Source organism: Aeromonas sobria (assembly GCF_006243315.1).
Classification (GTDB): Bacteria; Pseudomonadota; Gammaproteobacteria; order Enterobacterales; family Aeromonadaceae; genus Aeromonas; species Aeromonas sobria_A.
The window spans coordinates 1-102,500 of sequence record NZ_NKWE01000020.1; the positions used below are offsets into that span (position 1 = coordinate 1).

Consider the following 102,500-nt stretch of genomic DNA (forward strand, 5'->3'; position numbering starts at 1 on the left):
CATAATTGGGACAGAGCCTTTCTTTACCTGTGAGTGACTGCCAACACTTGCTAGAGGGTCGGCATAAACCAGACCCGTCCTGCCGCTTCGATGCGGTCTGTGCGGATCTGGAACACCTGCTCCAGCAGCGCCTCATCCACCAGCTCGACGCCCCCTTCGCGCACCACAGCGCCCTGTTGCAGGCAAAGAATGCGGTCGGCCCAGTCGATGGCCAGATTGATATCGTGGATGGCGAGCACCACCAGCAATCCCTGCCCGGCTAGGGTTTTCAGCAAGCGCAGCAGCGCCAGCTGATGATGCAGGTCGAGCCCCGCCAGCGGCTCGTCCAGCAGCAGCACCTTGCCGCTCGGATTGAGGCTCGGCCACACCTGCAACAGGGTGCGGGCAATCAGTACTCGCTGCTGCTCGCCCCCCGACAACCGGCTGAAGTCTCGGGCCAGCAAAGCCTCCAGCTCCAGCGCCTCGCACAGCGCCTTGATCGCTTCGTTCTGTTTGGCAGGCGCAACCCCTTGATCAAGACCCAGGCTCAGCACCTGAAACACCGGAATATGAAACAGCTGGGGCTGGCGCTGGGGCAACATGGCGCGCCGTTTGGCAAGCTCAGGCCAACTCAGGTCAGTGAGCACTTCCCCCCCCAGCAGCACTGTGCCCTCGGTGGGCAAGATCCCCGCCAACGCGCCGAGCAGAGTCGATTTGCCGCTGCCATTGGGGCCGAGCAGTGCCACCAGCTGGCCACCCTGCCAGCGGATATCGAGGGGGGAGAGCCGTCCGGCAATGGCGAGCGCACGCGCCTCCAGCAACGGGGCCGCAGCACGAGCAACAGGCATGGGATCAGCGGGCGACATCGGCATCTTGCCTCAATAGCAGATAGATAAAGAGCGGAGCACCCACTGAGGCGGTAATCACCCCGATGGGCAGCTCGCCAGCACTGATCGCCGAGCGGGCAACCAGATCGGCCGCCAGCAGCAGGGCCCCGCCCCCCAGCGCCGAAGCGGGCAGCAAGAAGCGCTGATCGCTGCCACCACACAGCCGCAACAGATGGGGCACCACCAGCCCGACAAAACCGATCACGCCGCACAGGGACACAGCCACACCGGTAAGCAGGCAGACCGCCAGCACCAGTCGCACCCGCATCTTGTCGACATCCATCCCCATCAGGCGGGCCTGGGTCTCCCCCAACAACAACTGTTGCAGCGCCTTGCCCTGCCAGCAGAGCCAGCCCAGGGTGAGCGGCAGCACCAGCCACCACCAGCCGAACTGCTGACTGCCATAAGAGAGGCTGCCCATCATCCAGAACATGAATTCACGCAGGGAGCCGTCGTCAGCAAAGTACATCAGCCAGGTCATGGCGGCATTGGTGAGAATGCCGATGGCCACGCCAAACAGCAGTAAGCGGGCATGGCCGAGACGCGCCCGGCGAGCCAGCCGAATGAGCAACATGGTCACCAGCAGCGCGCCGCCAAAGGCCGCCAGCGACAGCCCCCAGCCGGGCAGATAGAGACCGAGGGATTTGGCCACCGTCATCGCCACCATGGCGGCCAGTCCTGCTCCGCTTGAGACGCCAAGCAGCCCGGGCTCCGCCACCGGATTGTGCAGCATCACTTGCAGCACGGCGCCGCCACAGGCCAGCGCAGCTCCGGCCAGCAAGGCCAACAGGGCGCGCGGCAGCCGCAGCTCCAGCAGGATGCGCTGTTCGAGATCGCCAAGGGGCTGCCAGGGCAGCAGCACAAACTCGCCCCAGACGAGGGAGAAGAGAAACAGCAGCAGGGTCAACAGCGTCAGGCCACAGAGCCAGCGCCGCTGCCAGCGCTGCTGACGGGCGATAAGGGAGAGGTACAAGGATGATCCCCGACAATAACTAGGCTCCATCCCCAACCCGATCGCGGGGCAAAGAGGGGGAAGCAGGAAAAGGGCATGATAACAGTGGCTTGCCACCCGAGGTCAAGGCTGGTAACGCTTGGCCATCACGCTTATCTCACCGCTGGCCACCAGATTTTGCAGCGCCACCAGCAAGGGCTGGCGCAGCGACTGGTGAGGTGAGTGCTTGCTCATCCCCAGATAGAGGGTCACCGGCGTGGCGGGGCGGTAGTCTGCCTTGCCTATCCGTCTGGCATTTCCCTGACTCAGGGCATAGTCCACCTGACAGTCGGTGCCGATCATCAGCGGCAGGTGACCGCGCTGCACCATGCGCAGCAGCTGATCTTCGGTGGGTACCCCGTGCTTGTCGAGACGACTGTCACTGTTGAAGGGCTCAAAGTAGGCGGAGTTGAGCACATAGCCCACCTTCACCCCCTGCAGATCGCGGTATTGGTGGATCCGGGCCACATTGACCGGCTGACCATAAAACGCGGGCCAGCACTGGTAGTAGGCAGGTTGCAGATAGTCGATGAACTGCGCCCGCTCGGCGGTATAAGCCAGCCCAATCATCAAATCGACCTGACCGGTCCGCATCTGCTTGAGCGCCCTGCCCCACGGCATCCGCCGCACCTGCAACTCAATGCCGCTCGCCTGTTGCAACCGGCGCAAGATATCCATATCGAGCCCCTGCAACTGGCCATCCGGCTGCAAGATGCGAAATGGCGGCCAGAGATCGGTGGTCACCGTCAGCGTCGGGTTCGCACGCACCGGCATGGCAAATAACAGTAACAACACTATCCCGCTTAACTTGCCCATCCCGTCGCATACCTCGCACGGCCTGATCCTGTTGGTTAAAAATACCCTCCCGCACCACGTATGAAAACCCGTGGTTCAGGGATAAAATGCGCCGGATTTTCAAGGAGAACCCTATGAACCCGATTTTCGCCAGTATCGGTCTGCTGCTCTGCAGCAACGTCTTTATGACGTTCGCCTGGTACGCTCACCTCAAGAGCATGAACCACAAACCCTGGATCATTGCCGCCCTGGTGAGCTGGGGTATCGCCCTGTTCGAATATCTGTTACAAGTGCCCGCTAACCGCATCGGCCACACCGTGCTGAGTGTAGGCCAGCTGAAAATCCTGCAAGAGGTGATCACCCTCACCGTATTCGTTCCCTTCTCTATCTTCTATCTCAAAGAAGATCTGAAATGGGATTACCTCTGGGCAGGGCTCTGCATTCTCGGTGCGGTCTTTTTTGTCTTTCGCGAGAAACTGACCGGCGCCTGAGGCTGTACACTCAATATCATCCCGCTTATGGCATCTCCTTGATCGACGAGGCAAAACAATGGAATTGCGAGACATGCTACAGATCCTGGCCCAGCAAGATGGCTCGGACCTTTATCTCTCAACCGGAGCCCCTCCCTGCGCCAAATTCCACGGCGGTATGCGGCCTCTGAACGACACGCCACTGGCGCCAGGCGACGTAGCCAGGATCGCCGCCGAAATCATGGATGGCGAGCAGAAACAGCAGTTCGAGAAGGAGCTGGAGATGAACCTTGCTATCTCCCTGCCCCAGATCGGCCGTTTCCGGATCAACATCTTCAAGCAGCGTAACGAAGTCTCCCTGGTGGCCCGTAATATCAAGACCGAGATCCCCCGCTTTGAAGACCTCAAACTTCCGCCAGTGCTGCTCGATACCATCATGGAGAAGCGCGGCCTGGTACTGTTTGTTGGCGGCACCGGCTCGGGCAAATCCACCTCGCTGGCCGCGCTGATCGACCACCGCAACCGCAACAGCGGCGGCCACATCATCACCATCGAAGATCCGGTGGAGTTCGTCCATCGCCATCGCAAGAGCATCATCAATCAGCGGGAAGTTGGCGTGGATACCCGCAGCTTCCACGCCGCCCTGAAAAACACCCTGCGTCAGGCACCGGATGTGATCCTTATCGGCGAGATCCGCGATCGCGAGACCATGGAACATGCACTGGCTTTCTCCGAAACCGGTCACCTTGCCATCTCCACCCTGCACGCCAACAACGCCAACCAGGCGCTGGATCGCATCATCAACTTCTTCCCCGAGGAGCGCCGCCCGCAGCTGCTCAACGATCTGGGCAACAACCTCAAGGCCTTTGTCTCCCAGCGGCTGGTGAAAACCACCGATGGCGGCCGCCGGGCGGCGGTGGAGATCATGCTCGGCACCCACACCATCCGCGACATGATCAAGCGCGGTGAATTTGGCAGCCTAAAAGAGGTGATGGAAAAATCCAAAGCCCTCGGCATGGTTACCTTTGACAGCGCCCTGTTCGATCTGGTGGTGGAAGGGGTGATTGAGGAGGAAGAAGCAGTGAAAAACGCCGACTCGGCCAACAACCTGCGCCTCAAGATCAAGCTGTGGAAAGAGAAGGGGCAGATTGCCAGCAGCAGCGATGCCACCGGCTGGAGCCTGGAACCCACCAAGGACGAGAAAAACGATCACTTCTAGTGCTCACCTGCCCCCCGGGCCTTAATCGGCTCGGGGGGCTACCACTTTTCTCGAGACACACTCCTACTGCTCAACGCCCTATCAACTACAGCTCAATTACCAACCAACTACCGATCAACTCCCCCTCAACACCAGCGGCGAACGCGCAGGCAGTAGCGAGCATACTCGTCGCCAAAGCGGGCGCGCAGCAACCGCTCCTCCGGCATGATCTGAAAACGGGTCAGCCAGGCCACCAGCATGATAGGCCCAAGCCAAACCCAGATGCCTCCCAGATAACAACCCCAGGCCAGCAACCAGCAGAGCAGCCCCAGATACATGGGATTACGGCTGAGACGATAGACGCCACAGGTCACCAGACGACTGGTGTGCTGAGGTTTGGTGGGGCTGACCGTGGTCTGGTGGTGGCGAAACCGTTGCAGGGCACCAAAGCCCATGATGGCTCCTGCCACAAAAAGCACGGCTATCAGTGTCATGACCCATACTCCGGGTTGCCCCTCTACCCTCAGCCACCACATGGTTCCTGCACAGAGCAGGAAGATCAGTGGTGGTGGCAAACGTAACTCAAGATTGGCCATTTTCTTCCCCTGACGAGTGTCGGCTGATGCCTTGTTGCGGTAGACTCGCAATCGGGCAGCGCCTGTTTAAAGTGACAAAGATCATAATAATAACAACAGGTTGTCGTGAAACCACAGCCAATATTGACACTCTCATCCACACTATCCAACGCGAACAACAAAAAGGAATCACCATGCATAAGAAAACGCTATTGGCTACCCTGATCTTCGGCCTGCTCGCGGGCCAAGCCGTTGCGGCGCCCTACCTGCCCCTTGCGACGGATCATCGCAACGGTCAGGAGCAAACCGCCAGCAACGCCTGGTTGGAAGTGGATCTGGGCGCCTTTGAACACAATATCCAGACCCTCAAGGATCGCCTCGGTGACAAGGGCCCGCAGATCTGCGCCATCATGAAGGCCGACGCCTATGGTCATGGCATCGACCTGCTGGTCCCCTCCGTGGTCAAGGCCAATATCCCCTGCATCGGCATCGCCAGCAACGAAGAGGCGCGCGTCGCCCGCGAGAAGGGCTTTACCGGCCGTCTGATGCGGGTGCGTGCCGCCACCCCGGCCGAAGTGGAGCAGGCCCTGCCCTACAAAATGGAAGAGTTGATCGGCAGTCTGGTGAGTGCCCAGGGCATTGCCGACATCGCCCAGCGCCACCACACTACCATTCCGGTGCATGTCGCCCTCAACTCTGCTGGCATGAGCCGTAACGGCATCGACCTGCGTCTGGCCGACTCCAAGCAGGATGCGCTGGCCATGCTCAAGCTCAAGGGGATCACCCCGGTCGGCATCATGACCCACTTCCCGGTAGAGGAGAAAGAGGACGTCAAGATGGGGCTGGCCCAGTTCAAACTGGACTCCCAGTGGTTGCTGGAAGCGGGCAAGCTGGATCGCAGCAAGATCACCATCCACGCCGCCAACTCCTTCGCCACCCTGGCTGTGCCGGACGCCTACTTCGACATGGTGCGCCCCGGCGGCCTGCTCTACGGCGACTCCATCCCCTCCTACACCGAGTACAAGCGGGTGATGGCGTTCAAGACCCAGGTCGCCTCGGTCAACCACTATGCGGCGGGCAATACCGTCGGTTATGACCGCACCTTTACCCTTAAGCGTGACTCCTGGCTGGCCAACCTGCCGCTGGGTTACTCCGATGGCTATCGCCGGGCGCTGAGCAACAAGGCCTATGTGCTGATCCAGGGTCAGAAGGTGCCGGTGGTCGGCAAGACCTCCATGAACACCATCATGGTGGATGTGACCGATCTCAAAGGGGTGAAACCCGGCGACGAGGTGGTGCTGTTTGGCCGTCAGGGTGAGGCCGAAGTGAAACAGGCTGATCTGGAGGAGTACAACGGTGCACTGTTGGCGGATATGTACACCATCTGGGGCTACACCAACCCCAAGAAGATCAAACGCTGATAACGCGACATGAACAAGGGCTCCCGCGGGCCTGTCTCTCTATACAAAAATCCCCAAGCATCGCTTGGGGATTTTTTTGAACTGTGTTCCCCTGCCGTGATCTGAACCTGTCAGCGCCCCATCAAGGCTCTAACATGCCCCTCCACCCAACCTGCACAATGGGCTCAGGCCCAGTTTGGCCACGCCAACCTCAACAACCCCGGACGCACCAGAAGGCTAGTCGCGCTCGCTACCGCCCTTGCTCACCAACCAGAGCCGCTGTTGCATCCTGCTAGCGCAATCTCTTGGGCATCCAGAGATGTGATCACGTGACAGCCGACGGGCCCCTTTGTTGATCCTGCCCCCTCACGCCGGCACATCCCCGGTTGTGACTTTCCGCACACTTTCCGCACACTTTGGCTCGTCTTTCAGATTGATAAATCAATTATCTTGTTTTGATTCAAAAGGTTAAAAAAATCCTCCCCAATACTTCAAATGATTACCCCTAAATCCGATCATGATCACATTTATCCCGGTCACTAAGGGGTAGCTTGGTGTTACAGGCACAGACAAGCGTAACCAAGGAGGTTCCATTACATGTTCCCGGAGTACAGAGATCTCATCTCTAAACTGAAGAGCAGTGATGTCCATTTCCAGAAAAAGTTTGACTTGCATAACGACCTGGATGAGGAGATTAAGAAACTGGAAAAGCACCACGCCAGCGACTTTAGCTCTGAGGTGAAGGATCTGAAAAAACAGAAACTTAAACTGAAAGATGAGATATACGACATCCTCAAACAACATCCACACTAGATGCCTCGACGATTACCCGGATAAGCAATTTATCCCCCAGCCCGGCTCAAGAGCCGGGCTTTTTGTTATTCCTGTCAATTAGTTGACCCGCAGCGCTATCGATAGCATCCGTTGTTTGTTACATTTTGGCCTTGGGATGCAATCAATAAGGGCGATGATAATATGCGTAAAAAACGGCCATTTTATCATCTGTTGCTGCTTTGCCTGCTCTCTTGCAGCCCCCCTCTGCGAGCTCAGGAGCTGGAGTTATGGCATTCCCAGCAGGCCGGTTATGTCATTGATCAGGTGATAGCCCGCTTCAATCAGGAGAGCGGCCACCGGGTCCGGGCACTCCAGTTCGAGCCCGACAAGATCAAGGCAGATATTCTGCTGGCGGCCCAGGCCAAAGGGTTACCCGATCTGATGCTGGTCCCTTCCGATTTTATCGGCCTCTATCAGCAGATGCGGCTATCGCCCATCCCTGATGAGTGGTTCTCATCCGAACTGATGAACAATGCTCTGCACTATGTCACTCTCGATGCCCGGCGCTGGGGCATGCCCATGATGCAGGGCAACCATCTGATGCTGTTTTACAACAAGGCGCTGGTATCGGCTCCAGTGACCCGGTGGCAGCAACTGGCCGCCATCACACCGGCCCTCAAGGCAAAGGGGGTCTACCCCGTCAGTTGGCCATATAACGACATGTACTATTTCGCCGCATTTTTGCACACCTTTGGTGGTACACCGGTCAGCAAGGGGCACATCACCCTCGATACCCCGGCCATGGTGCAAGCGCTGGAGGCCTACCGCACCGTTGCCAGCGAGCAATGGATCGACCCCGACTGCGACTATGACACCGCCCTCACCCGCTTTAATGAAGGTAAGAGCGCCTACCTCATCAACGGGGACTGGGCCTTCAATGATCTGGTGAAAAACATGGGGGATCAGCTGGGAGTGGCCCTGCTGCCAAGCTGGCAAACACTCCCCATGTACTCCATGAGTGGTGCTTATGTGATAACGGCCTCCCGCAGCGCGATGGAGGAGAAGGAGCGACGGGATGCCATCCAGGCACTGCTGGCCTTTATCCAACGCCAGGATATCCAGCAGTTCATCTATCAACAGGGGGCACTGCTGCCGGTCAATCAGCAGGCCTTTACCACCATTAGCCGCCACCCTACCCCGCTGACAAAAGTGCTGCTGGAACAGTTCACTGCCACCATTCCCATGCCCTCTGACAGTGCCATGTCTATTGCCTGGCAGGCGATGGAGAAGGGATTCGAGCGCTTCAAGGAGGGGCTCGGCGCCCCCGAAACGGCCCGCTATATGCAACAACTGGCAGATCAACAATACCGGCAGGTCACGTCACCATGAATCGCCGCACCTTTCGTCTGGGCCCAGCCCTCATCATCATCCTGTTTACCGTTGCGTTGCTACCCGCCCTGCTGGCCAGCACGGTACTGCTGATCCGCCAGCACCAGATCATTGCCCAGAGCGAACAGTCACAACTGGAGCGGGCCCTCACCAGCATGACCCGCGAGGCACGCTTTCGCAGCGAGCTGACCGGCACCCAGATCAACCAGCTCAGCCAGGATCGGGTGCTCCATCAGGCCCTCGACAACTTCCTCTTCTCCAGCCATGCCCGGCTGGCTTTGGCCACCTTCATCAAGTCCAACAGCCTGCTGACCTCGGCCTATCTGATCAATGACCAGGGACAGGTGGTGGAGTACGTCCATGGTCAGGCATCGCACCTCGAAGCGAGCAACCTGATGCCGCAGCTGATGGCCTGGAGCAAGACCCGTGAGGCCAAACAGGGCAAGCATCTGCTGCTGCCCGTCGATGATCCCGTGCTGGTCGGCAACATGGAGCAGGACCACAGCGGTGCTCTGGCGCTGGTGGCCCCCATCTATCGCAACCACCAGCGCGCGGGCGTGATGCAGACCCCCTCTGGTTTCGTGATGGCGATCCTCCCCTGGCGACAGATGGCCTACCTGCTGGAGCCCTATCTCAAGGGGAGCGAGTATCTGGTGATTTCGCAGGGAGCGTCTCGTCTCTACCAAGGCATCCACCATGGTGACAAAGGGGTGAATGACGGGGTTCCGAGCCAGATGGCGCAGCCCTTGGTCATCAGCTGGCCCCAGTTGGAGAAGGATCTCAGCCCCACCATCACCCTTTACAGCTATAACGCCGACAGGGTCAGCGAACTCAACAAATCCCAGCAACTGCTGACCGGCAGCATCGCCGTCATGTTGTTACTGGTGGTCATCAGCTGTGTCTGGCTCACTCGCTGGTTGACCCGACCACTGCGCTCGCTGGCGGCGCTGGTACGCAGTTATGGCCAGGGCAACTATCAGCAACGGCAAGCACCGCTGCGCTTTGTCGAGTATGACGAGGTGCGCCAACTGCTACAGGAGATGGCCTACACCATCTCCGCTCAAGTGCGAGCCCTCTATCAGCAGAACCAGCAGCTGCAGCTCGCCAATAGCGAGAAGGAGACCTTCAACCAGCGGCTAGTCGGATTCAACGACGAGCTGGAGCAAGAGGTCGCCGCACAGACCACAGCGCTGCGCTTGGCCCTGAGCCGGGAAGCGCGCAGCCGCCATATCCTGCAATCCTGGCTGCAATTTGGCCTGCATCAGCAGCTGGATTTGGATATCGCCGAGCTGGCCAGCTCAGCCCTGCTGCAGATCTCCGAGCTCTATCCCGGACACAGCTGGGGACTGGTGATCCGCCAGGACGGGCAAGAGAATTACTCCCTGACCCAGGGGGTTGATATCGCCATGCGCGGAATTTTTCAGGAAAAACTGGCCCAGCTGATGGATGAGGATGCCAAACATTCCGAATGTTTGTGGCAGCAGGAGCGTTGGAAGATCATGACCCTGCCAGGCAGTCAGAGCGGTGTCAGATTTGGCTATCTGATGGTCAGTGCACAGGGACTTGAAACCGAAGACAGAGCTATCCTGCGGCTCTTTGTCAAACAGCTGGCGGTGGGCATCGAGGGACGCCTGTTCACCGATGAGCTGGCGCGGGTCGCCCGCACCGACAACCTCACCGGTCTGCCCAACCGGCAAGCATTCGAAGAGACATTTCAGCACTATCAGGCGGTGCTGGCACGCCATCCCGAGCGCCATCTCGCCCTCTTTATGCTCGATCTCAACGGCCTCAAGCGTACCAATGATCAATATGGTCACGCAGCCGGCGATGCCCTGTTGAATCATATGGCTCAACAGCTGCGTACCCTCTGCCGTCAGGATGAGCAGATCTTCCGCATCGGCGGCGATGAGTTCGTGCTGCTGGCGGAGGCGGATCATCTCGCCTGTCAGCAGTTGGCTGCCAGACTGGAGGCGAGCCAGCAGAGCACCACTGTGCAGCATGGGGAGCACAGCTTTCCGCTACGCTTTGCCATCGGCTGGAGCAGCTGCGACCAGACCCCGTTGAGCGAACTCAGCAGGGTGGCAGACGAAGCCATGTATGCCGATAAAGCACGCTTCTACCACGGCCAACCGTGACGTGTACGGCCACTGTGGTTGGCGAGCCTTTCGCCAACCCCCTGATTACCTCGCAAAAATGGCGTGCAACGCTAGACGTGGCGCGGGCCATGGCTAAGATAGGGGCTCTTGAAATCGCGATGTGATAGGGAGTAGGAAATGGAGTTAGTACTTGGCCCGCTGGAGGCCCGTGTCATCGGCTGCCTGATTGAAAAAGAGATCTGCACCCCGGATCAATATCCCCTCTCCCTCAATGCGCTGGTGAACGCCTGCAACCAGAAGAGCAACCGCGAGCCGGTGCTGGAGCTCTCCGAACTCGATATCCGCGCCGTCATAGACGAGCTGATCCGCAAGCGGCTGGTGGTCAACACCGCCGGTTTCAACGCCCGGGTGCCCCGCTACCAGCACAGATTCTGCAACACCGAATTTGGCGAGCTCAAATTCAGCGCCCGGGAGCTCGGCATCGTCTGTGAACTGCTGCTGCGCGGCCCGCAAACCCCGGGTGAACTGCGCTCGCGCACCAATCGCCTCTGCAGCTTCGATGATGTCACCGAGGTGGATGCCACACTTGCCCAGCTCATCGAACAGGGCCCCTTCGTGGTCAAGCTACCGCGCGAGCCGGGCAAGCGGGAATCCCGCTACGCCCACCTGTTTAGCGGCGACGTGGATATTCAGGCGATGATGGATGCCGCCCCCGCGGCGGCCTATGCCTCCCCTGCCGCCGACCGCCTGAGCGAGCTGGAGCAGGAGGTGAGCGAGCTCAAGAGCCGCCTCGCCGCCATGGAAGCGCGGCTGGCTGCGCTGGATGGCCAGGGCTGATACCACTTTTATTCGTTGCTAAAGAGCAGGGAGCCGGGGCTGATGTCCCCGGCTCCCTGGGTTTTTTCATCATGAGGAAATACCCGTGATCACCCTGATTAAAGAGTCTGACCACCAGAAGATGCCCTGGAAAAACCAGCAAGGGTCCAGCAGCCAGATCCTCATCTCCCCCAAGGGGAGCAGCCTTGCCAAACTCGACTTTGACTACCGGCTGAGCTCGGCCCCCATCAAGAGCGCGGGTCCCTTCTCCCCTTTTCCCGGTTATCAGCGCATTTTGCTGCCGGTGAGCGGCGCAGGCTTCGTGCTTAACGGCCACCCTTACGCCACCTTCGAGGCGGCGCACTTTAGCGGCGATGAAGAGACCTACTGCGAGTTGCTGAAAAAAGAAGTAACCGATCTCGGCCTTATCTACCACCCGGATCGCATCAGCGCCAACGTACGGGTATTGAATCTTCCCTTCCCGCTGACCCTCACGCTGGAGACGGACAAAACCTATCTCTGCCACCTGCTGAGCGGCCAGCTGACCGTGCAGGGCAAAGAGGTGGCCATCAACGAGACGCTGGTGGTGACCGGGGAAGAGAGCATTCACTTCGAATGCCAGAAGAAGACCGCCATCGCCTTCTTTACCCTTCAAGCCAAATAGCGCTGGCGTCGGCTCGCAGCCATGCCACCCCACGCCAAACGCCAGCAACAGAGATGAAAAAGCCGGGCAATCCCGGCTTTTGCTATTGAGGCAACCGGCTCGATGCCGGTAACCGCCTTAGTTGACCTTGAAGGAGCCCTTCATCATGGCGAAGTGGCCGGGGAAGGAGCAGAAGAAGGTGAGATCCTTGCCCGCCAGACCGTCGGTCTTGAAGGTGACGCTGCTGCTCTCGCCGCCGCCGATCAGCTTGGTATGGGCCAGTACACGGGGATCATCCTTGGGCAGATAGCCATTTTCGGCCCCCGCACTCATCCCCGCAGTCGCTACTGTCTGATAGTCGGCAGTGCTGGCCAGCACCCAGTTGTGGCCCATGGCGGCAGCAGGCAGCTTGCCGGTGTGATTCAGGGTGACGGTCACCTCTTTACAGGTAGCAGGAACGCTCATCTCTTTGAGGTTGTACTGCATGGCATCATTGCCTTCGATGACCAGTGCACACTCATCCGCCAGCACGGGGGCAGCCAGGGTACTCAGAAACAGCAGGGTAATCGCCTTTTTCATCATCTTCTCCTTTGATTGGCAATGGATGGCAACGACTTGGCGGATGCGGTTCGCACGTCGCAAAGATGCCGTCTAAATCGACCTTCATTTTACTCAATTGTCTTCAATCGGCTATGGCTTTTGACCAAAGCTGCGGGCCATGTCACCAGACTGTGCCGTACTCTTCGATCAGCATCCTCTGGATGGACGATACGATCCACTGCTGCCACAGGTTCAAAACTGTTTAATTTTTTCTGCCCTTTTCCCTCCGATTGTCCCCATCAGGGCTCGCCCGACGGGCGCCCCTTGGCTAAGCTAGCGCCCCGATATGAACCTTCTCCAGATGAGAGCGCCGGATGATTGCGATGACCCCCGTGGCGGCCCTGCGCGGCCTGCTGCTGACCCTGCTGCTGGCGCTGGCCGGCTGCCAGCCCACCCCGCCTGCCCAGACCCGTATTCAGGGCAAGACCATGGGCACCTACTATGTGGTGACCTTAAGCGATAGCTACCCCGGTGGGGAGCCCTCCCTCAAGCACGACGTAGAGAGCCTGCTGGCCCGGATGAACCAGGAGATCTCCACCTACGATCCGGGCTCGCTCATCTCCCGTTTCAATCAGGGGCCCGCCAACACCCCGTTTGCCATCCCGCCCGCCATGGCCATCATAGTCCAGCAGGGCATTGATGCCGGTAAGCTGACCAATGGCAAGCTGGATGTGACCGTGGGGCCTCTGGTCAATCTGTGGGGCTTTGGCCCGGACAAACGCCCGGTCAAGCGGCCCGATGAGGCAGCCATCGCCGCCGCCCGCCACAAGGTGGGCATCGACAAGCTGACCCTGACCCCGCAGGGGGATCACTTCCTGCTCGAAAAAACGATCCCGGATCTCTATCTCGACCTCTCCACCCTCGGCGAAGGGGCCGCCTCCGACGAGATTGCCGCCCAGCTCGAGCACAAGGGAGTGCACAACTACCTGATCGAAGTGGCCGGTGCGGTGCGCAGCAAGGGCAACAACAGCAAGGGCTCGCCATGGAGAGTGGCCATCGTCGAGCCGTCCGATCAGCCGGGGGCGTTTTCCGATATCGTCATCCCCAACGGCATGGCGCTCAGCACCGCGGGCAGCTATCGCAACTACTACGAGATGGATGGCCAGCGCTACTCCCATATCATCGACCCCGCCACTGGCCAGCCGGTCACCCACAAGCTGGTCTCGGCGAGCGTGATCACCCCGACCGCGCTGGAGGCCGACGCCCTCGATACCGCCCTGATGGTGATGGGGCCTGAAGCCGGGATGGCATTTGCCAAGCAGCACCAGCTGGCGGTCTATCTCATCATCAAGACAGAACAGGGATTCAAGGCCGAGTACACCCCGCAATTTGCCCCCTATTTGGCGAAAAACTGACAGAGAAGCGGGCAGAAAAACGCCAGTGAACAGAGGGCCCCGTCAGCGGGGCCTTCTCTTTGGATGCGTCGGAACATGAGGTCGTACGCAATCGACAACTTGGCCAATTGCCTCTTCGGGCGCTTTGGTGGCACACTTTCTCCCATCAGCCCGCAGCGCCTCGACCCAGACAGATGCAGACACCTGAACAAGAGCCAGAAAAAAAGAGCCCAGCCAAACCCCAACGCATTCTGATGGTCAATGAGCAGCGCTCGTTTCAGGTGATGATGAAGGCGATGCTGATCAATCTGGGTATCAGCAACATCACCTACTCCAATACTGCCGAGGACGCGCGACGCCGCTGCCAGAAGGGCAGTTTCGACATCTATCTCATCGATTACGATCTGGGGATCGGCGAAAATGGCCGCCAACTGCTGGAAAGTCTGCGCGACAAGAGCCTGATCCCGCCCCAGAGCGTGGTGATCATGGTGAGCGGCGACAGCTCTCGCGCCATGGTGCTGAGCGCGCTGGAGGCTGAACCCGACGAATACCTGATGAAGCCCTTCTCCCAGGAGCAGTTCTCGTTTCGCCTCAAACGTGCCCTCGCCCGGCACAACGCCTTGGCCACGGTTTTTACTGCACTGGCCGAGAACAACCTGCCTGCCCTGATCACCGCCTGCGCCGAGCGGGCCGATGCGGTGCCCCGCTTTGCCAACTACTGCCGCTGCCTGCAGGCCGATACCCACCTCAAGCTGGATCAGGCGCAGGAGGCCCGCTCCCTGATGCGCCAGCTGCTGGCCGGACAAGAAAATAGCTGGGCACGGTTAACCCTTGGCAAGGCGTGCAACACCCTTGGGCTCCATGAAGAGGCAGTCAGCCACCTGCAGGCGACCATCAAAAATACCCCGCTGATGGTGGAAGCTCATCGCTGGTTGGCGGAATCCCTGCTGGCCCTTGGCAATGGCGATCTGGCCCAGCAAGAACTCAGACGGGCGGTGGATATCTCCCCCCAGTCGGTACAGCTCTCCCGCCGTCTGGCAGAGGTCTGCCTGCAGCGCCACGACTACGCCCAGGCTAAAGATGTACTGCTTTCGCTCATCGACTTGTCGCGCAACTCCATCCACCGCACCCCCCACTATCTGGGGGCCTATATCCAGACATTGACCCTCTACGCCCTCAATAGCAACGACAGCTACCACATCGCCAACCTGCAAAAACAGGTCAACTCGGCCCTGTCGCGGATCCGCGATTCGCTGATGATGTCGGAGTTCAACTACCCGGTGTTCGAGCAGATCTGTCAGGCGCGGGTACAGATTGCACTGGGAGAGCTGCTCAAAGGCAAGAAGATGCTCTATCGCGCCAACCAGAACTGGCTTGATGAGCCGGCCACCATGCCCCCCGCCCTGCTCGGCGAAACCATCCTCGCCCTCTACCAGCTCGGCGAGTTCGAATATGCCGAGAGCCTGCAGAGCCTGCTGGCGGAGGATGAAGATCGGCTGCTCACCACCTGCATTCAGGCCACCCGGGATGACAAGACGGTGCTGGAGCGGCGCCAGCGCTATCAGCAGCTCAACGAGCTGGGGATCAAAGCCTATCAGGCCGGTGAGCTGGAACAGGCCCTCGGCCATTTCCGCGAGGCCCTGCGCCGCGCACCCGCCAATACCGGCGCGGCCCTCAACAAGATCCAGGTGTTGCTGCAACTGATGCAGAAAAACCGCAAGAGCCCGGAGTTTGGCGCCGAGTGCAAAGACACCCTGGACGTACTCGACGGCATCCCCCTCAACCCGGCCCAGCAGGAGCGTTTTCGCAAGCTGCGTCAGGAGTTTACCCAGCTCAGCTAAGTCGCCACCACGCCCCCTTTTCCCCGCCTATGCTGAAACCAGTTCGGCAATACGAGGGAAACGAAGATGGCGATGTGTCGTTATCTGGTGGCCGATGGCCGCCATTGCAGTGAAGAAGCCGGTGAGCACGATCTCTGCCACTGGCATGATCCCCATGCCAACCATCAGGAGGCTCACACCGCACAGGCGCTCGAACAGTATGTCCGCAGCGGCGGTCTCTGCCATGGCCTGCAACTGGCCAAGGCCAACTTGACCGGCCTAAATCTGGTGAGCAAGGATACCGATCAGGGCTTCCTGCTAGAGCAGTGCAACCTCTATCGCGCCAACCTGCGCGGTGGCCACCTCTACGGCCTGCGTATGAAAGGGGGCAGCATGATGAAGGCCGATCTGAGCGATGCCAACCTGCAGTGTGCCATCCTCGACGATGTCAACCTGCTCGGCATCCGCTGGCACAACACCCGACTCGACAACATGCAAACCGGCAAACGGGTGATGCAGGATCGCAAGGGGCGACGTGAGCGAGACCCCAAACAGGCGCGTGTCTGGTTCAAGGAGGCAGAAGAGACCTATCGGGATCTGCGCAAAGCCTCCGAGGCACAGGGCATCTTCACCATGTCCGGCAACTATATCCAGCAGGAGCTCACCATGCGCCGGCTGCAACTGCCGTTCTGGTCGGCCCAGCGCTTCACCTCCTGGATCGTTGATCTGTTCTGCGGCTATGGCGAGGCCCCGATGCGGGTGGTGCTGTTCTCCCTGCTGCTTATCTTTATCTGCAGCATTTTTTACTTCTTCTTTGGCCTGAACTTTCAGGGCGAGTACCTCATCTATCAACCCAATGCGCCCTTCGAGCAAAATGCCATTTTCCTGCTCGAATGCCTCTACTACAGCGTGGTGACCTTCACCACTCTGGGCTATGGCGACTTCACTCCGGTCGGCCTCTCAAGGATTTTCGCCGCCTTCGAGGCCTTTACCGGCAGCTTTACACTGGCACTGTTTGTGGTGGTGTTTGTCAAGAAGATGACCCGCTAAGTCAGGGGGAGCATTTTCGGTACACATGCCGGCTGGGTTGGCGCTATTTCAGCGCTGGCCCTTGTGCCCCGGAACTTGCATCCACCGCAGATTCCGAGTCCAATAGCGGCTTATAAAAATGACATGAGCATCCCGAACATGAAAATCATCTCTTTCAATATCAACGGCCTGCGCGCACGCCTTCATCAATTGCAAGCCATCATCGACAAGCACCAGCCCGATGTGATCGGCCTGCAAGAGATAAAAGTACACGATGAAGCCTTCCCGCTAGCCGACGTAGAAGCCATGGGCTATCACGTTGAGTTTCACGGCCAGAAGGCCCACTACGGGGTGGCAATCATGAGTAAAAAGAAGCCGGTCAAGGTGGAAAAGGGCTTTCCCACCGATGACGACGATGCCCAGCGCCGGATGATCATTGCCACTTTCGAACGCGAAGATGGCTCCCTCATCAAGGTGATGAATGGCTACTTCCCGCAGGGTGAAAGCCAGGATCACGAGACCAAGTTCCCGGCCAAGCAGAAATTCTATGAGGATTTGCAGCGCTATCTGGAGACCAACCACACCCCGGATGACCCGCTGGTGTTGATCGGAGATGTGAATATCTCCCCCACCGATCTCGACATCGGCATCGGCGAGGCAAATCGCAAGCGCTGGCTGCGGGATGGCAAGTGCTCTTTCCTGCCCATTGAGCGCGAATGGATGGAGCGGTTGAAAGGGTTTGGCCTCACCGATACCTTCCGCGCCGCCAACCCCACCGAGTGCGAACGCTTCTCCTGGTTTGACTACCGCTCCAAGGGTTTTGACGAGAACCGCGGCCTGCGCATCGACCTCATCATGGCCTCCGACGCCCTCAAAGACACGGTCACCGAGACCGGTATCGACTACGAGCTGCGCGGCATCGAGAAACCCTCCGACCACGCCCCCATCTGGGCCTGCTTTGCCTGATGCGGCGCAAGGTTAACCCGAGATCCACCGTTCGGTGCATCGCTGCGGTTAACAACGCTAAAACAACCTGAACCCCATGAAAAGGTGCCTAACGGCACCTTTTTATGCAAACAAGTATGCATGATGTGGCGATCTCAGCCAACACCAGCAGAACGGTTCCCCGTCACTGGCGGCTCTCAGCCAGGCAGTGTCATGCACTCTAAAATCGGAAAAAGACATGAGTTGCTCGCAAACCGTCAACCCAAATTGCCATACCGAGCAGCTTGGGTTCAGGTTACCCCCCTATGATCCTTGATTCCCCTCATAAATAAGTTGTTTTTTTTATCATGAAGTTAATGATGTGTATGGAACAACGCGCTGAACGCAGCCACCGGGATAGATCCAACAGGAGTTTGATGATGCAAGTGCCTAATACAGGACGAAATAATTACCAACGCAGCTTGCTGACCCTGGCGCTGATTGGCGGCCTCACCGCCTGCGGCGGCGAGACGACCCAGACGGCCCAGACCATGCCTGCCGTCCCTGTGGTGGTCGCCGAAGCCACCCTGACCGATGTGCCACTGACCACCGAGATGGTGGGCGAGACCGCCGGTTTTCGCGAGATTGATGTGCGCTCCCGGGTCAGTGGCATCCTGCTTAAGCGCACCTATGTGGAAGGTCAGCCGGTCACCGCTGGTCAGGAGCTATTTGTGATCGACCCCGAGCCCTACAAGGTAGCGCTGGAGCAGGCCAAGGGTTCTCTGGCACAGGAGCAGGCCCGTCTCAACAAGGCCCGCGCCGATCGGGATCGCATCATTCCGTTGTTCAAACGTCAGGTGGTGAGCCGCAAAGATTATGATGACACCATCGCCAATTACGAAGGTGCTATCGCCAGCCTGCAAGCGGTTCAGGCCAAGGTGAAAGAGGCAGAGCTCAACCTCAGCTACACCCAGGTGACCGCCCCCATCAACGGTATGGCGAGCAAGAGTTCCCAGTCCGAGGGGAGCCTCATCTCCACCAGCGGCGACAACGGCCTGCTCACTACCATCACCCAGTTTGATCCGCTCTACGTCAACTTCTCCTACTCGGAGCAGGATCGCCTCAAGTTCGAGAACTCGGTGAAGAAAGGGGTGATTGAGGCGATGGATGCCACCACCTGGCGCACCCATATTCGTCTGGCCGATGGCTCCCTCTACCCGGAGGCGGGCAAGCTCAACTTCTCCGACAATCGGGTCGATCCCCAGACCGGCACCATCCGTGCCAGAGCCATCTTTGACAATAAAGAAGGGGCGCTGCTGCCCGGCCAGTTTGTTCGTATGACCATTGATCTCGGTTTGCGCAAAAATGCCATCGTGGTCCCCCAACGTGCCATCGTTCAGTCTCAGGCAGATCGCATGATGATGGTGCTGGATGCCGACAACAAAGTGATCCCCCGACCAGTCAAGCTGGGTCAGGTGGTCAGCGAGGGCGTACTGATCGACAGCGGCCTCAATGCCGGTGACCGCTATATCGTCGAAGGCTTGATGAAGGCACGACCCGGTGCCGTGGTCAAACCTGTCTCTGCCGACGAAATGAAGGCCATCACCACCAAGGTGATCAGCCAGTCTGCGGCCAAATAAGGAGCGCGTATGTTTTCCAAGTTCTTCATTGATCGCCCCATCTTCGCCAGCGTGATTTCGATCATTATCGTGCTGGGCGGGTTGGCGGCGATGCGCGCGCTCCCCATCGAGCAATATCCCCAGATCACCCCGCCGGTGGTCTCGGTCACAGCGTTTTATCCCGGCGCAACCCCCGAGGTGATCTCCCAGACAGTGGCGGCGCCGCTGGAGCAGCAGATCAACGGTGTGGAGCGGATGATCTATATGCAGTCCGGTTCAGCCTCCAATGGCCAGATGAACCTCAACGTCTACTTCGAGATCGGCACCGATCCGGATCAGGCCACCATCAACGTCAACAACCGGGTCTCGGCCGCCATGGCCCAATTGCCGGAAGAGGTGAAGAAGCAGGGGGTGACGGTAAAGAAGAAATCGACCTCCATCCTGCAGGTGGTGACGCTGCAATCCCCAGACGGGGCATTTGATACCACCTATCTGTCAAACTACGCCCTACTCAACATCATCGACGAGCTCAAGCGGATTCCCGGCATCGGTGATACCACCCTGTTTGGCGGTACCGACTATGCGATGCGGATCTGGCTGCGGCCGGATCGACTGGCCCAGCTCGAGCTCACCCCGAGCGATGTGATCGGCGCCATCCGTGAGCAGAACACCCAGTTCGCGGCAGGCAAGATCGGTGCTCAACCCACCACTGCCCCCATCGACTTCACCTACACGGTGCAGACCAAAGGGCGCCTTGAGGATGTCACCGAGTTCCAGAACATCATCGTCCGCTCCATGCCCGATGGTTCCAAGATCCGGGTTCGCGATGTCGCTCGGGTCGAACTGGGTGGCAAGGATTATGATCTGGTGGCCCGCGCCAATGGCAAACCGGCCATCGGTATTGCTACCTATCTGCAACCGGGCGCCAACGCCGTTGCCGTTGCCGATGCGGTGCATGCCACCATGGAGCGACTCAAGGAGCGCTTCCCGCAGGATATCGAGTACCAGATCCCCTACGACACCACCGAGTTCGTGAAGATCTCCATCGAAGAGGTAGTCCACACCCTGTTCGAGGCGATCGTGCTGGTGTTTGTGGTGGTCTACCTGTTCCTGCAGAACTTCCGCGCCACCCTGATCCCCTGTATCGCGGTGCCGGTGTCGCTGATCGGGACCTTCGCCGGCATGCTGGTGCTCGGTTTCTCCATCAACCTGCTGACCCTGTTCGGCATGGTGCTCGCCATCGGTATCGTGGTGGATGACGCCATCGTGGTGCTCGAAAACGTCGAGCGGATCATGAGCGAGAAGAAGTGCTCGCCCAAAGAGGCCGCCATCCTCGCCATGCAGGAGGTCTCCGGCCCGGTAGTCGCCATCGTGCTGGTGCTCTGTGCCGTGTTCTTGCCGGTCGCCTTTATGGGTGGTATGACGGGGGTGATGTACAAGCAGTTCGCCATCACAGTCGCGGTCTCGGTCGCTATTTCCGGTCTGGTGGCACTGACCCTCTCCCCAGCCCTGTGTGCCGTACTGCTCAAAGAGGGGCACCACAAACCGGCCCGCTTCTTCGTCTGGTTCAACAACAGTTTTGACAAGCTGACCAACCGCTACGTACGCGGGGTAGCGTTCCTCAACCGCCGGGTGGGCGTAGCATTCAGCATCATTGCCGTACTGCTGATCTCCATCTACGCGCTCTTCCTCAAAGTACCGGGCGAGCTGGTACCGAACGAAGATCAGGGCTATCTCATCTCCGCCGTTATGCTGCCGGATGCCGCCTCCATGAGTCGTACCCAGGCAGTGGCTGAAAAATTCGACCAGATTGCCATGGCCAACCCGAATGTGAAGGATGTGATCACCTTCTCGGGCTTTGACATTCTCTCCAACGCCATCATCAGCAACAGTGGTATGACCTTCATTACCCTGAAGGACTGGAGCGAGCGTCAGGGTGCCGGGCAGGACTCCTTCTCGCTGGCCAAGACCTTCCAGGGCATGAGCCTGATGGGGCTGGCTGATGGCTTTGTCGCCTCATTCAACCCGCCACCCATTCAGGGAATGTCCACCACCGGTGGCCTCGAAGCCTATCTGCAAAACCGTGGCACCGGCAACGCCCAGGCCTTCTCCGGCGAAGTGGAGCGCTTCCTGGAGGCAGCCAAACAACGACCGGAGTTTGCCAGCGTCACCACCACCTACCGCGCCAACGTGCCGCAGGTCTATCTGGACCTGGATCGCGAAAAGGCCAAGGCATTGGGGCTGCCGATCAACGCGGTGTTTGACACCATGCAGGCCACCTTCGGTCAGGTCTATGTCAACGACTTCAACCAGTTCGGCCGCACCTACCGGGTGCAGTTGCAGTCCGAGGCAGACTACCGCGCCAAGAAGAGCGACATCCGCAACGTCTATGTCCGCTCAGACAAGGGTGAGATGATCCCGCTCAGCAGTCTGGTCACGGTGCGTGATGCCACCGGCCCCGAACTGGTGGAGCGCTTCAACATCTTCCAGGCCGCCAAGATCATGGCCCAGCCCGCCCCCGGCTACAGCTCGGGTCAAGCCATCGCAGCGCTGGAAGAGGTCGCCAATGAAGCTCTTGGCAACGATGCCAAGCTGGAGTGGACCGGTGCCGCCTATCAGGAGAAAGCGGCCGCAGGCAGCGCCGGCACCGCATTCGGCTTTGGTATCGTGATGATCTTCCTCATCCTGGCTGCCCAGTACGAACGCTGGAGCCTGCCGTTTGCGGTGATCACCGCCGTGCCGTTCGCCCTGTTCGGCGCCCTGCTCGCCACCTGGGCAGTGGGTCTGACCAACAACGTCTACTTCCAGATCGGGTTGGTAACCCTGGTGGGCCTTGCCGCCAAGAACGCCATCCTGATCGTGGAGTTTGCGGTGATGAAGCACGAAGAGGGGATGAGCCTCATCGAGTCGGCACTGGAGGCGGCGCGCCTGCGTTTCCGCCCCATCGTGATGACCTCGCTCGCCTTCATCCTCGGCTGTGTGCCGCTGGTCACCTCCAGCGGGGCCGGTGCGGCAAGCCGTCACGCCCTCGGCTGGCCGGTCATCGGCGGCATGCTGGCGGCCACCTTTATCGCCATCTTCTTTATTCCGCTGTTCTTCCGGCTCATCATGGGCCGCTCGGAAAAACAGTCCTGACCTGCCCGTTTACCCTGACTTGGCCCCTCCTTCACGGAGGGGCTTTTTTTTGCAAATCACATGGCAAACAGATAGGCCTTCATCGCCTTGAGCCGCACGGTCGCCCCGCCGATGATGTCAATAAAGCCGAGCAATGGATGCGGCTTGTGTGCCGAGATCCAGGCCGAACCCGTGGCCCCGATGGGCAGCACCACACCATCTGGCTCCAGCATATCGAGGATCACGGTGCGACCATGGCTGGACATGTTGTTGCCCACATGCTGGCGCACATGCTGATCCCCTTGCATCGCCGTCAGCTGGGCTTCACCGGTACCGGTACGCACTGAATGCACTCGCGCCCGGAAGATCCGCCCCGGATAGGCATCCACATAGAACTCGGCAAACTGGCCCGGCTCAATGGCACGGTAGCTCTGATCCGGTATCCGGAACTCGAGGAACTTGCGCGAGGTGTCGTAGAGGTGCATGTTGCCGGTGCGCGAACCGTTGGCCAGATTGACCACCGACACCTGACCGTCGAACGGCGCGCGGATCACCTTCTCTTCGTTGCGACGCTCCTGCAAAGCCAGCTCGGTTTCCAGGTTCAACACCTGGGAGCCGATGATTTTCAGCTTGGCCTCACTGGCACTCAACTGCGCCACATCACCATCGATCTGGGCCTGCAGCTGGTCACGACTCTGGATGCTGGAGTAGTTACCCAGCTGGGTCAGCCGCGCCAACTCCTTGCGATTGAGGGTCAGCCGCGACTGGATCGCCTGTTGCTGACTGAGCTCGGCAACGCTCTGGGCCTGCTGGGCGGTAATCTGGTGGCTCAGGGCTTGCGCCTTGCCGTCACTCTCCCAGTTGGCGAGGGTATAGATGGGCTGTCCCCGCTTCACCTGCTGGTTATGAACAACGTGGATTTGATCTATCTGATGAAACTGATTGGTACCCAACAAAGGACCCAGTACGGCATGGGGTGCCTTGACCGTCGCCGAATCGGTAAAATCTACCGGCGCCAAATGGCGGGAGGTCGTCAGCAAGCCAAGCGCCAACAAGGCACCAATGGCGGTGCTCCAGAAGCCGGTCTTGAGGTTCCAGGGCAACACATTCAACTTCACCAGCAGCCAGACAATCAGGATATAGGGCAGCAGTATCTCTTTCATGATGTCTCCCCCTGCTGACGACCACGACGAATGCCATGACCAATGATCTGGCTCACCCGCTCGCCCAGCACATCCCAGCGGGCAAAGGCGATGATGATGGCCAGTACCCACCAGGTCTTGTCAATAAACAGGCCGCACAGCGACAAGGCAAACACCAGAGTGATATGCACCGACTCGGACAATTTGGCACGATGTACCGCAATTTCATGCAGTTGCCACAACAGATGGACCAGATAGAGCACCACGTAAAGGGTAATGACGGTGATCACCCCCATAAACAGCTCGGAATCAAGTAACACCATGATGGCTGGCACGCCGTGATTAAACTGAGCCGCATCCACCGGATAGATCTGAGCCCCTTTTGAGAAGAACAGCACCAGTGCAACCGTGATCAGGATGAACGCCAGGCGCCAGAGCCAGCGAACGAACAGGGATGAGTGAGGGGATGACATTATCTGTTGCTCCTCGTAAACAGGGTATCCAACAAGCACGTCTTGATGACGGCAGATTTAAATCGGCAGATAGCCGCTAACAAGCGGGTCAGCAATCGGCACAGTGCGAATGCTCACACGTTGCAGGCTGACACCTGAGTATCATGCGCAAGCCCCCAACCAGTGGGGGCTTGCTTAACGAGCGATTTAGAACTGGTGTTGCACACCGATATTGAAGAAATTGAGGTAACTGTTGTTGTAGGTGCCGGAAATTTCCGGGCGAATAGGCCCGCCATCGTGATGAACCGCCATATCCCCCAGCCAGGCCAGGGTATAGCTGGCTTCCAGCTTGGTGGCCGGGCTCAGCTGATAGCTGGCACCCAGCCCCCAGCGCCAACCTTCTCCCATCGGCAGGTTGACGGTACGGTGAGCATCGTCCACGGCGCTGCTGTCATAGGCAATACCGCTGCTCAGACGCAGGGCCGGGCTCACATCGAACTGGGTACCCAGGCTGAGATGCCAGGTATCCTTGTAGTGCATATCGATGGTCTGGTTACCAACAACAGATGCAACATCGATATCACCAAAACGGGACCACTGCTGCCAGTTGGCGCTGGCCAGCAGGGCCCACTGGTCATTAAGCTGATGATAACCACTCAGGGTCACCGTCTGCGGGATCATCATATCCACACCCAAACCACCGAGACGACTCAGGGGGGCATTAGAGAACAGCTGATCTTCCAGCTCCCACTTCAGTTCGGAGAAGTAGCTCAGGCCAATGCGAGAGTGCTGATCCAGCTCGTAAAGCACCCCGAAGGAGGCGCCATAAGCCCAGTCGCTATCGGAAAACTCGCGCCCCTGCAGAGGATTGCTACCAATCGCTGCAACCTCCAGTGAGGACTCCAGCGCCCCATGCATAGCGATCAGGCTGGCACCCACCGACCAGTTGGAGTCGATGCGATACGCCAGGCTCGGGGCAAAGGCGATACCGGTCAGCTTGGCGGACTGGACGTAGCTATGACCATCCCAACCATCACCATAATCGATACCCAGACCATGGCTGCCAAACATACCGAAACCGGCCACCCACTGATCATTAATGGCATGGGTCAGATAAAAGCTGCCCAGCGGCGCTGTCTGCAGCGCATTGCCGCCGTTGTTGCCACCCTTGTCCAGATCCAGTTCAAGGTCGCCGTATACCACACCGCCATTGACTTGCAGTTGGGTGCCTTCGAGCCTGGTCATACCGGCCGGGTTGCTTGCGATGGTCTCTGCTCCCTGAGCACGGGCAGCAGCCCCTGCGTTAGCCAGTGCACTGTTGGCGGTGCTGGTTTCGTAGAGGGCAAGGCCGCCAGCCATTGCTGATGGACTCAGCAAGGCAGCAAGCATCAGCGACAGCAGTCGTTGCTGCATTTCGATACTCCTGAATAAATGAACAAAAGGGGCACCCGACAGGGAGTGCATATCAACAATCACATCTAGCGTATTTGGCTATCAGCCTCTGGCAACCTGACGGCGTGATGCTCGCTCGTTGCTGGCTCCCCGCCATTGCAAAGCTTGGCAAGCATGTGGTGTGACCCGTCCTGCGGCGATAAACGCCAGCAACGAGATGACGGGACATCACTCAATAGCGGAAACTGACAGGGGCGCATCCTAAAGGCAGGATGCAGTAACGTCATTAGAGTTGGGGATACGCCATGATTAAGCATTACTTAATGATAAGGCCGTAATAACCCGCTCTTCTTGTACGTTTTATGCCATTGACCTTCACCTCGTAGTAAGGTTTACAGTCCTGCTATCTGATCCCGAAGGATATCCGGATTGTCACTCACCCAGCTCGCTGCAAGATTGCCCTCAGTTGCGTTGGCCCGGCTATTGCTGGCGCTGCTGCTTATCTGCAATCTGACCCTCTGCATCAGCTGGCATGGGGCGCAACAAGCGCTCGACGCCTCATCCCGGCAAACGGCCTCCCTCTCCCATAACATGGCGATGAGCAGCGGCGAGATGGCCGCACCAATGGCCATGATGGATCACCAAAACAGCAGCGCCACCCTCTCCTGCCATCAGGGGATGGGAGATGAGGCCGCCATGGGCGGTGAGTGCCAGATGCAGACTGGCATCTCGGCAGCTACCAGCGTCCTGCCACTATTTGGCATGCTGATTTCTCTTTTTATCTTGCCGCTGTTGCTGCTGCCCTCTCTGGGGGCGACCAGCCATCGGCTCGATCTCTGGCTGCGGGATCCCTTCCTGCGCAGCCGTGGTTCTCACCCTCCCTCTTGGCCGCGCCGACATCTGATGCTGTCGGTGCTGCGCCACTAGAACGATCTTCTGCCGTGCATGGGGCAAGGCTCACCTTGCCCCTATCTGCACACCTTTATCGCTTGACCCTGTGACCACTGGCCCCGCCAGCAACAGGGAGCCGTGCGTCTGCTGACTCGTTAGCAACGCCCCGTTTGCCGCCAGCCCCTTTGGTGATGCCTTGCACCTCACCCGCCCGGCGGCCTGCACAAGAGAAGACGTATCATGTCACCAGCCAGCTTTTCACCCACCAAGGTTGCGGCCTTCGCGGGGGCATTACCCTCCTGCACTTTCTGCATGCAGATCCGCGCCGGAGGCCTGTTATGAACAAGACAGTCCTGATGTCAGCCCTGCTGCTCGCCCTCGGCGCCGGTGGCGGCTACTGGGCCGCCAAACAGAGCACCGATGGCACCAGCGCCAAAGAGAAAGCGCCCCTTTACTGGGTCAACCCCATGGATCCCCGCGACAAGCGCGATGCCCCTGCCAAAGACAACATGGGGATGGACTTTATCCCCGTCTATCAGGAGCAGAAAAACGGCTCACCGGGCACCGTCACCATCAGCCCCGAGATCCAGCAGAACCTGGGGGTGCGGCTGGCCAAGGTGGAGAAGCTGCCTATCCACCAGCAGATTGAGACCGTGGGTTACGTCGGCTATGACGAAGATCGGCTGGAGGCCATCAACGCCCGCATGGCGGGCTGGATCCGCACCCTCGCTATCAAGAGCGAAGGACAGAGGGTCACCAAGGGGAGCCTCATCTATGAGCTCTACGCACCGGATCTGGTCAACGCCCAACACGAATACCTGCTGGCGCTCAACACGGCCAACCCTTTGCTACTGCGCGCCGCCGAGGGCAAGCTTAAATCCCTGCAGGTGCCGGCGGATCAAATTGCCACCCTCAAGCGCAGCCGTCAGGTGCGCGAAACCATCAGCATCTACGCCCCCAGCAGCGGTTATGTCTCTGAGCTCAAGGTGCGCGAGGGGCAGTATGTGGAGCCCGCCGCCGCCCTGTTCAACATCAGCACCCTCAAGCAGGTGTGGGTCAGCGCCGAGGTGTTCGAACGCCAGGCCGCCCAGCTGAAAGTGGGGGATCCGGTCACCATGACCCTCGACTACGCCCCGAGCCGCAGTTGGCAAGGTAAGGTGGATTACCTCTACCCAACCCTGGATGCCGCTACTCGCACCCTCAAGGTGCGGCTGCGCTTTGACAATCCGGATGAGTTTTTGAAACCCAATATGTTCGCCAAGGTGGCCATTCGCACTGGCAAAGGAGAACCGCAGCTGGTGGTGCCGAGCGAAGCGGTGATCCGCACCGGCAGTCAGGATCGGCTGGTGCTGGCGCTGGGGGATGGCAACTTCAAGTCGGTGGCCGTCACCCTCGGCCCCCAGTTTGGCGACAAGGTGGCCATCAAGGCGGGGGTAGAGGCGGGTGACAGCATAGTCAGTTCGGCCCAGTTCCTGCTCGATTCCGAATCGGCCATCGATTCGGACTTCCAGCGTATGACGGCGCTGCGCCCGGCGCAGGTGTGGACCCAAGGGACTGTACAGAGCATCGATCTGGCCAGCCGCACCCTGATGGTGGCCCACCAACCGATCCCCGAGTGGCAGTGGCCCGCCATGGAGATGGAATTTACCGTGGCGGATGACGTGGACATTTCCCTGCTCGCCGCAGGACAAACCCTCCATCTGCAGGTGATACAGGAGGGGGATGAGTACCGCATCACCACCATTCATCAGGAGCAGGCGCCGGCAAGCGGCGATGCCACCAAACCTGCGGCAGATGAGATGGAAAAGATGGAAGGCATGGACCATAGCCAGCATCAGATGGCGATGCCCAAGATGGAGAAGAAGTCATGATCCCTTCCATCATTCGCTGGTCCGTGGGCAACCGCTTTCTGGTGCTGCTGTTGACCGTCATGCTCACCGCCTGGGGACTCTGGTCGGTCAAGCAGACTCCGGTGGATGCCCTGCCGGATCTCTCCGACGTGCAGGTGATCATCAAGACCTCCTACCCGGGGCAGGCGCCCCAGGTGGTGGAGGATCAGGTGACCTACCCGCTCACCACCGCCATGCTGGCGGTGCCGGGAGCGACCACGGTGCGCGGCTACTCCTTCTTCGGTGACTCCTTCGTCTATGTGCTGTTTGACGACAACACCGACCTCTACTGGGCCCGCGCCCGGGTGCTGGAGTATTTGAGTCAGGTGGCCCCCAATCTGCCCGCCTCTGCCCGCCCCCAGCTCGGCCCGGATGCCACCGGGGTGGGCTGGGTCTACCAGTACGCGCTGGTGGACAGAACCGGTAAGCATGACTTGAGCGAGCTCACCTCGCTGCAGAACTGGTTCCTCAAGTACGAGCTGCAAACCGTCAATGGCGTCTCCGAAGTGGCCACCGTCGGCGGCATGGTGCGCCAGTATCAGGTACGGGTCGATCCGGACAAGCTGCGCGCCTACGGCATCCCGATCTCTCTTATCGAGACCGCCATCAAGCAGGGCAATCAGGAGACCGGCGCCTCCGTCATCGAGATGGCGGAAGCGGAGTACATGGTGCGATCCAATGGCTATCTGAATAGCGTCGAAGACCTCAAGCGGATCCCTCTTGGTACCAATGTGCGCGGCGCCCCGCTGCTGCTGGGGGATGTGGCGGATGTGGTCACCGGCCCCCAGATGCGGCGCGGCATTGCCGAGCTCAACGGCGAAGGGGAAGTGGTGGGCGGCATCATTGTGATGCGCTACGGCGAGAATGCCCAGCACACCATCGACGGGGTCAAGGCGCGGCTGGCGGAGCTGAAAAGCAGCCTGCCGGAAGGGGTGGAGATCGTCACAGTGTACGATCGATCCGACCTGATCCAGCGCGCCATCGACAACCTCTCCGGCAAGCTGCTGGAGGAGTTCGCGGTGGTGGTACTGGTCTGCCTCGCCTTCCTGTTCCACCTGCGCTCGTCGCTGGTGGTGGTCATCACCCTGCCCATCGCCATTCTGGTGGCCTTTATCGTGATGCACCTGCAGGGGATCAACGCCAACATCATGTCGCTGGGGGGCATTGCCATCGCCATCGGCGCCATGGTGGATGGCGCCATTGTGATGATCGAGAACGTCCACAAGCATATGGAGCGGGAGGCGCTCACCGACAAGAACCGCTGGCGCATCATCACCGAGGCGAGCATCGAGGTGGGACCCGCCATCTTCTTCTCCCTGCTGATCATCACCATGAGTTTTTTGCCGGTGTTTGCACTGGAGGCGCAGGAGGGGCGGATGTTCCATCCGCTCGCCTACACCAAAACCTACGCCATGGCAGCCGCCGCCGCGCTCGCCATCACGCTGGTGCCGGTGATCATGGGCTACTTTATCCGCGGCAAGGTGCTGGCTGAGCAGGCCAACCCTCTCAACCGTGGCTTGAGCCAGGCTTATATCCCGCTGCTCAAGGCTGTACTGGCACGCCCGAAAACCACCCTGATGCTGGCGGCGGTGGTGACGGTAGTGGGCTTCTGGCCGCTCAAGTATCTGGGCTCCGAGTTTATTCCGCCGCTCGATGAGGGGGACATCATGTATATGCCCACCACCGCGGCCAATATTTCGGTGGGCAAGGCGCGGGAGATCCTGCAGCAGACCGACAAGCTGATTCGCACCGTGCCCGAGGTGCAGAACGTGTTCGGCAAGGCGGGGCGCGCCGAATCGGCCACTGACCCCGCCGATCTGGTGATGATGGAGACCAGCATCCAGCTTAAACCGCGCGACCAGTGGCGCCCCGGCATGACCCCGGAGAAGCTGAAAGAGGAGCTCGACGCTCTCATTCGCTTCCCCGGCCTCACCAACGCCTGGGTGCCCCCCATCAAGACCCGCATCGACATGCTGGCGACCGGTATCAAGACCCCGGTCGGCATCAAGATTGCGGGGCCAGACCTAAAGGTCATTCAAGGGCTCGGCCAGCAGCTTGAGCAGATCGTCGGCAAGGTGGAGGGGGCAGCCTCCGTCTACGCCGAGCGGGTGGCCGGTGGCCGCTACGTGAAGGTGGATATCGACCGGCTGAAAGCGGCTCGCTACGGCCTCAACATCGCCGATGTGCAGGCGGTGCTTGCCACCGCAGTGGGCGGCATGGAGGTAGGCCAGACCATCGAGGGGCGCGAGCGCTACCCCATCAACCTGCGCTACCCCCAGAGCTATCGCGACTCGGTGGCGAGCCTGGAGCTGCTGCCGGTAGTCACTCCAAGCGGTGCGCGCATCGCCCTGGCGGACGTAGCGCGGGTCTACATCAGCGACGAAGCCCCCATGCTGCGCAGCGAGAACGCGCGGCTCAACGGCTGGGTCTACGTCGATATTCGCGACCGCGACATCGGCTCTTTTGTCGCGCAGGCCAAGGCCGAGGTAGGCAAGCAGCTGATCCTGCCAGCAGGCTACGCCCTCACCTGGTCCGGCCAATACGAGTACATGGAGCGGGCCAAGGCGCGCCTCGCCTACGTGGTGCCATTAACCGTCGCCATTATCGTACTGCTGCTCTATCTGGCGTTTCGCCGTGTTCAGGAGGTGCTGCTCATTCTCACCACCTTGCCGCTGGCGGTGGTGGGCGGGATCTGGACCCTCTGGCTGCTCGATTTCAACCTCTCGGTGGCGGTCGGGGTGGGCTTTATCGCTCTGGCGGGGGTGGCGGTGGAGACCGGCGTCTTGATGCTGGTCTACCTCAACCACGCCTGGGACGATCTCGTTGCCAGCGGCAAGACGGACAAGGCGGGCCTGCATCGGGCGGTGATCCACGGCGCCGCCCTGCGCCTGCGCCCCAAGATGATGACGGTGGTGACCATCATCGCCGGCCTGTTGCCCATCATGTGGAGCCACGGTACCGGCTCCGAGGTGATGCAGCGCATCGCCGCGCCCATGATCGGCGGCATGGTGAGCGCGCTGGTGCTGACCCTGCTGGTGCTGCCTGCCGCCTACTACCTGTGGCGCAGCCAAAGCCTTGGCAAGCATGCCGACTAAACAACACATTTGAATCAATCACGAGGAACAACCATGAACTACAAGACAGTTGCCATCACATTGCTGTTCGGCTTTGCCACCCACACCGGCCTGCAAGCCGAAGAGATGATGCACCATCAAGGGCACGATATGAGTCAGATGGGTGAGATGAGCGAACAGGCCGAAATGGTGATGACCAAGGGAGTCATTACCCGCCTCGATGAGGGGAGCGGCAAGGTCGGCATCAAGCACGAGGCGATCGAGAATCTCAAGATGCCCGCCATGACCATGGTCTTTCGAGTGGCAGACCCGGCCCAGCTCAAAGGGCTTAAGGTGGGGGATGCCATCCACTTCCACGCAGAAAGCCTGAGCGGCAAGCTCACCGTGACCGCCATCAAGCCGCAATAAACGGCTCTGACTTGCCGAAGAAGTCGCGGCAGATAGTGACAACGCAAGAGGGAGGCATCAGCCTCCCTCTTCTTTTGGTCAATCTTTTCGTGTGGTCAACCTCAAGTGCGCAATGGCGCTCAGCTGCGGGTTGTCAGCAACTGCTCCACATCCTCAATCACCTTGAGGGCCGCCTGCGGGCCGCCGCTGGAGGTCCAGAGCGACCCATCGACCGCGTTAAAGCGCTTGGCCTTGATCACCGGCAGTTGCTGGAACGCCGGGGTCTGCTCTGCCTGACCCATGGCATCGACCGCATCACCGGTGGCGCTCAGGGTGCCGATCACCAGCCAGTCGGCATCCAGCAGGTTGAGGGACTCCAGACTGAGCGCTGGTGAGTGGGGGGCACCCGTGCCCTGCTGCTTGCCCGGACGCACCAGCCCCATCGACTCCACTACGCTGCTGGCAAAGGTTCCCTGATACATAAAGCTCGGCCCCTTGGGGTTCCAGCGCACTATGCTGATGCTCTCCCCTTGGTGCTTGGCCAGCTTGCTGCGAGCATGGGCCAACCGCTCGGCATACTGCAGCAAGAAGGCATCAGCTTGCTGGTCGCGGTTAAGGGTGTGGGCGGTGCGGCGGAAACTATCTTGCCACGACTCCCCCCACTTGCTGGTGACCACAGTCGGCGCGATCTCGCCCAGCAAGGTCAGCAACTCGGGACGGGTCTGGCCGGTCAGGATAAGGTCAGGCTCCAGCGCAATCAGCGACTCCAGATTGGGGCTGTCGAGATCACCGATCACCTGGATCCCCATGCCCGCCTTGTCCAGCAAATAGCGGGGCAAGCTGGGTTGACCACGGCCATTGACGGCGCCGATGGGGGTCAGCCCCAGGGTCAGGGTGCTGTCGAGTTCGAGCTCGCTCAACACCACCACCCGCTGCGGCTTGACCGGCACCTGCACTTTTTGGCCAAACGCATCGGTCACTTCACGCATCTCCTGCGCCTGAACCAGCGGGGCGGCCAGCATCAGGATGGCTGCTGCCAGGGAGGCAAAACGCTTCATCATCTCACTCCTTCTCGTTGCGCGGCCCGGATAATCGGCCGCGTGGACACACTCTTCGAGCCTACCGATGCAGGCCCATATGACTCAGCTCACCGAACGCAGGGCACGGCCATGCTCATGACGACGGGGCACGATAATGGGCGCCCCGTCACCGGGGGCATGCAGAATGTCGACACTGGTCTGGTAGAGCTGGTCGATCAGGGATTTGGTCACTACCTCCCGAGCCGGGCCCATGGCGGCAATGGTGCCCTCGCCGATGGCGATCAGCTCGTCGCAGTAACGAGCCGCCATCGCCAGATCGTGGATCACCAGCAACACGGTTTTGCCCTCGGCGGTGATGCGGTGGATTGCCTCCATCACCTCGGTCTGGTGACCGATATCGAGGGCACTGGTGGGCTCGTCAAGCAGCACCATGTCGCTGTCCTGCGCCAGGATCATCGCCAGCCAAGCCCGCTGCGCCTGCCCGCCGGAGAGCGACGCAGCGCTCTGCTGCCAGATGCTTTCAAGCTGCATCCGCTCGCAGGCGCTACGCACCATGCGGGCATCCTCCTCGCCCCACTGATTGAACCAGCCCTGATGGGGATGGCGGCCATACTGCACCAGCTGCTCCACCAGAATGCCGGCAGGCAGGGTCGGCCGCTGGGGCAGATAGGCGAGCTCCCGCGCCAGCCCCTTCATGGGGTAGCTGGCGAGCGGCTTGCCTTTGAGCAGGATCTCGCCGCTTTGGGCTCTCATCTGGCCGGATAGCAGCTTGAGCAGGGTCGATTTGCCGCAGCCGTTGGGGCCGACGATCCCCACCAGCTTGCCCCTCGGCACGCTGAAGGAGATATCCCGCAGGATGGGGGTCTGCTGATAGGCGAAGTGGAGGCGATTTACGGTGAGCGTCATCAGTCAGCCCTCTGGCGATCGTTAACAAGAAGAAACAGCAGCAACAGGCCGCCGAGAATGCGGGTCATGATGCCGGTCGCCACCTCGTGGGGGCTGGCCAGCACCCGAACCAGGGTATCGCTGGCAAGCAGCAGCAGGGCGCCGCTGAGTGCCGCCAGCCAGAGCGGCACCACCCGGTCTTTCACCAGCCAGGAGGCAAGAATGGGGGCCGCCATGGCGATAAAGACCACGGGGCCGCCGATGGCAGTGCCGAGCGCAGCCACCAGAATGGCCTGCGCCAGAATGCCCAGTTGCACCCGATCGCCGTTGACGCCAAGCCCTCTGGCCATCTCGGGGCCAAAGCGCAGCACCGCCAGCGAGCGGGAGAGATAGACAATCCAGGGGCAGAGCAGCAGCAACAGGATGGCGATGGGGGTAATGGTGCTGTAACCCACGGCGATAAAGCTGCCCATGTTCCACAGATAGAGGGAGCTCAGGTGCAGCAAAGCCTGAGTGGACATCACGAACTGGCCGAGCGCCTCGAACAGCTCGGAAAGACCGATGCCGATCACCACGAACAGATAGCCCTGCTCACCCGGTTTGCGGCAGAGGGCATAGAGCACCAGCGCCGCGAAGATGGCACCGATGGGGGCCGCCCACCAGGGCCAGCTGCCCACGGTCAGATAGAGGGAGAAGATGATGATGGCAAGAGAGGCGCCGTTGTTGACCCCCACCATGTCGGGAGTAGCCAGCCGGTTGCGCACCAGGGTCTGCACCAGACAGCCGGAGAGCCCCATGGCGGCACCAGCGACCACGACCCCAAAGATGCGCGGCAGCCGGATCTTGAACAGGGTGAGCTGCTCAAGCCGTGACCCCTCCCCCAGCAGGGTGTTGACCACGCCCGCAAAGCCGAGCTTGCCGCTGCCAACGCTCAGGGCCAGCAGACCCAGCGCCAACAGCGCCACGGCCAGCAGCGCCAGCCAGCGCCAGCTCGGCAGATGGAGCAACAAAGAGCGGTTGCCTGCCCGCAGGCAGAGCATATCGGTAGATGTACGCATCAGCCCCTCACTTGACGGTCAGCAGGGTACGAAAGCCCCCGCGATGAACGATGGCGATCAGCACAGGCGCGCCGATCAGGGCCAGAATGACCCCGTTGGGCAGCTCGAACGGCTGGATCAGCCAGCGCGCCAGAATGTCCGCCAACAGCAGAAACAGCATGCCGAACAGGGCGGAGAAACAGACCTGCACCGACAGTTTCACTGGCTCCACCAATCGGCCACAGTAGGCGGCCAGAAAACCGACAAAGCCGATGGGACCGGCGATGGCGATGGCACTGGCGGTAAACAGGGTGGCGGCCAACAGCACGCCAATTCGCACCCGGTTGGGGCGGATCCCCAGCGCCTGGGCCTGACTGTCCCCCATCTGCATCAGGGTCAGCTGGCGACAGAGCAGCAAAGTGATGACAAACGCCGCCAACACGAAGGGCAGCACGGCGACGATGGCGTCGAGATTAGCCGCCGACAGGGAGCCGAGGTTCCAGAAGCGGTACTGCTCCAGCACCATCTTGTTGGAGAGCAGCAGAAAGCTGGAGAGACCGCCGAAGGTGGCGGAGAGTGCCACCCCGACCAGAATGAGCTTGAGCGGGTTGGAGCGGCCAATCATCATGCCGAGCCCCAACACAATCACGTTGCCGAGCAGCGCACCGAGTCCAGCCCAGAGCAGATAACCGTAGGCGGACTCAACACCAAACCAGGTGAGCCCCACCACCAGCGCAAAGACGGCCCCGGCGTTGACGCCGAGCAGGCCGGGCTCCGCCAGCGGGTTACGGGTCGCGCTCTGCAACAAAGACGCAGCCAGAGATAAAGAGGCACCGACCACTATGGCACAGAGGGTGCGCGGCAGTCGCAAGGTATTGAGCACCATGGCGAGCTTCTCGTCGTCAGCCCAGCGGGCATCCCCCATCAGGTAGCCGAGCACCTCGCGGGCACCATAGACGCCGGCACCGGTGGCGAGCGAAAGAGAAAGCAGTATGAACAGGAGGAACAATCCCAGCCAGAACAGCGAGGTCTGGTCTCTAAGCACCCTTTAACTCCTTATGGTGGCAATGCCATGTTGTTGAAATAAAAGCCGTCACCCGAGGTGATGCCGTGGCAACCACGGAAGCCCGCCTGCGCGGGCCTCCGCTCAGCCATCAATAACAAAAACGCCGTGCCGACTGACATCGGGACGGCGCAATACTAAATGCAAATCATTTTTATTTGCAAGAATAAAGCGGGTATTCTTTCGTATCCGCTCAATTATCCATCACATCGTGGCGAGTCTGGTGATAGGCCTCTTCACTCTTGCCCCGGCGCCAGTAAGGCACGGCGTAGAGCGACTGACGATCCACCTCGAGCACGGAACGAAAATGGCGGCGCAGCGGCAGCACCAGCGCCTCTTCCCCACCCAGCCAGAAGAAGCCGCCATCGCGCACCAGCGGCAGAGCAATCACATGCTCCAGCAAGCCGCTGGACTCGGGCTCGCCGACAAACCAGTGACAACGCATGCCAACCGGCAGTGTCAACGGCTGAGCATCGGCCTGATCCGGCACCAGTATGGCGATCTCCCCTCTGGCATCGGCAGGCATCACCTCGCACATCGCCATGATGGCGGGCAAGGCGGTGAGATCCCCCACCAAACAGTAGTGATAAGCCGGTTGCAGCATGGGGTTGGGGCCACCCGGCCCGGAGAGGATCACTTTGTCCCCCGGTTTTGCCTCGCAGGCAAAGGCGCTGGCTGGCCCGCTGTCACCGTGCAGCACAAAGTCGATGTCAATTTCCTGCTCGTCGCGGCGAAACGCGCGGATGGTGTAGGTGCGGATCACCGGCTTGTCTGCAGGATTGCTCCAGCGCGGGCCACTCGGGGTCATGGTGGGCAACACTGGCTCCACCTGATGGGGCTGGGCCAGCATCACCTTGATATGGGCCCCGCCGCAGGTAAAGGGATAGTCAGCCAACTCGCTGCCACCAAAGGTGATGCGGCGCAAATGGGGGGTGATCTGGGCAACGGCTTTGACGGTCAGCAGACGGGGACGATTGGGAGGCAGAGATGGGGACACGATGAGGCTCCTCGTTGAGTGTATCGCCCATGCTACACGCAAATAGGAATCACTATCAAATAAGATTATTTCTCGTCTAATAGGAACAGGTAGGATTCAAAAATCACCAACCACTACCGCCAATACCCGAACACAGAAATGGGCTTTATGCACGCTAGCCCCATGATTGGGCAAAGAAAGCGGCCGGACAACGCCACGGTCACAAAGGGTTCCATTTGCTTATTTCGACCATAGATTTTCGAGATCAAATATAATTTCTCAATAAGTTTCCTATCCTTAGTTAAGCAGTTAATGTAAGCACAGGATGCCAAACAGGATTGTATGATGGATGACCAAATCCTGATTATTGATGATGATGATCTCGCGCTTCCAAGCACGCAGCAAGCAGGCTGGAAGGTGATGATTGTTGACGATGAGCCCGAAGTGCATCGCATCACCAAAATCACCTTGAACAAATTCGAGTTTGACAATCGTCCCATCGATTTTCTGCATGCTTATTCTGCGGCCCAGGCCAAAGAGTTACTTGCCGTGACACCGGACGTGGCATTGCTGCTGTTGGATGTAGTGATGGAAGTTGACCACGCAGGTCTCGATGTCGTGAAGTATGTCCGTGAAGAGCTGCAAAACAAGATGGTACGCATCGTGTTGCGTACTGGCCAGCCAGGCCAGGCGCCGGAAGATGATGTGGTCACCAACTACGACATCAACGATTACAAGGATAAAACCGAGCTAACTTCCCAGAAGCTGCGCACTCTGCTGCGGGCCAGCCTGCGCTCCTATCGTGATATCCGCACCCTGGAGAGCAACCGTCAGGGGCTGGAAAAAGTCATCGAAGCCTCCAAGGGGATATTTGAGAAACGGGCGCTACGCCAGTTTGTCGAGGGGGCACAAGAACAGCTTAGCGCCCTGCTTCATCTTGGCGAGACCCAGATATACGACGTCAAACAGTACGCCTATGAGGTCAGGGATCAACTGCTGGAGCCACTGCTGCCGGGCCATTCAGCCATGCTGCTGACGGAAGCGCCCGAGATCCTCCGTCAAGCCATGCACATGCAATGCAATATCTATGGCATCAACCAGATGGTGCTCTATTGCCAGAACCCACGCCACCATCTGCTGTTCCATATCGAGACCACTCGGCAACTCAGCCAGATGGATACCGGGCTGCTGACCCTGTTTACCGAAAACATCATAGTGGCGCTTGAGAACATCCGCCTTAACGAGGTGATCGCCGATAACCAGCGGGAAATTATCTACCGCATCGGTGAGTTGGTTGAAACCCGATCCAAGGAGTCGGGCCTGCACGTCAAACGTGTGGCGCTCTATACCGAGCTCTTTTGTCAGCTGCTTGGCATGAGCGAAGAACAAAGCGAATTGATTAAACGGGCATCCCCTTTGCACGATATTGGCAAAGTTGGCATTCCTGATGCCATCTTGCACAAGCCGGGTAAATTAACGCCTGAAGAGTGGGAGGTAATGAAAACTCATGCCCAGCTCGGGCAGGATATGCTCTCCGGCAGTGATCTGGCGCTGTTCCAAATTGGCGCCACCATCGCAGGCAACCACCATGAAAAGTGGAATGGTGGCGGCTACCCTCGTGGTCTGAAAGGGGATGATATACCGCTGGAGGGAAGGGTTGTGGCCTTGGCAGATGTGTTCGATGCCTTGGGCTCGGATCGCTGCTACAAAAAAGCCTGGCCGCTGGACAAGGTGCTGGCCCTGATAGAAGAAGAGAAAGGGCAACACTTCGATCCCCAGCTGGTCGAGCTGATGATGAACAATCTGGACAAGTTTTTAGAGATCCGTGAACAGCACAAAGACGTCTATATTGGCGAACACTAGGTCCGGATCGTTGCCAACGATAGCTCAATAAAAAAACCGAAACCCATTGATGGGTTTCGGTTTTTTTTATCTCACAAAGATCAGCTAATAATGCATCTGCCCATAGCTAACATATTGAGCCCTGCCTCGTTCTGGAGCCAAGGCTGCTAATTAGACACCCGCCTTGGCCAGCGCGGCAGAGACGATCTGCTGGGCTTCTTGCTGGATCAGATCAAGGTGTGCTTCACCCTTGAAGCTCTCCATGTAGATCTTGTAGATGGACTCGGTGCCGGAGGGGCGCGCCGCGAACCAGCCGTTCTCGGTCACCACCTTGAGGCCGCCGATGGCAGCATCGTTACCCGGTGCTTTGGTCAGCTTGGCGATGATGGGCTCACCGGCCAGGGTAGAGGCTTCCACCAACGCAGGATCCAGCTTGGAGAGTACCGCTTTCTGGGCGCTGTTGGCTGGCGCGTCGATACGGCGGTAGCTGGAGCGGCCAAATTTGGCTTCCAGCGCGTCATAGTGAGCCTGTGGATCCTTGCCGGTCACCGCCAGAATTTCGGCTGCCAGCAGCGCCAGAATGAAGCCATCCTTGTCGGTGGTCCAGACGGTGCCGTCTTTACGCAGGAAGGAGGCGCCAGCGCTTTCCTCGCCACCAAAGCCGAACTCGCCGCTGTAGAGACCATCCACGAACCACTTGAAGCCGACCGGCACCTCTTTCAGGGTACGGCCAATCTCGCCAGCCACTCGATCGATCATCGAAGAAGAGACCAGCGTCTTGCCGACCGCAGACTCCTTCGACCAGCCGGTGCGATGGGTGAACAGATACTGGATCGCCACCGCCAGATAGTGGTTCGGGTTCATCAGGCCGGACTTGGTGACGATGCCGTGACGGTCGTAGTCAGGGTCGTTGCCAAGAGCGATGTCGAACTTGTCTTTCAGGGCAATCAAGCTCGCCATGGCGAACGGGCTGGAGCAGTCCATCCGGATCTTGCCGTCTTTATCCAGGGTCATGAAGGAGAAGGTCGGGTCGACCTTGTAGTTCACCACCTCGATGTTCAGACCATAGGTCTTGGCGATGACGTCCCAGTAGGCGACGCCGGAGCCACCCAGCGGATCGACACCGATCTTGATGCCCGCGTTCTTGATGGCCTCCATATCCAGCACGTTCTTCAGATCATCCACATAGGGGGTGACATAGTCGTGCTCCACCACGAACGGGCTCTTGAGGGCTTCGGCGAACGGCATCCGTTTCACGCCGGCCAGACCCGCTTCCAGAATGGCGTTGGCACGGTCTTCCACCCACTTGGTGATCTCCCCTTCCGCGGGGCCACCGTGGGGCGGGTTGTACTTGAAGCCACCATCTTCCGGCGGATTATGGGACGGGGTGATCACCACACCGTCAGCGCGGGCAGCAGGCTTGCTGGCCCCTTCTTTGCCAGAGTTGTAGCGCAAAATGGCGTGGGAGATGACCGGAGTCGGGGTAAAACCGAGGCCAGCTTGAATGCGAGTTTCAACGCCGTTGGCCGCCAGCACTTCGACAGCGCTGGCAAAGGCGGATTCGGACAGGGCGTGGGTATCCATGCCGACAAACAGCGGGCCAGTGATACCGGCCTGCTGGCGATACTCCACCAGCGCCTGGGTCACCGCCAGAATGTGGGATTCGGTAAAGGCGTTGTGCAAGGCACTGCCACGGTGGCCGGAGGTACCAAAGGCAACCCGCTGTTCGGGGCGGCTCATGTCCGGCTTGTTGAGGTAGTAGGCGCTAACCAGACGGGGGATATTGGTCAGGTCGCTTAAACGGGCCGGTTGACCGGCGTGGGAATGCTGAGCCATAGCGTGTTCCTTGCGTAATGGCGGCCTTGGCGGGCAAGGCCTGAGTCTTGAGAAGTCGTTAAATAGCGCCACACACCTGCGCGATCACCTCTTCGCCATAGCTCATGCTGACCATCATCTGAGCCACCATGTTTTGCTTGCGACGAGTGTTGGTATTGGTGATCACCCAGAATGGGGTTTCCGGTACCGGCTTGGGCTTGGTGGTACTGCCACTGGCGCGCAGAGCCTCAGGATCCCGCGAGAAATAGACCCGAGTACGGCCCTTGATTTCGGTCGCCTGGGTAAACCCGGCGGGGTCATCCCCATAGAGGGTGCTGAGCACCCGCATAAAGCGGTTGATAGACTTCTCTTCTTTTTGCAGCTCACCAGAATCGAGCAGGAGTTGCAGCCCCTGCTGCGCGGTTACCACCTTGGGCTGTACGACAGCCACTGGCTCGGCAGCGGGCACACGTGCGTGAACAGGCTGTTCCAGCAGGCGACGCAGGATATCGGAGGCACTCTCACCAATGTGCCGGGTCTGGCTGGCGATATAGAAGTAGAGATCGTCATCAAGCTCGATGGTTTTCATAGGGATGCGCTGGACTCGTCGAAATTCGGATGCGGCGATTATACATAGGCAAACCCGACAGCCCAAGCAAGGGGCTGGCAGATGTACATGAATCTCATCGAGAATACGGCATAATAGCGGGCCAAGTGTGTGATCAGCCGCACTGATAGCCGATCTGGACGGGATTTTTTAGAAAAAAAACCACATAAATTTCCCATCCTTTGGACGAAATCCTTTTCTTTCCAGTGCGTTAAATAAAACCGCGATACGCACCCACGACCGACAAGGTGTCATTTTGCAACAAAACAGCATATTGAACTTCAAGGAGCAGGGTCAGGGCCCGGCAGTTATTCTGATCCATGGCCTGTTTGGCAGCCTCGACAATCTGGGTCTGCTGGCCCGCCCCCTCTGCGAGCAGTACCGGGTCATCAGCATCGATCTGCGCAACCACGGCGCCTCCTTTCATAGCGGCGAGATGAGCTATCCGGCGCAAGCTGCCGATATCCTGACCCTGATGGATCAGCTGGAGATTGCCGACGCCACCCTGATTGGCCACTCGATGGGGGGCAAAGTCGCGATGCAGGTCGCCAAGCTGGCGCCTGCACGTGTGACCAAGCTGGTGGTGGCCGACATGGCACCGGTCGCCTATCCCCACTCCCGCCACCAGAATGTCTTTGCCGGGCTGAATGCCACCCTGAACACGCCGCCGCAAAGCCGCAGTGAGGCAGAAGCCATGCTGGCGCAGCACATCGAAATCCCTGGGGTGCGCCAGTTCCTGCTCAAATCCTTTGCCAAAGGCGAGCATGGCTGGGGCTGGCGCTTCAACGTACCCGCCCTTGAGCAAAACTACGCCAACATCATGGGGTGGCCAGCGGATGAACACCGCTTCGAGGGCCCGGTGCTCTTTATCAAAGGGGGGGATTCTGACTATATGCAGCCGCAATACAGCGAGGCGGCGCTGGCTCAATTCCCGGCGGCAAAGGTGCGAATCATCGCGGGTGCGGGTCACTGGCTACATGCGGAAAAACCGGCCTTGTTCAACAAATTGGTTGTGGATTTCCTGTCGATAGGCGGTTAACAGTTTCAAATCCTTTGTGATATAGTGCGCCGGTCATAAGGAGTGTGCGCAATCCATGCTAAGTGAACATATCGACCTGATCGAAAGTGTGGGCCTGAAATTATTTTTTCTGGCCATCTTCATCTTGATTGGTCTTGCCATTCATGACGTACTCAAGCGCGGCAATGTGCCCCGTTTTGGCCGTTTTGTCGTCTGGTTGGTACTGTTTCTGGGTTGTGCGGGTTTTGTCGCCAAGGGGCTGATCGAACTGGGCTGGGAAGGCTCAGGACTCGGCTAACTTATTTTCATCTGTGATGTATGGCCAAACAGCAAACTGATCGAACAACACTGGATCTGTTCGCAACTGAGAAGCGCCCCGGCAGGCCAAAAACCAATCCACTCCCCCGCGAGACCCAGCTCAAGATCAACAAGCGCAATCAGCTTAAGCGCGATCGAGACAATGGGCTCAAAAGGGTAGAGTTAAAGGTGGAGGCCGAGTTGCTGGAGCGCCTGAACCAACTTGCGTTACAACAGAACATCAGCCGAGCCGAGCTGATCCAATCTATTCTGAAACAACAGACTGAATCCGCCTTTGCGGTGGAGACATCAGTCTGAGCGTTAAGCATTAACACCAAATACGGGTAACTAAACACTATGGCAAGTGTAGGTCTGTTTTTTGGCAGCGATACCGGTAATACCGAAGCTGTCGCCAAGATGATCCAGAAAGAGCTGGGCAAGCAACTGATTGAAGTCCGAGATATTGCCAAGAGTAGCAAGGCCGATATCGAGAGCTTTGACCTGCTGATGTTCGGTATCCCGACATGGTACTACGGTGAAGCTCAGGCCGACTGGGACGACTTCTTCCCTGATATGGGTGAAATCGACTTCACCAACAAGCTGGTTGCCATCTTTGGTTGCGGTGATCAGGAAGATTACTCCGAGTATTTCCTCGACGCGATGGGCACTCTGCGTGACATCGTCGAAGCCAAAGGCGCCATCATCATCGGTCACTGGCCTACTGCCGGTTACGAGTTTGAAGCCTCCAAAGCGCTGGTCGATGACAAGCACTTTGTCGGTCTGGGTATTGATGAAGATCGTCAACCCGAGCTGACCGCCGAACGCGTCAAAGGCTGGTGCAAGCTGTTACACGAAGAGATGTGCCTGGGAGAGCTGGAGTAATCCGTTCACCCTTACCTCTCTTAAGGGCCCCGATGGGGCCCTTGTTGTATCTGTGATGTGGCGGCTTATCCACCCCTGTGCTCAGGTTTGGATCTGACATACAGCGTCCGCTTCACCTGCGCTACCAGCTCACCCCCCTTGTCCTGCACCGTCACCTCGAACTCGGGGAAGTGCTTGTTGCCCCCCTCGGTCGCCGCCACTATCTCGGCCAGCTTCCCCTCGGTCAGGTTGAACTCGGCCACCAGCTTGCCCTTGCCCGGTTTGATGTAGTTGATGCTGCCCGCCTTGTCCCAAACGTAATAGCGATTCTTGAAGTAGCCCATCAGCATCAGCGGATAGATGGGGTCCGTCATGGCAAACATGCTGCCGCCAAACTGGGTGCGGTTGGCATTCTTGTTCCACCAGCGGGATTTCAGGGTCACCCGGCAGTAGCGAAAGTCATCGCTCAGGGTCTCTATCTTGATACCGGCACCCCAGAAGGGGGGCCAGGCATTGAGTGCGCGGCGCACCCAGGCCGCATTGCCAAAAAGCCAATCCATGGTTCTCATCCGACCAGATGTGTGAAAGTTACATACTATCAACATCTCCAATACCAGCAAGTCGGATCACACGATAGATTATTTCAATCCATCCCCCCATTCATGGCTAAAGCCTTTGAATTACTGGGTTTATTTTTAGGGATGGTGCGACCTATAATGACAAGCCAAGCGAGTTCAAGGTTGCCATTCCAGTGGCAGTCCATCAGAATAACCTCACCTTCGAGAATGCGAATAAGTAGAATATGGCAGACAACAACCAAGCGTTAAAAAAGGCCGGGCTCAAGATCACCTTGCCCCGGGTCAAAATCCTGGAAATCCTGCAACAGCCGGACTGCCAGCACACCAGCGCCGAAGATCTCTATAAACGACTGATCGACCTGGGTGAAGAGATTGGTCTCGCCACCGTCTATCGCGTTCTGAACCAGTTTGATGATGCCGGTATCGTGACCCGTCACCACTTCGAAGGTGGCAAGTCGGTATTCGAACTGGCGACTCAGGAGCACCACGACCATCTGGTTTGCCTCGACTGTGGCAAGGTGATCGAGTTTTCCGACGAGGTGATCGAGCAGCGTCAGCGTGAAATCGCCAAGAGATTCAATATCCGTCTCACCAACCACAGCCTCTACCTCTACGGTCATTGCGCGGCAGGTGATTGCAAGCACGACCATTAAATCGGGCTATCACACTCGATAACGGACAATAGACGGAAATAAAAAAGCCAGCATCAGCTGGCTTTTTTATTTCCGATTGGCAGCAGAGAAGAGCAGGGTCTCCCCTGCCCTTGTGGCCACTTAGCCTTCGGCCTTACCCCAAACATCGCGCAGGGCAACGGTGCGGTTAAACACCAGATGCTGCGGGCTGGAGAGCTTGTTGTCAGCGCAGAAGTAGCCTTCACGCTCGAACTGATAGGCAAACTCCGGCTTGGCACTGTGCAAGGAGGCCTCGACACGGGCACCCTCGATGATCACCAGCGAATCCGGGTTCAGAGCGGCTTCGAAGTCATCCTCGGCACCCGGGTTCGGCACCTTGAACAAGCGGTCATAGAGACGCACTTCGGCTGGCAGGGAGTGAGTGGCGCTGACCCAGTGGATCACCCCTTTCACCTTGCGGCCATCCGCCGGATCCTTGCCCAGGGTCTCGGGATCGTAGGAGCAGTAGATGCAGGTGACCTTGCCATCGGCATCTTTCTCGATGCGCTCGGCTTTGATCACATAGGCATTGCGCAGACGCACTTCCTTACCCAGCACCAGACGCTTGAACTGCTTGTTGGCTTCTTCTTTGAAGTCCGCTTCGTCGATGAAGATTTCGCGGGTAAAGTTCAGCTCGCGGGTCCCCATCTCGGCATTGCTCGGGTGGGCCGAGGCAGTCAGCACTTCGTCGGTAGCCAGATTCTCGATGACTACTTTCACCGGATGCAGCACGGCCATGGCGCGCGGAGCATGCTCGTTGAGATCTTCGCGAATGCAGGCTTCCAGCATGCTCATCTCGACGATGTTGTCCTGCTTGGTCACACCGATGCGCTTGCAGAACTCGCGGATGGAGGCCGGGGTGTAGCCACGGCGGCGCAGACCGGAGACGGTCAGCATGCGCGGGTCATCCCAACCATTAACGTGCTGCTCGGTCACCAGCAGGTTCAGCTTGCGCTTGGACATGACGGTGTATTCGAGGTTCAGACGAGAGAACTCGTACTGACGGGGGTGGCAGTCGATGGTGATGTTGTCCAGCACCCAGTCGTACAAACGGCGGTTGTCCTGGAACTCCAGGGTACAGATGGAGTGGGTGATCCCTTCCAGCGCGTCCGAAATGCAGTGGGTGAAGTCATACATCGGGTAGATGCACCACTTGTCACCGGTCTGGTGGTGGTGAGCAAACTTGATACGGTAGATAACCGGATCACGCATCACCATGAAAGGGGACGCCATGTCGATCTTGGCACGCAGGCAAGCGGTGCCTTCGGCACACTCACCGTTCTTCATCTTGGCAAACAGCGCCAGGTTCTCGGCCACGCTGCGATCGCGGAACGGGCTATTTTTGCCCGGCGCAGTCAGGGTGCCGCGATACTCGCGCATCTGCTCGGCGGTCAGCTCATCCACATAGGCCAGACCTTTTTCGATCAGCTCGATGGCATAACCGTGCAGCTTGTCGAAATAGTCGGAGGAGTAGCAGATCTCGCCGCTCCACTCGAAGCCAAGCCACTGCACGTCCTGTTTGATGGACTCAACGTATTCGATATCTTCTTTCACCGGATTGGTGTCATCGAAACGCAGGTTGCATTGGCCCTGATAGTCACGGGCGATGCCGAAGTTCAGGCAGATGGACTTGGCATGGCCGATATGGAGATAACCGTTCGGCTCGGGCGGGAAACGGGTATGCACGCTGCTGTGCTTACCACTGGCCAGATCTTCATCAATGATCTGACGAATAAAGTTCGTTGGGCTGTTCGCCTGAGTCATGGCTCACCTCAAAAATGCGTCACTGGCGGAAGTCGTGCCGGTTGGCACCCTCATACCCCCGCCGTCAAGCCGGGTATGATCCCTCATTACGCGCCCTGCCTCAACCTGAATTTGGCCGTTCCCAGCCATTGAACCGCTAAAAAAACCGCGGTTTGCCCAATTTTAAGCAGGCATCATAAAAAAGCCCCGCACAAGGCGGGGCAGAAAGTGATGAAAAACAAACAGACAATACACACACACAACAAAGGCTCACACGCACAGTCAACCTTTCCCAAACCCGATACGTCATCCATCGCCCTTGGGAAAGGCGGGTCTTGCGACCCACCTCATGTTAACGGTTGACGGCTATCAGTTCAGTTCGGTGACGCGGCTGGTGCGCTTGCCATCGAAGCTGGTGGTACGTAGCCAGACCTTGCCATTTACGCTCGGCTTGGCCGCAGCATCGTAGGCAGTCCAGGTGGAGCCATCCATGCTGTACTGGATAGGCAGACCCGGCAGATCCACGTTCGCTTCCAGCACACCGTTCACCACTTTGGCACCCGGTACGGAGAGGCGGTATTCAACACCGCTTTGATCCAGCTTCGGCAGCACGCGCTGACCCAGCAGGTTGGCAAACTGGTTCCACTCTTTGTTGAGGGTAGCCTTGTTGACATGCTTGGTCTCGCCAGAGAACTCGCGACCCTTCACATAGTTCAGCTCGAAGCCACCTTTGTGCCAGGCACGCTCGGCCACGGAGAAGATACGCGGGTAGACCATGTACTCATACTGAGCATCGGTACGCACGGTTTCACTCCACTGCTGACCGGAGATCCCCTTGAACTTGACCGGATCCTGGTCACCCTTGGCCACGAAGGCGTTGCCGTCGCGGTCAACCGAGGTCTCGGCGTTCTGCGGCAGGTTTTCCGGGGCGAAGGCGAACACCTTGCGAGTGTCGTTAAAACGGGTTGCCCAGTAGTAACCACGCTCAGCCGGGTGCACTTCGTTCGGGAAGTCGAAGTAGAGGTAATCCGGGTTGGACAGCACCACTTCGTAACCCTTGTGCGCCCACTTCATCGCTTCGTTGAAGCCACCCCAATAGAGGGTTTCCCAGAAGTTGACACGGGTATTTTCAGTCGCAAAATCTTTGGAATTGGCCGCGTACTTCAGACCATCTTCCCACGCCTGCAGGGTTGACAGGCCGCGGTCTTTGACCATCTGGCTCACTTCTTTGGCAAAGAAGACCGGCAGTTCGCCCACTTCCTTGATCTTGCCATCGTCGATCATCTTCTGGCACATCGGGGACTTGCCAAACGGCTTGTCCTGCTTGCTGGAGTCGATATTGCCCTTCCAGCCGACCAGCTCCTCTTTCTTGGTGACGGCCGGGTCCTGATAACCACCGCCCTGCATGATGTTCTTCGCCTCGTCACCACCGTAATGCCATGCGGTCAACGGCTGACCGGCGGCCTGGTGCATCTGGGCCACTTCATCCATCACCTTGGCCACGAAGGTCGCAGCACCCGGCTGGCAAGGGTTGATGAAGGACATCTTGTCGTAGAACTGCACCGAGGTAACGTTGGAGGTGTCAGCAGGGTCAGTCAGACGGAACTGGTTGGCTTCGGCTTCTTTGCCTTCCGCCATCAGACGCTTGTAGCGCGCTTCCATGGAGACCACGGCAGCACGAGCATGGGCCGGCATGTTGATCTCGGGCACCACGGTCACACCGCGCGCCTTGGCATAACGAACCAGATCCACGTAGTCAGACTTGCTGTAGAAACCGGAACCCTGGTTGTCGCTGGTCGGGCCGGAACCCAGCTGCGGCATCAGGCACTTGGTTTCGGACTCGTCGTGGCAACGCTGGCTACCGACTTGAGTCAGCTCCGGCAGACCCGGGATCTCCAGACGCCAGCCTTCATCGTTGGTCAACCCCAGGTGCAGCACGTTGAGCTTGGTGGCAGACATCTGATCAACCAGCTTCTTCATGGTCTCCAGGCTGCGGAAGTGACGGGCCACATCGGTCTGCATGCCACGGTATTCAAAGCGCGGCGCATCCTCGACGGTCATCTGGCTCACCAGCTTGTCATCGACACCCAGCAGGGAGATCAGGGATTGTGCGCCCCAATAAGCCCCTTCGATATCATGACCCTGGATCACAGTGCCTTTTTTGCCGATGGTCATGTCATACCCTTCGGCCTGCTTGAGCTTGCTACCAAGTTTGATGGTGACTGGATAGCCGGTGTCGGAGAGGGTAACACCCAGCTTGGTCAGTTCAGCCTTCAGAACCTCGGCGCGATCGCTTGGCAAGTCCAGGGCATTGAGTTTGATGGTAGAGAAGTCAACCTGCGGACCAGCCTTGACCACTTGCTTGAGCGGGGTCGGCAGGATCTGGTTGTCAATCTTGCCAGCGGGCAGCAGCGCGCTGGTCTGGTTGGCGGCGAAACGGGTTTCGCTGTTCATCAGGATGTTCTTGTCATCCTTGGTGCGCTTCCAGCCATCGGCCGGCATCGGCTTCTGGTAGGTGCTGGCATCATTGATATTGCTCATGCTGGCCAATACTTTCGGCTCGGCACCTTCGCTGGCGACATACCAGTTCGGCATGATGTCAGATTCGAACAATACCCAGTACTCCACCACCAGCGGCACTTCGACCGTGGCATCCTTGGCAAAACCCTGGAACTTATCGGTTGGCGTCAAACGATATAGGTCGCCAGTCATGGGGGTAATGGTGAACTGGTCATTATCCACCCGCTGGATACGACGGATGGAGGAGATGTAGATGCTCCAGTCTTTGGAATCCACATCGGCACCGGTGTTGGTCAGATGCAGCTTGGCAACGCCACAGCTTGCCCACTCGGAACCGAGCGCTTGGCAATCGAGGCCGGCACCGGCACCGTCGTTGGTGACCACTTCATACTTGACCACCAGGTTGCTGGCGAGGGAGTCAACCACGGCTTGCTTGGCGGCATCAGCTGCCAGTGCGGGGCCTGCAAAAACGGTAGACATGGCAATGGCTAACAGAGAATGTTTCAAGTTCATAACTGCTGCTCTCGTTTGAAGTAAAGGTTGGATTTTCTTGGCTTTTTTATATTGGGCCCCTGAGCGGGGCCCTTAATTATGTCAACAATGGACTTAGACTTGAGGTGAGCGAGTCGCTCGATTAACGCAGGGCTTTCATCTCACCGGCGATGATTTCGGCCAATGGGCCCAGAATCACCTGCAGGTTCTGCTCACCGAGTTTGACCACACCGGCCGCGCCCAGAGCTTTCAGCTTGCGCTCATCGACGATGCTGCGATCTTTCAGAGTCAGACGCAGACGGGTGATGCAGGCATCGATGGAGACCAGGTTCTCTTGACCACCCAGCACGTCCAGGTATTGCTTGGCCAGCTCGGTACGGTTGGTAGATTGAGCCACTGCCGGAGCTGTGTCTTCGTCATCTTCACGACCCGGGGTTTTCAGGTTCAGCTTGGCAATCACTACACGGAACACTGAGTAGTAGAGGCCGAAGAACACCAGACCCTGAGCAATCAGCATGTACCAGTTGGTCGCCAGCGGGTTACGGCTGGAGAGCACCATATCCACCAAGCCGGCACTGAAGCCGAAACCTGCCATCCAGTGCATGGAGGAAGCGATGAACACAGAGATACCGGTCAGCACAGCGTGGATGACATACAGTACCGGTGCCACGAACATGAAGGAGAATTCAAGCGGCTCGGTTACCCCGGTGAAGAAGGAGGCAAAGGCAGCTGCGATCATGATGGAAGCAACTTTCTCTTTGTTTTCTTTCTTGGCGGAGTGGTAGATGGCCAGCGCTGCACCTGGCAGACCGAACATCATGATGGGGAAGAAGCCAGCCTGGTACATACCGACCACGCCTTTCACCTGATCCAGGCTCTTGCCAGCAGCCAGTGCGGCATCGATGGTAGCCTGACCACCCAGGAAGTTCGGGATGTCGTTGATACCGGCCACGTTGAACCAGAACACGGAGTTCAGGGCGTGGTGCAGACCAATCGGGATCAGCAGACGGTTGAAGAAGGCGTAGATACCGGCGCCAGTGGAGCCCAGGCTCACGATGGATTCACCGAAGGAGACCAGACCACCGTAAATGACCGGCCATACTGCCATCAGGATGAAGGAGACGACGATCATCACGACGGAGGTTACGATCGGTACCAGACGGCGACCGGAGAAGAAGGAGAGTGCCTTGTGCAGCTCTACGCTGCTGAAGCGGTTGTACAGCTCAGCGGCGATAACACCACACAGGATACCCACGAACTGGTTGTTAATTTTGCCGAAAGCAGCTGGCACCTGATCAAGTGGTATCCCTTTGATCATAGAGACAGTCGCCGGGCTCAGCAGGGTGGTAACGACCAGGAAGCCGACCAGACCTGCCAGCGCAGCAGAACCGTCTTTATCCTTGGACATACCGTAAGCAACACCCACCGCAAACAAGGTGGACATGTTATCAATCAGTGACGAACCCGCTTTAATCAGGAAGGCAGCCAGCGCGCTGTCACCACCCCAACCATTCGGGTCAATCCAGTAGCCAACCCCCATCAGGATCGCTGCGGCAGGCAATACCGCTACCGGCACCATCAGGGCACGGCCGATCTTTTGCAAATAACCGAGAATGTTCACGGTTCCTCTCCTTAGTTAATGTTTTTCTAGAAATTAAGTGCTTATCACGTTTGACGCATAAGCCATCAAGGCTTGATTGGCAGTCTAGGGCTTTTATTTCGCTGCGCAAATTAATAAACCGATAATCGTGATCGTTATCACCCAAACGAGATAAAGGCAGTGGATAGATGTGGCTTAGTTCGCAATCTTTATTTACGCTATAAAACAACTTGAATCCGTCTTAGCCCATTGCCGCCGTCAAACCGGTCGCAACCCGAAACAGAGGTATCCTTCATGCGCTTGATCCCGTTGAAATCTGCCAGCCAAGTAGGCCTGTGGTCTGCCCGTTACATCGTTGACCGCATCAACGCGTTCAAGCCGACTAGCGATCGCCCTTTCGTGCTGGGCCTGCCAACCGGTGGCACCCCGCTCAATACCTACAAGCGCCTGATCGAGTTGCACAAAGCCGGTGAAGTGAGCTTCCAGAACGTGGTTACCTTCAACATGGACGAGTACGTCGGCCTGCCGGAAGCCCACCCGGAGAGCTACCACAGCTTCATGCACAACAACTTCTTCTGTCACATCGACATTCGCCCGGAAAATATCAATATCCTCAACGGCAACGCCGAGGATCTGCTGGCCGAATGCAAGCGTTACGAAGACAAAATCAAGTCCTATGGCAAGATCCAGCTGTTCATGGGCGGCGTGGGCAATGATGGCCACATCGCGTTCAACGAACCGGCCTCTTCCCTTGCTTCCCGCACCCGGATCAAGACCCTGACCGAAGATACCCGCATCGCCAACTCCCGCTTCTTTGGCGGCGACATGGAGCAGGTGCCCAAGCTGGCACTGACCGTGGGTGTCGGTACCCTGATGGATGCCGAAGAGATCATGATCCTGGTGACCGGCCACGGCAAGGCCCAGGCCCTGCAAGCCGCCGTGGAAGGCAGCGTCAACCACATGTGGACCATCTCCACCCTGCAACTGCATCCGAAAGGAATGATGGTGTGCGACGAGCCCTCCACCATGGAGCTCAAGGTCAAGACCGTTCGCTACTTCCAGCAGCTGGAAGCCGCCAACATCGGCCGTCTGTAAGGAGTCGCCATGTACGCATTGACCAATTGCACCCTCTACACCGGCAGCTGTGTGCTGACCGGCTACGGGGTGCTTATCGAGGGCGACCAGATTGCCGCCATCTCTCATCTGGCCGAGCTGCCAGCAGGCATCGAACAGATTGACCTCAAGGGTGCCAACCTGACCGCCGGTTTTATCGACGTGCAGCTCAACGGCTGTGGCGGGGTGATGTTCAACACCGACATTACGAGCGAGACCCTGGCCACCATGCAGGCGGCCAACCTCAAATCCGGCACCACCAGCTTCCTGCCGACCCTGATCACCAGCCCGGATGCCGACATGAAGCAGGCGGTCGCGGTGACGCGCGATTATATGGCGGCCAATCCCAATGAGGTGCTGGGCGTCCATCTGGAAGGGCCTTACACCAACCTCAAGCGCAAAGGGATCCACCCTGCTGCGCAAATTCGCCAGCCAGCGGACGAGATGATCGACTTCTTCTGCGCCAACGCGGATGCCATCACCAAGATCACCCTGGCACCGGAGCGCAACGACCCGGCCCATGTGCGTCGTTTAGTGGAAGCGGGCATTCTGGTCTCGGCCGGGCACACCGCCGCCAGTTACGATCAGGCGATGACGGGCTTTGACAATGGCATGCGCTTTGCCACCCACCTCTACAACGCCATGACCCCGACCCTCAACGGTCGCGAGCCGGGCGTAGTGGGCGCCATCTATGACCGCAAGGATGTCTATGCCGGCATCATCGTCGATGGCCACCATGTGCACTGGGCCAATGTGCGGCTGGCTCACAAGATGCTGGGGGAACGACTGGTGCTGGTCACCGACGCCACCGCAGCGGCCGGTGCGCCGGAAGGCTTTGAGAAATTTGATTTTTGTGGCACCACCGTGTTTTTACGTGATGGTCAGTGTATCGACGAGAATGGTACACTCGGCGGCTCTTCCCTCACCATGATTGAGGGGGTAGAGAATCTGGTCAAGCAGGTCGGATTACCGCTCGATGAAGCACTGAGAATGGCCAGCCTCTACCCTGCCCGCGCCATTGGATGGGACTCATGTCTCGGTAGTATCCAGGTCGGTAAAATAGCCAACCTCACTGTCTTCGATCAGGACTTCACGGTCCGTGGGACCGTGGTTAACGGACACTACACACAACAGTGACATCATGACTGGCGGACAAATAGCAAACGTAGATCTTATCAAGCAGGTCAATTGTGCAGCCGTATATCGGCTCATCGACCTGCAAGGCCCCATCTCTCGGGTCAAAATTGCCGAGTTGAGTCAGCTGGCCCCGGCCAGCGTGACCAAAATAACCCGGCAACTGATCGAGCATGGCCTGATCAAGGAGACCTCTCCGCAAGCCTCCACCGGCGGGCGGCGCGCCATCTCATTGACCACCATCAAACAACGCTTTCAGTTTGTCTCCGCCAAGCTGGGCCGCGGCTACCTGCAACTGAGTCTTTATGATCTCGATGGCAAGGAGCTCGACCAGCACGTCATTCAGGTGAGTGAAATCGACCAGCAACCTGTGGTCGACATGCTGCTGCGGGAGATTGGCGCGTTTATCGATGCCAACCGTGAACGTAGCCGCAACCTGATCAGCATCGCACTGACCATGCCGGGTCTGGTCAACCCGGAATCCGGCATGGTTATCTACACCCCCAAATACCAGATCCGCAATCTGGGGTTGGCGAAGCTGTTGGAAAATCACTTCAACCTCCCCTGCTACGTGGGCAACGACATCCGTTCGCTAGCGCTGGCAGAACACTTCTTCGGCGAATCCCGCGACTGTATGGACTCCATTCTGGTCAGCGTCCATCAGGGCACGGGCTCTGGGATCATCACCAAGGGGCAAGTGTTCCTCGGTCAGAACCGCAACGTCGGCGAGATCGGTCACATTCAGGTCGAACCGCTCGGCAAACGCTGCCACTGCGGCAACTTCGGCTGCCTCGAGACCATCGCCTCCAACGAAGCCATCGTTGACAAGGTGAAGGAGCTCATCAGCCGCGGCCACCAGAGCGCGTTGCAGGAGAAGCACATCACCATTCAGGAGGTGTGCAAGGCCGCCATGGCTGGGGACGAACTGGCTCGCAGCGTGATTGAAAACGTGGGCGAGCACCTCGGGCGAGCGGTGGCCATCACGGTCAACCTGTTCAACCCCCAGAAGGTGCTGATCGCTGGCGAAATCACCGCCGCCGAAGAGATCCTGTTCCCGGCGATCCGCCGCTGCGTCGAGCATCAATCCCTGCCGAGCTTCCACCGTGGCCTGCCCATCGTGAAGGCCCGCTTCCAGAACCAGCCGACCTATGGCGGTTTTGCGCTGGTCAAACGCGCGCTGCTGGAAGGGGATCTGCTGCAGATCATCATGGAACAGCGCTAAAGCGCCCCCTTGCGAGATAACAAAACGGCAGCCAATGGCTGCCGTTTTCTATTGTGTATTCGCTGGAGGGTTAGTCTGCATGGTGCGTGGCCTGCCCATTCACCCCGCCCGACACGGCTTGAACAGATCCAGCGCGCCGTCGTAGACGCGGGTCTGCACGTCCATGATCCCTAACATGGAGTGGAACAAATTGTCGTGGGAGAAACGCTTGCTGCCCGCCTCCGCTGCCAGACAGCCCATATCCAGCTGGCGATCGGCTTGCAACTGGGGCGAGAACCAGGTCAGCAGCGGCACCCGGGTTTGATCATCCGGCGCAAACTTGTAGGGGGTGCCGTGCAGATAGAGCCCCATGGCACCGAGGGATTCGCCGTGATCGGAGAGATAGACCAGCCCCACATCGTACTGGCTCTCCAGCGACTTGAGCTTGTCGATCAGCTGCGCCACCACCTTGTCGGTGTAACGGATGGTGTTGTCATAGGTGTTGACCAGCTCTTCGTTGCTGCAGTTTTCGATGTCACTGCGCGGGCAATCCGGCTGGAAGGTGCGCTCGCTGGCAGGATAACGACGAAAATAGGTCGGGCCATGGCTGCCCATCAGGTGAAAGGCCACCAGCTTGTTACCCTTCATGCCGGCAATCTGCTGATCCAGCCCCTCCAGCAACACCTCGTCGTAGCAGGACTCTCCCTGGCAGAGCGCCGGGTAGGATTTGGGGAGGATCTCGATGGTCGGCACATTGCGGCACACCCCTTTGCAGCCGCCATCGTTCTCTTTCCACAACACCGACACTCCGGCATGTTGCAGCACATCGAGCAGGCCATCACGGGAGCTGGCGAGCTGATCATCGTAGCCGCGGCGGGTGAGGTTGGAGAACATGCAGGGCACCGAGACGGCCGTTGCCGTGCCGCAGGAGCGCACATCCTTGAACGACACCACCCCCTGCTCTTTCGCTGTGAAGCTGTTGGTTGCCTTGCCATACCCGTTAAGGGAGTAGTTCTGGCTGCGCGCGGTCTCCCCTACCACCAAAAACATCAGGGTCGGCTTGCCACCCCGGGCCACCACCTTGGCATCGGTCCCCAGATGCTGATAGGGGATCGGGGTGGCAAACAGCACATCCCGCCCATATTTGTAGAGGCCGTGCACATAGTTGGCGGGCACAATCTCTTTCGCCAGCGACTTGTTGTTGCGCCCGACCGAGGCGTAATCCTGATAGTAAAGTGCCGCCATGCCCCCGATAAACAGCAGGGAGATGGCCAGCGCACCGACCCGCAACGCCAGCCCCTGATACCAGCGAGCTGGATAACGGATCTTGATCGACCAAAGCACCAGGGTGGGCAGCAGCCCGGTCAGCAGAAACCAGAACGCAACCGAGCCATTCAAATAGGCCCCCGCCTCGCCGCTGTTGGTCTCCACTATGTTCTGCATCATGTCAGCATCGAAGATGACGCCGTACTTGAGCATGGCGTAGCTGACGATGGAGCCGCTCAGGATCAGCACGGAGAAAAATGGCTTGAGCAAAAAACGGAACGTAAAAGGGATAAACACGGCATTAAGTGCCGCGATCAGTACCAACGGGATCGAGATGGCAAACCCGACTTTGACATGGGACAAGCCACTGAGCACTGTGTAGAAATGTAAAAATATCGGCCAGTTCAGCACCAGTGCAAAAAAGAGCACCAGCAGAAAATTGGTCTTTAGCACACCGAGTGTCACTCGCATAAACAACTCCTACATACCGGCCTGCAGAGAGAGGGCGCGGTCAAGCCAACAGAAACGACGGGACCAGCGTAGGAAGTCAAACTTAAGAGCGAATTAAGAAGGGAAGCACGGTGCTAGTGCGCGCCATCACAGCGTGGGGTAATCACTTCACTCACAATGGATTTTTAGTTGTCTATCCCTTGGATTTTGCTAGCTTGTTGAGTAGGCATTCACGAAATGCAGGTTCACTGATGGCACTGATCCAAGCCTCGATAGAGCAGTTGAGAGTAGGCCACTTTATCCACCTTCCGACCGGCTGGACCAACCATCCGTTCATGTTCAATACGTTCAAAATCAAGGATCAGCAGCAACTCGACATTATCCGTCATCTTGATCTCACCCTGTTAATGGTTGACCCCGACAAGAGCGATCTGCCCATCGAGCCGCTGCTGCGCGGTGATGCCCCTGATGCCGGTCTCGATCTGGACGATCTTGAAGAGCTGATTGCCTCGGGCCCCCCACCCTTTGACGAGAAAGCCTTTCGCCGATCCATGCGCGCTGCCGACAAGGCCTTTGGCCAGTCCATGAGCGAGCTGCGCGATGCGCTTGGGGCGCTGAACCTCAAACCGGATGAGGGGCTGGCCAATACGGCGCAGATTGTCCGAAACGCCGCGGCCACTATCAGTCAACACGAAGGCCCTCTCGGGCTGCACCTTATTCGCAGCCCTCACACCGATATCCTGCTGCAGCACAGCCTCAACGTCGCCTTTATCTCTATGTTGATGGGCCGCGAACTGGGCATGAACCCCATCGAACTGGAAGAGACCGGGCTTGCCGGGCTTATCCACGACATCGGCGAGCTGAAAATCCCGAGCCAGATCACCCAAAAGCGCGGGGATCTCAGCAAGGCAGAGCAGAACTTCCTCAACATGCATCCCCAGTACGGGCTGGAGATGCTGACCCATCTCAACGCCTTTGAATCGAAAATCCGTCAGGTCGCCCATCAGCACCACGAGCGGCTCGATGGCAGCGGTTTTCCACTGGGGATCAAGGGGGGAGAGATCCCGCCGCTGGCACGGATCATCGGACTGGTGGATTACTACGATGAGCTACTGCACCCCCGCAGCAGCGGCAACCCGGCAGCACCGAGCCAGGCTATCAGCCAGCTCTACAAACTATCCCAGAAAAAATTCGACCAGAATCTGGTCAAATTGCTGATCAAGGTGCTGGGGGTCTATCCGCCGGGATCGCTGGTGAAACTCTCCGATGAGAGCATAGCGCTGGTGCTCTCGACAGAGCCCACCATGCCCCTCAAGCCAAAGATCCTGCCCTATATCAAGGCCCAGCGCCCGGAAGCGGTACAGATGATCGACCTGCGGGAAGACGAGCGCACCATCACCGCCTTTATCAAACAGGAAGAGCTGGATGAGGGACAACGGCAGTTCTTCAATCTGACCCGTCGCTTCTGCTACTACTTTGCATTCTGAGTTATCCCCAGAAGCTGGGGATAACTCATTGGACAAACCGGAATAATTACTCGAACCCCCGCCGAAAGGTTGCCATCTGACCATGTATAAAAAACGCCCAGCCATGGGGCCGGGCGGAGCATGCCACCTCCGTGTGGCGTATCCAGCGGATACTTCCATGCTCTACCCATCAATATCAACCCGCAGCCGCTTACACAAATATCAATTTAACATGCTGATTTAATATGGTTTTATCTACCTGTTCTGGCAAACTGACGGCCCGTTGCAGCCCTGTTGGCCAACAGAACAAGATCTTGATCACACTTATTCACGGCCTGGTTGTTTTTTCACCCGACTTATGAGGAACGTTTTTTATGCAGTTGGTCCTCTCCTTGCTGCAACAGATGAGCGTCAGTCTGGTGATCGCCTATCTCTTCTCCAAAAGTCCGCTGCTGCGCCCGCTCGCCAACTACTCCGTGAGGCTTCCTCACAAGATACTGATATACATCATTTTTTCAAGTTTTTGCATCCTTGGCACCTATGTGGGCCTCGATATCGACGATGCCATCGCCAACACTCGGGCGGTCGGCGCCGTGCTGGGGGGTCTGTTGGGGGGCCCACTGGTGGGATTTCTGGTGGGATTGACCGGTGGCATGCACCGCTACACGTTGGGGGGATTTACCGATCTCGCCTGCGCCATCTCCACCACCTGCGAGGGCTTGCTCGGGGGAGTGGTGCACTGGCGGCTGATGCGCGCGGGGCGAACGGATGCCCTGTTTCAGCCCCGCATCGCCTTCTTTACCACCCTCTATGCCGAGATCATGCAGATGCTGATCATCCTGCTGGTGGCCACCCCGTTCGATAAATCCCTGCTGCTGGTGCGCACCATCGCCACCCCGATGATTTTGGCCAACTCCTGTGGCGCGGCGCTCTTTATCAGCATGATCCGCGACCAGCAGCAGATGTATGAGAAGTTCTCCCGGGTCTTCTCCGCCAAGGCGCTCAACATTGCCAACCGCACCGTGGGGATCATGAGTCAGGGCTTTACCCCGGAGGCGAGCAACAAGATTGCCCGCATCATTCAGGAGGAGACCGGCGTGGGGGCAGTTGCCATCACGGACACCGAGAAGCTCCTCGCCTTTATCGGCACCGGGGAAGATCACCATCTGCCGGGCACCCCCATTGCGTCGGCCATCACCATGAAGGCCATCGCCCGCAACAAGGTGCTGTTTGCCGATGGCAACAGCCAGCCCTATCGCTGCAGCCTCTCCCCCGCTTGCCAGCTCGGCTCGGTGCTGGTGATCCCGCTGCAGGGTGACAAGGGGGTGATCGGCACCATCAAGCTCTACGAGCCGAAGAAGCGGCTGTTTCTCAAGATCAACCACACCCTGGGGGAAGGGATTGCCAACCTGCTGTCACAGCAGTTGCTGGCCGGTCGGCTGGAGCAGCATCAGCGGCTACTGGTGCAATCCGAGCTCAAGCTGATCCAGGCGCAGATCAACCCCCACTTTCTGTTCAACACCCTCAATACCATCAGTGCCATCACCCGCCGCGATCCGGACAAGGCGCGAGATCTGCTGCTGCACCTGTCGCTGTTCTTTCGCAAGAACCTCAAGCGCCAGAGCGGCCTTGCCACCCTGCAGGAGGAGCAGGAGCACTGCCAATCCTATCTGGAGATCGAGCTGGCCCGTTTTGGCGACCGATTGACGGTGATCAACGAGATCCCGCCCCATCTGGCCAGTTTGCGGCTGCCGAGCTTCACCCTGCAGCCGCTGATCGAGAATGCCATCAAGCACGGCATCTCGACGCTGCTGGAGCAGGGGCGTATTCGCCTTTATACCGAGGAGCATCCCGCCAGCGTCACCATCCATGTGGAAGATAATGCCGGCACCTGGCAAGCGCGCCCGGCCGGTGACGGTCTTGGCATGACCATCGTCGACCGGCGACTCAAGAGCGCCTTTGGCGAACGCTACGGCGTGACCATTGCGTGCGAACCGGAACTGTGGACCCGGGTGTCGTTCACCATCCCCAAGGAGCAACCATGATCCGCACCCTGATCGTCGATGACGAACACTACGCCCGCGAAGAGCTGAAGCTGCACCTGGCCTGCGATCCCGCCATCGAGATCGTGGGGGAAGCGGCCAACGCCATCGAGGCGCTGCCGCTTATTCAGCGGCTCAAGCCCGACGTGGTATTCCTCGATATCCAGATGCCCAAGCTGAGCGGCATGGAACTGGTGGCCATGCTCGATCCCCTGCCCCGCATCGTGTTTGTCACCGCCTTTGACGAGTACGCTATTCAGGCCTTCGAGGAGAACGCCTTCGACTACCTGCTCAAACCGGTGGAACCTGCCCGGCTGGCCAAGACGCTGGCTCGCCTCAAGCAGGATATCTCCCCGCAGCCAATCGAGCGGCTGGCCCCCGCCATCGAGCATATTCCAGGCTATCTGCACAACCGGGTGCGGCTGCTGCCCATCGCACAGGTGGAGTATGCCTTCTCCGATCTTGGCGGCGTCCATGTGGCCAGTCAGGGCGAGCTGTTCCACACCCAGCTCACCCTCAAATCCCTGGAGGAGAAGAGCCCGCTGCTGCGCTGTCATCGCCAGTATCTGGTCTCCCCCAACGCCATCTTCGAGATCCGGCTGCTGGATAACCAGCTGGCGGAGATTGTCACCCCGAGCGGTGCCCGGGTGCCGGTCAGCCGTCGTTATCTCAAGGAGCTTAAAGATCAACTGGGGCTGGACTGAGCTCAGGAGTGTGCGCCTGATCACAACCGCCGACCGCTCGGCGCGCCATGCCGCCGCTCGGGCCGTTTAACCTGCCAGAGCAGAGCAATCGTTTTAGACTCACTGCGCAAATCAAAAAATAACAATGCAGGAGCGTAGCAATGATCTGGTTCTTCCTCTGTGTCGGCTTACTTGTCGCCGGCTATTTCATCTATGGCAAGTTCATCGAACGGATATTTGGCCCGCAACCCGAGCTGAAAACCCCCGCCATCACCATGGCTGACGGGGTGGACTATGTCCCCATGTCGGACAAAAAAGTCTATCTGGTACAACTGCTCAACATCGCTGGCGTCGGCCCCATCTTCGGCCCGATCCTCGGTGCCCTGTACGGCCCGGTCGCCATGCTGTGGATCGTCTTCGGTTGCATCTTCGCCGGTGCGGTACACGACTACTTCTCCGGCATGCTGTCGGTACGCGCCAATGGTGCCTCGGTACCGACCGTGGTCGGTGAGCATCTTGGCAAGGTCGCCAAGCACTTTATGAACCTGTTCGCCGTGGTGCTGCTGATGCTGGTGGGCGTGGTGTTCGTACTGAGCCCGGCAGGCCTCCTGGCCAACCTCACCTCCACCGATCTGGTCTACTGGATTGTGGCGATTTTTGCCTACTACATCCTCGCGACCATAGTCCCCATCGACAAGATCATCGGCCGCTTCTACCCCATCTTCGGCGCCCTGCTGGTGTTCATGTCGGTTGGCCTCATCATTGGCCTGATCGTCTCCGGTAAAGGCTTCTACAACACCGGGATGGATTTCTCCAACCTGCACCCGACCGAGCTGCCCCTGTGGCCACTGCTGTTCATTACCATCGCCTGTGGCGCGGTCTCGGGCTTCCACGCCACCCAGTCACCGCTGATGGCGCGCTGCATGCAGAACGAGAAATCCGGCCGTTTCATCTTCTACGGCGCAATGATCGGTGAAGGCATCATCGCCCTGATCTGGTGCACCCTGGGTCTCTCCTTCTACGACAGCACCGAAGCGCTCAACGCCACCATGGCCAACGGCGGCCCGGCAGCCGTAGTACACGAAGTATCCACCAGCCTGCTCGGTACCGTGGGCGGCATTCTGGCCATCCTCGGTGTGGTGATCCTGCCCATCACCTCTGGTGACACCGCGTTTCGCAGTGCCCGCCTGATCGTGGCGGACTTCCTGAAGGTGACCCAGAAGCCTCTGATGAAGCGTCTGCTGATCGCCATCCCCATGTTTATTCTTGGTTTCATCATCTCCAAGGCCGAGTTCGGGGTGATCTGGCGCTACTTCGGCTGGGCCAACCAGACCACCGCCGTCATCATGCTGTGGGCCGCCGCCGCCTTCCTCATCAAAGAGGGCAAGCTGCACTGGGTCTGCACCATCCCCGCCATGTTCATGACCGCCGTGGTATTCACCTATCTGGCCAACGCCCCCATCGGGTTCGGGCTGGAGATGGGGATCTCCACCATCATAGGTCTGACTGCAACAGCGGCCATTACCGTGGCCTTCCTGGTGAAATTCCGCCAACCGCTGGTTAGCAGAACCAGTGAAGGGTGACATTGCTTGTAAAAACGAAATAAAAAGGCGCCATAAGGCGCCTTTTCTTTAATAATAAAATCATAAACAAAACAACCATTTGCTCCCTTCAGCCCCGATACAGCCAAAAGCCTTAAGATTTGGTGCGAATTAACGATAAACATGTGATTATTAGTCACTTTAGACCTTGCGAATACCCATGAACAAGCTGCGCGTCAAGCCAGTGGAGGTTATATATGGCCCTTGAATATTTTGCTCTTGGCCTGCTCGTCTTTGTCGGGCTGGTCATTTTTTATGGGGTTATCGTGATCCACGATATTCCGTACGAGATTGCCAAACATCGCGACCATCCTCATCAGGATGCCATTCACGTCGCCGGTTGGGTCAGCCTGTTTACCCTGCATGTGCTGTGGCCATTCCTCTGGATCTGGGCCACCCTCTACCGTCCCGATCGTGGCTGGGGCTTTAGCCAGCGGCTGCAAAAAGATGAAGAGGATTTGGCAGCCCTCAAGCAAGAACTGGCCGATTTGAAGAGCCGTATCAACACTATCGAACAGAGTGAGCAACAGGGGTAAACCATGGACCTGCTATTGATCCTGACCTATACGGCACTGTGCGTAGCCGTATTTAAAATCTTCCGTATCCCGCTCAACAAGTGGACAGTGCCGACCGCAGCACTGGGTGGCGTCATCCTCATCGGCACCCTGATCATGCTGATGAACTACAACCACCCCTACTCCGAGATGGCGCGTAACTACTACATTTCCACTCCCATAGTGCCGCTGGTCAAGGGCCGGGTTACCGAAGTGCCGGTGCAGCCCAACCAGCCGGTGAAAAAAGGGGATGTGCTGTTTCGTATCGATGATGAACCGTTCCGCCTGAAAGCAGACAGCCTCACCGCTCGGGTCGAGTCAAACCGCGAACACCTCAAATCGATCGAGGCGAGACTGCGCGCCGCCAAGCTGGATCGGGATCGCGCCAGAGAACTGATGCAGCGCGGTGTCGGCAAACAGCGTGATCTGGATGTGAGCCAGGCCAACGTGGACGATATCGTGGCGCAGATTGACCAGCAGAAAGCCAACCTGAGCGATCTGCAATCCCAACTGCAAGAAGCCAAATATCAGCAGGCCCAAACCGTGGTTTATGCCCCGACAGATGGTCATGTGGTGCAGCTGGCCCTGCGTCCGGGCATGATTGCGACCCCGTTCATGTTCCGTCCGGTGATGACCTTTATTCACAAGGATGACACCGCTTATGTTGGCTGGTTCTGGCAGAACAGCATGCAGCGCCTCGCGGTTGGTGATGAAGCCGAAGTGGTGATCGACGGTGTGCCCGGCAAGATCTTCAAAGGAACCGTGACCTCGGTGATCCCGGCCATTGCCGCGGGTAACGTGCAAGCCAACGTCGGTCTGCTGGATCAAACCACTGCCGTTCGTCCTGGCCGTCTGCCGGTGCTGATCTCCATCACCGACCCCGAGTGGGCCAAGTATCAGGTGATTGCCGGTGCCAGTGGCCAGGCCGCCATCTATACCGAACATTTCCATCACGTATCCATCATGCGCAAGATCCTGCTGCGCATGGCAAGCTGGATGAACTACATCTTCCCGTTCCATTAATCAGCACCATCCCTCCCAGCGGGCCGGCATCATGCCGGCCCGCTGTTTTTGTGGCAGCAAGATCCCTATAATGGCGCCATCCTGCGCCGCACCATGCCCAAACGCCACGTCCTCATGTTCGTTCTCAGACCCTATCAAACCGACGCCGTCAACGCCGTGATCAGCCACTTTCGCCAGCACCCGGACCCTGCCGTGGTAGTGCTGCCCACCGGTGCAGGCAAGAGTCTGGTGATCGCCGAACTGGCCCGTAAGGCCCGTGGCCGCGTGCTGGTGCTGGCCCACGTCAAAGAGCTGGTGGAGCAAAACCACGGCAAATATGAGGCGTGGGGGCTCAAGGCCGACATCTTCGCCGCCGGGCTGGATCGCAAGGAGGCGAGCGCCCAGGTGGTGTTCGGCTCGGTGCAGTCGGTCGCCCGCAATCTGGCCGCCTTCGACGGCGCCTTCTCGCTGCTGATCATCGATGAGTGCCATCGGGTCTCGCTCGATGACGACAGCCAGTACCATCAGGTGTTAGACCATCTCAAGGCCACCAATCCGGCCCTCAAGATCCTCGGCCTCACCGCCACCCCCTATCGGCTCGGGCTGGGCTGGATCTACCGGCGCCACTACCACGGCATGGTCAAAAGCCACGGCGAGCGGCTGTTTGGCGACTGCGTATTCGAGCTGCCCCTGCGTTTCATGGTCAAAAACGGCTACCTGACACCGCCGCGCATGGTGGACGCCCCCATCGTCCACTACGACTTCAGCAAGCTGGTGGCGCGGGCTAACGGCCTGTTTAGCGAGGCGGATCTCAATGGCGAGCTCAAGCGCCAGCAGCGGGTCACCCCCCATATCCTCAGCCAAGTGCTGGAGTATGCTGCCGACCGGCAGGGGGTGATGATCTTCGCCGCCACCGTCGAGCACGCCCGGGAAATTCAGGGGCTGCTGCAAGCCCAATCCCAAAGTGCGGCCCTTATCACCGGCGAAACGCCAGGGCCGGAGCGCGATGCCCTTATCAGCGCCTTCAAGGCGCGAGAGATCAAGTTTCTGGTCAACGTGGCGGTGCTCACCACCGGTTTTGATGCCCCCCATGTCGATCTTATCGTGATGCTGCGCCCCACCGAGTCGGTGTCGCTCTATCAGCAAATAGTCGGTCGGGGTCTGCGCCTCTCGCCGGGCAAGGAGGATTGTCTGGTGCTCGACTATGCGGGCAACAACTTCAACCTGTTTGCCCCCGAGGTGGGGGAACCCCGCCCCCACGCGGGCACCGAGCCGGTGCAGGTGCCCTGCCCCGCCTGCGGTTTTGCCAACACCTTCTGGGGCAAGACCGACGAAGATGGCAAGGTGATCGAGCACTACGGCCGCCGCTGTCAGGGGCTGTTTGAAGATGACGAGGGCAACCGCGAGGAGTGTGACTACCGCTTTCGCGCCAAGATCTGCCCCAGCTGCGGCGCAGAGAACGACATCGCCGCCCGCCGCTGCCAGAGCTGCGATCAACTGTTGGTGGATCCCGATGACAAACTCAAAGAGGCGCTCAATCTCAAAGATTGCATGGTGATCCGCTGCGCAGGGCTAACCCTCACCGCAGGACGCGGCAAACAGGGGGAGCGGCTGGAGGTGACCTACCACGATGAGGATGGGCTGACCCTCAGCGAATACTTCGGTTTTCACTCCCCGGGCGCACAACGCTTGTTTCAACAACGCTTTGTGCGTCATCATTGGCCCGCCCCGGGGCTGGAGCCCGAATTCACCACCCTGGCGAGCGTGCTGGCCGCGCAAAGCCAGTTCCGTCATCCGGATTTTGTCATCGCCCGCAAATCGGGTCGCTTCTGGCAGATAAAAGAGAAGATTTTTGATTATGACGGCCGCTATCGCACCGCCAACTCGATGGCGTGATGGCGTGATGGCGACCGGCATAACAGAATGGATTGCTTTACGACCGTCGATGCTCCATCGACAGGTGAAACAAGGTTGATTTATCAGGACTGGCACCACTGCCAGACCCCTTCGTCACGTTAGAGGATGTTATGCAGCGGCTGTTGATTGGTTTTTGTGCTCTCTTTTCTCTGGCGGCTCAGGCCGCCCCGCTGACCCCCCCTCAGGGTGGCCAGTACGCCATCATAGTGCAGGGCAATAACGGCGTTGAGTTCGCCCGCCATGCCGATCAGATGATCGCCCCCGCCTCCACCATGAAGGTGCTCACCGCACTGGCAGCCCGCCTTGAGCTGGGTGCCGACTTCCGCTTCGCCACCGATATTCAGGCCCAGCCTGGCGCCAAACAGGGTGACACCATCAACGGCGATATCTGGATCAACTTCGTCGGCGACCCCACCCTCTCCCGAATGGACCTGCTGGCGCTGTTCAAGCAGCTTGGCGTCACCAGCATCAAGGGCAATGTCTACGTCAACACCGGCGCCTACAACGGCTACGAGCGCGGCAACGGCTGGTCGTGGGGGGATCAGACCCTCTGCTTCGCCGCCCCGGTCTCGTCGGTGATCATCGACAAAAACTGCGCCTACGGCACTGTCACCGCCACCCAGATTGGCAAACCGGCCACCGGCAATGTCGCCACTGGCGTGGCCATCGGCATCGGCGCCGACAATGTGGAAGTGATGAGCTACGGCGACATGGCGCGCCAGTTCTGTGCGCTGGAAGTGGACATGGCCAAGGGCAACTTCTACGAGCTCAAGGGCTGCATCACCCCCAACAAAGAGCCACAGGGGCTGCGTTTTGCCATCCACGACGTGGAAGCCTGGGGCTGGGACAACATCCGCTGGGCGATGAACCGGGCGGGGATCAAGCATGATGGCCTGCTGCGGGTCACCCACAAGGCACCGATTGGTGCCGAGACCTTGGGCACCCACTACTCGGTCTCCCTGCCGGTGATGCTGGCCAAGATGCTGAAGAAATCGGACAACCTCTACGCCGATACCTTCCTCAAAACCGTGGGTCGTCACTACTACAACAAGCCGGGCAGCTATCGCAGCGGCACCATGGCGGTGCGCGCCATCCTGACCAAGAACGGTATCGATCTGGGCAACGCCACCCTGGCCGACGGCTCCGGCCTCTCTGCTCACAACCTCATCAGTGCCCGTCAGATGCTGTCGGTGCTGAACTTCATCCAGAAAAACGACGCCGAGCTGGGCCTGATCAAGCTGCTGCCGAGCTCCCAGGTGGATGGCACCCTGGCGTGGCGCCGCAGCGTCACCGCCCCGATGATGAAGAACAAGGTCCACGCCAAGACCGGCACCATCACCGGCACCTCCAATCTGGCCGGCTTTATCGATACCGCGGGCGGCCAGCGCAAGGCGTTCGTGATGTTCCAGCGCGGCCTGTCACAAGACCCCGCCACCCATGAGCGCTACCGTGCCAGCAAGGCGCCGTGGCCTTGGACCGTCTTCGAGAAAGGGGTGCTGGAGGGCATCTATCAGCAGCAACCGATCCAGATTGCCGAGCCGCAGTGATGCCGCAATAGGCCCACTCGGATCAGGGTATCGATAATTTCGGCTTCAAGTCGCCACGAGGCAGGGCTATGCTGTTGCCTGCCTCATATCAACGGCCATACACAAACGGCTTAAAGAACGGAGAATAAATATGTTTGCAGTGATTTTTGGTCGCCCGGGTTGCCCCTACTGTGTCCGTGCCGTACAGGTCGCCGAGCAATTGACCGAGCAGCGCGATGACTTCAAATTCCGCTACGTGGATATCCATGCCGAAGGGATCACCAAAGAAGATCTGGCCAAGAGCGCCGGCAAGCCGGTCAATACCGTACCGCAGATCTTCCTGGACGAGCAGCACATCGGTGGCTGCACCGATTTCGAAGCCTACGCCAAAGCGAATCTGGGTCTCTACCAGTAATCCTTGCGGGTCATCCCGAGCTGGCCGCTGCTGCCAGTTGCGTATAAAAAAATCCGGCGCCTGATGGCGCCGGATTTTTTATGGGTGACACTCGCACATCATCCCGATCAGGGGGTCACAGACTGGGCGGCAAAGCGCGCAATGATGGGGTTGTGATCCGAACTGTCGGTGGCCGGTGAGCTCACCTCGACCAAGTCCAGATTGCGGTAGTAGAGGTGATCGAGCGGGCGACCGAAGGCAGTGCGGCGCAGATCTGGCACCGGCAGTGCCTCCTGCAGGCCCAGCTCGTCCACCAGCTTGTTCAGCCAGAACTGGCGCTTGTCGCTCCAGGTATTGAAATCACCGGCCAGAATAACCGGCCCCTGATGACGGCGCACCAAGGCAGTCAAATCATTGAGCTGCTCGCGGAAGGTGGCCATCCCCAGTTCGAAGTTGACCGCATGGAGGTTGATCACCAGCACGCCGTCAGGGTCGCCCTGCAGCGGATAGAGGCTCACCAGCCCGGATTTGGGGATGCGCAGCAAGGGCTCGGGGGAGCGCACGCCACAGACGAACGCCTGCGGGGTCTTGGCCACCGTCATCACCCCGAACGACACGCCGCCCTGGGTGAAGGCTTGCAACTGCTGCCACTGGAAATCACCGGCCCGCAACCAGTCGAGCATCTCGGGACGGGTGGCCGACTCTTGCAGCAGCACCAGATCCTGCCCCTTGGCGTAACTGTCCATCCCTTCACGCCAGTTCTTGCGCTGGCCCTTGTAGAGATTCCACACCGTCACCCCGAACTCCCGGGGCAGCGCCGTGGTCGCCAACGCCACCAACGGCGGACGCTGGCAGTCGAGTCCCGGCACAATCCCTTGAGCAGTGACCAGATGATTCTGATCCGGCACCTCAAAACAGCCTACCAACCCCAGGGTCAGCAGGGAGGTGCCAAGAATGCGATAACTATTTTTCATTGGCTAACAACCGCCCGCCTTTGCTTTTTGTTGCGACCATCACAAACGTCATCCGCGCCGACTACGCTGATAGTCCCTGTTCCACCCAACCAGAAGGAACCTGGCAATGGCGAGAGAACTTCGGTATTGCGTGACGTTTTATGATCAACAAGGAAATTGTCATCAAGTGGAGCTTGCCACCGTCTATCAGATAAGACGGGACTCTCAATGCGATCTCTGCCTGTTTGACACCCTGCAATACGTGGGGTCGGAAGAGATACTGGAACGCATGATACGGCAAAAAACCGGGCTTGAGCAGGAAATATCCATCATCAATGCCCGGCTGATTTGATCAGACGCTGACCGGAACCGGGCGGGATTTGCCGCAGTCGTCGATGGCGACATAGGTAAAGACCCCCTCGGTCACGCAGTAACGCTGGGCATCGTTTTCCCGCAGTACCGGCTTGACCCACACCTCCAGCTTCAGCTTCATGGAGCTGCGGCCAATCTTGATGCAGCGGCCGTAGCAGCAGACCACATCGCCCACCTTGACCGGACTGTGAAAGGTCATGCCTTCGACGGATACGGTACAAATACGTCCTTTTGCCAGCTCCTTGGCCATAATGCCCCCACCTATATCCATCTGGGACATGATCCAGCCACCAAAGATGTCGCCATTGGGGTTGGTATCGGCTGGCATTGCCAGGGTTCTCAGCAACAACTCCCCATCGGGGTGACGTTTTGTATCTACCATCATTACCGCCTCTCTCTCATGGATGGCGGCATGATAGGGGGCGATCACCCCCTTGGCAAACCTCAATTGCCCGAGGCGGCGAGCTCGGCAAACCAGTGGGCCGGATCGGGCCAGCGATAGTTGAATCCCATCTGCTGGCAAATCAGCTGACCGTCGATGGGCTGAAATTCACCGGCAGGCTCGATAAAGACCGGCACTGGCAGCCCCTGCTGGCGCGCAGCAAAGGGGTAGAACTGCTCGCGGCGCGGGTGCACAGGCGCGCTCAGGTTGAAGACATCCCCATTCTTGCCCCGCTCCAGCAGCAACATACAAGCCGCCACCACATCGTCCAGATGGACCAGATTGACCGACTGGGCGCCGCCATCCAGGGTCTTGCCAGCAAGGAAACGGCCGGGATGGCGATCCGGGCCATAAAGACCGGAGGGGCGCACTATCATCACCGCCTCGAAACCGGCCGCCAGCACCGCCTGCTCCGCCGCCAGCATCCGCTCGCCACGGGCATGGCGGGGTTGGGGTTCTTCCCCCTCCTGCTGCCCCGCCCCCCACACCGAGGTGGCGCTGACAAACAGCACTCGCCGGGTGCCGCTCGCTTTGGCAAGCTGGCAGGCCTTTGCCACCGCCTGCGGGTAGTCATCGGTCTTGCTGGGCGGCACGCAGATCACCAGACTCTCGCAGGGGATGGGCCACTGTTCTTTTTGATCAGCGACGGGCATCTCGGCAGATATCGTCAGCGGATGGGCATCGATCCCCTCCCCCTGCAAACGAGCCGCCTTCTCGGCGCTGCTGACCGTCACCGCCACCGGCTTGCCTGCCGCCAGCAGGGCCCGCGCCAGCGGTAGCCCGAGCCACCCCGCCCCCAGAATGCCGATCGTCCCGGCGATATGTTGCTCTGTCATCGTCCCTTCTCCTGCTTGACGCTATTTGCCCCGCAGCTTACCTGCCTTGGAGGGAAAAGGAAGCCTTACTCGGGGAGTGTCAGACTACAAACTGAGTGCTGTACTGGCCCAGCAAACTATTCCCCCAACTATCCAGACCAGTAGCATCAATACAAAGTGAGATTGAAATATATGAAAATTTCAATTTAATTGTGAACTGAGAGCATGTAGCCAAGGATAAGAACATCTATTAAAATAATTTAATACTCAATCATCATTAGTTAACAGCGAGGCACTATTTATATGTGAATTTAATTTGGCCGAGCAAATCTTTCCATGCAAATACAAATTAAGTTGATTGCCATTTCAAAGTTCTGTCGTTGATCTTGCATGCCATAAGCCCACTTAAGACCATGGAAAAAATTATTTCGAAAACGCAATATAATTATTAAGCAAACAGCCAAATTATCAGTTGTATCTTGATTTACACCTAACATTACATTTTTAACCAACTCAGGAATATCACCTTTCCTTAAATTAAGTGCCTCAAACCTATGATTGGTGCTGCCATTAGTAACATACCTATCCTTAAAATAGTTCAAATGCTCTACCCAAAAACGTTCTTCTAGCAACCCACAGTCAAACCACTCTTTTGATTTCTCTTTTATTTTACTAGCAGAAGCATGTGTATCTAATACTTGAGCTTCAAAAAGTGTCCACAATAAAGCGAAATCACGACTAACACTTAATTCTTCAATAGTTAATATTTTAAATCCAGGGGCAAACCTTTCCAAAACATCCAATTTTCACACCTCTTTATATGGAGGCCACATCCAAGGAAAATGGCACTCCATCACCAAACATCAATATACAAAGGGGACGTTCATATTATTTTAAAAAATCATTAATAGTCCTCATTAGGTATCATCCACTCATCTTCCGGTTCATGACCTGAACTTATTGCATTTTTTAAAAACGAGGTTGTCGAGTCAATAGCTGCATTTATTGCGGCGATTTCTGTCGATGCACTAGTTCTTGATGGATAATATGGCGCGGCCTGACTTGGGGTATGAACATTGTGGCTTACAGTAAAGTGAAACTCATCTGACAACACATCACTCTTCCATACTTTGATCCCAATCCTTGGAGAAAAATAAGAGTGCCCGATATCAAGATATAAATTAACCTCCCTAACTAAAACATAAAACTCCGATACTTCGCTATGTGAACCCAGATGTTTTATCAAACTATCAACAGACATTTACCACCCCGACTAATAAATATTTACTTTCACCAAAATCTTAAACTTTACTGATTGCATATAATATGCGCTTATACAATGCCAGCTTTTGACATCAATATCAATTAGTTGTTCGTCCTAATAGCTTCTGTGGAATTAAACACAATACTCTCGACATTTTCTGATAAAAAGCGGGCCATTGGCCCGCTTGGTTACATTTCACTCACCCCATCCTCACACCGGCGGATTGAAATGGCTGACCTCGCGGGTGGCCATCTCCTCGTAGGTGGCCCACTGCTGCCACGCCACTTGTTGCGCCACCGGCATCAGCCGCTCGGCCTCCTGTGGATGGCTTTGGGCCAGCACCCGATAACGGGTCTCCTCTTGGCGGTATGTAGCGAGCGGAATGGAGGGACGCAGGCTATCGAGGCTAAAGGGGTCTACCCCACACGGCGCAACAGCGGGTTATGGCTCATAGAAACCGGAGCGTGACTCCAGCAACATCTTCTCCAGCTGGCCACTGGCCTTCAATTTGGCGAGCCCCCGGTTGAAGGTCTGGATCAGCTCGTCAGCATTGGCGCGCTTGCGACTGATCAGCAGGTGACCTTCGACTTTCATCACAGGTTTTGAATGGGTTGTGAACAGATCGACCGTGCTGGCCGGGTAGAACTTGCGCAGGGAGTAGTAGCCGACATCGATGTTCTCCAGCGTCAGGTCGGCGCGACCGGAGAGCAGCAGATCGAAGCTCTGGCGCAGCCGGGTGACAAACTGCACCTGCAGTGGCACCTGCTCGATGGCGGCAAAAAAATCGGCATCGTAGGTATAGCCACTGACCGCCGCCAACCTGCGCTCTGCCAGATCCGGATAACCGCGCCACTCAAGGGGGGCTGACTTGAGATAGAACCAGACATAGGTCTCGCTCAGGATGGGATCGCTGTAGAGGTGGCTTTTGCGCCGCTCGCTTGACTCATACCAGTGGACAGTGCCATCCACCACCCCCTCTTCCGACAAACGAAAGGCCCGCTTCCAGGGCAGAAACTGGAACTTGACGCTCACCCCTTCACTCTTGAATGCCTCGCTCACCACATGGGGGATAAGTCCCTGATATTTCAACTTCTCGGAGCAGTAGGGTGGATACTCCCCGGTGGTCAGGGTCAGCTCCTGCGCCCAAATACCGTGGCAGCACAGCCACCCCGCCAGCAACCAGATCGCTCTCATCCCCATCCCCTCTTGCGCCGTTTTTCCAACTATAGACTGCCGCAGTGAAAGGATTGCCGGATTGAGGTGGAACCGTTATGTTGCCCTCCTCCCGAGCGAAAACAGCGACTTAAGAAGGACTCAGACATGCCAACACTCGACAGCATTCATCTCTACCCCATCAAATCAACGGCAGGCATGCCACTGAGACGCGCCCTGGTGACCGAAGAGGGGCTGGCAGGAGATCGCCGCTATATGGTGGTCAAACCGGACGGCACCTTTATCACCGCACGCACCCATCCCCAGTTGCAACAGGTCGTCGCCACCCCCATCGAAGGCGGCTTGCAACTGCGCTACCCGGGCTTTGAACCGCTTACCTTGCAAGAGGCTGACTTCAGCCACGCCCCGCAGGCCACCGGGGTCTGGAGCGACCGCTTCACCGCCCTGCATACCAACCCAAAAGCCGATGGATGGTTGAGCCGGGTGGCAGGAGAAACAGTGCAGCTGCTGTGGCTGGGTGAAACCTCTGACCGTTTTCGCGAAAAGACCGGCACCCGGGTCAGCTTTGCCGATGGTTATCCGCTGCTGCTGATCAGCCAAGCCTCCCTTGAGGATCTCAATCTGCGCTCCGATGCCCTGCACCAGATGAGCCAGTTCCGTACCAATCTGGTGGCAAGCGGCACCCGGCCGTTCGAGGAGGACAGCTGGGTGCGCATTCGCATCGGTGAGGTGGAATTTCAGGTAGTCAAGCCCTGCAGCCGCTGCATCATGACCACGGTGGAAGCAGGCACCGATCGCTTCAATGCCCTGAAAGAGCCGCTGGCCACCCTCACCCGCTACCGCCGTGGCGAGGATGGCGAGGTCTACTTCGGCCAGAATCTGGTGGCGCTGAATGAAGGGTGGATCGAAGAGGGCAGTGAGATCGAGGTGCTGGAGCGCACCCGTCCGGTGGTCTATCCCAACGCCGCCCCGAAAAAGCGGGAGCTGGTCTGCGTGGCCCGCGAACCGCTGGCGCGAGATCTCGAAACCTTCTGGTTCGAGGCGGCCGATGGCGAGCCCCTGCCCGACTACCTGCCGGGCCAGCATCTGCCCATCAGCCTCGATATCAAAAACGAGCGCATTCAACGGCGCTATACCCTGAGCTCCACGCCACAGAGGCCGGAGCGTTACAGCATCAGCGTCAAGAAGGTGGGGGGTGGCCGCATCTCCCACTGGCTGCACCAGCAGCTGCAGGTGGGCGACCGGCTGCTGGCCGCCACTCCTGCTGGCGAGTTTCACTTGGGCAGCGAGCGCAATCTGCTATTGCTCTCGGCAGGCTCCGGCGTCACCCCCATGCTGGCGATTGCCCGTACTCTGGCGCTACGCGGGGAGCTGGAAGATGTTCACTTTATGCACCTATGCCGCAGCGAAGCGGACATTCCCGCCGCCAGTGAACTGCACGCCATGGCGCAACAGGGCATGACGCTCACCCTGATCCTGAGCCAGCCAGATAGCCACTGGCAGGGGCTGCAAGGGCGACTCAATGATGAGCATCTGCGACGGGTCAAAGGGTTGGCCGGGAGAGAGGTCTTTATCTGCGGCCCCCACGGCTTTATGGCCGATGCCGCCGCCAGAATCACGGCCCTCGGCGTACCGGCCGCACGGATCAGACAGGAAAGCTTTGGCGGTGCCATCCTCTCGGTGGCCCGCCCCCATCAGGCGGTGCAACTCAAGATCGGGGAGCAGGCCTTCACCGGTAACAATCAGGGCACAGTGCTGGATCAGGCCAACAAGCAGGGCGTGGAATTGCCCTGGAGCTGCCGTGCAGGGATCTGCGGCAGTTGCAAACAGACGCTGGTCTCGGGCGAGGTGGATCACCCGGATGCCCCTGCCATCACCGCTGCCGAGCGGGCTGAAGGCAAGATCCTCACCTGCTGCGCCGTGCCGTTGACCGATCTGGAGATCTTATGATCTGGTGATCGGGCCGCGTTAACTCAGATGACCGGGGAATTGACCCCGGTCATCTTTTTGTCACCTTGTTTGATTCCAGCCCTCCCTTTCGTCCTCCCCCACCCGCAAGAGCACATTTCCTTCCTATACTCTCAGGGCAAAAAGCCTTGCCAGACACTGACTTAGCAATACCCCAAACGACACTCATCCATAGGGAAAGGACGCCCACACCATGGAACAGAACAAGCCCGCTTTTCAGCTCAACCTGCTGCTATCCGTCATCACCCTGATCCTGCTGTCACTGGTGTTTTTCGCCTACAGCTGGGCGGGAAAACAGCTGGAAGAGAGCTATCGGCAACAATATGTCTCCTACCTGCTGGCCGATGAGCTGCGCCAATCCTCCGATGATCTGACCCGACTCGGGCGCACCTACGTCATCACCAAGGATCCCGCCTACGAGCAGCAGTACATGCGGATCCTGGCCATTCGCAACGGGGAGCAAGCCAGACCTGATGGCTACCACCGTATCTATTGGGACTTCGTCGCCGCCAACGGCCAGAACCCGCGTTCCGATAGCAATGTTCGCCGTGGCCTCATCGATCTGATGAAGGATGCCGGTTTTACCGACGGGGAGCTCGCCAAGCTCAACGAGGCCAAGAACAACTCGGATGCGCTGGTCAACACCGAGGTCGCGGCCTTCAAACTGGTGCAGCAGACCGATGGTGACCCGGTCGCCAACCAGCAACAAGCCATCGCCATGATGCATGACAAGGCCTATCACCAGAATAAGGGGCGCATCATGTCCCCCATCGATGACTTCTACATGATGATGGAGGCCCGCAATCAGGAGGCGGTCGAGAACGCCATGAGCAATACCGACATGTTGCGCTATCTCTTTATCGCTCTCGGCCTGGTGTTGATGTTTTTCCTCTGGCGTACCTATCGCTCCCTGCTCGATCTGGTGGGCACCTCAGTCGAACAGCTCAAAACCGATCTCCATCTGCTCGCCATTGGGGACTTCTCGCTACCCATCAAGGTGCCACAAGGCTCGAAAGAGAGTCTGATCGGCCTGCTCGGCGGCATGCAGAGCACCCTCAAGGGGATCATCGCCAAGGTATCTCACTCCACCGAAGAGCTGTCGAATTCTGCCGACAGCATCGCCCAGATCGCCGAACAGACCGCACTGTTCGCCACTTCCCAGCAAAGCAGCACCCAGACCATGGCCGCCGCCATCGAGGAGCTGGTAGTGAGCATCAGCCACCTCTCCGACAACGCGACCCATGCTGACGAGCTGAGCAAGGTCTCTGCCAATACCCTGGAGGAGGGGTCCGGGGTTATCAAGGAGACCCTGGACAGCATCGAGAATATCTCGACCACGGTGGGCGAAGCAGCCGGCACCATCTCCGAGCTCAACGGTCATACCCAGCAGATTTCGGAGATCATCGGGGTGATCCGCAGTATCGCCGATCAGACCAACCTGCTGGCCCTCAACGCCGCCATCGAGGCGGCGCGGGCTGGGGAGCAAGGTCGTGGCTTTGCGGTGGTCGCCGACGAGGTGCGCAATCTGGCCAGCCGATCTGCCGCCTCCACCCAGCAGATCACCGGGATGATCAGCAAGATCCAGAGCGGGGCCGATGCCTCCATCCGCAGCATGGAAACCACAGTCAACAACGTCTCCCGCGGGGTCAGTCTGGCCAACCAGACCGGTGAGGCGATTTCAAGCATCCGCAGTCACGCCTCCAACCTGACCGGCCTGATGGGGGAGATCAGCCACACCCTGCGCGAACAATCTACCGCCGCCAACGAAGTGGTCTCCACCGTCGGCAACATCACCTCCCTCTCCGAGCAGTCGGGGGATGCCGCCCGTCATGTGTCGCAAGAGGCGGCCAAGCTCAAGCAGCTGTCACGGGTGCTGCGCCAGGAGATGGGGCACTTCAAGCTTTAAAAAACGCGACAAAGCAAAACGGCTGCCCCAAGGCAGCCGTTTTTTTATTCGGGGTTATCCCCTGCAATCCATATCCAGCATCAATCAACCACGCAGGGCGGCGATGCGCTGCTCAATGGGCGGGTGACTCATGAACAGCTCGCTCATGGAGCGCTTGCCGTTGATGCCAAAGGCCATCATGGAGCCTTCCAGCTGCGGTTCTGCACCGCGGGAGAGGCGCTCAAGGGCGGCAATCATCTTGTCGCGACCCGCCAGCTTGGCGGCACCGGCATCGGCGCGGAACTCGCGCTGACGGCTGAACCACATGACGATCATGGAGGCCAGTACGCCAAACAGCATCTCCAGCACGAACACTGTGATCATGTAGGCAAAGCCGCCGCTGCTGCTACTCTCTTCACTATTGTTGGAGCTGAAGAAGTTGCTGATCACCCCAGCCACGATGCGAGCGAAGAACATCACGAAGGTGTTCACCACCCCTTGCACCAGGGTCAGGGTCACCATGTCACCGTTGGCTACGTGGCTCACTTCGTGGGCCAGCACAGCTTCCGCTTCGTCACGGCTCATGCTGTAGAGCAGGCCGGAGGAGACCGCCACCAGCGAATCATCGCGGCGGGCACCGGTAGCAAAAGCATTCATCTCGGGAGAGTCGTAGATCCCCACTTCCGGCATCTTGATACCCGCTTCGCGGGCCTGACGGGCCACAGTGCTCACCAGCCAGTGCTCGGTCTCGTTACGGGGTTGCTCGATGACCTGGACACCGTAGCTGCGCTTGGCCATCCACTTGGACATCAACAAGGAGATAAAGGAACCCCCAAAACCGAACACGGCACAAAACATCAACAGGCCGGTAATGCTGGACTTGTTGATACCCAGAACCGAGAACAGGATATTGAGTACCACCCCCAGCACCAGCATGACGGCCAGGTTGGTCACCAGGAATAGCATAATTCGCTTCATATAGACTCCTTGTGAAAAATAGGACATGACAGCCGGTCACCCACCTGATCATGTTAATGGTGGCCATTCTAGATGGATTCGATGAATGTTCGCTGAATGTGCCGTTAAAGTAGCGGAGATATATCGATACGCCCCTGCAAATTGGCCTCAAGCGGATTGTTTATAAACGGAATTTCCCCCAGAAAGGGGGCAGGCAGCAAGCTTCTGAGGGTGTCCAGATTTTCCTGATAATGGCTCATGGAACCATGGAGCCGATTAATTACCCAGCCCGCCACCGGCAGTTGATCATTACGAATGGCGGCAAAGGTGAGCAACGCATGGTTGAGGCAACCCAGCTTGGCCCCCACCACCATGATAACCGCCATGTTTTCCTGTTTTACCCAGTCCGACAGCAGATGCTTGCGATCGAGCGGCAGATACCAGCCCCCCGCCCCTTCCACCACCGTCAATTCGGCCCCCGCCTGCTCAATCTTGCGCAACCCCTCGCTCAAGCCCTGCATGGTGATGGGCTGGCGCGCCTCGCTGGCGGCGATGTGGGGGGCAATCGGCGGCTCGTAGGCGAAGGGATTGACCATCTCATAGGGCAGTTGCAGGCTCGCCGCCTCTTGCAGCAACACCGCATCGAGATTGCGCAGCCCGTCCGGGGTGCGGGCACATCCCGCAGAAACCGGCTTGTAACCAGCACAGTTGATCCCCTGTGCGCTGAATTCTCGCAGCAGGGTGCGCGCCACCAGCGTCTTGCCCACATCGGTATCGGTGCCAGTGATAAAGAATGATTTCATACGGTTCTCTCCTTGGCAGGGCGCCGTTGACTGCCCTGCAGATATTGCCATTCCCGACGGTCAGCAAGGCTTGCTGAGCTGGCCAAGACACACCCGATAACTCGCCAGCAACTGACCATCAGGCTGGCGAAACGCCTCATAGGCCTGCGCCAGTTGCTGCAATCTGGCGCGACCGCTCAGACCAGCCGGGGCGGCATTTCGCTGATTGTCATTGATCTGATTGGCCCCGATCCCCTTGAGATCGCGCAACAGCTGCGGCAATGCCTGATAGGCGAGATCCCAGCTGATACAACGCAGCTCGGGAGCAGATACCCCGGCGGCGGCCAGCGCCTGCACCAATTGTGGCAGGCTGAGGAAGCGATTGACATGGGCGCGACCATCAAGCTGCTGCCAGGCGGCTCGCAACTGCCACAGCGACTCATCGAGCAGGGTCGAGAAAAAGATCTGGCCGCCCGGTTTGACCACCCGCAACAGCTCGCCGAAGGCGTGGGCCGGACGCTCACACCACTGCAGCGCCAGACTGGAAAAGACCCAGTCGAACGAGTCATTCGCAAAGGGCAGCTGCTCCGCATCGCCGCAGAGCAGGCGGGCACCACTGCCGCGCAAGGCGGCTTGCGCCAGCATGCCGGGGGCGAGATCCAGCCCCACCAGCTGGTGACAGCGGTTCGCCAGCTGAGGCAAGAAAAAACCGGTGCCGCAACCCAGATCCAGCCCGTTTACCGTCAGATCAGTGCCAACCGGCTTGCTCGGCATCAGTTCCAGCAGCGCCTGCCCCACCTCCTGCTGAAAGCGGGCATGGGCATCGTAATGGCGAGCGGCGGCGCCGAAGCGGCGGGCAAGCTGCGCCTTGTCCACCGACTGGAAGCGCTCATCCATGATGAGTTCCCTCCAAACTGGCGCTACCCGAACAGGGGCCGAGGGCATCGAGCAGGCGATCCACATCCTGTTCGCGGTGGGCCGCACTCAAGGTAATGCGCAGCCTCGCCGTACCGACCGGCACAGTGGGCGGGCGAATGGCGCTCACCCAGACACCGCATTCGCGCAGCCGTTCGGCCAGTTGCAGGGCAGCACTGCTCTCCCCCACCAGCAGCGGCTGGATCGGGGTATCGCTCGTCCCCAGCAGCCAACCCTGCGCCTTTGCCCCTTGTCGGAAGCGGGCGATCAGCTGACCAAGATGGGCGCGGGACTCATCGGCGGCGCGCACCAGTTCGATACTCTTGCTGACGGCGCAAGCCTGCGCGGCGGGCATATGGGTGCTGTAGACATAGTGGCGAGCGAAGTTGACCAGATAATCCACCAGCTCGCGACTGCCGCCGACAAAGGCACCGGCCACCCCGAGCGCCTTGCCAAAGGTGCCCATCTGGATGTGCACGCTGGCCGGTTCCACCCCTTGCGCCGCCAGGGTGCCGCGCCCCTCGGGCCCCAGCACGCCAAGGCCGTGGGCATCGTCGATCATCAGCCAGTTGTTGCTTTGGGCGGCGAGTGTTGCAAGTTCAGCCCAGGGGGCCTGATCCCCGTCCATGCTGAACACCCCTTCCGAGACGATCAAGCCACGATTTGGTTCAAGTTGACGCGCGAGCGCCGCCATATCGTTATGGCCAAAGCGCTTCATCTTGCAGGGCAGCTGGCTGCCCATCTCCTGCAGGGAGGCGTGGTTGAGTTTGTCCTGCCACAGCAGATGCTCCTTACCGAGCAGGGCTTTGAGCACCGCCTGATTGGCAGAAAAACCGCAGTTAAACAGCAGCACCGCCTCCACCCCGAGCCACTCGGCCAGCGTCTCTTCCAACTGCTGGTGAGCGCGGCTGTAACCGGTGACCAGCGGCGAGGCACCGGAGCCCGTGCCATAGCGGTCAATCCCCGCTTTGAAGGCGGCCTTGATGGCGGGATGATCCGCCAGCCCCAGATAGTCGTTGGCGGAAAAATTGAGGTAGTCGCGCCCGGCGACCTGCAACCGTCCTGCCACGCTACCTTGAGTGGCCGTGCGGCGACGCAGCAAATCGGCCTGCTCGCGCCCGGCCAGCGCCGCGCCCAATGCAAAGGGGCCCGTTACTGCAGGGCCAGTCATGACCGCGCGGCCTCTGTGCGAGGGGGGGTGCGAGGGCGAGTGGCGTCATAAAACATCTCAGCAGGTTCGTTCTGGCGGCTCACCTCGGCCAGCAGATCTTCTTCTTGTACCTGATCCGGCTTCTGGGCCCGCTGGGCCGGGCGAATGCCGAGCCGCTTGAACAGCTGCATATCGCTGTTCTCGTCCGGATTGGGGGTAGTCAGCAGCTTGCAGCCGTAGAAGATGGAGTTGGCCCCCGCCATAAAGCACATCGCCTGCATCTGCTCGTTCATCTTCTCCCGCCCGGCGGAGAGGCGCACATGGGAGGCAGGCATCATGATCCGCGCCACAGCAATGGTGCGGATAAATTCGAACGGATCGAGGTTCTCTTCGTTCTCCAGCGGCGTCCCTTTCACCTTGACCAGCATGTTGATGGGCACGCTTTCGGGGTGACGGGGCAGATTGGCCAGCGCCATCAACAGGCCTGCCCGATCCTTGGCCTGTTCGCCCATGCCGACGATGCCGCCGGAGCAGACCTTCATACCCGCGCCACGCACATGCTCCAGAGTATCGAGCCGGTCCTGATAGGTGCGGGTGGAGATGATCTCGCCGTAGAACTCCGGCGAGGTATCGAGGTTGTGGTTGTAGTAATCGAGCCCCGCAGCGCCAAGACGGGCAGCCTGATCGGCGGTGAGCATGCCCAAGGTCATGCAGGTCTCCATCCCCAGCCCGCGCACCTCCTCAATCATCCGGATGACGTAGGGCATGTCTTTTTCTTTGGGGTTGCGCCAGGCCGCCCCCATGCAGAAACGGGACGAGCCATTGGCCTTGGCCTCGCGGGCCCGCTCCAGCACCTTCTCTACCTCCATCAGCCGCTCGGTCTCGAGTCCGGTGTGGTAGCGAGCACTCTGGGGGCAATATTTGCAATCTTCCGGGCAGGCGCCGGTCTTGATGGAGAGCAATGTGCTCACCTGCACCTCGTTCGGGTCGAAATGAGCGCGGTGGACGGTCTGGGCCGCAAACAGCAGATCGTTGAACGGCAGAGCAAACAGGGCCTGAACCTCGGCGAGAGTCCAGTCATGACGAAGGGCGTGACCGCCCATGGTGAGAGCATTCATACATGGCTTCCGGTTGTTATTAGTGGGATCCTGCGCCCGCATCCCGCGATGGGCGGCCACAGAACCCGCCGCCGGGCCCGCGCGCTCAGGGTGATGCGCCGCGCCAAGTGGCTGAAATTGTTGGCTAGTGTAGAGAGCACGCGTAGACTGTCAACACCGACCAGATCAAATCAATTGACAACAGAACAACAAATGACCAATCAAGAATTCGACCTGCACCACATCTGGCACCCCTATACCTCCCTCACTCACCCCCTGCCCTGCTATGAAGTGGCCAGCGCCAAAGGGGTGACCATCACCCTCAGCGATGGCCGTGAACTGATAGATGGCATGAGCTCCTGGTGGGCTTGCGTGCACGGCTATCAGGTGCCGGAACTGGACGCCGCTGCCACCGCCCAGCTCGGCAAAATGTCTCATGTGATGTTTGGCGGCCTGACCCACGCTCCGGCGGTCGAGCTGTGCCGCAAACTGGTGGAGATCACCCCGGCCGGTCTGGATCGGGTGTTTCTGGCCGATTCCGGCTCAGTGGCAGTGGAAGTGGCGCTCAAGATGGCCCAGCAGTACTGGCACAGCAAGGGCACCCCAAAAGCCAAATTCGTCACCCTGCGCGGTGGCTATCACGGCGACACCTTCGGCGCCATGAGCGTCTGTGACCCCGATGGCGGCATGCATGAGCTCTACAAGGGATTCCTGCCAGAGCACCATTTTGTCGAAGCCCCCAGCTGCCGCTTCCACGCCCAGTGGGACGAGCAGAGCGTGGTGGAGCTGGCAACACTGGTGGCCGATCATCACCAAGAGATTGCCGCCCTCATCCTCGAACCCATAGTGCAGGGGGCGGGCGGCATGCGCTTCTATCACCCCCGTTACCTGCAGTGGGTACGCGCCCTGTGCGATGAATTCGGGGTATTGCTGATTGCCGATGAGATTGCCACCGGCTTTGGCCGCACCGGCCAGCTGTTTGCCTGTGACTGGGCCGGGATCAGCCCCGACATCATGTGTCTGGGCAAAGCGCTCACCGGCGGCTATCTCACTCTCTCGGCAACCCTGACCACCGAGCATGTTGCCCGTACCATCTGTGACGGCAAGGCGGGGGTCTTTATGCACGGCCCCACCTTTATGGGCAACCCGCTCGCCTGCGCGGTGGCCAACGCCTCCATCGATCTGCTGCTGGCCTCACCGTGGCAAGAGCGGGTGCGCGCCATCGAGCATCAACTGCGTACCGAGCTGGTGGAACTGACCCTCAACCCGGCAGTGGCCGACGTGCGGGTGCTCGGCGCCATCGGGGTGGTGGAGATGAAGGAGCAGGTGGATGTGGCGCGTATCCAGCGCAAATTTGTCGAGTTGGGGGCCTGGATCCGCCCGTTTGGCAAGTTGATCTACCTGATGCCCCCCTTCGTCATCACCCCCGAAGCGCTGCGGGTATTGACTGGCGCCATCAGTCAGGCCATCGCCGAGGGCGAGTTTTAAGGCAAGCGGCGGGCGGCCATCTCGGGCCGCCCGTTTGACGATACGCATTTGATATATAAAGAGGGCAAGTTTATCTACTTCACTGCGGTTTCACTTGCCGTAATGTGAGCAAAACACCAGACCTGAGGTGCCAAGAGGGGTAAACTGCTGCGGTTTTACCATCAAGAAAGACTGCTCATGCGCCTCTCCATTGCTGCCAAAATCAACTTTTTCCTGCTCTTCATCTTCTCCATGGTACTGGTCTTCTCCGCAGCCTATCAGGCGGTGCGCGAGCGCGATCTTATCCTGACCCTCATGAAGGAGCAGAGTCGCGAGCAGACCGATGCCTATTTCGATGGCCTCAACATGCTGATGCTGACCGGCAAGATGGAAGCCCGAGATACCCTGCGAGCCAAGTTTCTCGACCACGCCCATGTGGAAGATGCCCGCATCGTGCGCGGTGATGCGGTCAACAAGCAGTACGGACCAGCACGGGCAACCGAACAGGCCAAGGATGAATATGATCGACTGGCGTTAGCGGGAACAGGCAGTATGGCGGTGGTGTATGACGATATGCATAGCCGACTGGTAGTGACCCGACCGCTGCTGGCCAAAAAAGATCTTCGTGGCACCGACTGCACCAGCTGCCATCTGGTACCGGAAGACACAGTGCTGGGTGCGGTGCGCTTTGACTACTCCCTCGATTCGCTGTTTACCCGGGTTGAGCAGAACATCCTCACCTCGGCACTCATTCTCACCGCCATCTTCGGGCTGGGACTGCTGCTGACCCTGTGGGTCATCCGCACCTGGATAGTTCGCCCGCTCAATCACCTGACCCGCTCCATCGAGGAGGCCACCGATCTGCACGACTTTGACCACCGGCTGGAAGGAGATGACGACGATGAGATAGGGCGGGTGGCCCTCGCCTACAACCAGATGCTCGACAGCGTGGCACGTCAGCTGGGCAAGCCCCCACGGACTGCTGACAAGCACCCAAAAGAGCCTCTGAGTAAGTAATCGATCAGGGGACGTAGTAAAAAAGCAGGCTGGCAATCAGGATCAGCAACAGGATGGCCAGATTGACATGCATCGAATCCTCTTTGCGCCGGCTGCGTTGCCGCTCCAGCAGTAACACCGTCAGCGTCAGCCCGCAGCTCCCCCAAAGCCAATAGAGTAACCAGGGGGTCAACGCAGGATCCCAATAATCGCGTACCGCGATCCCGCCATAGACCAGAAAACCGTAAGCAATTTCGGGACGGGCATAGTGGTAAAGGGAGAGCAGCACGATAAAGCCGCCCCAGCAGAGCACCACCAGCCACTGCAATGCCTTCGTCAGCCAATCAGGTCCATGCCGCCTATCTTTCACACACTGCTCCTTTGCCATGACACCCGGGTTGCGCCAACCATGCGGAAAACCCCACCAGAGTCCGACATTTTTGCTTGTTTATCAAACCCGCGCGGGTAAGATTGACGGCTTAGTCTGCCATGATGGGCCAATGATTGCCCGGCCAGACCCCTAATGTTGCAAATAGCGCTGCAAGAACAAGCTGGAGACAATATTTCGATGACGCACGCATCCGTAGTAGATGTGCTGACCGGTAAATATGCGGTTGGCACCACCCAAACAGTAAAAGGGTGGATCCGGACTCGCCGTGATTCCAAGGCGGGGATCTCATTTTTGGCCGTATCCGATGGCTCCTGTTTCCATCCAGTACAAGCCGTTGTTCCCAATACCCTGGCCAATTACGAGAATGAAGTGCTGCGTCTGACCACTGCCTGCTCCGTGGAAGTGACTGGCGTGGTTGCCGCCTCTCAAGGCAGCGGCCAGGCTTTCGAGCTGCAAGCCACCGATATCAAAGTGGTAGGCTGGGTTGAAGATCCGGACACCTACCCGATGGCTGCCAAGCGTCACAGCATCGAGTACCTGCGTGAACAGGCTCACCTGCGCCCGCGCACCAACATCGTTGGCGCCGTGACCCGGGTACGCAACTGCCTGGCCCAAGCCATCCACCGCTTCTTCCATGAAGAGGGCTATCTGTGGATTGCGGCCCCGCTCATCACCGCCTCTGACACCGAAGGTGCTGGCGAGATGTTCCGCGTCTCCACCCTGGACATGGAAAACCTGCCGCGCACCGACGCTGGCAAGGTCGATTACGACAAGGACTTCTTCGGCAAGGAGACCTTCCTGACCGTATCTGGCCAGCTCAACGTCGAAACCTATGCCTGCGCCCTCTCCAAGGTCTATACCTTCGGGCCCACCTTCCGCGCCGAAAATTCCAACACCAGCCGCCACCTGGCCGAGTTCTGGATGGTTGAGCCGGAAATTGCCTTCGCCAACCTGGACGACAACGCCGCCCTGGCCGAAGCCATGCTCAAATACGTCTTCAACGCCGTACTGGCAGAGCGCCGCGACGATCTGGAGTTTTTTGCCCAGCACGTCGACAAGGATGCCATCGGCCGTCTGGAGCGTTTCGTCTCCTCCGACTTCGCCCAGATCGACTACACCGATGCCATCGAAGTACTGAAGAACTGTGGCAAGAAGTTCGAGTTCCCGGTCTCCTGGGGCATCGATCTCTCCTCCGAGCACGAGCGCTATCTGGCCGAAGAGCACTTCAAGTCTCCGGTGGTAGTGAAGAACTACCCGAAAGATATCAAGGCCTTCTACATGCGCCTCAACGACGACGGCAAGACCGTTGCCGCCATGGACGTATTGGCACCGGGGATCGGCGAGATCATCGGTGGTGCCCAGCGTGAGGAGCGCCTTGAGGTGCTGGATGCCCGCATGGCCGAGATGGGCCTGAACAAGGAAGATTACTGGTGGTACCGCGACCTGCGTCGCTTCGGCACCGTACCCCACGCCGGTTTCGGTCTGGGCTTCGAGCGTCTGGTGGTCTATGTGACCGGCATGGGCAACGTCCGCGACGTGATCCCGTTCCCGCGCACGCCGCGTACCGCCGAGTTCTGATCTGCGGCATCTTGCCACTGCATCATCAAAGCCGACCTTGGGGTCGGCTTTTTTATTGTCACCGTTATGGGTGATACTCAGTATCAATCGGCACAAGGAACTGGTCGCCTATGGGATATCGCCTGCTTTTGTCACTGTTACTGCTCTGGCTGCCCTCAGCCCTGTGGGCCCAGCCCGTTCGCCTGACCACTCTGGAGTGGCCCCCCTTCACCAGCCAGAGCCTGCCCGATGGCGGCATTACCGGCCATATCGTCAAGCGCGCCTTTGCCGAAGCGGGACTGGAGGTGGAGTTCGACTTCTACCCCTGGCAGCGAGCGGTGCGACTGGCCGCCGATCCGGCCCAGCCCTACAGCGGCTATTTTCCCGAGTACCTCTCAGACACCCTGCCCACCCTGTGGCGCAGCTCCCCCAGCGTGGGGGACAGCGTATTGGGGATGGTGCAGCGAGCAGGCCCTCCCATTCCATGGCAACGGCTTACTGATCTCGCCCCCTACCGGATCGGCGTGGTAGAGGGGTACGTCAACACCCGGGAGTTTGATGCCCTGATGAGCAGCAAACGCCTCAACACCTTCGCCGTCGATGGGGATCTGCTCAACTTGCGCAAATTGCAGCGCGACCGGCTCGATCTGGCGGTCATCGACCGGGATGTTTTCTACTGGCTGATCCATCACGACCGCAAGCTACAAACGGCCGGATTGCAGTTTCACCCGAAGATCCTTGAGCACAAGAGCCTGCACATCATGTTTCGCCCCGACCAACAGGCGCTGCAGCAACGGCTGGCGCAGGCCATTGCCCGGCTCGATATTGCCAAGCTGAGCGAGGATTATCAGCGCCGCTATCTGCAGCCAGCGGTCGCGGCCCCGTGAGCCGACCCAGCGAAGTCCCCGTTTGCCGGTAAAGATGACCTGAACACCGACTTTTTGACCCTCTTCTGCCGCTATTACGCCCTTTTTCTGCCCCTTCCCTGCCACCTTGTTCCCCCTCCCTGCCGCCACCGTGACAACCTGAAGGCTTGGCTCCGTGTGATACCACCTGACCATTGAACTGATTTTTTTGTTAACAAGAGGTTTTTAAGTGGTTTAATCAAAAATTCATCGAGTTATTGAAGTAACTCAATTTTTTCAATTATGTAGGGGAGCAGAATAGCAACTAACCCTTTTGGGCTAAATAAAACAGACAATGACAATTAATGGTTCAGGCTACCCGCGGCAATATGGGTTGAATCACACGAGGTAATGGAATGATCTTGATGGAATTTTTGGTGGTACTCGGCTGCTTGCTGCTGGGTACCCGCTTTGGGGGCATGGGACTCGGTCTCATCAGTGGTATCGGTCTCTTCCTGCTGACCTTCGTCTTCGGTCTGGTGCCGGGCGAACCGCCAGTGCAGGTGATGCTGACCATTCTGGCGGTGATCGGCTGTGCCGCCACCCTGCAGACTGCCGGTGGCCTCAACCTGATGATGCAAGTGGCCGAGCGCCTGCTGCGCCGTCACCCGCAATACATCACCATTCTGGCCCCGCTGACGACCTGGACCCTCACCTTCCTGTGCGGTACCGGCCACGTGGTCTACACCATGTTCCCCATCATCGCTGACATCGCGCTGCAGAAGAACATCCGTCCCGAGCGTCCGATGGCCGTGGCATCCGTTGCCTCCCAAATGGCAATCTGCGCCTCCCCGGTCTCCGTTGCCGTGGTCTCCATGGTCTCCATTCTGGCGGCCGGTCACGGTATCGGTCAGGCGTACGGCCTGCTCGACATCCTGATGATCGCCATCCCCTCCTCCCTGACCGGTGTGGTCATGGCGGCCCTGTGGAGCCTGCGTCGCGGCAAGGATCTGGATCAGGACGAAGAGTTCCAGGCCAAGATCAAAGACCCGGAGCAGCGCACCTTCATCTATGGCGGTGGTGAAACCCTGCTCAACACCAAGTTCCCGAAAGAGGCCTACTGGTCTACCTGGATCTTCTTCGCCGCCATCGCTGCCGTGGTATTGCTCGGTGCCAACGAAGGTCTGCGTCCGGTGTTCACCATCAAGGACAAGACTGGCCCGCTCTCCATGAACCTGGTGATCCAGATGATGATGCTGATCGCCGGTGCCATCATCCTGATGCGCTGCAAGGTCAAGCCGGGTGAGATCTCCAACGGCCCCGTGTTCAAGGCCGGTATGGTCGCCATCTTCTCCGTGTTCGGGGTTGCATGGATGAGTGAGACCTTCTTCCAGGCTCACATGCCGCTGCTCAAAGAGACCCTGGCTCACGTGGTACAGGCCCAGCCATGGACCTACGCCCTGGTGCTGTTCCTGATCTCCAAGCTGGTGAACAGCCAGGCCGCCGCCCTGACCGCCATCGCCCCCATGGGTCTGGCACTGGGCGTGGAGCCGAAACTGCTGATCGCCTTCCTGCCAGCGAGCTACGGCTACTTCGTGCTGCCGACCTACCCGAGCGATCTGGCCTGTATCGGTTTCGACCGCTCCGGCACCACCCGCATCGGCAAGTTCATCATCAACCACAGCTTCATTATTCCGGGGCTGATCGGGGTGAGCAGCTCGTGCGCCCTGGGTTATCTATTGACCACCATTTTGCTGTAATCGCAGCGGCGTTTATCGCGCTCTTGCCAGACAGGCCCCCGCACCGGGGGCCTGCTCTTTTCCCCCCCGCTCTGTTCCCCAACAATTTCCCCGCTACTATTTCCAGCCGCCATTTCCAGACACTATGCCTTTACCTGCGCCCCCGCAGCTAGGTAGCATGAGCCCCCTCGTTCACCACCGGAGTCTCATCCATGTCTCGCGTCATCCTGCTCTGGAGCGGTGGCAAAGATGCCATGCTGGCCCTCAGTCATGCCCGCCAAGCGGGCCATCAGGTGGTGGCACTGGCCACCTTTGCCCCGCCAGAGCCCCGATTTCTGGCTCACCCATTGCCGCTGGTGCGCCGTCAGGCGGCAGCCCTCGGGCTGCCCCATCTGCTGGTCACCATAGAAGCGCCGTTCGAGCAGAGCTATGAGACGGCGCTGAGCCGCTTACAGCAGGAGTGGACCCTCGACGGGGTAGTGACCGGCGATATCGACAGCGTGGGGGGCGCACCAAACTGGATCCGCGAACGCTGCCAGCCGCTGGGTCTCACCGTCCACACCCCGCTCTGGCAGCAATCTCGTCAAGTCTTGCTGGCGGATATGCTGGCGCGCGGCATCGTCGCCCACCTCTCCTGCGTCGATACCCGGGTGCTGGCCCCCGAGTGGACTGGGCGCACCCTCGATGCCGCCAGCCTCTGCGAGCTGCAGCAACTGGCCGAGCGCGAGGGCTTCGATGCCTGCGGCGAGCAGGGGGAGTACCACACCATGGTGACTGACGGCCCGGGCTTTGCCGCCCCGCTGCGCCTCGATGGCTGGCAGGTGGCGCGGCAAGATCATCTGGCCTATCTGGCCAAGCCGCAGGGGTAACGGCGCCAAACCATCTGGCCAGCTCTCTCAGCGCGTGCGAAAAATCGAGATAAAAAAACGGGAGGCAACAGCCTCCCGTTTGGGTTTGAGCGGACCAATTTTAAACGAGCCAATAGCGGCCCGAACAAGGGATAAACCGGCTTATTTCGCCAGCTTGCCCAGTACCCGCTGCAACAAACGAATGCGCGGCTCTATGCTGTCGAGCAGCAGGAATTCCGCCTCCGAGTGGAAGCCGCCGCCCATAGGGCCAAAACCATCGAGCGACGGCACGCCAGCGGCGGCAGTGAAGTTGGCATCCGAGCCGCCACCGGCCTCCAGCCAGTTGAAGGTGATCCCCTCCTCTGCCGCAGCGGCGTCTACCAGCGCCATCAGCGCTTCGGTATCGCCACTCGGGCGCATTGCCGGCTTGAAGGTCTGGCGATCCACCTCGACCCGACAGCCCACCAGGAAGGGGTTGTTGGCCATAAAGGTGAGCCGATCCTGTACTGCGCGGGCCTCTTCGTTGCTCCAGAAACGCAAATCGACGATCGCCTCGGCAAAGTCCGGCACCACGTTAACACCGGTGCCGCCCTGCACCACCCCCACGTTCATGGTGGTGCCCGTGGTCATATTGACCTGCTCGTTGATGGCCAGCACCCAGTGCGCCAGCTCTGTGATGGCGGAGACCCCTTCGGTGAGGGCCGAACCAGCATGGGACGCCTTGCCGTGGAAGGTGATGCGGTACTTGGCATTGCCCTTGCGGGCGCTTATAAGATCCCCGTTGGGGCGCGCCGCTTCGGCCACCAGCACGCAGCCACTCTGCTTGGCTCGCTCGACCAGCCAATCCTTCGACCAGGGGGAACCTACCTCCTCATCGCAGTTGTAGCAGACCAGCACCTTGAGCTTGGCCAGCTGCGCCGGGTCCATCTCTTTCAGGGCATACCAGATAGAGAGCAGGCCGCTCTTCATGTCCGACACGCCGGGGCCAAAGGCTTGATTGCCTTCGATTTTCAGCGGGCGCTTGGCCGCCGTCCCCTCGGGAAAGACGGTATCCATGTGGCCGCACAGCATCACGTCGTAGTGATCGGCCCCCGGCGCATTGGTGATCTCGAGGCAGGGGCCGCACTCAGGAGCGAACTGATGGCGGGTCACCTGCCAGCCGATGGCCTCATATTTCTCGGTCATGATGTCGGCAACTTTCGCCACCCCAGCCGGGGTGCGGGTGCCGCAATCGAGGTTGATGAGCGGGGCCAGATCGGCAAGATAGCTATCGAGGGAAAACGGGCTCTTTACAACTGTCATTATCTTCTCCATGCAACAATCAGCGTTGATGGCCGATCGTCTATTGCAACAATGCGACACAGTGAGAAAAAGGCGGGCAACCATGCCACCCGCCCGACCGGTAAATTCCAAACACCACTACATGAACAGCAGATAGTTAAGCGTCAACGCCGTCACCAGCGCCCCCGCCATCGGCACGCTGGTGCGCTTGACCACGGTAAAGGGCGACACCTTGGCAATCCCCGCACAGGCGATCAGCACAGCCGCGATGGGGGAGATGGTGCGACCAATACTGGAGGCCAATTGCATCGGCAGCAGCATGGTCACCGCTGGCACGCCAAACTTGGCCGCCACCGCTGGCGCCAGGGTCGAGAAGCTGAGGAACGCCGCGTTGCCGGAGCCCATGATGACCGCCGCCACCATGATCAGCGCCACCATCACTAGCGTCATCAGGCCGCTGCCGATCCCGGCATTACTGGCAGAGTGCAGCAGGGTATCGATGGCACCGATGGCCTTGAGGGATTCGGCAAACAGCTCGGCACAGACGATCAGCGCCACTACCGGGCCAAACACCTTGCCCATGCCATCGAGGAAGCTCGACAACCCGGCCATGGCGGTGCGCAGCGAGCGGCTACGCAGCAGCTCGCACAGCATGCCGATAAAGACCGACAGCAGCATGGCCACTTCAACGCTCATCTTGATGTCGCTCACCAACAGCTTGGAGAACGTCATCATCAGCACAAAGGGGATGATCGGCAGCAGGCCGTACCAGGCCGGCGCCTGCAGAGCATCAGTACCCTGCTCGTCCAGTTCGGCGTGCTCGCCACGATGCAGGGCCGGATCCCAGCCATCCTTGCGATCGCAGTGACGCTGCCAGAAGAAGTGCAACACCATGGTCACCAGCAGCATGGGGGCCACCAGCCAGATCTGGTAATCGACGAAGTAGCTGGTCGGATCCATGCCGGATTGACCGGCGGAGAAGATGGCGTTGGTCTGGGTCGGGCCAATTTCAAACGCCTGGGAGGTGGCGATGACGCCACAGGCGGAGGCCGGGCTGATGCCAAGGTTGCGCATCACCGGGTACATGGTGACCATCAACAGCAGGCCGAGGCCGGTGGCGGAGGTGACGAACAGGGAGACAAATACCGCCACCAGATAGCAGATGGAGAGCATCAGGTAGCTGGACTGGATGCCTGCCACCGGCTTGACCGCCACTCGCACCAGCGCCTGGGAGGCACCGATATGGGACATGTAGGTGGCAAAGCCTGCCACCGCCATGATGGTGAGGCCCAGCCCCGCCGCGCGGTAGGAGAAGATCTCCTTGAACACCTCAAACAGGTCGAACAGGGCGAAGCCGGTGCTCTTGTCAGCAGGAAGAATGGGGTGCAGCCCCAGCCAGTAGGCCACCGCAAAAATGGCCATGCCCGCCAGCGCCAGCACCGCCTGCGGGTTGTAATCCTTGATAATGCCGTAGACCACGGCGACCAGAACGAGCAAGACGAATAAAAGTTCCAATATTCACTCCTGATAAATTTATCGAAGAGCGGAATCTAGTGTTCTGACCAGAGATTGCCTTTGATCCCTATCAATAAAGGTGCCTTCACTGGGTACCATCAGCATAATATGTCGGTGATGTAACAAAATTTCGTTGTTTAAACTGCCGGAAAACCTTTATCAACCGCTATCCGGGGATTGTGTGACACGACTCCCCTCTTTTTTGCGTTGGATCAACATATGACAACGCCGAAGTGGCGAAGATGCGCTTCGACATTCAGCGACCATTTCGCGCCGGAGAGAGTTATGACAAACCAAGCCACCGCAGGTGTCTCGACCTGCGACTACAAGCTGTGGGACATCCTCGTCGAGTCTGCAAAGGAACGCACTACCATTCGTTACTCCAAACTGGCCAAGCTGGCCGGGCTGGAGCAGTGCCAGGATGAACTGCGCACCCTGCTGCAACGCATCCGCATGTACTGCACTGAAAACAACCTGCCGATCCTCTCCACCATAGTGGTGGATGACGTGGGCAAATATACTGGCCTCTCTTCCAGCCTGCCTGATGCACCCTGGGAACGAGCCCGGGTCTTTGACCATGAGTGGAGCACCCTGCACTGATTGAAGTGCTAGAAGATGCCGACCAAAACGCGCCCGCTGGCGCGTTTTGGCTATCTGGCGTTTGCCCCTTCTCTTTTTCTCTCGCAATAACCGCTGTTCTCCCGCAATAGCCGCGCCCATCGAGCATACCCACAGCAATGCTCCTGACCTTGACCACGAAAACGCCGTTCAGGTGCGACCTGTCGCAGTAAAACCCGCCAGCCTGACCATCAGCGTTGCCATGAGATCGCCACAATGCCAAAATCAGGCCCTTGCACTGTTTTGATTCGGATTTTCGGGACGCGGCCCAAGGCTGCGCCCACAAGAGAAGGACTCCCCATGGCCACCACCCTCTATGGCATCAAGAACTGCGACACCATCAAGAAAGCCCGCAAGTGGCTGGATGAGGCCGGTATCGACTACCGCTTTCACGACCACCGCGCCGACGGCCTGAACCCGGACGATCTGGACAGCTGGCTGGCACAACTCGGCTGGGAAGCCCTGCTCAACAGCCGCGGCACCACCTTCCGCGCCCTGCCGGATGAGGCCAAACAGGGGCTCGACACCACCAAAGCGCGCGCCCTGCTGCTGGAGCATCCGGCCATGATCAAGCGCCCGCTGCTGGACCGTGACGGCGAACTGACCCTGGGTTTCAAGGCCGATCACTACCAATCCCTCTTCTCTCGTTAAATTTTTCTGTTAAGGACAACTGATGTCGGATGTCATCGCACTGGCCAAGGATTTGATCTGCCGCCCCTCTGTTACCCCGCTGGATGAAGGGTGTCAGACCCTGATGGCGGAGCGCCTCGCCAAGCTCGGGTTCGTTATCGAGCCCATGGTGTTTGAGGACACCACCAACCTCTGGGCCCGCCGTGGCAGCGAGGGGCCGTTGTTCTGCTTCGCCGGTCACACCGACGTGGTGCCCGCCGGGCCGCTGGACAAATGGCACACCCCGCCGTTCGAGCCGACCATCAAGGATGGCATGCTCTACGGCCGTGGCGCTGCCGACATGAAAGGCTCGCTGGCCGCCATGGTGGTGGCCGTCGAGCGCTTCGTGGCCGAGCATCCGGATCACACCGGGTCCATCGCCTTTCTCATCACCTCCGATGAAGAGGGGCCCTTTATCAATGGCACCACTCGGGTGATCGACACCCTGGAGGCCCGTAACGAGAAGATCCGCTGGTGTATCGTCGGCGAGCCCTCCTCCACCGCCGAAGTCGGGGATGTGGTGAAAAACGGCCGACGCGGCTCCATCACCGGCGATCTGCTGGTGCGTGGGGTACAGGGCCACGTGGCTTACCCCCATCTGGCGGACAACCCCATCCACAAGGCGGCGCCGGCCTTGGCGGAACTCGCCGCCACCGTCTGGGATCAGGGCAACGCCTACTTCCCTCCCACCAGTTTCCAGATAGCCAATATTCAGGCCGGAACCGGCGCCTCCAACGTCATCCCCGGCGAATTGCAGGTGCAGTTCAACTTCCGTTTCAGCACAGAGCTCACCGAACTCGACATCCGCGAGCGGGTCGAGGCGCTGCTGACCCGTCACGGTCTGGACTTTGAACTGAAGTGGGCCCTCTCAGGCCAGCCCTTCCTGACCGACACCGGCGCACTGCTCGATGCAGCCGTGGCGGCCATCGAGGCGGTGAACGGTCAGCGACCGGCCCTGCTTACCACTGGCGGCACCTCCGACGGGCGCTTTATCGCCCCCACCGGCGCCGAGGTGATTGAGCTTGGCCCCGTCAACGCCACCATTCACAAGGTGAACGAGTGCGTCAAGGCGGACGATCTGGATCTGCTGGCGGATATGTACCAAGGGGTGCTCGAGAGATTGCTGGCATGACGCAGGAACAACTGATGGGGCTTGATGAGAGCCACCTTATTGTGGTGGGGCGCGGCCCCCATCGTCTGACCGCCGCCACCGCGGCGGCCTTCAACGACATGCAGGTGGCGGCCGCCTATGAGGGGTTCAACCTGCAGGCGGCCTCCAGCTGGCGCAGCTTCGAGCGCCAGCTCGCCATCTGGAATGGCAAGTGGCGCGGCGACCGGCCGCTGCTCGATGCCAACAGCCAGCCCATCGACGCCCTGCAGCTGAGCGAGGTGGAGCGGCTGCATGCCATCCTGCGCTGGAGCGCCCTGCCGGGTACCAGTCGCCACCACTGGGGTACCGATCTCGACATCTATGACCCCGACTGTCTGCCTGCCGACACCAAGCTGGCACTGGAGCCGTGGGAGTATGAAGAGGGGGGCTGGTTTGCCGACTTGAGCGAGTGGCTCAGCGATCACATGAGCGACTTTGGCTTTTTCCTCCCTTATGCCAAACCGATCGGGGCACAGAGCGGGGTCGCCTACGAACCCTGGCATATCAGCTTCTCGCTGGAGTCCGATGAGCTGCAGCTTGATCCTGCTGCGCTGGCGCTTTGTCTGCAACAGGCGGATATTGAAGGCAAGTCGACCATTCTGGCCAACCTGGATGACATTTTGACCCGTTATGTCACCACCTGTCCTGACGAAAGGAAAATCCCATGAATCTCTGGCTGTGGATAGGGTTGCCGCTGCTCTTTCTGCTCGGGCTGTTTCTCAATGCCATCAAGGACATGAAGCGGCTGGAAAAACAGTTGCCCAAGTACAAGGATAAAATCCGCGAAGTGAAGGATGACGAGGACGACTACTGACCCTGCATCACCGGATCCCGTATCACCCCGAGGGGGAGCGCTGGCGCTCCCCTGACCTTTTTCAGTGCCACCCCACTAGTACCCCATCAACGCGCATCTGCATCCCCTGAGATCGACGCTCCTTTGACTCCTTTTCATTCCGCTCATTGCAGTCAGAATATGGCGCGTCCATGAGGGGAAAAAATGTAAAAAAATGCAAATTGATGCACAAATAAGCCACACGATAGTGCCTAACTGCATATAATGCGCCTACTTTGCACATTACCAGGAAGGAGTTCGCCCTTGGATGCCGCTACCATCAACAGTTTCTTTTTTGTCGCCGCACTGCTAGTGGGTGCCAGCGTCCTGTTGAGCGCCCTCTCTTCCCGCCTCGGTATTCCCATTCTGGTTATCTTCCTCGCTGTCGGCATGCTGGCCGGTGAGGATGGCCCCGGTGGCATCCACTTCGCGGACTACTCCATCGCCTATCTGGTGGGCAACCTGGCGCTCGCCATCATTCTGCTCGACGGCGGCATGCGCACCCGGGTCTCCTCGTTTCGGGTGGCGCTCTGGCCTGCGCTATCGCTGGCCACGGTCGGGGTAGCGATCACCACCGGCCTGACGGGTCTGGCCGCCGCCTGGCTGTTTGATCTCAACCTGATGCAGGGGATGCTGATCGGCGCCATCGTCGGCTCCACCGATGCGGCGGCGGTCTTCTCTCTGCTCGGCGGGCGCAGCCTGAACGAACGGGTGAGCGCCACCCTGGAGATAGAGTCCGGTAGCAACGATCCCATGGCGGTGTTTCTCACCGTAACCCTGATCGAAGTGCTGGCGACCGCCCAGCAGGGGCTGGATGGTGGCTACCTGTTACTGCAACTGTTACAGCAGTTTGGCATGGGGGCCGGGATTGGTCTGGCCGGTGGCTGGCTGTTGTGGCGACTGATCAACACCGCCAAGCTGGCTGCCGGTCTCTATCCCTTGCTCACCGTCAGCGGTGGCCTGCTGATCTTCGCCCTCACCACGGCGGTGGGGGGCAGCGGTATTCTCGCCATCTACCTCACCGGTCTGCTGCTCGGCAACCTCTCCCTGCGCAGCCGCAGCACCACCTTGTCGGTGCTCGATGGTCTGACCTGGCTCAGCCAGATCGGCATGTTTCTGGTGCTGGGGCTGCTGGCCACCCCGAGTAACCTGCTGCCCATCGCGCTGCCCGCGCTGGCGCTGGCGATGTGGATGATCCTGATTGCCCGCCCCATCTCGGTGTGGGTCGGCCTGTTGCCATTCAAGAACTTTGCCCCCCGTGAGCGCTGGTTTATCTCCTGGGTCGGCTTGCGCGGCGCGGTGCCCATCATTCTGGCGGTGTTCCCGATGATGGCGGGGCTGCCCAACGCCCAGCTCTACTTCAACGTCGCCTTCTTCGTGGTGCTGGTTTCGCTGATTTTGCAAGGGAGCTCGCTGCCGCTGGCATCTAAGCTGGCGCGGGTTGAGGTACCGGCACCGCCCTCGCCCATCAACCGCTCCGGGCTCGAGATCGATCTCGACAGTCAGTGGGAGACCTTCGTCTACCAGCTGGGAGCCGATAAGTGGTGCATCGGCTCGCCACTGCGAGATCTGCAGATGCCTACCGGCACCCGGATCTGCGCCCTGTTTCGTGGCCGCGAGCTGCTTCACCCCTCGGGCAGTACCTGCCTGCAGGCCGATGACATCCTCTGCGTGATTGGCCACGAGCGCGATCTCTCCGCCCTCGGCCAGCTGTTCAGTCAGGCGCCGGAGCAGGATCTCGGCCCCCGCTTCTTCGGTGACTTCCTGCTGGAAGCGGCGGCGCGGCTGGAGGATCTCGCCCCCCTCTACGGGTTGGATGTGAGCGAGGTGGCGGATCAGACACTGGCCGATTTTATTGCCAGCCAGTTGGGCGATAATCTGGTGGTCGGTGACAACATCGAATGGCAGGGCCTGATCTGGACCGTGGCCGAAATGGACGAGAGCGTACCGGGCAAGATCGGGGTGCGCTTTCAGGAAGAGGACCCGGTCTGACCGACCATCCCGTATCAAGTCCCCAGCAAGAAGGGAGAAGAGTTATGCCATATCAAAGTTTGCTGTCCGGTTCCCTGCCCCCCGCTGCCAATCTGGGGGTCATTGAAGGCTTTTTTGGCAAGGGATGGAGCTGGCAGGCCCGCACCCGCTACGCCCAGTGGCTGCCGCGCCACGGTTACGGCTTCTATATCTACGCCCCGAAAGAGGATGGCTATCTGCGCAAGCACTGGGCCCTCCCCTGGCCCGAGCAGCAGCTGGCGGATCTCGCCGAGCTGGCGCGCCAGTGCCGCGCCAACGGGCTCGCCTTCGGGGTGGGCTTAAGCCCCATGTGGGCCCATCACGACTACGAGCGCAAGCGCCCGGCACTGCTTGAGAAGGTGCGTCTTATCGATGAGGTGCTGCAGCCCGATATTCTGGCGGTACTGTTTGACGATATGAAGGGGGATACCCCGGATCTGGCCCGTCACCAGCTCACCATCGCCCACGACATCGCGGCCCACAGCAAGGCAACTCGCCTCATCTTCTGCCCCAGCTACTACTCGACCGATCCGGTGCTGGAGAAGGTGTTTGGCGCCATGCCCCCCCGCTATCTGGAAGAGCTTGGCGAGCAGCTCGACCGCCGCTTCGAGATCTTCTGGACCGGCCCCAAGGTCTGCTCCAGCGAGTATCCGGCCAGCCACCTCAAGCAGGTGACCGAACTGCTCGGCCGCAAGCCCTTCCTGTGGGACAACTACCCGGTCAACGATGGCAGCAAGGCGAGCAGCTACCTCCATCTGCGCGCCTTCGAGAACCGCCCCGCCGAGCTGGCGGAGCTGGTCTCTGGCCACGCAGTCAACCCGATGAAGCAGGCGGCGCTCTCCGCTTTGCCACTCGCCACCCTGCCGATGAGCTACCGGCTCGGCAAGCAGTATGACCCCGACAAGGCACTGCACGCTGCCCTCAACGCCACCTGCGGCCCGCAGATCTCGGCAATGATCGAGGCCGACCTGCCGCTGTTTCAGGATCTGGGACTGGCGCAGCTCACCCCCGAGCAGATTGTCGCCCTCAAGGCGCGCTATCTACCGTTTCGGGATCAAGCCTGCGTCGACGAAATCGTGCGCTGGCTGGATGGGGAGTATGTATTCGACCCCGACTGCCTGACCGACTGAACATCGCGACAATCACCGCGAGCCATCTGCAACAGTGCCACCCGAAGGTGGCACTGTTGTTTTATCTGGCCATCTGTTTGATCTGGCCATTGCCTCGCAAGCCGTCTCGCTTACCCCAGCGCCAACCAGACTCCCACTCCCAGCATCAGGGTACCGGCGATGCGGTTCATCAGGGTGACGTTGCCGCTCTTGGCGAGGAAGTGGCGCAAGGTGCGGCCACCGCTGGCGTAAAGCAGCAGGCAGGAGAACTCGATGACCAAAATCAGCGCCACCAGCGCGGTGATCTGCGGCGCCATCGGCATGTCGGCAGAGATAAAGGGGGGCAGCAAGGAGATCATGAAGGCCCACCCCTTGGGGTTGGCGATGGCAGTAACAAAGCCCTGCACCGCCAGCCCCATGGGGCTGGTCTGCTGACCGGCCGAGAGATCCGCCGGAATGGCCATCTTCCCTTTGGCCTGCCACATCTGGATGCCGAGCCACACCAGATAGGCCCCCCCCACATATTTGAAGGCGGCGAAGATCCCCGGATAGTTGAGCATGATCGCCGCGACCCCGATCACCGACAGCACCGAGACCAGCCCGACCCCGATCAGCTCCCCCCACATCATATGCAGGGTACGGCGCACGCCGAGACTCATCCCCAGGGTCATCGACAGGGTCATACACATGCCGGGGGTCACCGAGACAAAGAAAAAGGTCGGAATAAACAGAGCCAGAATGGCCGGATCGATCCAGCTGGACACAACACACCTCCATGGGACGAGAGCGGGGAATAACGAAAACGGGACAGGAACACATCAATCTGGCCAGTTGTACCACGTACTGACCGGATAAGGCGATCAATCATGCCTAAACGGCTCTTCTCGCACAAGGAAAAACCTTTTCCTCTACATATTTCAGCAATAAAAACTGGTGACCATGCCAGCCGAGCTGGTGCCAGTCCCAGGTTTGGTTGTGTGGTGCACGGTTGGCAAGCAAGTCCAGCGTCAGAGCGGTCTGGCCACGGTCGTTATCCCCACCAGGTCATTGTGATAGAAAACAAGCTGCCATCCCTGCGCTTCCGGGCTCACATCGACCATCAGCAGATCCCCCGCACCGCGCAAAATAACAGGGCAGAAAATGCCGTTCTAATTGCAGGGACAAAGGCTTTGTCTCTGTTTTAAACGCCATTTTTTGGCCAATGGCTCCATAGGGGGCTGGGCTGCTCCACCAAATATCGGTATGGTAGAGGCACGTTACTCCCCCTCACGTGAGCACACCATGAGCCTGAGATTCAAGAAACCCGCCTTTATCGCTTTGGGGCTCATCGCCCTCGTTTCCGCCACCTGGCTCGACTTCTACCTGCCGGAGCACACCATCGCCACCATCACCGGGGTCGAGGTAAAACGAACCGACAAGGATGGCCCCATCAGCCAGAAGAACCCGGCTGACGGCCCGACCACCGATGTTTACTACATCTATACCGAGCGCCCCGGCGAAAAGATCCGGGTGTTCCGCAATGAAGATACCGAGTGGGGCTGGCCGCCTTACTTCAAGTTCAATGCCGCCGATGTGCAGGCCAAAGCCAAGTCGATGGAGTTCGAGAAGCGTCTGGCCATCATCACCTCCTACGGCTGGCGCGTGAACATGTTCTCCCTGTTCCCCAACGTCACCAAGATCGAGAGCACCGAGCCCGATGCCTCCACCTGGAGCTTCTTCCGCTGGTTCTGGTTCGGCCTCTGGGCACTGGTGATGGGCAAAGCGGCCATTGCGACCTGGCGCTACTTCGATCGTCTTGAGGACGAGATATGAGTGAGCCGAGCAAGACCCGCACCAGTTTCTACCGGCGGCTCTACGTGGCCTGGTTGATCAGCCAGGGCACGGATACGGTGCCCGCCATCATGGAGGCGACCGGCATGCCGCGCCGCACTGCGCAAGATACCCTGAGCGCGCTGGCCGAACTCGATATCAGCTGCGCCTTCGAGCAGACCGAGGGGGCTCGCCACCTGCAGGGGCACTACCACATCAGCGACTGGGGCCCCATCAACCCGGCATGGATCAAGGCCCAGCTGCCTCTTATCAAAGAGACGCTGAGCTATCCCTGATCCGGGCACGCTCTGCAATAACACTCTGCACTAAATAAAAATAGAGGGGCCAGCCGACAAGGCTGGCCCCTCTATTTTCAGGCTGCGTGGATGACTGGGTAATAAGGTGATTGGCGGCCCTACTCGGGCATGGCCGAATCCTGCAGCTCCTCGTCAGACTCCCCTTTGGTGCAATCAATGATAGAGCGCTTGGGGTTGTTGGGGTCGCGCAGCAGTAGGGGCGCCAAGCCTTCGTCATGCTTCTGCTCATCGCTAAACTCGCTGCCGTAGGCGTTGTGGGTCAACCGGCGGGCATTGGCGATGGGGGTATCGACAAACAGGGCGTGCACCTCGAAGCTTGCGGCCGGCACGATAAAGCCGACCACCGGCAGGCCATGCAGCTCCTCGTGCACCTTGTACCAGGCAAAGCCATCGCTCACCTTGTAGGGGGTGTAGTTGGCCAGCTGTAGATTGGCGGCCCTGCCCGTCTCATCCACATAGAGATCGCTAAACTCGCAGGTCGCCAGCCCCTGCCACATCCGCTCGAAGGGCGTCGCACAGCCTGTCAGTTGCAACCCGGCCAGCAGCATCAAGCCTCTCTTCCACATTCCCCGCCCCTTCTTGAAAAAATGAACCGGCGCTCAGTCAAACGCCCGCAGTCGCGTCACCAGCAGATCGATAAAGCCCGGACGATCCAGCCCCAGCAGCACCAACGCATTGGCTGGCTTGCCGGTCAGACCGTAACGATCCACCACCGTCATGCCGGTAGTATGCGTGCCTGCGGTCTCGATATCGACCCGACACTCCACACCGTGAAACAGCTCGGGGGCCAGTAACCAGGCTATGGTACAGGGATCGTGCAGCGGCGCCCCGGTAAATCCCCACTTGGGGTCCCGGTGGTAGATCATGAAAAAGTCGAGCAGACCCGCCACGCACTGGGCCACCGGATTGCTGATGGCGCGCACCCGCTCGATATCTTCGTCCATCACCTGCGCCTCATGGGTCACATCGAGGCCACACATGGTGATGGGAATACCCGACTTGAACACCATATCGGCTGCTTGTGGATCGACATAAATATTGAATTCTGCCGCCGGGGTCCAGTTGCCCGCCCCTGCGGCGCCCCCCATCAATACGATGCGGGCAATCTTGGGTGTGAGCTCGGGGTGGGCCGCCAGCAGCAGGGCGATATTGGTGAGCGGGCCAGTCGGCACCAGAGTCACCGGTTCCGGGCTCTCGCGCAGGCACTTGGCCATCAATTCGAGTCCTGTCATGGCCTGCGGCGCAAAGGCGGGATCCGGCAGTGTGGGGCCATCGAGACCCGATTCGCCATGGACGTTGTCGGCGATAATCAGCTCGCGGGCCAGCGGTTTCGGTGCCCCCGCCGCCACCGGAATATCGTCCCGCCCCAGCAGGGTGAGGATGCGCAGGGCATTGTTGAGGGTCTTGTCCGGCGTCTGGTTGCCCGCGCTGGTGGTAACCGCCAGCACCTTAAGTTCAGGGCTGGCCAGCGCCAGAATAAGGGCAATGGCGTCGTCGTGGCCGGGATCACAATCGAGAATAACGGGCAGTGCCATGGAAAGAGTCCTTACAACATAACAGGGAGCCATACCTTAACAAGCAAGCTTCGGATGAACTCGGGAAGGGGTCACAAAACGGGGCCTTGTTGGTGACCCAGGCGGTTTGCACGGCACGCCGCATCGCTCAAAGCGGCTCATTATCAAGAGGTTGCATGGCGCATCCCGTTCCTTTCCCGAGGCAGCGCACCGCCGATTCGCCCGGCCGCGCCGGTTCGGGTATGATCGCCCCCCGTTTCCAGCCCGTGCGCCCTATGTCCGTTATCGTCGACACCTTTATCGCCCCGCCCTGCAGTGCCGCCATCGAGATCCTGTTTGAGGATGAGCACTTGCTGCTCATCAACAAGCCAAGCGGCCTGCTGAGCCTCTCGGGCAAGAATCCGCAGAACCTCGACTCGGTTCATTATCGACTGGTGCAGGATTACCCCGGCTGCACCCTGGTGCATCGCCTCGATTTTGGTACCTCAGGCATCATGGTGGTGGCCAAAAACAGGGCCATCAATGCCCTGATCTGCCAGCAGTTCAGCCAGCGGGCGGTGAGCAAGGCCTACAGCGCCCTGCTCTGCGGCCATCTCGCTGACGATGAGGGGGTGATCGATGCAGCCATTGCCAAGGATCCGGCGATTTTCCCGCTGATGAAGATCTGCGCCGCCAGCGGCAAACCCGCCCGCTCCCGCTATCGGGTGATTGAGCGGCTGGCGCAGCCGATGCAGGGTCAGGCTGTGCCACTGACCCGGGTAAGGCTGGTACCGGAGACCGGCCGCACCCATCAGCTGCGGATCCACTGCCAGCAGCTGGGCCACCCCATCCTCGGCTGTGATCTCTATGGCGGCCTGCTGCCACCCGGCTGCGAACAGGCACCGCGGCTGATGCTGCATGCCAGCGAGCTGGATTTTACTCATCCGGTGAGCGGCGAGCCGATGGCGGTCAGATGTGCCAGCCCCTTCTAGGGGCTGTCGTCTTGA

At 59.1% G+C, this 102,500-nt stretch carries 94 protein-coding genes and 1 pseudogene; 57 read left to right on the plus strand and 38 right to left on the minus strand.

All coding sequences use genetic code 11. The annotated features are described in order from the left end of the window. Window positions 1–50: 50 nt before the first annotated feature. The 3 genes from CF137_RS05575 to CF137_RS05585 all read right to left on the minus strand — a co-directional run bounded on the left by CF137_RS05575 (window position 51) and on the right by CF137_RS05585 (window position 2,673). Window positions 51–845: an ATP-binding cassette domain-containing protein gene (locus CF137_RS05575; RefSeq protein ID WP_162515867.1), complete on the minus strand. Its 795-nt coding sequence runs from the start codon at window positions 843–845 to the stop codon at window positions 51–53. After that, window positions 832–1,839: a vitamin B12 ABC transporter permease BtuC gene (gene btuC / locus CF137_RS05580; RefSeq protein WP_139718312.1), complete on the minus strand. Its 1,008-nt coding sequence runs from the start codon at window positions 1,837–1,839 to the stop codon at window positions 832–834. The genes CF137_RS05575 and btuC overlap by 14 nt, the downstream gene beginning before the upstream one ends. 102 nt (window positions 1,840–1,941) lie before the next feature. Continuing rightward, entirely contained in the window at window positions 1,942–2,673 is a 732-nt protein-coding gene (locus CF137_RS05585) for a substrate-binding periplasmic protein (protein ID WP_139718313.1), read from the minus strand. A 113-nt stretch (window positions 2,674–2,786) separates the two neighbouring features. Between CF137_RS05585 and CF137_RS05590 the strand changes: the two genes are divergently transcribed. Next, entirely contained in the window at window positions 2,787–3,143 is a 357-nt protein-coding gene (locus CF137_RS05590) for a DMT family protein (protein ID WP_033137992.1), read from the plus strand. A gap of 58 nt (window positions 3,144–3,201) precedes the next feature. Further along, window positions 3,202–4,341, plus strand: coding sequence for a type IVa pilus ATPase TapW (gene tapW, locus CF137_RS05595; protein WP_042018838.1), 1,140 nt, complete (start codon window positions 3,202–3,204; stop codon window positions 4,339–4,341). Window positions 4,342–4,466: 125 nt separating this feature from the next. Here tapW and CF137_RS05600 read toward each other — a convergent pair whose 3' ends face one another. Next, window positions 4,467–4,916, minus strand: a complete 450-nt coding sequence (locus tag CF137_RS05600) for a methyltransferase family protein (RefSeq protein WP_139718314.1) — start codon at window positions 4,914–4,916, stop codon at window positions 4,467–4,469. 173 nt (window positions 4,917–5,089) lie between these two features. On the opposite strand from CF137_RS05600, the gene alr reads away from it, so the two are divergent. From alr to CF137_RS05635, 7 genes are all read left to right on the plus strand, one after another. Beyond that, a complete protein-coding gene (gene alr / locus CF137_RS05605; RefSeq protein WP_139718315.1) occupies window positions 5,090–6,316 on the plus strand; it encodes an alanine racemase in 1,227 nt (408 codons plus the stop codon). 120 nt (window positions 6,317–6,436) lie between these two features. Next, window positions 6,437–6,628: a transposase DNA-binding-containing protein gene (locus CF137_RS22385; protein WP_275066012.1), complete on the plus strand. Its 192-nt coding sequence runs from the start codon at window positions 6,437–6,439 to the stop codon at window positions 6,626–6,628. A 264-nt stretch (window positions 6,629–6,892) separates the two neighbouring features. Further along, the gene (locus CF137_RS05615; RefSeq protein ID WP_139718316.1) at window positions 6,893–7,108 is read left to right on the plus strand and encodes a YdcH family protein; all 216 of its coding nucleotides are present in this window, start codon (window positions 6,893–6,895) and stop codon (window positions 7,106–7,108) included. 162 nt (window positions 7,109–7,270) lie between these two features. Continuing rightward, window positions 7,271–8,458 carry a sugar ABC transporter substrate-binding protein gene (locus CF137_RS05620; RefSeq protein ID WP_139718317.1) on the plus strand — a complete coding sequence of 396 codons (1,188 nt, stop codon included), beginning with the start codon at window positions 7,271–7,273 and terminating at the stop codon, window positions 8,456–8,458. Continuing rightward, entirely contained in the window at window positions 8,455–10,593 is a 2,139-nt protein-coding gene (locus tag CF137_RS05625) for a sensor domain-containing diguanylate cyclase (protein ID WP_139718318.1), read from the plus strand. Before CF137_RS05620 ends, CF137_RS05625 begins: the two co-directional genes overlap by 4 nt. A gap of 138 nt (window positions 10,594–10,731) precedes the next feature. Then, window positions 10,732–11,391 (plus strand): YceH family protein, encoded by a 660-nt coding sequence (locus CF137_RS05630; RefSeq protein WP_101325201.1) that lies wholly within the window; start codon window positions 10,732–10,734, stop codon window positions 11,389–11,391. 85 nt (window positions 11,392–11,476) lie between these two features. Then, entirely contained in the window at window positions 11,477–12,034 is a 558-nt protein-coding gene (locus CF137_RS05635; RefSeq protein ID WP_139718319.1) for a HutD family protein, read from the plus strand. Between the two features lie 117 nt (window positions 12,035–12,151). Here the strand turns inward: CF137_RS05635 and azu are convergent, their stop codons facing one another. After that, complete coding sequence (gene azu / locus CF137_RS05640; protein ID WP_042018827.1) at window positions 12,152–12,592, minus strand: azurin; 441 nt, start codon at window positions 12,590–12,592, stop codon at window positions 12,152–12,154. A 335-nt stretch (window positions 12,593–12,927) separates the two neighbouring features. Between azu and CF137_RS05645 the strand changes: the two genes are divergently transcribed. The 6 genes from CF137_RS05645 to CF137_RS05670 all read left to right on the plus strand — a co-directional run bounded on the left by CF137_RS05645 (window position 12,928) and on the right by CF137_RS05670 (window position 22,474). Further along, complete coding sequence (locus CF137_RS05645; RefSeq protein WP_139718320.1) at window positions 12,928–13,968, plus strand: FAD:protein FMN transferase; 1,041 nt, start codon at window positions 12,928–12,930, stop codon at window positions 13,966–13,968. 173 nt (window positions 13,969–14,141) lie between these two features. After that, complete coding sequence (locus CF137_RS05650; RefSeq protein WP_139718321.1) at window positions 14,142–15,788, plus strand: tetratricopeptide repeat-containing response regulator; 1,647 nt, start codon at window positions 14,142–14,144, stop codon at window positions 15,786–15,788. 66 nt (window positions 15,789–15,854) lie between these two features. Beyond that, window positions 15,855–16,817, plus strand: coding sequence for an ion channel (locus CF137_RS05655; RefSeq protein ID WP_139718322.1), 963 nt, complete (start codon window positions 15,855–15,857; stop codon window positions 16,815–16,817). Window positions 16,818–16,955: 138 nt separating this feature from the next. Then, a complete protein-coding gene (xthA, locus tag CF137_RS05660) occupies window positions 16,956–17,762 on the plus strand; it encodes an exodeoxyribonuclease III (protein WP_101324159.1) in 807 nt (268 codons plus the stop codon). Window positions 17,763–18,160: 398 nt separating this feature from the next. Then, window positions 18,161–19,360, plus strand: coding sequence for an efflux RND transporter periplasmic adaptor subunit (locus CF137_RS05665; protein ID WP_139718368.1), 1,200 nt, complete (start codon window positions 18,161–18,163; stop codon window positions 19,358–19,360). Window positions 19,361–19,369: 9 nt separating this feature from the next. Further along, the gene (locus CF137_RS05670; protein WP_139718323.1) at window positions 19,370–22,474 is read left to right on the plus strand and encodes an efflux RND transporter permease subunit; all 3,105 of its coding nucleotides are present in this window, start codon (window positions 19,370–19,372) and stop codon (window positions 22,472–22,474) included. Between the two features lie 56 nt (window positions 22,475–22,530). On the opposite strand, the gene CF137_RS05675 is transcribed toward CF137_RS05670, so the two are convergent. The 3 genes from CF137_RS05675 to CF137_RS05685 form a co-directional block, all read right to left on the minus strand. After that, on the minus strand, window positions 22,531–23,616 hold the full coding sequence (locus tag CF137_RS05675; RefSeq protein WP_042018805.1) for an HlyD family secretion protein: 1,086 nt from the start codon (window positions 23,614–23,616) through the stop codon (window positions 22,531–22,533). Continuing rightward, entirely contained in the window at window positions 23,613–24,068 is a 456-nt protein-coding gene (locus CF137_RS05680; protein WP_101346555.1) for a hypothetical protein, read from the minus strand. Before CF137_RS05680 ends, CF137_RS05675 begins: the two co-directional genes overlap by 4 nt. 186 nt (window positions 24,069–24,254) lie before the next feature. Further along, window positions 24,255–25,460 (minus strand): OmpP1/FadL family transporter, encoded by a 1,206-nt coding sequence (locus CF137_RS05685; RefSeq protein WP_139718324.1) that lies wholly within the window; start codon window positions 25,458–25,460, stop codon window positions 24,255–24,257. A gap of 408 nt (window positions 25,461–25,868) precedes the next feature. Here CF137_RS05685 and CF137_RS05690 point away from each other — a divergent pair, with 408 nt between their 5' ends. From CF137_RS05690 to CF137_RS05705, 4 genes are all read left to right on the plus strand, one after another. After that, window positions 25,869–26,366 carry a hypothetical protein gene (locus tag CF137_RS05690; RefSeq protein ID WP_139718325.1) on the plus strand — a complete coding sequence of 166 codons (498 nt, stop codon included), beginning with the start codon at window positions 25,869–25,871 and terminating at the stop codon, window positions 26,364–26,366. Window positions 26,367–26,668: 302 nt separating this feature from the next. Next, window positions 26,669–28,201 (plus strand): efflux RND transporter periplasmic adaptor subunit, encoded by a 1,533-nt coding sequence (locus CF137_RS05695; RefSeq protein ID WP_162515861.1) that lies wholly within the window; start codon window positions 26,669–26,671, stop codon window positions 28,199–28,201. Further along, window positions 28,198–31,314, plus strand: a complete 3,117-nt coding sequence (locus tag CF137_RS05700; RefSeq protein ID WP_139718326.1) for an efflux RND transporter permease subunit — start codon at window positions 28,198–28,200, stop codon at window positions 31,312–31,314. Before CF137_RS05695 ends, CF137_RS05700 begins: the two co-directional genes overlap by 4 nt. 33 nt (window positions 31,315–31,347) lie before the next feature. Further along, complete coding sequence (locus CF137_RS05705) at window positions 31,348–31,701, plus strand: copper-binding protein (RefSeq protein ID WP_139718327.1); 354 nt, start codon at window positions 31,348–31,350, stop codon at window positions 31,699–31,701. Window positions 31,702–31,820: 119 nt separating this feature from the next. On the opposite strand, the gene CF137_RS05710 is transcribed toward CF137_RS05705, so the two are convergent. The 5 genes from CF137_RS05710 to CF137_RS05730 form a co-directional block, all read right to left on the minus strand. Further along, a complete protein-coding gene (locus tag CF137_RS05710) occupies window positions 31,821–32,738 on the minus strand; it encodes an ABC transporter substrate-binding protein (RefSeq protein WP_139718370.1) in 918 nt (305 codons plus the stop codon). Window positions 32,739–32,822: 84 nt separating this feature from the next. Next, the gene (locus CF137_RS05715) at window positions 32,823–33,626 is read right to left on the minus strand and encodes an ABC transporter ATP-binding protein (RefSeq protein ID WP_139718328.1); all 804 of its coding nucleotides are present in this window, start codon (window positions 33,624–33,626) and stop codon (window positions 32,823–32,825) included. Beyond that, complete coding sequence (locus tag CF137_RS05720; RefSeq protein WP_139718329.1) at window positions 33,626–34,663, minus strand: FecCD family ABC transporter permease; 1,038 nt, start codon at window positions 34,661–34,663, stop codon at window positions 33,626–33,628. Before CF137_RS05720 ends, CF137_RS05715 begins: the two co-directional genes overlap by 1 nt. A 7-nt stretch (window positions 34,664–34,670) precedes the next feature. Beyond that, complete coding sequence (locus CF137_RS05725; protein ID WP_139718330.1) at window positions 34,671–35,687, minus strand: FecCD family ABC transporter permease; 1,017 nt, start codon at window positions 35,685–35,687, stop codon at window positions 34,671–34,673. Window positions 35,688–35,898: 211 nt separating this feature from the next. Continuing rightward, window positions 35,899–36,702, minus strand: a complete 804-nt coding sequence (locus CF137_RS05730; RefSeq protein ID WP_139718331.1) for a siderophore-interacting protein — start codon at window positions 36,700–36,702, stop codon at window positions 35,899–35,901. A 324-nt stretch (window positions 36,703–37,026) separates the two neighbouring features. Here CF137_RS05730 and CF137_RS05735 point away from each other — a divergent pair, with 324 nt between their 5' ends. After that, window positions 37,027–38,544 carry an HD domain-containing phosphohydrolase gene (locus tag CF137_RS05735; RefSeq protein WP_101315347.1) on the plus strand — a complete coding sequence of 506 codons (1,518 nt, stop codon included), beginning with the start codon at window positions 37,027–37,029 and terminating at the stop codon, window positions 38,542–38,544. Between the two features lie 150 nt (window positions 38,545–38,694). Here the strand turns inward: CF137_RS05735 and pgm are convergent, their stop codons facing one another. Then, on the minus strand, window positions 38,695–40,359 hold the full coding sequence (gene pgm / locus CF137_RS05740; RefSeq protein WP_139718332.1) for a phosphoglucomutase (alpha-D-glucose-1,6-bisphosphate-dependent): 1,665 nt from the start codon (window positions 40,357–40,359) through the stop codon (window positions 38,695–38,697). Window positions 40,360–40,417: 58 nt separating this feature from the next. After that, window positions 40,418–40,927 (minus strand): replication initiation negative regulator SeqA, encoded by a 510-nt coding sequence (gene seqA, locus CF137_RS05745; protein ID WP_162515862.1) that lies wholly within the window; start codon window positions 40,925–40,927, stop codon window positions 40,418–40,420. A gap of 274 nt (window positions 40,928–41,201) precedes the next feature. Between seqA and CF137_RS05750 the strand changes: the two genes are divergently transcribed. The 4 genes from CF137_RS05750 to fldA are packed head-to-tail and all read left to right on the plus strand — an operon-like array spanning window position 41,202 to window position 43,142. Continuing rightward, window positions 41,202–41,984 (plus strand): alpha/beta fold hydrolase, encoded by a 783-nt coding sequence (locus tag CF137_RS05750; RefSeq protein WP_162515863.1) that lies wholly within the window; start codon window positions 41,202–41,204, stop codon window positions 41,982–41,984. A gap of 55 nt (window positions 41,985–42,039) precedes the next feature. Then, on the plus strand, window positions 42,040–42,261 hold the full coding sequence (locus tag CF137_RS05755; protein WP_042018776.1) for a DUF2788 domain-containing protein: 222 nt from the start codon (window positions 42,040–42,042) through the stop codon (window positions 42,259–42,261). 20 nt (window positions 42,262–42,281) lie between these two features. Beyond that, a complete protein-coding gene (gene ybfE, locus CF137_RS05760) occupies window positions 42,282–42,578 on the plus strand; it encodes a LexA regulated protein (RefSeq protein WP_042018773.1) in 297 nt (98 codons plus the stop codon). A gap of 39 nt (window positions 42,579–42,617) precedes the next feature. Beyond that, window positions 42,618–43,142, plus strand: coding sequence for a flavodoxin FldA (fldA, locus tag CF137_RS05765; protein WP_042018772.1), 525 nt, complete (start codon window positions 42,618–42,620; stop codon window positions 43,140–43,142). Between the two features lie 65 nt (window positions 43,143–43,207). On the opposite strand, the gene CF137_RS05770 is transcribed toward fldA, so the two are convergent. Then, a complete protein-coding gene (locus tag CF137_RS05770) occupies window positions 43,208–43,681 on the minus strand; it encodes a DUF4442 domain-containing protein (RefSeq protein ID WP_162515864.1) in 474 nt (157 codons plus the stop codon). A gap of 242 nt (window positions 43,682–43,923) precedes the next feature. On the opposite strand from CF137_RS05770, the gene fur reads away from it, so the two are divergent. After that, window positions 43,924–44,352 carry a ferric iron uptake transcriptional regulator gene (gene fur, locus CF137_RS05775; protein ID WP_042018769.1) on the plus strand — a complete coding sequence of 143 codons (429 nt, stop codon included), beginning with the start codon at window positions 43,924–43,926 and terminating at the stop codon, window positions 44,350–44,352. A gap of 120 nt (window positions 44,353–44,472) precedes the next feature. Here the strand turns inward: fur and glnS are convergent, their stop codons facing one another. The 3 genes from glnS to nagE form a co-directional block, all read right to left on the minus strand. Next, entirely contained in the window at window positions 44,473–46,134 is a 1,662-nt protein-coding gene (gene glnS, locus CF137_RS05780) for a glutamine--tRNA ligase (RefSeq protein WP_139691483.1), read from the minus strand. 348 nt (window positions 46,135–46,482) lie between these two features. After that, entirely contained in the window at window positions 46,483–49,146 is a 2,664-nt protein-coding gene (locus tag CF137_RS05785; RefSeq protein ID WP_139718334.1) for a beta-N-acetylhexosaminidase, read from the minus strand. Window positions 49,147–49,267: 121 nt separating this feature from the next. After that, complete coding sequence (nagE, locus tag CF137_RS05790; RefSeq protein WP_139718335.1) at window positions 49,268–50,746, minus strand: N-acetylglucosamine-specific PTS transporter subunit IIBC; 1,479 nt, start codon at window positions 50,744–50,746, stop codon at window positions 49,268–49,270. Window positions 50,747–51,019: 273 nt separating this feature from the next. Between nagE and nagB the strand changes: the two genes are divergently transcribed. Genes nagB through nagC form a run of 3 tightly spaced genes read left to right on the plus strand, consistent with a single transcriptional unit; the run spans window position 51,020 to window position 54,194 of the window. Continuing rightward, window positions 51,020–51,820 (plus strand): glucosamine-6-phosphate deaminase, encoded by an 801-nt coding sequence (gene nagB / locus CF137_RS05795; RefSeq protein WP_101315361.1) that lies wholly within the window; start codon window positions 51,020–51,022, stop codon window positions 51,818–51,820. Window positions 51,821–51,829: 9 nt separating this feature from the next. Beyond that, the gene (gene nagA, locus CF137_RS05800) at window positions 51,830–52,975 is read left to right on the plus strand and encodes an N-acetylglucosamine-6-phosphate deacetylase (RefSeq protein WP_139718336.1); all 1,146 of its coding nucleotides are present in this window, start codon (window positions 51,830–51,832) and stop codon (window positions 52,973–52,975) included. 4 nt (window positions 52,976–52,979) lie between these two features. Continuing rightward, complete coding sequence (nagC, locus tag CF137_RS05805) at window positions 52,980–54,194, plus strand: DNA-binding transcriptional regulator NagC (protein WP_068977550.1); 1,215 nt, start codon at window positions 52,980–52,982, stop codon at window positions 54,192–54,194. Window positions 54,195–54,293: 99 nt separating this feature from the next. Here the strand turns inward: nagC and CF137_RS05810 are convergent, their stop codons facing one another. Further along, window positions 54,294–55,910 (minus strand): phosphoethanolamine transferase, encoded by a 1,617-nt coding sequence (locus tag CF137_RS05810; RefSeq protein WP_139718337.1) that lies wholly within the window; start codon window positions 55,908–55,910, stop codon window positions 54,294–54,296. A gap of 230 nt (window positions 55,911–56,140) precedes the next feature. Here CF137_RS05810 and CF137_RS05815 point away from each other — a divergent pair, with 230 nt between their 5' ends. From CF137_RS05815 to CF137_RS05855, 9 genes are all read left to right on the plus strand, one after another. Next, window positions 56,141–57,376 carry an HD-GYP domain-containing protein gene (locus CF137_RS05815; RefSeq protein WP_139718338.1) on the plus strand — a complete coding sequence of 412 codons (1,236 nt, stop codon included), beginning with the start codon at window positions 56,141–56,143 and terminating at the stop codon, window positions 57,374–57,376. Between the two features lie 353 nt (window positions 57,377–57,729). Further along, window positions 57,730–59,400, plus strand: coding sequence for a sensor histidine kinase (locus CF137_RS05820; RefSeq protein ID WP_139718339.1), 1,671 nt, complete (start codon window positions 57,730–57,732; stop codon window positions 59,398–59,400). Beyond that, on the plus strand, window positions 59,397–60,101 hold the full coding sequence (gene btsR, locus CF137_RS05825; protein ID WP_101315370.1) for a two-component system response regulator BtsR: 705 nt from the start codon (window positions 59,397–59,399) through the stop codon (window positions 60,099–60,101). Before CF137_RS05820 ends, btsR begins: the two co-directional genes overlap by 4 nt. Window positions 60,102–60,241: 140 nt before the next feature. Further along, window positions 60,242–61,663 carry a carbon starvation CstA family protein gene (locus CF137_RS05830; protein ID WP_139718340.1) on the plus strand — a complete coding sequence of 474 codons (1,422 nt, stop codon included), beginning with the start codon at window positions 60,242–60,244 and terminating at the stop codon, window positions 61,661–61,663. Window positions 61,664–61,878: 215 nt separating this feature from the next. Then, entirely contained in the window at window positions 61,879–62,217 is a 339-nt protein-coding gene (locus tag CF137_RS05835) for a DUF3302 domain-containing protein (RefSeq protein ID WP_042018749.1), read from the plus strand. Window positions 62,218–62,220: 3 nt separating this feature from the next. Then, entirely contained in the window at window positions 62,221–63,258 is a 1,038-nt protein-coding gene (locus tag CF137_RS05840; protein WP_101315374.1) for an HlyD family secretion protein, read from the plus strand. A 114-nt stretch (window positions 63,259–63,372) separates the two neighbouring features. After that, the gene (locus tag CF137_RS05845) at window positions 63,373–65,133 is read left to right on the plus strand and encodes a DEAD/DEAH box helicase (protein ID WP_139718341.1); all 1,761 of its coding nucleotides are present in this window, start codon (window positions 63,373–63,375) and stop codon (window positions 65,131–65,133) included. 131 nt (window positions 65,134–65,264) lie between these two features. Continuing rightward, window positions 65,265–66,701: a D-alanyl-D-alanine carboxypeptidase/D-alanyl-D-alanine endopeptidase gene (gene dacB / locus CF137_RS05850; protein ID WP_042018747.1), complete on the plus strand. Its 1,437-nt coding sequence runs from the start codon at window positions 65,265–65,267 to the stop codon at window positions 66,699–66,701. Window positions 66,702–66,831: 130 nt separating this feature from the next. Next, complete coding sequence (locus CF137_RS05855; protein WP_042018746.1) at window positions 66,832–67,095, plus strand: GrxA family glutaredoxin; 264 nt, start codon at window positions 66,832–66,834, stop codon at window positions 67,093–67,095. Between the two features lie 107 nt (window positions 67,096–67,202). On the opposite strand, the gene CF137_RS05860 is transcribed toward CF137_RS05855, so the two are convergent. Then, window positions 67,203–68,048, minus strand: coding sequence for an endonuclease/exonuclease/phosphatase family protein (locus tag CF137_RS05860; RefSeq protein WP_101315378.1), 846 nt, complete (start codon window positions 68,046–68,048; stop codon window positions 67,203–67,205). 106 nt (window positions 68,049–68,154) lie between these two features. Between CF137_RS05860 and CF137_RS05865 the strand changes: the two genes are divergently transcribed. Next, entirely contained in the window at window positions 68,155–68,379 is a 225-nt protein-coding gene (locus CF137_RS05865) for a hypothetical protein (protein ID WP_033138934.1), read from the plus strand. Here the strand turns inward: CF137_RS05865 and yciA are convergent, their stop codons facing one another. From yciA to CF137_RS05895, 6 genes and pseudogenes are all read right to left on the minus strand, one after another. After that, window positions 68,380–68,784 (minus strand): acyl-CoA thioester hydrolase YciA, encoded by a 405-nt coding sequence (gene yciA / locus CF137_RS05870; RefSeq protein WP_068977556.1) that lies wholly within the window; start codon window positions 68,782–68,784, stop codon window positions 68,380–68,382. A 59-nt stretch (window positions 68,785–68,843) separates the two neighbouring features. Further along, window positions 68,844–69,677: an NAD-dependent epimerase/dehydratase family protein gene (locus CF137_RS05875; RefSeq protein ID WP_139718342.1), complete on the minus strand. Its 834-nt coding sequence runs from the start codon at window positions 69,675–69,677 to the stop codon at window positions 68,844–68,846. Between the two features lie 290 nt (window positions 69,678–69,967). Then, on the minus strand, window positions 69,968–70,459 hold the full coding sequence (locus tag CF137_RS05880) for a hypothetical protein (protein WP_139718343.1): 492 nt from the start codon (window positions 70,457–70,459) through the stop codon (window positions 69,968–69,970). 101 nt (window positions 70,460–70,560) lie between these two features. Then, window positions 70,561–70,917 (minus strand): hypothetical protein, encoded by a 357-nt coding sequence (locus CF137_RS05885; protein WP_139718344.1) that lies wholly within the window; start codon window positions 70,915–70,917, stop codon window positions 70,561–70,563. A gap of 213 nt (window positions 70,918–71,130) precedes the next feature. After that, window positions 71,131–71,372 (minus strand): annotated as a pseudogene (locus CF137_RS05890) (hypothetical protein); the annotation flags it as partial. Continuing rightward, complete coding sequence (locus CF137_RS05895) at window positions 71,362–72,114, minus strand: substrate-binding periplasmic protein (protein WP_139718345.1); 753 nt, start codon at window positions 72,112–72,114, stop codon at window positions 71,362–71,364. The gene CF137_RS05895 and the pseudogene CF137_RS05890, both read right to left, overlap by 11 nt. 126 nt (window positions 72,115–72,240) lie before the next feature. Here CF137_RS05895 and CF137_RS05900 point away from each other — a divergent pair, with 126 nt between their 5' ends. Continuing rightward, complete coding sequence (locus CF137_RS05900; protein WP_139718346.1) at window positions 72,241–74,043, plus strand: MOSC N-terminal beta barrel domain-containing protein; 1,803 nt, start codon at window positions 72,241–72,243, stop codon at window positions 74,041–74,043. 211 nt (window positions 74,044–74,254) lie between these two features. After that, window positions 74,255–75,967 carry a methyl-accepting chemotaxis protein gene (locus CF137_RS05905; protein ID WP_139718347.1) on the plus strand — a complete coding sequence of 571 codons (1,713 nt, stop codon included), beginning with the start codon at window positions 74,255–74,257 and terminating at the stop codon, window positions 75,965–75,967. Window positions 75,968–76,051: 84 nt separating this feature from the next. Here the strand turns inward: CF137_RS05905 and htpX are convergent, their stop codons facing one another. The 5 genes from htpX to bioB all read right to left on the minus strand — a co-directional run bounded on the left by htpX (window position 76,052) and on the right by bioB (window position 80,868). Beyond that, complete coding sequence (gene htpX, locus CF137_RS05910; protein WP_042018732.1) at window positions 76,052–76,924, minus strand: protease HtpX; 873 nt, start codon at window positions 76,922–76,924, stop codon at window positions 76,052–76,054. A 104-nt stretch (window positions 76,925–77,028) separates the two neighbouring features. After that, window positions 77,029–77,706, minus strand: a complete 678-nt coding sequence (bioD, locus tag CF137_RS05915) for a dethiobiotin synthase (protein ID WP_101346531.1) — start codon at window positions 77,704–77,706, stop codon at window positions 77,029–77,031. Between the two features lie 60 nt (window positions 77,707–77,766). Continuing rightward, window positions 77,767–78,582 carry a malonyl-ACP O-methyltransferase BioC gene (gene bioC, locus CF137_RS05920; RefSeq protein ID WP_139718348.1) on the minus strand — a complete coding sequence of 272 codons (816 nt, stop codon included), beginning with the start codon at window positions 78,580–78,582 and terminating at the stop codon, window positions 77,767–77,769. Next, window positions 78,575–79,771 (minus strand): 8-amino-7-oxononanoate synthase, encoded by a 1,197-nt coding sequence (bioF, locus tag CF137_RS05925; RefSeq protein WP_139718349.1) that lies wholly within the window; start codon window positions 79,769–79,771, stop codon window positions 78,575–78,577. The genes bioC and bioF overlap by 8 nt, the downstream gene beginning before the upstream one ends. Then, window positions 79,768–80,868, minus strand: coding sequence for a biotin synthase BioB (bioB, locus tag CF137_RS05930; RefSeq protein ID WP_139718350.1), 1,101 nt, complete (start codon window positions 80,866–80,868; stop codon window positions 79,768–79,770). The genes bioF and bioB overlap by 4 nt, the downstream gene beginning before the upstream one ends. 192 nt (window positions 80,869–81,060) lie before the next feature. On the opposite strand from bioB, the gene bioA reads away from it, so the two are divergent. Together bioA and CF137_RS05940 are read left to right on the plus strand one after the other, a co-directional pair. Beyond that, complete coding sequence (gene bioA, locus CF137_RS05935) at window positions 81,061–82,335, plus strand: adenosylmethionine--8-amino-7-oxononanoate transaminase (protein WP_162515865.1); 1,275 nt, start codon at window positions 81,061–81,063, stop codon at window positions 82,333–82,335. A 177-nt stretch (window positions 82,336–82,512) separates the two neighbouring features. Next, window positions 82,513–83,331 (plus strand): HAMP domain-containing protein, encoded by an 819-nt coding sequence (locus tag CF137_RS05940; protein WP_139718352.1) that lies wholly within the window; start codon window positions 82,513–82,515, stop codon window positions 83,329–83,331. Between the two features lie 4 nt (window positions 83,332–83,335). Here the strand turns inward: CF137_RS05940 and CF137_RS05945 are convergent, their stop codons facing one another. Next, window positions 83,336–83,680 carry a hypothetical protein gene (locus CF137_RS05945; RefSeq protein WP_223290088.1) on the minus strand — a complete coding sequence of 115 codons (345 nt, stop codon included), beginning with the start codon at window positions 83,678–83,680 and terminating at the stop codon, window positions 83,336–83,338. Between the two features lie 198 nt (window positions 83,681–83,878). Here CF137_RS05945 and asnS point away from each other — a divergent pair, with 198 nt between their 5' ends. From asnS to CF137_RS05965, 4 genes are all read left to right on the plus strand, one after another. Then, window positions 83,879–85,279, plus strand: a complete 1,401-nt coding sequence (gene asnS, locus CF137_RS05950; RefSeq protein WP_101315405.1) for an asparagine--tRNA ligase — start codon at window positions 83,879–83,881, stop codon at window positions 85,277–85,279. 110 nt (window positions 85,280–85,389) lie between these two features. Continuing rightward, window positions 85,390–86,145: a substrate-binding periplasmic protein gene (locus CF137_RS05955; protein ID WP_139718353.1), complete on the plus strand. Its 756-nt coding sequence runs from the start codon at window positions 85,390–85,392 to the stop codon at window positions 86,143–86,145. Window positions 86,146–86,519: 374 nt separating this feature from the next. After that, the gene (locus tag CF137_RS05960) at window positions 86,520–87,863 is read left to right on the plus strand and encodes an anaerobic C4-dicarboxylate transporter (RefSeq protein ID WP_042036941.1); all 1,344 of its coding nucleotides are present in this window, start codon (window positions 86,520–86,522) and stop codon (window positions 87,861–87,863) included. Window positions 87,864–88,054: 191 nt separating this feature from the next. Beyond that, a complete protein-coding gene (locus tag CF137_RS05965; RefSeq protein ID WP_139718354.1) occupies window positions 88,055–88,711 on the plus strand; it encodes a Dph6-related ATP pyrophosphatase in 657 nt (218 codons plus the stop codon). 141 nt (window positions 88,712–88,852) lie between these two features. Here the strand turns inward: CF137_RS05965 and CF137_RS05970 are convergent, their stop codons facing one another. Both CF137_RS05970 and dcuC read right to left on the minus strand, forming a co-directional pair. Beyond that, window positions 88,853–89,992 (minus strand): M20 family metallopeptidase, encoded by a 1,140-nt coding sequence (locus CF137_RS05970; RefSeq protein ID WP_139718355.1) that lies wholly within the window; start codon window positions 89,990–89,992, stop codon window positions 88,853–88,855. Window positions 89,993–90,109: 117 nt separating this feature from the next. After that, the gene (gene dcuC, locus CF137_RS05975; RefSeq protein ID WP_139718356.1) at window positions 90,110–91,486 is read right to left on the minus strand and encodes a C4-dicarboxylate transporter DcuC; all 1,377 of its coding nucleotides are present in this window, start codon (window positions 91,484–91,486) and stop codon (window positions 90,110–90,112) included. A gap of 285 nt (window positions 91,487–91,771) precedes the next feature. On the opposite strand from dcuC, the gene CF137_RS05980 reads away from it, so the two are divergent. From CF137_RS05980 to CF137_RS06010, 7 genes are all read left to right on the plus strand, one after another. Continuing rightward, entirely contained in the window at window positions 91,772–92,086 is a 315-nt protein-coding gene (locus tag CF137_RS05980) for a hypothetical protein (protein WP_162515512.1), read from the plus strand. 318 nt (window positions 92,087–92,404) lie between these two features. Next, complete coding sequence (locus CF137_RS05985; RefSeq protein WP_139718357.1) at window positions 92,405–92,755, plus strand: ArsC family reductase; 351 nt, start codon at window positions 92,405–92,407, stop codon at window positions 92,753–92,755. Window positions 92,756–92,777: 22 nt separating this feature from the next. Beyond that, entirely contained in the window at window positions 92,778–93,905 is a 1,128-nt protein-coding gene (dapE, locus tag CF137_RS05990; protein WP_139718358.1) for a succinyl-diaminopimelate desuccinylase, read from the plus strand. Next, window positions 93,902–94,591 carry a M15 family metallopeptidase gene (locus tag CF137_RS05995; protein WP_139718359.1) on the plus strand — a complete coding sequence of 230 codons (690 nt, stop codon included), beginning with the start codon at window positions 93,902–93,904 and terminating at the stop codon, window positions 94,589–94,591. Before dapE ends, CF137_RS05995 begins: the two co-directional genes overlap by 4 nt. Beyond that, window positions 94,588–94,737, plus strand: coding sequence for a hypothetical protein (locus CF137_RS22070; protein ID WP_101324115.1), 150 nt, complete (start codon window positions 94,588–94,590; stop codon window positions 94,735–94,737). The genes CF137_RS05995 and CF137_RS22070 overlap by 4 nt, the downstream gene beginning before the upstream one ends. Before the next feature lie 282 nt (window positions 94,738–95,019). Beyond that, on the plus strand, window positions 95,020–96,747 hold the full coding sequence (locus CF137_RS06005; protein WP_139718360.1) for a potassium/proton antiporter: 1,728 nt from the start codon (window positions 95,020–95,022) through the stop codon (window positions 96,745–96,747). A gap of 44 nt (window positions 96,748–96,791) precedes the next feature. Continuing rightward, window positions 96,792–97,895, plus strand: a complete 1,104-nt coding sequence (locus tag CF137_RS06010) for a beta-N-acetylglucosaminidase domain-containing protein (RefSeq protein ID WP_139718361.1) — start codon at window positions 96,792–96,794, stop codon at window positions 97,893–97,895. A 110-nt stretch (window positions 97,896–98,005) separates the two neighbouring features. Here the strand turns inward: CF137_RS06010 and CF137_RS06015 are convergent, their stop codons facing one another. Further along, on the minus strand, window positions 98,006–98,638 hold the full coding sequence (locus CF137_RS06015) for a LysE family translocator (protein WP_139718362.1): 633 nt from the start codon (window positions 98,636–98,638) through the stop codon (window positions 98,006–98,008). Window positions 98,639–98,740: 102 nt separating this feature from the next. On the opposite strand from CF137_RS06015, the gene CF137_RS06020 reads away from it, so the two are divergent. The 3 genes from CF137_RS06020 (at window position 98,741) to CF137_RS06030 (ending at window position 99,979) form a co-directional block, all read left to right on the plus strand. Next, window positions 98,741–99,058, plus strand: coding sequence for a hypothetical protein (locus tag CF137_RS06020; RefSeq protein WP_139718363.1), 318 nt, complete (start codon window positions 98,741–98,743; stop codon window positions 99,056–99,058). A 97-nt stretch (window positions 99,059–99,155) separates the two neighbouring features. Further along, a complete protein-coding gene (locus tag CF137_RS06025) occupies window positions 99,156–99,686 on the plus strand; it encodes a DUF1523 family protein (RefSeq protein WP_162515866.1) in 531 nt (176 codons plus the stop codon). Further along, complete coding sequence (locus tag CF137_RS06030) at window positions 99,683–99,979, plus strand: winged helix-turn-helix domain-containing protein (protein ID WP_139718364.1); 297 nt, start codon at window positions 99,683–99,685, stop codon at window positions 99,977–99,979. The genes CF137_RS06025 and CF137_RS06030 overlap by 4 nt, the downstream gene beginning before the upstream one ends. A 119-nt stretch (window positions 99,980–100,098) precedes the next feature. Here the strand turns inward: CF137_RS06030 and CF137_RS06035 are convergent, their stop codons facing one another. After that, window positions 100,099–100,566, minus strand: coding sequence for a hypothetical protein (locus CF137_RS06035; RefSeq protein WP_139718365.1), 468 nt, complete (start codon window positions 100,564–100,566; stop codon window positions 100,099–100,101). Window positions 100,567–100,599: 33 nt separating this feature from the next. After that, window positions 100,600–101,535 (minus strand): pyrimidine-specific ribonucleoside hydrolase RihA, encoded by a 936-nt coding sequence (rihA, locus tag CF137_RS06040; RefSeq protein WP_139718366.1) that lies wholly within the window; start codon window positions 101,533–101,535, stop codon window positions 100,600–100,602. Window positions 101,536–101,756: 221 nt separating this feature from the next. On the opposite strand from rihA, the gene CF137_RS06045 reads away from it, so the two are divergent. After that, window positions 101,757–102,485, plus strand: a complete 729-nt coding sequence (locus CF137_RS06045; protein WP_193556559.1) for an RluA family pseudouridine synthase — start codon at window positions 101,757–101,759, stop codon at window positions 102,483–102,485. Window positions 102,486–102,500: the final 15 nt, after the last annotated feature.

What these genes read in the sequence shown, in the direction of transcription:
- seqA (WP_162515862.1), bottom strand. Translation starts at nt 40,927, where the DNA reads ATGAAAACCATCGAGCTTGATGACGATCTCTACTTCTATATCGCCAGC.
- CF137_RS05875 (WP_139718342.1), bottom strand. Translation starts at nt 69,677, where the DNA reads ATGACAGAGCAACATATCGCCGGGACGATCGGCATTCTGGGGGCGGGG.
- CF137_RS06035 (WP_139718365.1), bottom strand. Translation starts at nt 100,566, where the DNA reads ATGTGGAAGAGAGGCTTGATGCTGCTGGCCGGGTTGCAACTGACAGGC.
- CF137_RS05695 (WP_162515861.1), top strand. Translation starts at nt 26,669, where the DNA reads ATGAACAAGACAGTCCTGATGTCAGCCCTGCTGCTCGCCCTCGGCGCC.
- CF137_RS05600 (WP_139718314.1), bottom strand. Translation starts at nt 4,916, where the DNA reads ATGGCCAATCTTGAGTTACGTTTGCCACCACCACTGATCTTCCTGCTC.
- fur (WP_042018769.1), top strand. Translation starts at nt 43,924, where the DNA reads ATGGCAGACAACAACCAAGCGTTAAAAAAGGCCGGGCTCAAGATCACC.
- CF137_RS05840 (WP_101315374.1), top strand. Translation starts at nt 62,221, where the DNA reads ATGGACCTGCTATTGATCCTGACCTATACGGCACTGTGCGTAGCCGTA.
- CF137_RS06010 (WP_139718361.1), top strand. Translation starts at nt 96,792, where the DNA reads ATGCCATATCAAAGTTTGCTGTCCGGTTCCCTGCCCCCCGCTGCCAAT.
- CF137_RS05585 (WP_139718313.1), bottom strand. Translation starts at nt 2,673, where the DNA reads ATGGGCAAGTTAAGCGGGATAGTGTTGTTACTGTTATTTGCCATGCCG.
- CF137_RS06025 (WP_162515866.1), top strand. Translation starts at nt 99,156, where the DNA reads ATGAGCCTGAGATTCAAGAAACCCGCCTTTATCGCTTTGGGGCTCATC.
- CF137_RS05970 (WP_139718355.1), bottom strand. Translation starts at nt 89,992, where the DNA reads ATGACAGTTGTAAAGAGCCCGTTTTCCCTCGATAGCTATCTTGCCGAT.
- CF137_RS05940 (WP_139718352.1), top strand. Translation starts at nt 82,513, where the DNA reads ATGCGCCTCTCCATTGCTGCCAAAATCAACTTTTTCCTGCTCTTCATC.
- btsR (WP_101315370.1), top strand. Translation starts at nt 59,397, where the DNA reads ATGATCCGCACCCTGATCGTCGATGACGAACACTACGCCCGCGAAGAG.
- CF137_RS05715 (WP_139718328.1), bottom strand. Translation starts at nt 33,626, where the DNA reads ATGACGCTCACCGTAAATCGCCTCCACTTCGCCTATCAGCAGACCCCC.
- CF137_RS05625 (WP_139718318.1), top strand. Translation starts at nt 8,455, where the DNA reads ATGAATCGCCGCACCTTTCGTCTGGGCCCAGCCCTCATCATCATCCTG.
- glnS (WP_139691483.1), bottom strand. Translation starts at nt 46,134, where the DNA reads ATGACTCAGGCGAACAGCCCAACGAACTTTATTCGTCAGATCATTGAT.
- CF137_RS05590 (WP_033137992.1), top strand. Translation starts at nt 2,787, where the DNA reads ATGAACCCGATTTTCGCCAGTATCGGTCTGCTGCTCTGCAGCAACGTC.
- CF137_RS05620 (WP_139718317.1), top strand. Translation starts at nt 7,271, where the DNA reads ATGCGTAAAAAACGGCCATTTTATCATCTGTTGCTGCTTTGCCTGCTC.
- fldA (WP_042018772.1), top strand. Translation starts at nt 42,618, where the DNA reads ATGGCAAGTGTAGGTCTGTTTTTTGGCAGCGATACCGGTAATACCGAA.
- CF137_RS05810 (WP_139718337.1), bottom strand. Translation starts at nt 55,910, where the DNA reads ATGCGAGTGACACTCGGTGTGCTAAAGACCAATTTTCTGCTGGTGCTC.
- CF137_RS05630 (WP_101325201.1), top strand. Translation starts at nt 10,732, where the DNA reads ATGGAGTTAGTACTTGGCCCGCTGGAGGCCCGTGTCATCGGCTGCCTG.
- CF137_RS05665 (WP_139718368.1), top strand. Translation starts at nt 18,161, where the DNA reads ATGCAAGTGCCTAATACAGGACGAAATAATTACCAACGCAGCTTGCTG.
- nagC (WP_068977550.1), top strand. Translation starts at nt 52,980, where the DNA reads ATGACTGGCGGACAAATAGCAAACGTAGATCTTATCAAGCAGGTCAAT.
- CF137_RS05855 (WP_042018746.1), top strand. Translation starts at nt 66,832, where the DNA reads ATGTTTGCAGTGATTTTTGGTCGCCCGGGTTGCCCCTACTGTGTCCGT.
- nagA (WP_139718336.1), top strand. Translation starts at nt 51,830, where the DNA reads ATGTACGCATTGACCAATTGCACCCTCTACACCGGCAGCTGTGTGCTG.
- CF137_RS05720 (WP_139718329.1), bottom strand. Translation starts at nt 34,663, where the DNA reads ATGCGTACATCTACCGATATGCTCTGCCTGCGGGCAGGCAACCGCTCT.
- CF137_RS05845 (WP_139718341.1), top strand. Translation starts at nt 63,373, where the DNA reads ATGTTCGTTCTCAGACCCTATCAAACCGACGCCGTCAACGCCGTGATC.
- bioB (WP_139718350.1), bottom strand. Translation starts at nt 80,868, where the DNA reads ATGAATGCTCTCACCATGGGCGGTCACGCCCTTCGTCATGACTGGACT.
- CF137_RS06020 (WP_139718363.1), top strand. Translation starts at nt 98,741, where the DNA reads ATGCCTAAACGGCTCTTCTCGCACAAGGAAAAACCTTTTCCTCTACAT.
- CF137_RS05830 (WP_139718340.1), top strand. Translation starts at nt 60,242, where the DNA reads ATGATCTGGTTCTTCCTCTGTGTCGGCTTACTTGTCGCCGGCTATTTC.
- ybfE (WP_042018773.1), top strand. Translation starts at nt 42,282, where the DNA reads ATGGCCAAACAGCAAACTGATCGAACAACACTGGATCTGTTCGCAACT.
- CF137_RS05700 (WP_139718326.1), top strand. Translation starts at nt 28,198, where the DNA reads ATGATCCCTTCCATCATTCGCTGGTCCGTGGGCAACCGCTTTCTGGTG.
- CF137_RS05575 (WP_162515867.1), bottom strand. Translation starts at nt 845, where the DNA reads ATGTCGCCCGCTGATCCCATGCCTGTTGCTCGTGCTGCGGCCCCGTTG.
- htpX (WP_042018732.1), bottom strand. Translation starts at nt 76,924, where the DNA reads ATGAAGCGAATTATGCTATTCCTGGTGACCAACCTGGCCGTCATGCTG.
- CF137_RS05895 (WP_139718345.1), bottom strand. Translation starts at nt 72,114, where the DNA reads ATGAGAGCGATCTGGTTGCTGGCGGGGTGGCTGTGCTGCCACGGTATT.
- CF137_RS05900 (WP_139718346.1), top strand. Translation starts at nt 72,241, where the DNA reads ATGCCAACACTCGACAGCATTCATCTCTACCCCATCAAATCAACGGCA.
- CF137_RS05785 (WP_139718334.1), bottom strand. Translation starts at nt 49,146, where the DNA reads ATGAACTTGAAACATTCTCTGTTAGCCATTGCCATGTCTACCGTTTTT.
- CF137_RS05905 (WP_139718347.1), top strand. Translation starts at nt 74,255, where the DNA reads ATGGAACAGAACAAGCCCGCTTTTCAGCTCAACCTGCTGCTATCCGTC.
- CF137_RS06030 (WP_139718364.1), top strand. Translation starts at nt 99,683, where the DNA reads ATGAGTGAGCCGAGCAAGACCCGCACCAGTTTCTACCGGCGGCTCTAC.
- CF137_RS05675 (WP_042018805.1), bottom strand. Translation starts at nt 23,616, where the DNA reads ATGAAAGAGATACTGCTGCCCTATATCCTGATTGTCTGGCTGCTGGTG.
- CF137_RS05885 (WP_139718344.1), bottom strand. Translation starts at nt 70,917, where the DNA reads ATGTCTGTTGATAGTTTGATAAAACATCTGGGTTCACATAGCGAAGTA.
- CF137_RS05755 (WP_042018776.1), top strand. Translation starts at nt 42,040, where the DNA reads ATGCTAAGTGAACATATCGACCTGATCGAAAGTGTGGGCCTGAAATTA.
- CF137_RS05735 (WP_101315347.1), top strand. Translation starts at nt 37,027, where the DNA reads ATGGATGACCAAATCCTGATTATTGATGATGATGATCTCGCGCTTCCA.
- CF137_RS06045 (WP_193556559.1), top strand. Translation starts at nt 101,757, where the DNA reads ATGATCGCCCCCCGTTTCCAGCCCGTGCGCCCTATGTCCGTTATCGTC.
- alr (WP_139718315.1), top strand. Translation starts at nt 5,090, where the DNA reads ATGCATAAGAAAACGCTATTGGCTACCCTGATCTTCGGCCTGCTCGCG.
- rihA (WP_139718366.1), bottom strand. Translation starts at nt 101,535, where the DNA reads ATGGCACTGCCCGTTATTCTCGATTGTGATCCCGGCCACGACGACGCC.
- asnS (WP_101315405.1), top strand. Translation starts at nt 83,879, where the DNA reads ATGACGCACGCATCCGTAGTAGATGTGCTGACCGGTAAATATGCGGTT.
- CF137_RS05860 (WP_101315378.1), bottom strand. Translation starts at nt 68,048, where the DNA reads ATGAAAAATAGTTATCGCATTCTTGGCACCTCCCTGCTGACCCTGGGG.
- xthA (WP_101324159.1), top strand. Translation starts at nt 16,956, where the DNA reads ATGAAAATCATCTCTTTCAATATCAACGGCCTGCGCGCACGCCTTCAT.
- nagB (WP_101315361.1), top strand. Translation starts at nt 51,020, where the DNA reads ATGCGCTTGATCCCGTTGAAATCTGCCAGCCAAGTAGGCCTGTGGTCT.
- CF137_RS22070 (WP_101324115.1), top strand. Translation starts at nt 94,588, where the DNA reads ATGAATCTCTGGCTGTGGATAGGGTTGCCGCTGCTCTTTCTGCTCGGG.
- CF137_RS05980 (WP_162515512.1), top strand. Translation starts at nt 91,772, where the DNA reads ATGACAAACCAAGCCACCGCAGGTGTCTCGACCTGCGACTACAAGCTG.
- CF137_RS05685 (WP_139718324.1), bottom strand. Translation starts at nt 25,460, where the DNA reads ATGCAGCAACGACTGCTGTCGCTGATGCTTGCTGCCTTGCTGAGTCCA.
- tapW (WP_042018838.1), top strand. Translation starts at nt 3,202, where the DNA reads ATGGAATTGCGAGACATGCTACAGATCCTGGCCCAGCAAGATGGCTCG.
- CF137_RS05770 (WP_162515864.1), bottom strand. Translation starts at nt 43,681, where the DNA reads ATGGATTGGCTTTTTGGCAATGCGGCCTGGGTGCGCCGCGCACTCAAT.
- CF137_RS05645 (WP_139718320.1), top strand. Translation starts at nt 12,928, where the DNA reads ATGATTGCGATGACCCCCGTGGCGGCCCTGCGCGGCCTGCTGCTGACC.
- yciA (WP_068977556.1), bottom strand. Translation starts at nt 68,784, where the DNA reads ATGATGGTAGATACAAAACGTCACCCCGATGGGGAGTTGTTGCTGAGA.
- CF137_RS05710 (WP_139718370.1), bottom strand. Translation starts at nt 32,738, where the DNA reads ATGAAGCGTTTTGCCTCCCTGGCAGCAGCCATCCTGATGCTGGCCGCC.
- dapE (WP_139718358.1), top strand. Translation starts at nt 92,778, where the DNA reads ATGTCGGATGTCATCGCACTGGCCAAGGATTTGATCTGCCGCCCCTCT.
- CF137_RS05815 (WP_139718338.1), top strand. Translation starts at nt 56,141, where the DNA reads ATGGCACTGATCCAAGCCTCGATAGAGCAGTTGAGAGTAGGCCACTTT.
- CF137_RS05655 (WP_139718322.1), top strand. Translation starts at nt 15,855, where the DNA reads ATGGCGATGTGTCGTTATCTGGTGGCCGATGGCCGCCATTGCAGTGAA.
- bioD (WP_101346531.1), bottom strand. Translation starts at nt 77,706, where the DNA reads ATGAAATCATTCTTTATCACTGGCACCGATACCGATGTGGGCAAGACG.
- azu (WP_042018827.1), bottom strand. Translation starts at nt 12,592, where the DNA reads ATGAAAAAGGCGATTACCCTGCTGTTTCTGAGTACCCTGGCTGCCCCC.
- bioC (WP_139718348.1), bottom strand. Translation starts at nt 78,582, where the DNA reads ATGGATGAGCGCTTCCAGTCGGTGGACAAGGCGCAGCTTGCCCGCCGC.
- CF137_RS05985 (WP_139718357.1), top strand. Translation starts at nt 92,405, where the DNA reads ATGGCCACCACCCTCTATGGCATCAAGAACTGCGACACCATCAAGAAA.
- CF137_RS05670 (WP_139718323.1), top strand. Translation starts at nt 19,370, where the DNA reads ATGTTTTCCAAGTTCTTCATTGATCGCCCCATCTTCGCCAGCGTGATT.
- CF137_RS05680 (WP_101346555.1), bottom strand. Translation starts at nt 24,068, where the DNA reads ATGTCATCCCCTCACTCATCCCTGTTCGTTCGCTGGCTCTGGCGCCTG.
- CF137_RS05965 (WP_139718354.1), top strand. Translation starts at nt 88,055, where the DNA reads ATGTCTCGCGTCATCCTGCTCTGGAGCGGTGGCAAAGATGCCATGCTG.
- CF137_RS05705 (WP_139718327.1), top strand. Translation starts at nt 31,348, where the DNA reads ATGAACTACAAGACAGTTGCCATCACATTGCTGTTCGGCTTTGCCACC.
- CF137_RS05865 (WP_033138934.1), top strand. Translation starts at nt 68,155, where the DNA reads ATGGCGAGAGAACTTCGGTATTGCGTGACGTTTTATGATCAACAAGGA.
- CF137_RS05835 (WP_042018749.1), top strand. Translation starts at nt 61,879, where the DNA reads ATGGCCCTTGAATATTTTGCTCTTGGCCTGCTCGTCTTTGTCGGGCTG.
- CF137_RS05820 (WP_139718339.1), top strand. Translation starts at nt 57,730, where the DNA reads ATGCAGTTGGTCCTCTCCTTGCTGCAACAGATGAGCGTCAGTCTGGTG.
- dacB (WP_042018747.1), top strand. Translation starts at nt 65,265, where the DNA reads ATGCAGCGGCTGTTGATTGGTTTTTGTGCTCTCTTTTCTCTGGCGGCT.
- CF137_RS05615 (WP_139718316.1), top strand. Translation starts at nt 6,893, where the DNA reads ATGTTCCCGGAGTACAGAGATCTCATCTCTAAACTGAAGAGCAGTGAT.
- CF137_RS05650 (WP_139718321.1), top strand. Translation starts at nt 14,142, where the DNA reads ATGCAGACACCTGAACAAGAGCCAGAAAAAAAGAGCCCAGCCAAACCC.
- bioA (WP_162515865.1), top strand. Translation starts at nt 81,061, where the DNA reads ATGACCAATCAAGAATTCGACCTGCACCACATCTGGCACCCCTATACC.
- pgm (WP_139718332.1), bottom strand. Translation starts at nt 40,359, where the DNA reads ATGGCTCAGCATTCCCACGCCGGTCAACCGGCCCGTTTAAGCGACCTG.
- bioF (WP_139718349.1), bottom strand. Translation starts at nt 79,771, where the DNA reads ATGACTGGCCCTGCAGTAACGGGCCCCTTTGCATTGGGCGCGGCGCTG.
- CF137_RS05960 (WP_042036941.1), top strand. Translation starts at nt 86,520, where the DNA reads ATGATCTTGATGGAATTTTTGGTGGTACTCGGCTGCTTGCTGCTGGGT.
- CF137_RS05995 (WP_139718359.1), top strand. Translation starts at nt 93,902, where the DNA reads ATGACGCAGGAACAACTGATGGGGCTTGATGAGAGCCACCTTATTGTG.
- CF137_RS05955 (WP_139718353.1), top strand. Translation starts at nt 85,390, where the DNA reads ATGGGATATCGCCTGCTTTTGTCACTGTTACTGCTCTGGCTGCCCTCA.